This is a genomic window from Leucobacter albus (assembly GCF_039528015.1).
GTDB lineage: Bacteria > Actinomycetota > Actinomycetes > Actinomycetales > Microbacteriaceae > Leucobacter > Leucobacter albus.
In genome coordinates this window covers 92,908-206,736 of the sequence record NZ_BAAAKZ010000002.1, presented here as the reverse complement: position 1 = coordinate 206,736, position 113,829 = coordinate 92,908, and the positions used below count along the sequence as shown (strand labels likewise).

General features: G+C 68.1%; 101 protein-coding genes and 1 pseudogene (2 of these 102 cut by a window edge). 70 read left to right on the top strand and 32 right to left on the bottom strand.

Features of this window, described 5'->3' with window-relative positions:
- On the bottom strand, positions 1–956 hold the 5' portion of the coding sequence (locus ABD115_RS02490) for a SpaH/EbpB family LPXTG-anchored major pilin (protein ID WP_343957874.1). 511 nt of this gene lie to the left of the window's left edge; only the first 956 of its 1,467 coding nucleotides appear in the window; the start codon lies at positions 954–956; its stop codon lies beyond the left edge, outside the window.
- A gap of 95 nt (positions 957–1,051) precedes the next feature.
- Positions 1,052–3,904 carry an Ig-like domain-containing protein gene (locus tag ABD115_RS02485; protein WP_343957872.1) on the bottom strand — a complete coding sequence of 951 codons (2,853 nt, stop codon included), beginning with the start codon at positions 3,902–3,904 and terminating at the stop codon, positions 1,052–1,054.
- Positions 3,905–4,076: 172 nt separating this feature from the next.
- Here ABD115_RS02485 and ABD115_RS02480 point away from each other — a divergent pair, with 172 nt between their 5' ends.
- Positions 4,077–6,266, top strand: coding sequence for a CapA family protein (locus ABD115_RS02480; protein ID WP_343957870.1), 2,190 nt, complete (start codon positions 4,077–4,079; stop codon positions 6,264–6,266).
- A gap of 32 nt (positions 6,267–6,298) precedes the next feature.
- On the opposite strand, the gene ABD115_RS02475 is transcribed toward ABD115_RS02480, so the two are convergent.
- Positions 6,299–8,701, bottom strand: coding sequence for a helix-turn-helix transcriptional regulator (locus ABD115_RS02475; RefSeq protein ID WP_343957869.1), 2,403 nt, complete (start codon positions 8,699–8,701; stop codon positions 6,299–6,301).
- Between the two features lie 292 nt (positions 8,702–8,993).
- Between ABD115_RS02475 and ABD115_RS16595 the strand changes: the two are divergent.
- From ABD115_RS16595 to ABD115_RS02420, 12 genes and pseudogenes are all read left to right on the top strand, one after another.
- Positions 8,994–9,989 (top strand): annotated as a pseudogene (locus ABD115_RS16595) (choice-of-anchor G family protein); the annotation flags it as partial.
- A 658-nt stretch (positions 9,990–10,647) separates the two neighbouring features.
- Complete coding sequence (locus tag ABD115_RS02470; RefSeq protein ID WP_343957867.1) at positions 10,648–10,854, top strand: hypothetical protein; 207 nt, start codon at positions 10,648–10,650, stop codon at positions 10,852–10,854.
- Positions 10,855–10,860: 6 nt separating this feature from the next.
- Positions 10,861–11,034, top strand: a complete 174-nt coding sequence (locus ABD115_RS02465; RefSeq protein WP_343957865.1) for a hypothetical protein — start codon at positions 10,861–10,863, stop codon at positions 11,032–11,034.
- 282 nt (positions 11,035–11,316) lie between these two features.
- A complete protein-coding gene (locus ABD115_RS02460) occupies positions 11,317–11,526 on the top strand; it encodes a hypothetical protein (RefSeq protein ID WP_343957863.1) in 210 nt (69 codons plus the stop codon).
- Between the two features lie 42 nt (positions 11,527–11,568).
- Positions 11,569–11,967, top strand: a complete 399-nt coding sequence (locus ABD115_RS02455) for a hypothetical protein (RefSeq protein ID WP_343957862.1) — start codon at positions 11,569–11,571, stop codon at positions 11,965–11,967.
- A gap of 362 nt (positions 11,968–12,329) precedes the next feature.
- Positions 12,330–13,073: a DUF5819 family protein gene (locus ABD115_RS02450; RefSeq protein ID WP_343957860.1), complete on the top strand. Its 744-nt coding sequence runs from the start codon at positions 12,330–12,332 to the stop codon at positions 13,071–13,073.
- Positions 13,070–14,203: an HTTM domain-containing protein gene (locus ABD115_RS02445; RefSeq protein WP_343957858.1), complete on the top strand. Its 1,134-nt coding sequence runs from the start codon at positions 13,070–13,072 to the stop codon at positions 14,201–14,203. Before ABD115_RS02450 ends, ABD115_RS02445 begins: the two co-directional genes overlap by 4 nt.
- A 371-nt stretch (positions 14,204–14,574) precedes the next feature.
- Entirely contained in the window at positions 14,575–15,525 is a 951-nt protein-coding gene (locus ABD115_RS02440; protein ID WP_382389547.1) for a metal ABC transporter substrate-binding protein, read from the top strand.
- Positions 15,522–16,265, top strand: coding sequence for a metal ABC transporter ATP-binding protein (locus ABD115_RS02435; RefSeq protein ID WP_343957856.1), 744 nt, complete (start codon positions 15,522–15,524; stop codon positions 16,263–16,265). Before ABD115_RS02440 ends, ABD115_RS02435 begins: the two co-directional genes overlap by 4 nt.
- 41 nt (positions 16,266–16,306) lie before the next feature.
- Positions 16,307–17,221, top strand: coding sequence for a metal ABC transporter permease (locus ABD115_RS02430; RefSeq protein ID WP_382389549.1), 915 nt, complete (start codon positions 16,307–16,309; stop codon positions 17,219–17,221).
- A 75-nt stretch (positions 17,222–17,296) separates the two neighbouring features.
- Positions 17,297–17,995 (top strand): DsbA family protein, encoded by a 699-nt coding sequence (locus ABD115_RS02425; RefSeq protein ID WP_343957851.1) that lies wholly within the window; start codon positions 17,297–17,299, stop codon positions 17,993–17,995.
- A 2-nt stretch (positions 17,996–17,997) separates the two neighbouring features.
- Positions 17,998–18,852, top strand: coding sequence for a cytochrome c biogenesis CcdA family protein (locus ABD115_RS02420; protein ID WP_343957849.1), 855 nt, complete (start codon positions 17,998–18,000; stop codon positions 18,850–18,852).
- Between the two features lie 54 nt (positions 18,853–18,906).
- On the opposite strand, the gene trxA is transcribed toward ABD115_RS02420, so the two are convergent.
- Entirely contained in the window at positions 18,907–19,329 is a 423-nt protein-coding gene (gene trxA, locus ABD115_RS02415; RefSeq protein ID WP_343957847.1) for a thioredoxin, read from the bottom strand.
- A gap of 223 nt (positions 19,330–19,552) precedes the next feature.
- Here trxA and ABD115_RS02410 point away from each other — a divergent pair, with 223 nt between their 5' ends.
- Genes ABD115_RS02410 through ABD115_RS02400 form a run of 3 tightly spaced genes read left to right on the top strand, consistent with a single transcriptional unit; the run spans position 19,553 to position 21,572 of the window.
- Positions 19,553–20,116 carry a hypothetical protein gene (locus ABD115_RS02410; protein ID WP_343957846.1) on the top strand — a complete coding sequence of 188 codons (564 nt, stop codon included), beginning with the start codon at positions 19,553–19,555 and terminating at the stop codon, positions 20,114–20,116.
- On the top strand, positions 20,113–20,526 hold the full coding sequence (locus tag ABD115_RS02405) for a BlaI/MecI/CopY family transcriptional regulator (protein ID WP_343957844.1): 414 nt from the start codon (positions 20,113–20,115) through the stop codon (positions 20,524–20,526). The genes ABD115_RS02410 and ABD115_RS02405 overlap by 4 nt, the downstream gene beginning before the upstream one ends.
- Positions 20,523–21,572, top strand: a complete 1,050-nt coding sequence (locus tag ABD115_RS02400; protein WP_343957842.1) for a M56 family metallopeptidase — start codon at positions 20,523–20,525, stop codon at positions 21,570–21,572. The genes ABD115_RS02405 and ABD115_RS02400 overlap by 4 nt, the downstream gene beginning before the upstream one ends.
- 18 nt (positions 21,573–21,590) lie before the next feature.
- Here ABD115_RS02400 and ABD115_RS02395 read toward each other — a convergent pair whose 3' ends face one another.
- Positions 21,591–23,129, bottom strand: a complete 1,539-nt coding sequence (locus ABD115_RS02395) for a SulP family inorganic anion transporter (RefSeq protein WP_343957839.1) — start codon at positions 23,127–23,129, stop codon at positions 21,591–21,593.
- 103 nt (positions 23,130–23,232) lie between these two features.
- The gene (locus ABD115_RS02390) at positions 23,233–24,108 is read right to left on the bottom strand and encodes an HTD2 family dehydratase (protein ID WP_343957837.1); all 876 of its coding nucleotides are present in this window, start codon (positions 24,106–24,108) and stop codon (positions 23,233–23,235) included.
- A gap of 147 nt (positions 24,109–24,255) precedes the next feature.
- Between ABD115_RS02390 and ABD115_RS02385 the strand changes: the two genes are divergently transcribed.
- The 5 genes from ABD115_RS02385 (at position 24,256) to ABD115_RS02365 (ending at position 29,386) form a co-directional block, all read left to right on the top strand.
- On the top strand, positions 24,256–25,068 hold the full coding sequence (locus ABD115_RS02385; protein WP_343957835.1) for an acyl-CoA thioesterase domain-containing protein: 813 nt from the start codon (positions 24,256–24,258) through the stop codon (positions 25,066–25,068).
- Between the two features lie 158 nt (positions 25,069–25,226).
- Positions 25,227–26,000 carry an electron transfer flavoprotein subunit beta/FixA family protein gene (locus tag ABD115_RS02380; RefSeq protein ID WP_343957833.1) on the top strand — a complete coding sequence of 258 codons (774 nt, stop codon included), beginning with the start codon at positions 25,227–25,229 and terminating at the stop codon, positions 25,998–26,000.
- Positions 26,001–26,028: 28 nt separating this feature from the next.
- The gene (locus ABD115_RS02375) at positions 26,029–27,123 is read left to right on the top strand and encodes an electron transfer flavoprotein subunit alpha/FixB family protein (RefSeq protein ID WP_343957831.1); all 1,095 of its coding nucleotides are present in this window, start codon (positions 26,029–26,031) and stop codon (positions 27,121–27,123) included.
- Position 27,124: 1 nt separating this feature from the next.
- Positions 27,125–28,447 carry a cytochrome b/b6 domain-containing protein gene (locus tag ABD115_RS02370; protein WP_343957829.1) on the top strand — a complete coding sequence of 441 codons (1,323 nt, stop codon included), beginning with the start codon at positions 27,125–27,127 and terminating at the stop codon, positions 28,445–28,447.
- An 87-nt stretch (positions 28,448–28,534) separates the two neighbouring features.
- Entirely contained in the window at positions 28,535–29,386 is an 852-nt protein-coding gene (locus ABD115_RS02365) for an HpcH/HpaI aldolase/citrate lyase family protein (protein WP_343957827.1), read from the top strand.
- A gap of 110 nt (positions 29,387–29,496) precedes the next feature.
- Here ABD115_RS02365 and ABD115_RS02360 read toward each other — a convergent pair whose 3' ends face one another.
- Complete coding sequence (locus tag ABD115_RS02360; protein ID WP_343957825.1) at positions 29,497–30,630, bottom strand: CaiB/BaiF CoA transferase family protein; 1,134 nt, start codon at positions 30,628–30,630, stop codon at positions 29,497–29,499.
- Positions 30,631–30,649: 19 nt separating this feature from the next.
- A complete protein-coding gene (locus tag ABD115_RS02355) occupies positions 30,650–31,801 on the bottom strand; it encodes an acyl-CoA dehydrogenase family protein (RefSeq protein ID WP_343957823.1) in 1,152 nt (383 codons plus the stop codon).
- A 332-nt stretch (positions 31,802–32,133) separates the two neighbouring features.
- Between ABD115_RS02355 and ABD115_RS02350 the strand changes: the two genes are divergently transcribed.
- The 8 genes from ABD115_RS02350 (at position 32,134) to ABD115_RS02315 (ending at position 41,356) form a co-directional block, all read left to right on the top strand.
- Positions 32,134–32,781 carry a GntR family transcriptional regulator gene (locus ABD115_RS02350; protein ID WP_343957821.1) on the top strand — a complete coding sequence of 216 codons (648 nt, stop codon included), beginning with the start codon at positions 32,134–32,136 and terminating at the stop codon, positions 32,779–32,781.
- Between the two features lie 119 nt (positions 32,782–32,900).
- On the top strand, positions 32,901–34,055 hold the full coding sequence (locus ABD115_RS02345; protein WP_343957819.1) for a CaiB/BaiF CoA transferase family protein: 1,155 nt from the start codon (positions 32,901–32,903) through the stop codon (positions 34,053–34,055).
- Positions 34,056–34,380: 325 nt separating this feature from the next.
- On the top strand, positions 34,381–35,703 hold the full coding sequence (locus ABD115_RS02340; RefSeq protein WP_343957817.1) for an FAD-dependent oxidoreductase: 1,323 nt from the start codon (positions 34,381–34,383) through the stop codon (positions 35,701–35,703).
- Positions 35,704–35,743: 40 nt separating this feature from the next.
- Entirely contained in the window at positions 35,744–36,208 is a 465-nt protein-coding gene (locus ABD115_RS02335; protein WP_343957815.1) for a flavodoxin domain-containing protein, read from the top strand.
- Between the two features lie 58 nt (positions 36,209–36,266).
- Positions 36,267–37,529 carry a cytochrome P450 gene (locus ABD115_RS02330; protein ID WP_343957813.1) on the top strand — a complete coding sequence of 421 codons (1,263 nt, stop codon included), beginning with the start codon at positions 36,267–36,269 and terminating at the stop codon, positions 37,527–37,529.
- A 28-nt stretch (positions 37,530–37,557) separates the two neighbouring features.
- Entirely contained in the window at positions 37,558–39,063 is a 1,506-nt protein-coding gene (locus tag ABD115_RS02325; protein WP_343957811.1) for an aldehyde dehydrogenase family protein, read from the top strand.
- Positions 39,064–39,148: 85 nt separating this feature from the next.
- Entirely contained in the window at positions 39,149–39,943 is a 795-nt protein-coding gene (locus ABD115_RS02320) for an SDR family oxidoreductase (protein WP_343957809.1), read from the top strand.
- Between the two features lie 120 nt (positions 39,944–40,063).
- Positions 40,064–41,356 carry a glutamine synthetase family protein gene (locus tag ABD115_RS02315; protein ID WP_343957807.1) on the top strand — a complete coding sequence of 431 codons (1,293 nt, stop codon included), beginning with the start codon at positions 40,064–40,066 and terminating at the stop codon, positions 41,354–41,356.
- 107 nt (positions 41,357–41,463) lie between these two features.
- On the opposite strand, the gene ABD115_RS02310 is transcribed toward ABD115_RS02315, so the two are convergent.
- Both ABD115_RS02310 and ABD115_RS02305 read right to left on the bottom strand, forming a co-directional pair.
- Positions 41,464–42,114, bottom strand: coding sequence for a GntR family transcriptional regulator (locus ABD115_RS02310; protein WP_343957805.1), 651 nt, complete (start codon positions 42,112–42,114; stop codon positions 41,464–41,466).
- Between the two features lie 138 nt (positions 42,115–42,252).
- On the bottom strand, positions 42,253–43,743 hold the full coding sequence (locus ABD115_RS02305; RefSeq protein ID WP_343957803.1) for an APC family permease: 1,491 nt from the start codon (positions 43,741–43,743) through the stop codon (positions 42,253–42,255).
- Positions 43,744–43,937: 194 nt separating this feature from the next.
- Between ABD115_RS02305 and ABD115_RS02300 the strand changes: the two genes are divergently transcribed.
- The 3 genes from ABD115_RS02300 to ABD115_RS02290 all read left to right on the top strand — a co-directional run bounded on the left by ABD115_RS02300 (position 43,938) and on the right by ABD115_RS02290 (position 47,531).
- Positions 43,938–44,687, top strand: coding sequence for a gamma-glutamyl-gamma-aminobutyrate hydrolase family protein (locus ABD115_RS02300; protein ID WP_343957801.1), 750 nt, complete (start codon positions 43,938–43,940; stop codon positions 44,685–44,687).
- A gap of 112 nt (positions 44,688–44,799) precedes the next feature.
- Positions 44,800–46,038, top strand: coding sequence for an aminotransferase family protein (locus tag ABD115_RS02295; RefSeq protein ID WP_343957799.1), 1,239 nt, complete (start codon positions 44,800–44,802; stop codon positions 46,036–46,038).
- Between the two features lie 14 nt (positions 46,039–46,052).
- The gene (locus ABD115_RS02290) at positions 46,053–47,531 is read left to right on the top strand and encodes an NAD-dependent succinate-semialdehyde dehydrogenase (RefSeq protein WP_343957797.1); all 1,479 of its coding nucleotides are present in this window, start codon (positions 46,053–46,055) and stop codon (positions 47,529–47,531) included.
- 80 nt (positions 47,532–47,611) lie between these two features.
- On the opposite strand, the gene ABD115_RS02285 is transcribed toward ABD115_RS02290, so the two are convergent.
- Both ABD115_RS02285 and ABD115_RS02280 read right to left on the bottom strand, forming a co-directional pair.
- A complete protein-coding gene (locus tag ABD115_RS02285; RefSeq protein ID WP_343957795.1) occupies positions 47,612–48,217 on the bottom strand; it encodes a GNAT family N-acetyltransferase in 606 nt (201 codons plus the stop codon).
- A gap of 99 nt (positions 48,218–48,316) precedes the next feature.
- A complete protein-coding gene (locus ABD115_RS02280) occupies positions 48,317–50,563 on the bottom strand; it encodes a helix-turn-helix transcriptional regulator (RefSeq protein ID WP_343957793.1) in 2,247 nt (748 codons plus the stop codon).
- Positions 50,564–51,057: 494 nt separating this feature from the next.
- Between ABD115_RS02280 and ABD115_RS02275 the strand changes: the two genes are divergently transcribed.
- Entirely contained in the window at positions 51,058–52,167 is a 1,110-nt protein-coding gene (locus ABD115_RS02275) for a fatty acid desaturase family protein (protein ID WP_343957791.1), read from the top strand.
- Positions 52,168–52,201: 34 nt separating this feature from the next.
- Positions 52,202–53,674, top strand: a complete 1,473-nt coding sequence (locus tag ABD115_RS02270; RefSeq protein WP_425560054.1) for a phytoene desaturase family protein — start codon at positions 52,202–52,204, stop codon at positions 53,672–53,674.
- 372 nt (positions 53,675–54,046) lie between these two features.
- Here the strand turns inward: ABD115_RS02270 and ABD115_RS02265 are convergent, their stop codons facing one another.
- A complete protein-coding gene (locus tag ABD115_RS02265) occupies positions 54,047–56,653 on the bottom strand; it encodes a helix-turn-helix transcriptional regulator (protein WP_343957789.1) in 2,607 nt (868 codons plus the stop codon).
- Between the two features lie 273 nt (positions 56,654–56,926).
- Between ABD115_RS02265 and ABD115_RS02260 the strand changes: the two genes are divergently transcribed.
- From ABD115_RS02260 to ABD115_RS02230, 7 genes are all read left to right on the top strand, one after another.
- The gene (locus ABD115_RS02260; RefSeq protein ID WP_343957787.1) at positions 56,927–57,619 is read left to right on the top strand and encodes a hypothetical protein; all 693 of its coding nucleotides are present in this window, start codon (positions 56,927–56,929) and stop codon (positions 57,617–57,619) included.
- 70 nt (positions 57,620–57,689) lie between these two features.
- Positions 57,690–58,328, top strand: a complete 639-nt coding sequence (locus ABD115_RS02255) for a hypothetical protein (protein WP_343957785.1) — start codon at positions 57,690–57,692, stop codon at positions 58,326–58,328.
- Complete coding sequence (locus tag ABD115_RS02250; protein WP_343957783.1) at positions 58,325–58,969, top strand: hypothetical protein; 645 nt, start codon at positions 58,325–58,327, stop codon at positions 58,967–58,969. The genes ABD115_RS02255 and ABD115_RS02250 overlap by 4 nt, the downstream gene beginning before the upstream one ends.
- On the top strand, positions 58,966–59,592 hold the full coding sequence (locus tag ABD115_RS02245; RefSeq protein WP_343957781.1) for a hypothetical protein: 627 nt from the start codon (positions 58,966–58,968) through the stop codon (positions 59,590–59,592). The genes ABD115_RS02250 and ABD115_RS02245 overlap by 4 nt, the downstream gene beginning before the upstream one ends.
- A complete protein-coding gene (locus ABD115_RS02240; protein WP_343957779.1) occupies positions 59,585–60,280 on the top strand; it encodes a hypothetical protein in 696 nt (231 codons plus the stop codon). The genes ABD115_RS02245 and ABD115_RS02240 overlap by 8 nt, the downstream gene beginning before the upstream one ends.
- On the top strand, positions 60,277–61,977 hold the full coding sequence (locus tag ABD115_RS02235) for an RCC1 domain-containing protein (RefSeq protein WP_343957777.1): 1,701 nt from the start codon (positions 60,277–60,279) through the stop codon (positions 61,975–61,977). Before ABD115_RS02240 ends, ABD115_RS02235 begins: the two co-directional genes overlap by 4 nt.
- A gap of 82 nt (positions 61,978–62,059) precedes the next feature.
- Entirely contained in the window at positions 62,060–62,569 is a 510-nt protein-coding gene (locus tag ABD115_RS02230) for a signal peptidase I (protein ID WP_343957775.1), read from the top strand.
- On the opposite strand, the gene ABD115_RS02225 is transcribed toward ABD115_RS02230, so the two are convergent.
- Positions 62,566–64,329: a bifunctional 3'-5' exonuclease/DNA polymerase gene (locus ABD115_RS02225; protein WP_343957773.1), complete on the bottom strand. Its 1,764-nt coding sequence runs from the start codon at positions 64,327–64,329 to the stop codon at positions 62,566–62,568. The genes ABD115_RS02230 and ABD115_RS02225 overlap by 4 nt on opposite strands.
- A 334-nt stretch (positions 64,330–64,663) precedes the next feature.
- Between ABD115_RS02225 and ABD115_RS02220 the strand changes: the two genes are divergently transcribed.
- Together ABD115_RS02220 and ABD115_RS02215 are read left to right on the top strand one after the other, a co-directional pair.
- Entirely contained in the window at positions 64,664–64,870 is a 207-nt protein-coding gene (locus tag ABD115_RS02220; protein ID WP_119284821.1) for a cold-shock protein, read from the top strand.
- A 197-nt stretch (positions 64,871–65,067) separates the two neighbouring features.
- Complete coding sequence (locus tag ABD115_RS02215; RefSeq protein ID WP_343957771.1) at positions 65,068–65,658, top strand: CueP family metal-binding protein; 591 nt, start codon at positions 65,068–65,070, stop codon at positions 65,656–65,658.
- A gap of 84 nt (positions 65,659–65,742) precedes the next feature.
- Here the strand turns inward: ABD115_RS02215 and ABD115_RS02210 are convergent, their stop codons facing one another.
- Both ABD115_RS02210 and ABD115_RS02205 read right to left on the bottom strand, forming a co-directional pair.
- The gene (locus ABD115_RS02210) at positions 65,743–66,465 is read right to left on the bottom strand and encodes a glucosamine-6-phosphate deaminase (RefSeq protein WP_343957769.1); all 723 of its coding nucleotides are present in this window, start codon (positions 66,463–66,465) and stop codon (positions 65,743–65,745) included.
- 11 nt (positions 66,466–66,476) lie between these two features.
- Entirely contained in the window at positions 66,477–66,971 is a 495-nt protein-coding gene (locus tag ABD115_RS02205; protein ID WP_343957767.1) for an inorganic diphosphatase, read from the bottom strand.
- Between the two features lie 73 nt (positions 66,972–67,044).
- Here ABD115_RS02205 and tilS point away from each other — a divergent pair, with 73 nt between their 5' ends.
- The 13 genes from tilS to cls all read left to right on the top strand — a co-directional run bounded on the left by tilS (position 67,045) and on the right by cls (position 80,217).
- The gene (gene tilS, locus ABD115_RS02200) at positions 67,045–68,112 is read left to right on the top strand and encodes a tRNA lysidine(34) synthetase TilS (protein ID WP_382388804.1); all 1,068 of its coding nucleotides are present in this window, start codon (positions 67,045–67,047) and stop codon (positions 68,110–68,112) included.
- 59 nt (positions 68,113–68,171) lie between these two features.
- The gene (gene hpt, locus ABD115_RS02195; RefSeq protein WP_343957763.1) at positions 68,172–68,729 is read left to right on the top strand and encodes a hypoxanthine phosphoribosyltransferase; all 558 of its coding nucleotides are present in this window, start codon (positions 68,172–68,174) and stop codon (positions 68,727–68,729) included.
- A 194-nt stretch (positions 68,730–68,923) separates the two neighbouring features.
- Positions 68,924–70,846, top strand: a complete 1,923-nt coding sequence (gene ftsH / locus ABD115_RS02190) for an ATP-dependent zinc metalloprotease FtsH (protein WP_382388818.1) — start codon at positions 68,924–68,926, stop codon at positions 70,844–70,846.
- Between the two features lie 4 nt (positions 70,847–70,850).
- Positions 70,851–71,441 carry a GTP cyclohydrolase I gene (folE, locus tag ABD115_RS02185; protein WP_343957759.1) on the top strand — a complete coding sequence of 197 codons (591 nt, stop codon included), beginning with the start codon at positions 70,851–70,853 and terminating at the stop codon, positions 71,439–71,441.
- Entirely contained in the window at positions 71,438–72,637 is a 1,200-nt protein-coding gene (gene folP / locus ABD115_RS02180; RefSeq protein WP_343957757.1) for a dihydropteroate synthase, read from the top strand. Before folE ends, folP begins: the two co-directional genes overlap by 4 nt.
- Complete coding sequence (gene folK / locus ABD115_RS02175; protein ID WP_343957755.1) at positions 72,634–73,149, top strand: 2-amino-4-hydroxy-6-hydroxymethyldihydropteridine diphosphokinase; 516 nt, start codon at positions 72,634–72,636, stop codon at positions 73,147–73,149. Before folP ends, folK begins: the two co-directional genes overlap by 4 nt.
- Entirely contained in the window at positions 73,146–73,646 is a 501-nt protein-coding gene (locus ABD115_RS02170) for a DUF3180 family protein (RefSeq protein WP_343957753.1), read from the top strand. Before folK ends, ABD115_RS02170 begins: the two co-directional genes overlap by 4 nt.
- Positions 73,643–74,140 (top strand): PH domain-containing protein, encoded by a 498-nt coding sequence (locus tag ABD115_RS02165; protein ID WP_343957751.1) that lies wholly within the window; start codon positions 73,643–73,645, stop codon positions 74,138–74,140. The genes ABD115_RS02170 and ABD115_RS02165 overlap by 4 nt, the downstream gene beginning before the upstream one ends.
- The gene (locus ABD115_RS02160) at positions 74,137–75,918 is read left to right on the top strand and encodes a PH domain-containing protein (RefSeq protein ID WP_343957749.1); all 1,782 of its coding nucleotides are present in this window, start codon (positions 74,137–74,139) and stop codon (positions 75,916–75,918) included. Before ABD115_RS02165 ends, ABD115_RS02160 begins: the two co-directional genes overlap by 4 nt.
- Complete coding sequence (locus ABD115_RS02155; RefSeq protein WP_343957747.1) at positions 75,899–76,600, top strand: DUF2520 domain-containing protein; 702 nt, start codon at positions 75,899–75,901, stop codon at positions 76,598–76,600. The genes ABD115_RS02160 and ABD115_RS02155 overlap by 20 nt, the downstream gene beginning before the upstream one ends.
- Before the next feature lie 194 nt (positions 76,601–76,794).
- Entirely contained in the window at positions 76,795–78,342 is a 1,548-nt protein-coding gene (gene lysS / locus ABD115_RS02150; RefSeq protein ID WP_343957745.1) for a lysine--tRNA ligase, read from the top strand.
- 144 nt (positions 78,343–78,486) lie between these two features.
- Complete coding sequence (locus ABD115_RS02145; RefSeq protein WP_343957743.1) at positions 78,487–78,663, top strand: hypothetical protein; 177 nt, start codon at positions 78,487–78,489, stop codon at positions 78,661–78,663.
- Between the two features lie 75 nt (positions 78,664–78,738).
- Entirely contained in the window at positions 78,739–80,217 is a 1,479-nt protein-coding gene (cls, locus tag ABD115_RS02140; RefSeq protein ID WP_343957741.1) for a cardiolipin synthase, read from the top strand.
- Here cls and ABD115_RS02135 read toward each other — a convergent pair.
- The gene (locus ABD115_RS02135; protein ID WP_343957739.1) at positions 80,203–80,808 is read right to left on the bottom strand and encodes a histidine phosphatase family protein; all 606 of its coding nucleotides are present in this window, start codon (positions 80,806–80,808) and stop codon (positions 80,203–80,205) included. The genes cls and ABD115_RS02135 overlap by 15 nt on opposite strands.
- A gap of 213 nt (positions 80,809–81,021) precedes the next feature.
- Between ABD115_RS02135 and ABD115_RS02130 the strand changes: the two genes are divergently transcribed.
- The 7 genes from ABD115_RS02130 (at position 81,022) to ABD115_RS02100 (ending at position 90,052) form a co-directional block, all read left to right on the top strand.
- Positions 81,022–81,444 (top strand): YbjQ family protein, encoded by a 423-nt coding sequence (locus tag ABD115_RS02130; RefSeq protein WP_343957737.1) that lies wholly within the window; start codon positions 81,022–81,024, stop codon positions 81,442–81,444.
- A gap of 260 nt (positions 81,445–81,704) precedes the next feature.
- On the top strand, positions 81,705–83,621 hold the full coding sequence (locus tag ABD115_RS02125; RefSeq protein WP_343957735.1) for a hypothetical protein: 1,917 nt from the start codon (positions 81,705–81,707) through the stop codon (positions 83,619–83,621).
- A 287-nt stretch (positions 83,622–83,908) separates the two neighbouring features.
- Positions 83,909–85,516 carry a carboxyl transferase domain-containing protein gene (locus tag ABD115_RS02120; protein WP_343957733.1) on the top strand — a complete coding sequence of 536 codons (1,608 nt, stop codon included), beginning with the start codon at positions 83,909–83,911 and terminating at the stop codon, positions 85,514–85,516.
- Positions 85,516–87,714 (top strand): ATP-binding protein, encoded by a 2,199-nt coding sequence (locus ABD115_RS02115; protein ID WP_343957731.1) that lies wholly within the window; start codon positions 85,516–85,518, stop codon positions 87,712–87,714. Before ABD115_RS02120 ends, ABD115_RS02115 begins: the two co-directional genes overlap by 1 nt.
- Complete coding sequence (locus ABD115_RS02110; RefSeq protein ID WP_343957728.1) at positions 87,711–88,316, top strand: MaoC family dehydratase; 606 nt, start codon at positions 87,711–87,713, stop codon at positions 88,314–88,316. Before ABD115_RS02115 ends, ABD115_RS02110 begins: the two co-directional genes overlap by 4 nt.
- Positions 88,313–89,116: an HpcH/HpaI aldolase/citrate lyase family protein gene (locus tag ABD115_RS02105; RefSeq protein WP_343957725.1), complete on the top strand. Its 804-nt coding sequence runs from the start codon at positions 88,313–88,315 to the stop codon at positions 89,114–89,116. The genes ABD115_RS02110 and ABD115_RS02105 overlap by 4 nt, the downstream gene beginning before the upstream one ends.
- A gap of 9 nt (positions 89,117–89,125) precedes the next feature.
- Positions 89,126–90,052 (top strand): NUDIX hydrolase, encoded by a 927-nt coding sequence (locus ABD115_RS02100; protein WP_343957723.1) that lies wholly within the window; start codon positions 89,126–89,128, stop codon positions 90,050–90,052.
- Positions 90,053–90,252: 200 nt separating this feature from the next.
- Here the strand turns inward: ABD115_RS02100 and ABD115_RS02095 are convergent, their stop codons facing one another.
- Genes ABD115_RS02095 through ABD115_RS02080 form a run of 4 tightly spaced genes read right to left on the bottom strand, consistent with a single transcriptional unit; the run spans position 90,253 to position 92,467 of the window.
- The gene (locus ABD115_RS02095; protein ID WP_343957721.1) at positions 90,253–90,846 is read right to left on the bottom strand and encodes a TetR/AcrR family transcriptional regulator; all 594 of its coding nucleotides are present in this window, start codon (positions 90,844–90,846) and stop codon (positions 90,253–90,255) included.
- 49 nt (positions 90,847–90,895) lie between these two features.
- Complete coding sequence (locus ABD115_RS02090) at positions 90,896–91,162, bottom strand: helix-turn-helix domain-containing protein (protein ID WP_343957719.1); 267 nt, start codon at positions 91,160–91,162, stop codon at positions 90,896–90,898.
- Positions 91,159–91,776: a hypothetical protein gene (locus ABD115_RS02085; RefSeq protein ID WP_343957717.1), complete on the bottom strand. Its 618-nt coding sequence runs from the start codon at positions 91,774–91,776 to the stop codon at positions 91,159–91,161. The genes ABD115_RS02090 and ABD115_RS02085 overlap by 4 nt, the downstream gene beginning before the upstream one ends.
- 58 nt (positions 91,777–91,834) lie before the next feature.
- Positions 91,835–92,467 (bottom strand): hypothetical protein, encoded by a 633-nt coding sequence (locus ABD115_RS02080; RefSeq protein ID WP_343957715.1) that lies wholly within the window; start codon positions 92,465–92,467, stop codon positions 91,835–91,837.
- Positions 92,468–92,697: 230 nt separating this feature from the next.
- Between ABD115_RS02080 and ABD115_RS02075 the strand changes: the two genes are divergently transcribed.
- The gene (locus tag ABD115_RS02075; RefSeq protein ID WP_343957713.1) at positions 92,698–95,223 is read left to right on the top strand and encodes an ATP-dependent Clp protease ATP-binding subunit; all 2,526 of its coding nucleotides are present in this window, start codon (positions 92,698–92,700) and stop codon (positions 95,221–95,223) included.
- A gap of 689 nt (positions 95,224–95,912) precedes the next feature.
- Here the strand turns inward: ABD115_RS02075 and ABD115_RS02070 are convergent.
- Both ABD115_RS02070 and ABD115_RS02065 read right to left on the bottom strand, forming a co-directional pair.
- Entirely contained in the window at positions 95,913–96,554 is a 642-nt protein-coding gene (locus ABD115_RS02070) for a methylated-DNA--[protein]-cysteine S-methyltransferase (RefSeq protein WP_343957712.1), read from the bottom strand.
- Between the two features lie 61 nt (positions 96,555–96,615).
- Positions 96,616–98,208 (bottom strand): DNA-3-methyladenine glycosylase 2 family protein, encoded by a 1,593-nt coding sequence (locus tag ABD115_RS02065; protein ID WP_343957710.1) that lies wholly within the window; start codon positions 98,206–98,208, stop codon positions 96,616–96,618.
- An 86-nt stretch (positions 98,209–98,294) separates the two neighbouring features.
- On the opposite strand from ABD115_RS02065, the gene ABD115_RS02060 reads away from it, so the two are divergent.
- From ABD115_RS02060 to ABD115_RS02050, 3 genes are read left to right on the top strand one after another with little or no spacing between them, the layout of a single operon-like run.
- Positions 98,295–98,825 (top strand): amino-acid N-acetyltransferase, encoded by a 531-nt coding sequence (locus tag ABD115_RS02060; protein WP_382388791.1) that lies wholly within the window; start codon positions 98,295–98,297, stop codon positions 98,823–98,825.
- 19 nt (positions 98,826–98,844) lie between these two features.
- Entirely contained in the window at positions 98,845–99,510 is a 666-nt protein-coding gene (locus tag ABD115_RS02055; RefSeq protein ID WP_343957708.1) for a hypothetical protein, read from the top strand.
- 36 nt (positions 99,511–99,546) lie between these two features.
- Positions 99,547–100,485, top strand: a complete 939-nt coding sequence (locus tag ABD115_RS02050) for a DUF4190 domain-containing protein (RefSeq protein ID WP_343957706.1) — start codon at positions 99,547–99,549, stop codon at positions 100,483–100,485.
- Positions 100,486–100,577: 92 nt separating this feature from the next.
- Here the strand turns inward: ABD115_RS02050 and ABD115_RS02045 are convergent, their stop codons facing one another.
- From ABD115_RS02045 to ABD115_RS02035, 3 genes are read right to left on the bottom strand one after another with little or no spacing between them, the layout of a single operon-like run.
- Entirely contained in the window at positions 100,578–102,251 is a 1,674-nt protein-coding gene (locus ABD115_RS02045) for an FAD-binding dehydrogenase (RefSeq protein ID WP_343957704.1), read from the bottom strand.
- Between the two features lie 9 nt (positions 102,252–102,260).
- Entirely contained in the window at positions 102,261–102,941 is a 681-nt protein-coding gene (locus ABD115_RS02040) for a lysophospholipid acyltransferase family protein (protein WP_343957702.1), read from the bottom strand.
- A gap of 50 nt (positions 102,942–102,991) precedes the next feature.
- On the bottom strand, positions 102,992–103,804 hold the full coding sequence (locus ABD115_RS02035; RefSeq protein WP_343957701.1) for a M15 family metallopeptidase: 813 nt from the start codon (positions 103,802–103,804) through the stop codon (positions 102,992–102,994).
- 137 nt (positions 103,805–103,941) lie between these two features.
- Here ABD115_RS02035 and ABD115_RS02030 point away from each other — a divergent pair, with 137 nt between their 5' ends.
- Positions 103,942–104,517: a DUF4916 domain-containing protein gene (locus tag ABD115_RS02030; protein WP_343957700.1), complete on the top strand. Its 576-nt coding sequence runs from the start codon at positions 103,942–103,944 to the stop codon at positions 104,515–104,517.
- A gap of 86 nt (positions 104,518–104,603) precedes the next feature.
- Here the strand turns inward: ABD115_RS02030 and ABD115_RS02025 are convergent, their stop codons facing one another.
- Positions 104,604–105,524, bottom strand: a complete 921-nt coding sequence (locus tag ABD115_RS02025) for an NAD-dependent epimerase/dehydratase family protein (protein ID WP_343957698.1) — start codon at positions 105,522–105,524, stop codon at positions 104,604–104,606.
- Positions 105,525–105,671: 147 nt separating this feature from the next.
- Between ABD115_RS02025 and ABD115_RS02020 the strand changes: the two genes are divergently transcribed.
- Entirely contained in the window at positions 105,672–106,451 is a 780-nt protein-coding gene (locus tag ABD115_RS02020; RefSeq protein ID WP_343957696.1) for a TetR/AcrR family transcriptional regulator, read from the top strand.
- Between the two features lie 168 nt (positions 106,452–106,619).
- Here the strand turns inward: ABD115_RS02020 and ABD115_RS02015 are convergent, their stop codons facing one another.
- The 5 genes from ABD115_RS02015 to ABD115_RS01995 all read right to left on the bottom strand — a co-directional run bounded on the left by ABD115_RS02015 (position 106,620) and on the right by ABD115_RS01995 (position 110,239).
- The gene (locus ABD115_RS02015; RefSeq protein ID WP_343957694.1) at positions 106,620–107,087 is read right to left on the bottom strand and encodes a SprT-like domain-containing protein; all 468 of its coding nucleotides are present in this window, start codon (positions 107,085–107,087) and stop codon (positions 106,620–106,622) included.
- A 2-nt stretch (positions 107,088–107,089) separates the two neighbouring features.
- Positions 107,090–107,953: a spermidine synthase gene (locus ABD115_RS02010; RefSeq protein WP_343957691.1), complete on the bottom strand. Its 864-nt coding sequence runs from the start codon at positions 107,951–107,953 to the stop codon at positions 107,090–107,092.
- On the bottom strand, positions 107,950–108,237 hold the full coding sequence (locus ABD115_RS02005; RefSeq protein WP_343957689.1) for a glutaredoxin domain-containing protein: 288 nt from the start codon (positions 108,235–108,237) through the stop codon (positions 107,950–107,952). Before ABD115_RS02005 ends, ABD115_RS02010 begins: the two co-directional genes overlap by 4 nt.
- A 90-nt stretch (positions 108,238–108,327) precedes the next feature.
- Positions 108,328–108,984, bottom strand: a complete 657-nt coding sequence (locus ABD115_RS02000; protein WP_343957687.1) for a phosphatase PAP2 family protein — start codon at positions 108,982–108,984, stop codon at positions 108,328–108,330.
- An 88-nt stretch (positions 108,985–109,072) separates the two neighbouring features.
- Complete coding sequence (locus ABD115_RS01995; protein WP_343957686.1) at positions 109,073–110,239, bottom strand: DUF7847 domain-containing protein; 1,167 nt, start codon at positions 110,237–110,239, stop codon at positions 109,073–109,075.
- 283 nt (positions 110,240–110,522) lie between these two features.
- Here ABD115_RS01995 and rpoB point away from each other — a divergent pair, with 283 nt between their 5' ends.
- On the top strand, positions 110,523–113,829 hold the 5' portion of the coding sequence (gene rpoB / locus ABD115_RS01990) for a DNA-directed RNA polymerase subunit beta (RefSeq protein ID WP_343957684.1). Its footprint extends 209 nt past the window's final position; 3,307 of the gene's 3,516 nt are visible here — the first part of the coding sequence; its start codon is at positions 110,523–110,525; its stop codon lies off the right edge, out of view.

Sequence of the window (113,829 nt, the reverse complement as noted above, 5' to 3'; positions counted from 1 at the left end):
ACGGTGACCTCGGCGACGTTCTCGGTGCTGCCGGTGCCGACGGCGTCGGCCTTGATGGTGAGTACGATGCTGCCGCCGATGTTCGCGTCGAGCTTCGCGAGGCCGGAGCTCTCAAACTTCAGCTCGATCGCGTCGCCCGTCGAACCCGCGGGCTCGGTGAGCGTGTAGTCGGTGCCTGCGGTCAGCGCGACGGGGTCGCCGTCGGCATCGAACAGCGTGACGGTGCCGGCGGTGTACTCGAGGAAGTCGCCCAACTTATCGTTGATGCGGAACTCGGAATACGTTTCGTCAGCGCCGAGCGGCGCGATCGGCACCGTGATGTCGAAGGTGACCTTGTTGCCGATGACCTGGCCGTTCTTGGTCGCGCCGCCACCGACGATGACGTTCTTTGGGTAGATGTGCGGGTTGTAGTTCCACACGGGGCTGCCCTCGGCGCCGTTGCCCGGGTAGGGCACGGTAATCAGCGTGGGTTCGGCGCCCGGAATGGAGTTCGCCGCCGGGGTACTCTCATAGACGACGTAGGCGCGGTCGGCCGGGAGGTCGAAGACGGCGACGCCGTCTTCTGCTGACGTTGTTTTTTCGCCCAAGCACTGGAGTGAGAGCGCGGTGCCGCCCTCGGTGGCGATGGGCTCGCCGCCGGTAGTGAGCGTAATCGTGATGTCTTTGATGCGTTCCCAGTCGCTCGCCTTGGAGAGATCGAGCTCCTTGATCGCGCAGGCGTCGAAGCCCGCGACGAGGGGTTTCGCGCCCTCGAGCTCGATCTCGGAGCCGTCATTGGGGCCGAGGTTGACCTCTGCGGGCTGCTCGAGTTTGTGGATGGTGAGCGTACCCTCGCCGCCGTCGCCGGGAGCCGCCGCAAACGCAGGGGCGGCGGCAAAAGTGAGCGATGCCGTGGCAAGCAGGGTCGCGCCGAGTAGCGCGATGGGTCGCAATCTATGGGTATTCCGAGTATTCATTGGGTGTCCTTTCGTCAAGCTGTTGCGTGTCGAAGAAGTTGTGATGAGCGGGTTCGTGGGCAGCAGTGCGACGCTGGCCTGTGGAGTTCACGCGATTACGCTGCCCTCCGTTCTGCGGCGGCGCGAAGGCGATCGAGCCTTCGTCGGCGCAAATAGACGAGGCCGGCGGTGACGAGCGCGCCCGCCCCGGCAAGCCAGTAGGTGAGGGAACCGATGCCGCCGGTGAGCGGCAGCGCAGGGAGCTCCGCGGGAGTCGCGGCGATGACGCGAAACACGCTGTGGGCACCCTGGGGCACGTCGACGGGGGCATCGTTGTTGGCACGATCGAGGTCGACCCAGCAGTGCCGCGGGGCCTGCCCGGCCGTCGGGGCGAGCGCCGCGCAGTCGGGCTGGGTGAGATCGAGCGCCTGCACGCCGAGGAGCGATAGCCCCTGCGGAACCGCGGGGGTGAGCGTGGCTTCGCCCGGGGCTGCGATCACGCGCGGCTCCGCGTGAGTCAGCGCAATATCGGCGCCCGAGCCGGGGCTGACTGTGAGCCCCCAGCCCTCTGGCAGCAGCGTGGTTTGCCCGCCGAGGCGGTGCGCCATCGCGCTCACCTGGGCGGCCTGGTTAGCGAGAGAGCAACTGACCGGCTCGGCCACGTCGGCGTCGCTCGCGAACATGAGCACCCGCGTCGCTGGGTCGAACACCTCGGTCGGCAGTACGGCCCCGGTGGCGTCGGCGCACACCGGGTCGCCGGCCGGCCGGTAGCGCTCGGCGAGGGGGTCGGCTGGCGGGTCAGCGCGCGGCCGCTCGTCGACCCGATAGGCCGTGTCGCGCTGCAGTTGTGCGGGGGCTTCGCCAGACAGCAGCAGCACGTCGGGGCCGCCGGTCGCGGTGATCTCCCAGTTGTCTGCCGCGGCGTCTTCGAGCTGCGGCGCCGCGGCGGCGACCGGTTGCACGGTCTTCTCGCCAGTGACCTGCACGGGCAGCGCGACGCGCACCGTGCACACGGGAGTGCTCACGGGAGACTGGTTGCCCGCCGCGTCGGTCTGCACTGCAGAAATAGCGTACGTGCCGTTGCCAAGGGGCGGATCGAAGGTGTAGCTCCATGAGGAGTCGGAGACGGTGGCATCATCCGAGCGGGTGCCGTCGACCATCACCGCGACGGTCGCGCCTGGCTCGACGCCGGCCCCCGTCACCGTGAGGTCGCCGGCGGCTGCCGGTGAGACGGGGCAGACCATCGATGGCGCGGGCGGCGGGAGCGTGTCAACGGTGAAGGTGACGCCCCACTGCGGCGGGTCGCTGCCCTCCTGCGGGTTCGACATGCCGCTCGTGGCATACCAGCGGTCGGGGTGCTGATCGGTCTGCGCCGCGGTGACCGTGTAGCTGCCGTCGGCGAACGCCTCGGGCGGCACGTAGGTATAGCTCCAGGCGCCGCCGGGGTCTACGACAACATCGGCGGCCTGGACGCCGGCGTGATCGCCGTCGATGATCGTGGTGAGGCCCGGGTCGTGATAATCGCCGATACCGCTGCCCGAGAGTAGCTTCAGCGTGATGGTGTGGCCGGGCTCGCCGGAGCCCGAGAGCTTCAGCTCGCCCGGGGTGTTGAGTGCTGAGCCGTGCGCTGGCACATCAATGTGCGGCGGCGCGGGCAGCGCGAGCTGATAGTTGTTGAAGACCGTGGCCGGCGTGAACTTCATGAGGTCGGCGTTCGGGGTGATCATGCCGTTGGCGTCGAAGAGGTCGCTCGGGGAATAGGAGAGCCGTGGGGCGCCGTAGTCGCCATTTATCGTCTCTGGGTCATGTGACTCGGGCCAGGCGAGTAGGCGGTAGAACCCGTTGCCGCCCGCGTCGCGAAAGTCGATAGTGCCGTCGACGCCCACGCGCTCCGTGAGCCCCTGCGCGGCCTGCTCCGGCGTCCAGCCCAGCTGGGGCGATTTTGCGTGCTGCGCGATATTCTTCGACACGAGGTCGACACCGCTCGTGCCGCCGCCGCGCGGCGGCACCCCGGTCACTCGAATCGGTGCGGTGTTGATCGCCGTGACGAGGGAGCCGTTCTCGTGCACCCAGGCGTACCAAAAGCTGTCGGTCACGCTGCCTGTTGGCCCCCGAGATGCGCTGCTGAAAGGGTTGTTGACGGGATCGATCGAGAGCGAATTGAGTGGGGCAACGCCCGGCGGGGCGCCGTTCACGCCTTGGCTCAGCGAGAGCCCCCAGCTCGCCTGGCCCTTGCTCCAGAGGCTCGCTGTTCCGTTGTACTGGATATTGAGCTGAGGGCCGACGATAGAACGGGAAGAAGACGAGCCGTAGTAGATGTAGTACTCCAGCGGGTGCACGACCCGGGCGGAGCTCGTCCACGAGGAACTCGTTGACGTTGGCGGAGAGTTCTCGTAGCTGAAATACAGGTTCATCGTGCTCAGCAGCCCGCCTGGGATGTTCGCGGCGCTCTGGTTGTCTGAGATGTTTCTGTCGCCCTCGGCCGAGATCACGAGAAAATCGGAGTTCCCAGACGGGACAACCTCGTGAATTGTGTAGTACTGGTCGTGGTTGGCAGCCCAGTTCGCGGCGCCGGCCGGCCCCTGGCCGAGGATTGGTTTGTAGCGCAGATGGTATCTAATGCTGCCCTCGTTGTGGTCGTAGCCCAGCCGGAGGTACTGGCCGTTCACCGGGGTCAGCGCCCCTGAAATCGGGTCGACGAAGCCGCGCGGTACCTTCAGTATGAAATCTGCACGAAACTCATCGATTACGTCGTCTTGCCGGTCGTTAAACGACAACAGCTTCACGAGCTGGGGGTCTTCGAGCCTGTCGGCGGCAACCGCGGGGCGGGGGCGGCCGCCCATGCTTGCGGTGAGAATGGCGGCGCCGGCGATTGCGAGCACGATTGCGAGCGCGATCGATCGGTAGAGCTTGCGCCCACGCGAGTGCTTGGCTCGGCGGCGCGTCGTTGCTGCCACGCTGTGTGCCATCTACACCCCCAAAGTTTCTGGGGTCAGCTAACCACGGGGTGCTCAGGAAATAAATAGGCGATACCGAATCTATATACAAGCAATTCGTGGAAACTTGCTACTTCGGCCCGTATCGAAAACATATGCAAAACCCGATACGCCCTGGGAACGCCGCGCGGAGTTAACTGGGCCGGTGCCACGAGTCGTTGTTTCCGCCCCGCTTTCCGCTTCGCAGCCCCCGAAGTCGCCGGACTCCCCGCCGAAACTGGCCTGGATAGACACCGCCAAGGGCTTGCTCATCGTGCTCGTCGTGCTCTGGCACGTGGTGATGAAGACCTATCTCGAGATTGACTGGCGCGTCGGGCTGCCGATACCGGGCGTCTGGGGGTTCGTGAACGATTTCGCCTACCCGGTGCGAATGCCCGTGTTCTTCGTGGTTTCCGGTCTGCTCGCTGCAAACGCAGTCGCTCGCCCGTGGCACGCGGTGTTGCGTGGTCGAGTGATTCGCTTCGTCTACCTGTACCTGCTCTGGAGCCTCATTCATATGGTTACCATGTGGGCCTTCCCCGACTTTCCCACGCTCGTTCCCCGGAGTCTCGCCGAATTCGTCGAGGCCGTGACAATCAGCCCGCCGAATACGTGGTACCTCTACGCGCTCGCGCTCTACTTCGTGATCGTGAAGCTCCTGCGGCGGTTGCCGGGTTGGCTCGTGCTGGTGCTCGCCGCGCTGCCCGCCATCGCCGTAGCGGCAGGGCTCGTGGATGTCGTGAGCAATCGCGGGTCGCTGATCTCGAATCTCGTGTTCTTCGTGGTCGGCGTGCAGTTCGCGGCGCAGATCAAGGGGGTCGGTGCGAGGCGGCGCCCGATCATCGCACTCACCGCGGTGCTCGCCTATACGGCGTGTTTCGCGGCAATGCGCCTTGCGCACGCAGAAGCGGTTCCCGGGGTGTGGCTCTTCGTGTCGCTCGTGGGGGTGGGTGCAGGGCTTGCGCTCGCGCCTGTACTCGCCGGGATCGACCGCGTCGGGCCCGCGCTCGGCTGGCTCGGCACCCGCACGCTCGCGGTGTACGTCATTCACATGCCGCTGTTGGCCCTCGTCGATTCGGTTCTCGTTGAGCCACTCTCTGAGTCGAGGATCGCAGTGCAGCTCGTCGCCGCGGTCGCGCTGCCGATCGTGCTCACCGGCATCATCGTCATCGCGAGTGTTTGGCTGGGGGAGCTCTGCACACGCGATGGCCTCACCTGGCTTTTTGACCTCCCGCGGGGGCATCGCGCCTCGCGCGACGCCCGGTCGGCTGGCGGGCACGGGCGAATTTCGTATCGCACCCCCGTCGCGGTGGCCATCATGATTTTGATAGGCGTCGGCGGGGCCGGGGCCACCGCCGTGCCAAGCGCCGTCTCCGATCCGCCGCGGTATGCGGCAGCGCGGCCCGGCGAGGTGAGCATCGGGGCCGTCGGCGACATGCTGCTGTACTCCGCCGAACAGGGCGTGCCAGCAGGCGGTGGGAGCGCATATTTCGACGGTGTGCGCCACTGGTTCTCCGACGACCTTGTGACGGGCAACCTCGAGCAGGCGATCACGGCCGACACGGGGCACGGCAAGTGCGGCACCCACGCCGACTGCTTCGCGTTTCGCAGCGACCCTGCCGCAGCCCAGCTCTTCAATGGCTTCGACGTGCTCAACCTCGCGAACAATCACAGCAGAGACTTCGGTCAGGCCGGCTATGACAACACCCGGGCGGCGCTTGCCGCCGCCGGAGTGCGCACGGTCGGGGATCGCAATGAGATCTCATACTCTGCAATCGGCGATACGGTCGTCGCACTGGTCGGGTTTGCGCCCTACGACGGCTTCAATCGGCCAACCAATCTGCGGCACGTGAAAAAGGTGGTGCGCGCGGCGGCCGAGTGGGCAGACATTGTCGTCGTGCAGGCGCACATTGGGGCAGAAGGAAAGGGGGCCGACGTCGTGCGACCGGGCATCGAGATGATGTACGGCGAGAACCGTGGCGACCCGGTTGCCTTCGCGCACGCGGCCGTCGATGCCGGCGCCGACCTCGTGCTCGGGCACGGCCCGCACGTGCTACGTGGCCTGGAGTTCTACCGCGGCAGGCTCATCGCATACAGCCTCGGAAACTTTGGCGGGGGAGGCGTGTTTGGCCGCGACCCGGCGACGCGATTCGGGGCCTACGTCTCGGTGCGACTGCGCGCCGACGGAAGCTTCGCCGGCGGAGAGGTGCGCTCCGTGCGGTTCGACTACGAGGGCGGCACCCCGGTGCCCGACCCCGGGGGCGAGGCGGCAGCCCTCATGAGCGAGCGCGGGCAGCGCGACTTCGGGGCGAACGCCGCGGTGATAGACGGGGCGGGGTCGATAGCGGAGCGCTAAAGCTCCGCGGGTGAGCGACGCGCCCGGACGGCTCAGTGCAGCGCGACGTTGGCGAGATCCTGCCGCGTCGCCGCGCCGAGTTTGGCGCGGGCTTGGGCGATGTGTGACTCAACGGTTCGAATGCTGCAATGAAGCTGAGCGGCGATCTGGCGGTTTGAGAGCCCCTGTGCTGCCAACTTCGCGGTCTCGCGTTCTCGCGGGGTGAGGGTGTCGAGCGCCGGCACCGGTAGCAGCTCGGGGCGATACCAAGCGATTCTGTGCCTGAGCGTCGATTTGATCTCGCGGGTCGCCTCATCGCACCGGTGCACACCTGAGACAGACCGGCGCCGAACAAAGATGCGGCGTGACTGGGCGAGCGCGATCGCTGACGGTGCCCACTTTTCAAGCGTGCGCAGCTCGAGGCCGAGATGTAGGAGTTCGAACGGGTTGCCAGCAGAGGCCGCGGCTCGGTGTGCTTCGCGTAGCTTCAAGATCGGGAGCGCGTTTACCTGGTGAGACACTTCTGCGGCTGCCGGCGGTGCTGGCTGGTGAACATGGCCGGCCATGTAGCTGATGATCGCCGACAATACCGAGTCGCCCGATGGGCCGTACGCGTCAGAGCGTGCGACGAGTTCTAGCTCGTGTTTGGCGAGCGCGAGGTAGGAGCGCAATCTGAGTGGCAAGTATTGGGGGGCACAAGCGAGAAAACGCTCCCATTCGAGCGCTGCGCGAGCGACATCACCGCAGGGTAGCGCGGTCGCAGCCGCAGCAAAATGGCGCATCCAGCGGGCGTGGTATTCGCGGAGGGAAGTGTTTGCGGCGATGGTTTGAAGTTCGTGCCGCCGTTTGGCAAACTGGCCCGCAAGTAGCGCGGCATAGCTCTGCGCTACCAATACCGTTGAGACCAGGTGCTCGAACGCGCCCTCGGAAGGGCTTTCAAAGGTGGGCAGTGGTGCGCCGGTGTCGAGCCAAGAACCCTGAGGGATGTACCCGTTCCAGACCTCCTCGAGATCAGTTAGTACTGTGACGAGAGTGTTCACAGCCGGATCTTTCGACTGCGCTGCGACGCGACGCATTTGGGGCACCTCTGTGGGAATGCGCCGATCTGCGTTCCACAGATCGAGCGCGAGACTGACGCCGGCATTGGGGCTGGCTCGGCCGCTGTCGGGCTGAGTTGGCGCGTCGTGCCTAGCCGTTCGGGCAAGGGCGTCGAGCCTAGCGCGAATGAATTGAGCCGGTAGGTTCAGCGAGGCCGATGTTTCCCCCTCGTCTGCTTCCAAAAGCGCTAAGCCCGCTGTGGGGCTCACAAGCTCCCCGAGTACAGCGGCGTGGTTCACGAAGCCATCAAACAGCTCGGGGGTGTTCTCGCGCAAGAGGAGGGACCTTGCCAGGCTGTGCTCGCCAAATGCTGACAGTCGGGAGATGCTCTTCCCGATGAGGTCAGACTGCTGAGTGCGCAGAACTGGCGTGACGTGACTTGATTCCTGGGGGAAGGCACGTATTGAGTGCTGCACCTCATGCTCCGTTAACGGAAAGCCTGCCGCTGCCTTCTTGAGCAGCCGGGACTGTATCGCACGCTCGTAACGATCGATGTGGCTTGGCGAGGCACAGGTCGAGAGCGCGGCCCCGAGTAGCCGGGGGACATATGCTAGGCCTTCATCGTCGTGGCGCATCAGTACTCCCTTGCGCGTCAGTGTGTGGGCGTGCTCCGTGCCAATGAGTTCTTTGATTCCGGCGTGATCGAGTGGGCCGAGGGAAGCGAGCGCAACCGCCGCAGCAGCTGATTCTGGTGACAGGCCTCCGAAGGCCTCAGCGATGCTTCGTAGTAGCCCGGAAGTCTCGTCGATCACGTTGCGGTTGTTTAGGCCGGGCCGCGGAAACGTCGAGAGTGTTCGCATCTGAGCCAAGTGGAGCAGGTCCAAAGCCCAGCGAGGCCGGCCCTTCGCGAGCTCAACGATCGCCTCCTCAGTCGCCGCATCGATGAGATCTTCGCTACGGCTGTGGAGCAGGCGTTTGATTTCAAAGGGCTCGAGCGGCGCAAGCACAAGGGGGTGGAGTGATTCGAAAAGCGCGTGTTGTCGGACGTGCGTGGTTGAGGTGTTCTGCAGCGTCGCGGCGAGCTGGCTGTCATGGTTGCTCGGGTCTAAGACGACGACAAGCGCGCCGCCCGCAGAGAGTCTGTCGCGCACAAGAGACACGGCCCGAGCGTCTGCCTGTTCGAACGCATCGATGAGCACTGCCGATGAAACAGGAGCTTCGTGAAGTGTGCGCGGCAGTTCAGGGCTCGCCGCGGCAATAGCGACTGCCGAGCCACCCTGCTCACGCAGGCGGGCCTCGAGAGTTGTCAGAAAACTTGTACGACCGCTGCCTGAATGGCCGACAACGAGCAAGCCTCTGCCTCGCCCGAGCATCGCCACGGCCTCGGAAAGAATCTCCTCGCGGAATACGTACGCCAATTGCACCATCCTGAAAACTCCTCAACGAGTCCAGATAAAACCCACCCCACGCCCACAGGCTTTCAACAGAGAATACCGATTAGGGACAGAAATTCAAGGGGTCTCTCAGGCCCGCGCCGATAGAACTCAGTAATGCTCCCTGAGTGTCTCAGTAATACTGAGCTTCATTGTTGTGGCTTCTTGCGCCTGCTTAAGATCGGCCTACCCTGGCTCTTCATTCCAAGTGGCGCAGTGTGGCGCGGTCTGGAATGTGGAACTCGTTACTTTGTCGTGTAGTGAGGGAGAACGCGCAATGAAGCACCAATACTCAACGGTGAGACGCCGAGGCTTATCACGGCCACTCGCAGCCGTCACGGCGGCAGCGATGATCACCGCGCCGGTGCTGCTCTCGAGCAGCGCTGCGTACGCTGACACGGAAGTGTCTACAGCAGAATCAGCCGCACACGGTCATTGGCTGTGGGCGGAGGGGCTCAACCTCGGTGTGGTCGGTGCCGCCTACACTCAGTCAGCGGTCGGCTCTGCACCTGGCCCATCGACCGACGCATTAAACGTGAGCCTCCTCAGCGGGCTAGCCGATGTGAGCGTCGGAACCGTGTCTATCCCACTTATCAAGCCTTCGCCCGCAGACCGCGGGCTTCTTGAGCTTGGGGCGCTCGGAGCAGTGTCAAGCTATTCGGCCTCGCCGACCTCAACTACCTCGGTTGCCGCGAGCGGGTTACTCGGCGAACAAGGCTCGTTGAACATCGACGCTGTGCCTGGGCAAGACTACGGCCCGGCGACACTTGACCTCAGCGATTTGCTCTCACAGATCATTGGGAACGCACTCACTGATTCATTGCTGAATCAGGCTTCAATCGAAATCGGAGCCGTCGGGGCGCGAGCGAGCAAGACAGCGGGGGAGGTAGAGTCGCAATACATGCTCACCGAGCTCAACCTTGGCGTGCATAGCCCAGCAGTGGGCGAAGTTGCGGGGGTAGTCGAGACTCAGGTTGGCAACCTGCTGCGCCCGCTGCAGGATTTGCTCGGGCCGACAGGGGCGATCGAAACGATTGTCTCGAACCTTGTGCGCGGTATCGACCGCTTACCGTTGGTCGACGCCACGCTGAACAACGCATCGATCGATACCCAGCCGTTGCTCACGGAGGTCCAGCGTGTGCTCTTCGACGCGCCATTGGAGAATGCAGATCAAAGCGTGGTGGTGGACCTTGCGAGCGGCAAGATCAGCGTCGATCTCGGGCGTCTTGTTGTTGACAGGACTGGGGCGATTGGGCTGAACTCGCTCCCGGCGAACACGGAGGTGCTGCACGGCGACACGGTGAACGCTATCCTCGATGGCGTTACTGACGCATTGCTTGGCGCTGGTGAAAACTCGTTGCTTTCGAAACTTGCAACGACAATCGAAGCTGGGCTCTATAACGTTGAAGTGAACGTGAGCGTTCAAGCTGATGTCAAGATAACTAACCCGATCCCATTGCTCCCTGACCTCGATCTGGTGAACGCGCCCGTCACGATCATAGGAACGCTCGGTGGGTTTGTGGGCGCCCCCGGGCACACCGCCCCGGTTCCTGACGTCAGTCAGATTGAGGTGGCGGATATTCCGCTCGGGACCGTGTTGCAACCTCTCGTTAGCCTGCTCGGAGGCGCTGTCGTGTCGATGGGAGACGCGCTCAAACCCGCTGTGACAACTATTTTGAACCAGCTGCAACCTACCCTGATGCAGGCCGTGGAGCCGCTGGTGTCGAATGTGCTCACTGAGGGGCTTGGGCCAGTCCTGCGTGAGATCGCGAGCATCACGATTAACCATCAGCCCACGAACGCGCCGTTCCTCGAACCAGGCGGCGACCTCGGGCCCGACTCGTTTACTGTTCGAGCATTGAATGTAAGCCTGCTACCGCGTGTTGGTCAGAACGGTGCGGTTGCTCTGCAGCTGGGGTCTGCTTCAGTGCGTGCCCTCGACGAGGAGCCGGGCACGGATCCTGGGACCGATCCGGGCGCCGATCCGGGTGCTGATCCGGGTACTGACCCGGGCACTGATCCTGGTGCCGATCCTGGTGCCGATCCTGGTGCTGATCCAGGCACTGATCCGGGTACTGATCCCGGGGCAGATCCGGGTGTTGACCCGGGTACCGATCCGGGCATTGATCCCGGGGTAGATCCTGGTGCTGATCCGGGTACCGATCCGGGTACCGATCCGGGTGCTGATCCGGGTGCTGATCCGGGTACCGATCCTGGTACTGATCCTGGTGCTGATCCGGGTACCGATCCGGGTGCCGATCCTGGTGCTGATCCGGGTGCTGATCCGGGTACCGATCCGGGCAGTGATCCCGGGGTAGACCCTGGTGCCGATCCTGGTGCTGATCCGGGTACTGATCCTGGGACTGATCCTGGTGTTGACCCGGGTACCGATCCGGGTACCGATCCGGGCAGTGATCCCGGGGTAGACCCTGGTGCCGATCCGGGTACTGATCCTGGTGCTGATCCTGGTGCTGATCCGGGTACCGATCCGGGCACTGATCCCGGGGTCGATCCGGGCACTGATCCCGGGGTCGATCCGGGCACTGATCCCGGGGTAGATCCTGGTACCGATCCTGGTACCGATCCGGGCGCAGATCCGGGTGTTGACCCGGGTACCGATCCGGGTGCTGATCCTGGTACCGATCCGGGTACTGATCCTGGCGCAGATCCGGGTGTTGACCCGGGTACCGATCCTGGTGCTGATCCGGGTACCGATCCGGGTACTGATCCTGGCGCAGATCCGGGTGTTGACCCGGGTACCGATCCTGGTGCTGATCCGGGTACCGATCCGGGCACTGATCCCGGGGTAGATCCTGGTACCGATCCGGGCGCAGATCCTGGTAGCGATCCGGGTGCTGATCCAGGAGTGGACCCTGGCACTGATCCGGACAGTGACCCCGGTGCTGATCCTGGTGCTGATCCTGGTGCTGATCCTGGTGCTGATCCTGGTGCTGATCCTGGGGCAGATCCCGGTGCTGATCCCGGTGCTGATCCTGGAGTTGACCCGGGCGCCGATCCAGGTGTTGATCCAGGTACTGACCCGGGGGCCGACCCAGGTACAGACCCTGCTGCAGACCCAGGTGTGGATCCAGGTTCAGACCCTGGCGCTGACCCGGGGACCGACCCAGGCTCTGACCCTTCCGGCCAGCCAGGCGTGGACCCTGGGACTGACCCCGGAAAAGACCCGGGAGGCAATCCGGGCGGGAAGCCTACCGGCGGGACCCCTGTCAACGGCAAGGGAACGGTTCTGACTATGACTGGCGGAGAGAGCCTCTGGGGCCTTGGAGCGCTCACGATGGTGATGGTAGTCGGAGGGGTCCTCCTGACCTGGGCTTCGCGGAGGCGCGTGTGAGTGTGACAGGAAAGATATGAAATTCGGGCCTTAGCAAAAGCGGCGCGGCGACTACAGAGCGAGAGACTGTGTCGCCGCGCTGCACTTCTGCGCTACGGTGAGTGCAGGCAACCTTTCACTGGAGAAAGTGTGGACACTTTGGCGACTGTGGACAAGCCCAGAGAAATCACTACCGACAGCGGGCCCGGTACGTCGGGGTGGCGGAGGTCGCGGGCCGCAAGTGTCGTTGCGGCTGGCGCAGTAGCGCTGCTGGCGGTACACATGTTCTTCACGGCTGTGTATAACACCCCTTCAGCCGGGCTGAAGTACGAGATTCTGCCAGGGAAAGCGGCAGACAGTTACATCCGCCCGTATCTCGTGCAGGACTACAAGATTTTCGCGCCTGACCCAGTCGATACAGACCGCCAGCTGTGGGTGCGCGCGTGGATCCAACTTCCCAACGGCGAGCGGGCTCGATCTGAATGGGTGAACACCTCGGCTGTTGAACTTGCCGACCCCTACCGCCGAACGTTGCGGAAGCAGCTGTCAGTCGTTGGGGCCGAGAGGCTGATGGCGGCCTACCGAGGGTTGAGTGAGTCACAACGAGTGGTTGCTGCGGAGAACCATCATGAAGGTGACGCGCTTTATTCGCTCCGCGACGCGCTTGTCGCTGCAGATGGGTCGAATACCGCCGCTGTCCGTGCGTTCATTCGAACCGACAATTTCGCTGCTTCCTACGCCACGCAGGTTGCCCACGCTTTCTGGTCGGATAGAGGCGAAGTGCTGGCTGTGCAGGTTCGGGCCGTCTATGACCCCGTTGTCCGTTGGAGAGATCGTCATGACCCCGACGCTGCGCGGCCGAGCGCAGCCTATACGGATCTCGGTTGGGTGCCCGCCATGGAATGGGCAGGGCAAGATCGTGACGCGTTCGGAGACAGCTTTCTTGGTTGGGCCGAGAAGGCAGGCATCCGCCCAGAACTCGAAAGCGCAGAGGCCGGAACCAAGAATCAGGGGGAAACCCAATGACGCGAACGATCTCGGGCTTGTGGGCACAGCTGTCAGCGTGGCTGATGGATGCACGGCGCGCCACCTATGGTCTTGCCCTGCTGCGGATTGGGCTGGGGGCGTCAACTGTCGTCATCCTTGCGCTCTACCTGCCGAATCTCTCCTATACATTCGGGCGGGGGTCGCAGTGGGGTCAAGCACTATTTCGAGACTCTTCGGTGCACTCGTATGCTGCACCGATCGGGTGGTTCTTTTCTCGGGGGGAGCCAGACGAACTCTTAGTCGTGAAGACCATCGTGCTCATGGCTGTTGCCGTCGCATATGCCTTGGGCTGGCGAATGCGCGTGATTTCTCCACTGTTTGTCGTGCTGTGGCTCGGGTTCTCCACCCTCGACCCGGTGGTCACGAACACCGGGCACTATCAGACTTTCCGACTCTTTATTATTTTCTTGCTTTTCGCAGATACCTCCTTTCGGTGGTCTCTCGACTCCCTGCGGCGTACTCGCAACATTGCCAGACACGGAGACTCGTGGATTCCGCCACGATTCGGGCTTGGGAAGGCGAGATTGCCGGAATGGGTCCCTGTGCTCAGCAACAACATTGCGGCGATCCTTATCGGGTACCAACTCTGTGTGATCTACGTGACGAGTGCGCTCTGGAAGATGCAGGGAGCGACCTGGGTCACGGGAGTTGCAGCCTACTATCCACTGCAGGTCGAAGAGCTCACACTCTTTCCGTGGCTGAACCACCTTGCGTGGCAGATAACGCCCGCGGTGTTTGTTGCCTCGTGGGTCAGCATTTACGGGCAGCTATTGTTCCCCCTGATGCTGCTGAACCGCTGGACTAGAATCTTGGGGCTCGTGCTCGTAACGGGCATGCACGCCTCGATCGCCATCTTGTTGGCGCTGCCCTGGTTCTCTCTCATGATGATTCTTGGCGACATGGTGTTCGTTCGAGATCAGACCTGGCGTCGGTGCGCTGACTGGGTGAAGCAGCGCATTGCTCGACGGAGGTCAGCGGGGGTTCGCTCGAGGTCTCGCCCCGCCTCCGCAGGCGATGCCAGCGATGCCAGCGATGCCAGCGGTGCCAGCGGTGCCAGTGATGTCAGTAATGTCAGTAATGCTCTGAGTGCGCCAGCGGGGCCGCGATGAATCCCAATGAGCGGTTGCGTGCGCACGGCGAGCGCGAGGAATAGCGTGCCGCGATGGCGGCGCTAGGGGAGCTGGCCTTGCGCTGCCCTCGGGTCTGCCAGGCGTGCCACGGTGGGCCTTCAGTACGGGTGGTGCGGTCTCGTTGGGCGCCGGCCACGTGTGGTGGGTGAATCGACCCCCCCCCCCGAAGCCGACGGGTGCCGCAGCACAAGCTTGACACGAAGGCGGGGGGCGATAGCGCAGCCAGATCCGCATGATTCGGGCCTGTAGTTTTGCAAGTTCGGTATATCGAAGTCTATAGTTGGCTCAGTCGCAATTGAGCGGGGCAGCCCTGCCCGCACGCGCCTGAGTCATAGACGGAGGACACAATCTTGCCCACTTCACACCCGAAGCGCCGCGCATCCCTGACGCTGGTTCTGGCCGCCGCCGGGCTGATCGCCCTCGCCGGCTGCGCGAGCCCTGCAGCCCCTGCTACCCAGAGCGATGGGGCCGACGACGACCGCCCGGTCGTGCTCACCACCTTCACCGTGCTCTCCGACATCGCCGAGAACGTCGCTGGGGAGCACCTGCGCGTTGAATCGATCACGAAGGTCGGGGCCGAGATTCACGGGTACGAGCCCACCCCCGGCGACATTCGCCGCGCGAGCGAAGCCGACCTGATTCTCGACAACGGAATGGGGCTCGAAGCCTGGTTCGAGCAGTTTGTCGCCGACCTCGATGTGCCGCACGCCGTGGTGAGCGAGGGCGTCGAGACGATCGATATTCGCGAGGATGCCTACAGCGGGATGCCGAACCCGCACGCCTGGATGAGCCCGTTGAACGTGCAGGTCTACGTCGACAACATGGCCGCCGCGTTCGCGGAGCTCGACCCCGAGAACTCGGCCGCCTACGCGGCGAACGCGGCCGACTACAAAGCGCAGCTGCAGGAGGTGCAGGACGAGCTCGTCGCCGCACTGAACGTGCTGCCGGAACGTCAGCGGGCGCTCGTGAGTTGCGAGGGGGCCTTCTCGTACCTGGCGCACGACGCCGGGCTCACCGAGAAGTACATTTGGGCGGTCAACGCGGAGCAGCAGGCGACACCGAAGCAGATCGCCTCGGCGATCGAGTTCGTGCGCGACAACGACGTGCCGGCCGTATTCTGCGAGTCGACGGTGTCTGATGCGCCGATGCGCCAGGTGGCCGAAGCAGCCGGTGTCGAGCTGGGCGAGGTGCTCTACGTCGACTCGCTCTCCGAGGCAGACGGCCCGGTGCCGACATACCTCGACCTGATCCGCCACGACGCAGACGCGATTGCGCGCGCGCTCGCGGGGGCGACCAAGTGAGCACCCCGGCGATCGTCGTCGACGGCGTCACTGTGCACTACGGCGACGTGCTCGCACTCGATGGCGCCTCGCTCACACTCGAGCGCGGTCGAGTGTGCGGCCTGGTCGGCATGAACGGGTCTGGCAAATCGACGCTGTTCAAGACGATTGTGGGCATGGTGCGCCCCGACACCGGTTCGGTGCTCATCGACGGGATGAGCCCCGCTCGCGTGCGCAAGACGGGGGCGGTCGGGTACGTGCCGCAGAGCGAAGACGTCGACTGGGGCTTCCCGCTGTCGGTGCGCGACGTGGTGATGACCGGGCGCTACGGCAAGATGGGGCTGACCCGTCGGCCGAAGCCCGCAGACCACCTGGCGGTCGACGAGGCGCTTGAGCGTGTCGAGCTGAGCGAGTACGCAGATCGCCAAATCGGGCAGCTTTCTGGCGGGCAAAAGAAGCGCACGTTTGTTGCGCGTGGCATCGCCCAGGGCGCAACGACACTGCTGCTCGACGAGCCGTTCGCTGGCGTCGACAAGCGCTCCGAGGCGACGATTACTCGGCTGCTGCGCGAGCTCGCCTCAGACGGCGCGACCATTCTCGTGTCGACGCACGACTTGCACGCGCTGCCGAGCCTCGCCGACGAGGCGATTCTGCTGATGCGGCGCGTGCTCATGCACGGCCCTCCGGGCGAGGTGTTGCGCCCGGAGAATCTCGCCAGGGCGTTCGGGCTTGATGTGATGGATCGGAGCGAAACCCAGTGAACCTCGTTGAATTCTTGCTTGAGCCGCTGAGCTATGACTTTATGGCGCGGGCGCTCGCGACGACGCTCATTGCGTCGATTGTGTGCGCGGTGCTGTCGTGTTGGCTCGTGCTCATCGGTTGGTCGCTGATGGGTGACGCGGTCTCCCACGCGGTGTTGCCCGGGGTGGTGCTCGCCTACATTGTCGGTGCCCCGTTCGCGCTCGGCGCGGTCGTGTTCGGCTTTCTCGCGGTTGCGCTCATCGGCGCCGTGCGCGATACGAGCCGGGTGAAGGAGGACGCGGCAATTGGCATCGTGTTCACGACGCTGTTTGCGCTCGGGCTCGTGCTCATCTCGGTGACGCCGTCGCAGACCGACCTCAACCACATCATCTTTGGCAACCTGCTCGGGGTGTCGCAGGGCGACCTGGTACAGATCGTGATTCTCGGCGCGGTGACCCTCGTCGTGCTCGTCGCCAAACGGCGCGATTTCACGCTTTTCGCGTTCGACCCCGTGCACGCGCACGCGATCGGGCTCAATCCGCGGCTGCTTGGGGCGGCCCTGCTTGGGCTGCTCGCGCTCACCTCGGTCGTTGCGCTGCAGGCGGTTGGCGTCGTGCTTGTCGTGGCGATGCTCATCATTCCCGGGGCAACGGCATACCTGCTGACCGACCGGTTCTCGCGAATGCTCGTGCTCGCCCCGGCGATCTCGGCGGTGTGCGCGGTGGTGGGGCTGTACTGCAGCTACTACCTCGACACCGCCTCGGGGGGTATGGTTGTGCTCGCGCAGGGGGCGGTCTTCGCGCTCGTGTACCTGCTGAGCCCGCGCCACGGCCTCATCGGCACGCGGCTGCTTGCGCGCCGGCGCCGTCGGCAGCTCGCGGCCGAATCGACGGTCGAATCGGCGGCCGAATCGCCGACCGAATCCGTGGCCGAAGTGGCGGCTGGGGAGGCGGCTTCGGCGTCCCTGCCGCGGTAGCGTTCACCGAACTCGCAGCTGGTTACTATGCTCGATAGTTTACTATCTAGCATAGTAACCAGCGTGAGGAGCTTCATGTCGCAGACCACCGCCCAGCGAATTCGTTCGTGGATCGTGCCCATCGGCATCATTGCCATCGCGGGCCTGCTCATCACGCTCGTGGTGCTGCAGGTGCGAGGCGGTTCGGCGCCGAGCGGCGGTGCCGAACCGCCCGAGGGGCCCGATCTGAGTTTCGTCGAGACCCGTGACCCGGCAGACGTGCAGGCGGCGGGGCCGGTCGATGCGCCGGTGGCGCTCGTGGTCTACTCCGACTACCAGTGCCCGTTCTGCGCGAAGTGGAGCAACGACACTCTGCCGACGATGCTCGAGTACGCCGATCGCGGCGATCTGCGCATCGAGTGGCGAGACGTCAATCAGTACGGCGCCGACTCGGAGCGCGGCGCGCGCGCAGCCCATGCCGCCGGCATGCAGGGCAAGTTTTGGGAGTTTCACGACGCCCTCTTTCCGGGTGGCGAACACCTGAGCCCCGAGCAGCTCTCCGAGGAGTCGCTCGTTGCGCTGGCGGGCGAGCTCGGGCTTGACGCGGAGGCGTTCCGCACCGACCTCACCTCGCCTGCGACGCTGCAGCTCGTGCAGCGGTACGCCGCCGCCGGGCAACAGCTCGGAGTCTCTGGCACGCCGACATTTGTGCTCGGCGGCGAGCCCATCGTCGGCGCGCAGCCCGAGAGCGTGTTCGTCGAGACGTTCGAGCGCGCCCTCGCGAACGCGGGGTAATCGTGGAGATCGGATTTGTCACCGCGTTTCTCGGTGGCGCACTCGCGCTGCTGAGCCCGTGCAGCGCGCTGCTGCTGCCCGCGTTTTTCGCCTCAACGGTTGGCTCAAAGCTGCAGCTGCTCGTGCACGGGGCGACGTTCTACCTCGGGCTCGCGCTCACGCTCGTGCCGTTCGGGCTGGGGGTCGGGGCCCTCGGCTCACTGTTCATCGAGCAGCGCGGCCTGGTGATCGCCGCGACCTCTGCGGTGCTGGTGGTGCTCGGGGTGTTGCAGGCGCTGGGCTTCGGCTTCGACGTGTCGCGAATGGTGCCGGGGGCGGGGGCGGTTCAGCGGCGCGCGTCTGGTCGGACCGGGCTTGTGCGCACGCTGCTGCTTGGCGCCGTTGGGGGCGTTGCGGGGTTCTGTGCCGGGCCAATATTGGGGGCGGTGCTCACGCTCGCGCTCGGTCAGGGCAGCACCCACGTCGCCGGCGCGATGCTCGCGGTGTATGGCGCGGGCATGGTGGTGCCGCTCGTCGTGATCGCCGCGCTCTGGGAACGGCTTGGTGCGCGCGGTCAGCGGCTGTTGCGCGGCCGCTCGGTGCGGGTGTTTGGGCGCGACCTGCACACAACCTCGCTCGTCACCGGCCTGCTGATCGCGGGCGTCGGGCTGCTGTTTTGGTTGACGAACGGCCTCGTATCACTGCCAACGCTCGTGCCGACCGCGGTGCAGGCGTGGGTGCAGGAGCGCGGAGCAGTGTTCGCGAGCCCCGTCTTCGACGTGCTTGGCATCGCCCTGCTTGCGGCACTCGCGCTGTGGTGGTGGGTCGTGTCGCGCAGGCGGGCGACTACGCGAGCGGCGGAGCCGGGCCGGCGGTAGTCGCGGCGGGGCGGATCCGCGGCGGGGCCGACCCGGCCCGGCTGCGGCGCCCCGCTACTTCGGGCTCGTGTCGCTTGCGGAGTCGTCGCTTGCCTGGGCGCCGCCCGCTTCGCCGCCTTCCGCCTCTTTCGCGAGCTGGGCGCGCACATCTTCCATGTCGAGCCCCCGCACTGCGTCGATCAGCTGATCGAGCGTGGGGGCGGGCAGCGCCCCAGCCTGCGCGAAGACGTTGATGCCGTCGCGGAAGGCCATGATTGTCGGGATCGACGTGATGCCGAACATGCCCGCGAGCTCCTGCTCGGCCTCGGTGTCAATCTTGCCGAAGACGATGTCGTCGTTCGCCTCTGACGCTTTCTCGAACACCGGGGCGAACGAGCGGCACGGCCCGCACCAGGCGGCCCAGAAGTCGAGCACGACGATGCCGCCGTCAGCGATGGTCTGCTCGAGGTTATCCTTGGTGATTTCAACTGTGCTCATAGTGTGCGGCCGGTGAGGGTCGTCTCCCGCGCCTCCCTCTCTTCTCTCAGCGTACGGGGCTGCCCGGTGCGTGGCGAGCGCTGTTCACCCCTGGCTAAACCCTCCGGCCGCTGGGGCGGTTGTGCAGCGTCGCGCTCTCAGCTCTGTCGCAGAAAGCAGCCCTACGGTTACTATGAACGATAGTTGACTAGGGGTCGTAGGTGACCCGGTTGGAGAGACCCGCATGGCCTGGACACCGAGCGCCGCTCGCCAGCGACTCGCGCTCGCTTGGCGCGCGCTTCAGGCCTGGGGGCCGCGTCAGTACCGCGTCGCCGCTCTCGTTGCGCTCGGCTTCGCCGTGCTCGTTGGCGTCGCCACCGTGCTCATTCCGAACCCGTGGTTCTCTCGAGAGATTGCAACGGTGTGGTGGAACTACCCGGTGTGGATCCTCACCGCCATCGGCGTCGGCCTGCTCACGGCGACCTATATGCGACCCGCGTCGCGCGGCCAGGCGGATACCGCTGAGCTGGCGGCCGAGCAGGCGGCAGAGCGCAAGACGAGCCGCATGGGCATCGCGGGTGGAGTGCTGACCTGGTTCGCGGTTGGCTGCCCCGTCTGCAACAAGATCGCGCTGCTCGCACTCGGCTATTCCGGTGCGATCACCTGGTTCGCGCCGCTGCAGCCCATTCTCGCGCTCGCGGCCCTCGTGCTCACCGGCGTGGCGCTCGTGTGGCGCCTGAGCGGCCAGATCGCTTGCCCCATGCCCGCAACCAAGCGGCCGGCAGCGGTGAAGGAGCTCGCCCGGTGACGAAGCCCTCAGCAAACGAGGCGGCTACCGCAGCTGGCGCCGCCGCTCAGGCCGAGCCAGCACGCCTCGGGGCGCTCGAGGCGCAGGTGATGGAGCTTTTGTGGCAGGGCGGCAGCTTCTCCGTGCGCGACATCATCGACGGGCTGCCGTCTGAGCCCGCGTACACGACGATCGCAACGGTGCTCGCAAACCTGCGCAAGAAGTCGCTGGTATGCACGAAGAAAGACGGCCACGCGACCCTCTACGGCGCCTGTGTGAGCCGCGAGGAGCACGCGGTGCGCATTATGGAGCACGCGCTTGAGGCCTCGGGCGACCGCGAGGCATCGATCTTGCACTTCGTGAAGGGCATGCCAGAGGCCGACCTGCGCCTGCTGCGCGAGCACCTGCTCGGCGGGGTAGCCGAGCAGTGACCGCGACGCTGAGCGCGCTCCTGCTGTCTGGTGCGGTGCTCGCCGCGGCGCTCGGCGGGCCGGCGCTGCTCAGGCGGGCCGCGCCGGCGCTCAGCGCGGTTCCGCGCGTCGCCGCGCTGCTCCTCACCCTCGCGGGGCTCTTGTGGATCACGGCGCTCGTCGCGATCGGCCCGGTTGTCGCCCTGATGAGTTCGGGGCCCGCCTGGCTGCCGGAACAGGCCGCGGCGGTGTGCGGCCGGTGCCTGAGCGCGGCAGCCCCGATCGCCGGCAGCGGGCTGACGCTCGGCATACCCGCGGTGGTGCCGCTCGCGATTCCAGCGCTTGGCGCCCTCGCCGTTGGCGCCGGTCTGGTGGTCGAGTTTCGATCGCTGCGCGCCACCCAGCGGCGCTACGGAGCCGCGCTCCGCGCGACCAGTGATGCGGTCACCGTACTCGGGAGCCGCGCCAGGGTGACTCGTGAGGGCGACCTGCGGGCGTTCTCGCTGCCGCACAGACACGGCGGCATCGTGCTCTCGCGCGGCACCCTCGGAGCGCTGAGCCCGGCTGAGCTCGCCGCAGTACTCGCGCACGAGGCAGCGCACCTCGATCAGCGCCACCACTTCGCACTCGGGGTGCTCAACGGTGCCACCAGGTGGTTTCGGTGGGTGCCGCTCGTGCGCGCGATTCGCGACGCCGTGCCGCACTACCTCGAGATCGCCGCCGATCAGGTTGCCCAGCGCTCGGCAGGCACGCGCGCCCTCGCCGGCGCGCTGCTGAAACTCGGCTCGGGGCCTCACGCGGAGGGGCCTCACGGGGAGGGGGCTCAGGGCGCTGCGGCTTCGGGCGTGGGTGCCCCGGGCGCCCTTGGCACCGGTATCCCAGCGCACGCGGTGTTGCACGCCGCGGGCTCTGAGCGCATTCGCCACCTGGTCGGGGCGCCCCGCCCGCGCGCGAGCACGGCGCTCGCCGCCGCGGTCGGTGCCTATGCCTGCATGCTCGCGGGTGTGGTTTTTGCCGTGCAGCTCCCCTACGTCGTGGCGGTGCTCACCGGTTGCTTCGTGCAGTAGCGCCGCCGCCCCGGTAACTTACTCCACGCCGAGTTCTCCCGAGAGCCGCTCGTGCATGGTGCGGGTGCGCGGGTTCATGCCGATGAGCTCAACCGACTTGCCCCGCCTGGCGTACTTCGTGGCGATCGCATCGAGCGCCGCGACCGAGGAGGCATCCCAGATGTGCGAGTGCGTCATGTCGATGACCACCCGCTCGGGGTCGCCCGCGTAGTTGAACATCGTCGTGAGGTCGTTGCTCGAAGCGAAGAACAGCTCGCCCCGCACCGTGTAGGTGGCGACCGAGGCGGCGACCGTGCGCTCCACCGCCACTACGTGCGCCACGCGGCGCACGAACATGATCGCTGCCGCTGCCACGCCTGCGACGACGCCGATCGCGAGGTTGTGGGTGAGGAGCACGAAGGTGACCGTGACGAGCATCACCAGTGTCTCGCTCTTCGGGAGCCGCTTGAGCGTTGCCGGGGCGATCGAATGCCAGTCGAAGGTCGCGATTGACACCATGATCATCACCGCGACCAGGGCGGCCATCGGAATGAGTGACACGACGTCGCCGAGCACGAGAATGAGCACGAGCAAGAACGCCCCGGCGAGGAAGGTCGACACCCTGGTGCGGGCACCTGACACCTTCACGTTGATCATCGTCTGCCCGACGACCGCGCACCCGCCCATGCCACCGAAGCAGCCCGAGAGTATGTTTGCGGCGCCCTGAGCCCAGGTCTCGCGGGTCTTGTTCGAGGGGGTGTCGGTGATGTCGTCGACGAGCTTCGCCGTCATCAGCGACTCCATCAGCCCAACGAAGGCCATGCCGAGGGCGAAGGGGCCGATGATGCCGAGCGTCTCCCAGGTGAGGGGCACGTCTGGGAAGAAGAAGGCTGGCAGGCTCGTCGGCAGCTCGCCCTTGTCGCCAACGGTCGGCACGTTGAGTGCGAACACGACAGCGGCGGCCGTGACAATGACGACCGAGACGAGCGGCGCCGGCACCACCCTCGTGAGCTTCGGGAAGAACACGACGATCAGAATGCCCGCCGCGACGAGCGGGTACACCGCCCAGGGCACACCGATGAGTTCGGGCAGCTGTGCTCCAAAGACGAGCAGCGCGAGGGCGTTGACGAACCCGACCATGACGCTGCGCGGGATGAACCGCATGAGCTTCGCGACCCCCACCACCGCGAGCACGATCTGCAGCAGGCCCGCGAGCAGCACGGTCGCAATGAAATAGTCGAAGCCGTGGTCGCGCATCACCGGGGCGATCACCAGGGCGACGGCCCCCGTCGCGGCGGTGATCATCGCGGGCCGGCCGCCGAGGAAGGCGATGGAGACCGCCATGATGAACGATGAGAAGAGCCCAACCTTGGGGTCGACCCCCGCGATCACCGAGAACGAGATCGCCTCGGGAATGAGGGCGAGTGCGACGACGAGGCCCGCGAGGGCCTCGCGCAGCAGCGCGCGCGGCGAGCGGAGCGCCCCGAGCACCGTTGCCTGGCCGGATGGCGTGCCGGCGGAATCGCCGGGGGAGGCGCCGGCTGAAGCGCCGGGGGCTGCGGGCGATGGCAGGGGCATAGGGTCCTCTCGAGCTGCGCACGGGTCGCGACCCTCGATTCTTCCACACCCCGCGCGCCAGCCAGCGCTCGACGAGCGACCAGGCGCCCGCGGCGGCGGCCCGCTATGCCCGCGTGATGGTCGCGGCGATCGAGGTGCCGCCGTCGGGGTTGATGACGGCGAGCTCCTCGCTGCCGTCTGCGAGGGTGCGCCCGACGACGTGAAACTGCTCGCCGACGAACAGCGGCGCGCGGGCCGAGAACGAGAACCCGGCGATCGTGTCACCCGGGTGGGCGTCTCGGAAGCTGTCGACGATGTAGGTCGCAAGCAGCGGCCCGTGAACGACGAGCCCCGGGTAGCCCTCGACCTCGGTGGTGTAGCGGTGATCGTAGTGAATGCGGTGGGTATTAAACGTGAGCGCCGAGTAGCGAAACAGCGTGGTCTCGCCGGGCCGGTGGGTGCGCGCCCACTCCCAGCCGGTGGGGGCCGGGGAGTCGGGGCGGGGCGGCTGAGCCGCGGATCCGCCCCGCTGGGTGACGGCCTCGCGGTAGACGATCGTCTGGCGATCGACAACCGCGAGCGCTCCGTCGGCGGCGATCTCGTGACGCAGCACAACGAAACACAGGCGCCCACTGCTGCCGTGTTTCGGAGTGATCGCCTCGATCGTTGTCGTGCGTTCGAGCGCCTGGCCGACGGCGATTGGGGCACGAAACTCGACCTCGCTGCCCGCCCACATGCGGCGCGGCAGATCGAGCGGCGGCATGAATCCGCCGAGCTGCGGGTGCCCGTCGGGGCCGAGTTCGCTCATCGGAGCGGTCGGCGTGAACTGCAACCAGTGGCCGAGGGGGAGCAGCGTCGCGGTGTCTGCGGCCGCGGGGTCGAGCGGCCTGTCGAGCACGGCGCCGAGCCCGATGGCGGCGGATCGCGAAGCGACGTCGCGGGTGACTTCGAAACGCCCGACCCACTCGGAGAGGTCGGGGGTGTTGTGCTGCTCGGTCATGATCCTCCTTCGGGGCAACGGCGCCCATTTCTATATAATATAAAACATTTCAAGATCGGCGCGCGGCGCGCGGCGCCCGGTGCTCGGGTGGCGAGGGCTGCCGCCGGGCGGCGGGCGCGATTGCGGCGAACAGTGCAGGGAGGCACCATGGCGGTACTGCCACAATACTTCGCTCGACTGTCGGGGGCCGGCGAGTTCTCGCCGCTCGACGACATGCGCTCCGCCTGGGCGTCAGACCGGGTTCCAGGCCCCGCGGTCGCGGGCCTGCTCGCGCTCGGGGCCGTCGACGCGGCGCGGGAGCTCGCGCCGGGCGCCTCGCTCATTCGCGTGACGACCGAGCTGCACTCGGTCGTGCGCGTCGCGCCGGTCACGCTCGCGCACAGCGTGCTCAAGGCGGGCCGGCGCCTGACGCTGCTGCTGGTGACGCTGCGGCAGGCCGGGCACGAGGTCGCCAGGGCGCACGCCGCCTTCGCCGCGCCGCAGCCAGCGCCCGGGAACGACCTCTGGCTGCCTGACCTCACGGTTTCGCCCCCTCCGCCAGGCAGCGAGAGCGACGCGCTCGGGCGGCAGTACTACAGCGCGCTATCTGGGTGGGTATCGCGGGGAGCCGAGGTTGCGGCGGTGTCGCAAAAGGGGGTGTGGATCGAGGGCGTCGAGCTCGTCGCAGGCGAGCGCACCCCGCCCGAGGCGCTCGCCGGCCTGCTCGCCGACGCGGTGAACCCGGCCGGGAGCTGGGGGAGCGGCGGCATTCACCACATCAACGTCGACGCCACGCTGCACCTCTCGCGGCGGCCCGAGTCGGGAGGTGTTGGGTTGCTCGCCGAGCGGGTCGTCGAGGGCGCTGGCGTGCTGGCGACGAGCGCCGTGGTCTTCGATCGCGCCGGGGCCCTCGGGGTGGCGACGGCCACCTCGATCGCCCAGCGCTCCGCGGTCGATCCGGCCCGCTGGGCCCCCGGGTAGTGGCGCGCCCCGGTTGCGGGCCCCGCGCCGCGGCGGTGGGGCGGGCTGCGGCTGCGGGGTGGGGGCAGCGACGGCTGCCGCGCATGCCCTTGTCTCGCGTTTGAATATATTGTATATTTAATATTCACACCGGGGTTAGGTGCCGAGAGGAATCGTCGATGAAGATTGTGGTGCTCGTCAAAGAGGTGCCAGACACCTATGGGGAGCGCACGCTCTCGCTCGAGACAGGCCTCGCCGAGCGTGCGGCCGGCGAGGCGGTGCTCGATGAGATCTGCGAGCGGGCGCTCGAAGTGGCGCTGAGCCAGGCCAGTGCCGAACCGGCCGAGGTTGTCGTGCTCGCCGCCGGGCCAGAGGGCGCCACCGCGAGCATTCGCAAGGCGCTCGCGATGGGGGCGGATCGGGCGATCCACATCGTCGACGACGGCCTCCGCGGCGCCGACATCGGCCTGACCGCTGAGGCGCTCGCCGCAGCGCTGCGCGAGGAGGCGCCAGATCTCGTGCTCGCCGGCAACCAGTCGACCGACGGCGCCTCTGGCATGCTCCCGGCGATGCTTGCCGAACTGCTTGGGCTGCCGCTGCTCGGCGGGCTGGGTGCGGTCGAGGTGACTGCCGAGCGCGCGAAGGGCACCCGCGCGGCTGATGGGCTCACCGAGGAGGTTACGGCCACGCTGCCGGCCGTGATCACCGTCACCGAGCAGCTGCCCGAGGCCCGCTTCCCGAATTTCAAGGGCATCATGGCGGCGAAGAAGAAGCCACTTCGGGTGCGCTCGCTCGCCGAGCTCGGGGTCGACGGCGACCCGAGTCTTGCGCCCCGAACGATCATGCTCGATATCTCAGAGCGCCCCGCGCGAGACGCCGGCGTGCGGGTCGTCGACGACGGCACCGCCGTCGCGCAGCTCATCGAATTTCTCACCGCGAACCGGCTCGTCTAGCGCCGCGGCTGATTGAGAGGACACTCACATGAACTCCGCCCCAGGCGCCCCCGGCGCCATTGATGCGACCGGTGCCGCTGTTGCTCCCGGTGCGCTCGATAGCCCTGGTGAACGGGGCCTCTCGGCCCCCGTTCTCGTGCTGCTCGAACTCGGAGCAGACGGCGGGCTCGCTCAGGCGGCCGCTGCGCTGCTCGGGGTCGCAGCCGAGCTCGGCTCGCCCGTCGCGCTGATTGTTGACGGCGCGGAGGCACACGCCGCCGCTGCCGCCGAGCTTGGCGCCGCGCTCGTGCTGCGCGCGGGGGAGGCCTCCGTCGCTGATCGGGCTCCCGTCGCCGACCTGGTTCCCGAAGATGACACGGCGGCTGGTACCGACCCTGTCGCGGCGCTGAGCGCGGCGGCGGCTGGTCTGCGGCCTGCAGCCGTGCTCGTCTCGCACTCCGCGCGAGGGCGGGAGCTTGCCGCGCGCTATGCGGCGCGGTCGAAGTCTGCCGTGCTCGCCGACGCGGTGGCGGTCTCGCGCGACGAAGAGGGCATCGTCACACAGCACGCGGCCTACGGCGGCGCCTACACGGTCACGGCGGCGGCGACCTGGGGCGCACCGGTTATCACGCTCCGGCAGGGGGCCGGCGACGCGCGCGCCGCGGCCCGGCCTCTCAGGGCCGAGACCGTCGAGCTGTCTGGCGAGGCGCCGCTGGGCGTTACCGTGCTATCTGCGACGCCGGAGGTCGTGACGACGAGCCGGCCCGAGCTACGAGGCGCGAAGCGCGTTGTCGCGGGCGGGCGCGGGCTTGGCGCGGCCGAGGGCTTCGCGCTCACCGAGCAGCTCGCCGATGCGCTCGGGGCGGCCGTCGGTGCTTCCCGCGCAGCGGTCGACGCCGGCTGGGTGCCGCAGGGGGCGCAGGTGGGCCAGACCGGGGTATCGGTGTCGCCCGACCTGTACGTCGCGCTGGGCATCTCTGGGGCCGTGCAGCACCGTGCAGGTATGCAAACCGCGAAGACAATCGTCGCGGTGAACACAGACGCCGAGGCCCCGATCTTCGAGATCGCCGACTTCGGCATCGTCGGCGACGTGCACTCGGTGGTGCCCGAACTCGTCTCCGCGCTCGAAGCCCTGAGGTCGTGACATGGTGACGGTGCGGCGCGGGCTCCCGCGCACCCCGGGTGGCGAACCGTGGCCGCTCGCCGAGGCCGGTCGCCTCGCCGCGCCCGGCCCTGCGGCGCCGGGCACCGCAGCGCCCGCCCTCGCGGTGCCTGGCCTCGCCGCCGCGGCCGTTGCGCCTGTTGCGGTCGCTGTCGAGCTCCCGGTGCCCGCGGCGCAGCCCGCGCATCGGGTGAGGCGCGGGCTGCCGCGCGTTCCCGGCGGTCAGCCCTGGCCGGATACGACGGGGGCCCCTGCAGCGCCCGCACCCACAGCAGCGCTGGCACAAGCGCCCGTGGCGCCGCCAGCTCCCGCACAAGCGCCCGCAGCGGCGCCAGCGCTCGCGCAAGTCTCAGCACAAGCGCCCGCGTCGCCCGCACAAGCGCCCGTGCCCCCAGCGCCGCGAGCGCGAACGCCGCTCCGGCGAGGCGCCGCGCGGCTGGGGCTGTGGGCCGCCGGGGCCGTCGTCGCGGCCGGCATCGTCGTGCTCGCTGCGCGCGGCGTGACGACGCTCCCAGGCGTGCCCGAGTTTCTCGCGCGCTACCCGGGGGAGTACGAGCCAGCAGTGCAACCAGCCCCCGGCTTCCCCGCGTGGGCGCGCTGGAGCCACTTCCTGAACTTCTTCTTCATGGTGCTCATCGTGCGCACGGGGCTGCTCGTGCGGCACCAGCAGAAGCCGCCGGCGTTCTTCGCGTCGAAGCGCGGCGGCACAAAGGTGAGCATTTACCTCTGGCTGCACACGAGCATCGACCTGCTCTGGCTCGCCAACGGCGTGGCGTTCGTTGTGCTGTTGTTCGTGTCTGGCCACTGGGCGCGCATCGTGCCGACGAGCTGGGAGGTTGTGCCGCACGCGGCCTCTGCGATGCTGCAGTATCTGACCCTCGAGTGGCCGGCAGAGAATGGGTGGGTGAACTACAACGCGCTGCAGCAGCTCATGTACTTCGCTGTCGTGTTCATGGCCGCCCCGCTCGCCGCGGTGACCGGTCTGCGCATGAGCAGCTGGTGGCCAGAGAACACCGAGCGTGCCGAGCGGCTGAACCGCGTGTTCCCGGCGCCCCTCGCGCGCGCGGTGCACTACCCGGTGATGCTGTTCTTCGTGCTGTTCGTCGTGGTGCACGTGTTCCTGGTATTCGCGACGGGTGCGCTTGCGAACCTGAATCACATGTTCGCGGGCACCGACAGGGTGAGCTGGGTGGGCTTCGCCTGGTTTGCCGCTGGGCTGCTCGTGACGGCGGCGGTGACGTGGGCGGCAAGGCCGCTCGTGCTTGCCCCGATCGCGGCGCTGTTCGGCCGCGTCAGCGAACGCTAGACCAGTGAGGCGCATCCCGCTGAGGCGCACCGACTCTAGATGCGTGGCACACACGGTGCGACGCGCACACCGACGAAAGGAACGCCCATGGCGACACCCGATGTGGCGGCAGCCGCAATCTCCTACCTCTTTGTTCCGGCATCGAAGCCTGAGCGCTACGAGAAGGCACTCGCGAGCGAGGCCGACGCGGTGATCATCGACCTGGAAGACGCGGTCGCGCTCGCCGACAAAGACTCGGCGCTCGAGGCGCTGCTCGCGGCGTTCGGCGCAGGGCTCAGCAGGCCTGCCCTCGTGCGCATCAACGCCGCAGATTCGCCGTGGTTCGAGCGCGACCTTGCCGCCCTATCCGCGCTCCCGCCCACCGCGGCGGCGTCGCTCGCGGGCATCGTGGTGCCGAAGGCGGAGCGAACGGCAGACCTCGAGCGCGCCGTCGCGACGCTGCGAGCCGCCGGGGCGGGCCTCGAGGTTGTCGCGCTCATCGAGAGCGCGCCCGGTGTCGCCGCGGCGCGCGAGCTCGCGGCGACACCGGGGCTCACCCGGTTCGCGGTCGGCGCGGCCGATCTGTCGTTCGATCTCGACTGCGAGATCGGTTCGGCCACTGTCGACTGGGTGTACGCGCAGCTCGTCGTTGAGTCGCGGCTCGCGGGGCTCGCGGCCCCCGTCGCCTCGCCGCCGTTCGAGATCCGCGACCTCGGGCTGGTTGAGCGCGAGGCTGCGCGGCTGCGGGGTCTCGGCGCAACCGCGCAGCTGAGCATTCACCCGGCGCAGCTCCCCGCGATCCACACCGGCTTTCTGCCGAGCGCCGAGGCGATCGCGTGGGCCCGCAGGGTCGAGGCTGCGGCCTCTTCTGGCGACGGGGCGGCGCAGGTCGACGGGCAGATGATCGACAAGCCGGTGCACGAGCGCGCCGGGCGGATCCTGGCCCAGGCCCGCCCCTAACTTCGGGCCGGCGGGAGCCTCGGATCCGCCCGGCTGCGCCATCAGGAAACCTAGCCACCACGCAACTGCGGGGCCACGGTTACACACCGTGGCCCCGCAGTTGCGCGCCGCTACTCGGCCGGAGCGAACTCGGCGCGAATGCGCTCGCTGTCTGCCCCGAGCGCCGGCACATCGCCGAGCGCGTCGCCGAACGAAACCGGCGGCAGCGCAACGCGCGCCTCGCCGCTCGGGGTGCGAATCGTGCGCCACCGATCGCGCGCCGCGAGCTGCGGGTGCGCCGAATACTCCGCCATGGTGCGCATCTGCGCGTTCGCGATGCCGACCTCGTCGAGCAGCTCCTGGAGCTCGGCGACCGAGCGGCCCCGCAGCCGGTCGCCGATCGTTGCATCGAGCGCCTCGCGGTTTGCGACCCTCAGCGAATTCGACGCGAACTCCGGCACAGCGGCGAACTCGGGCTGACCCAGCACCCGGTCGCAGAACAGCGCCCACTCGCGCTCGTTCTGCAGCCCGAGAAACAGCGTGCCGTCGGCGGCTGGGAAGGGCCCGTAGGGCGCGATGCTCGCGTGGGCGGCGCCCGAGCGCTTCGGCGAGGCACCCGAGTACTCGGCGTAGAGATAGGTCTGCTGCATCCACTCGCCGAGCGCCTCGAGCATGCTCACATCGATGCGGGTGCCCTCGCCGGTGCGCCCGCGCTGAATGAGCGCGGCGAGCACGCCGGAGTACGCGTACATGCCAGCAGAGATATCGGCGACCGAGACCCCGACCTTCGCGGGGTGCTCCGGCGTGCCGGTGAGCGAGAGCAGCCCGGCCTCGCACTGAATGATGAGGTCGTACGCCTTCTTCCTCGCGTACGGGCCGCCGGGGCCGAAGCCCGAGATCGACACCGTGATGAGGCGCGGGTTGAGCTCTCTGAGGGCCTCGGCCGTGAAACCGAGCCGGTCGACGGCGCCGGGGGCGAGGTTCTCGACGAACACGTCGGCGCTTGCGAGCATCGACCGCAGCAGGCGCTGGTCTGCCGGGTTCTTGAGATCCATCACCACCGACTCCTTGCCGCGGTTGAGCCACACGAAGTAGCTCGCCTCGCCGTTCACGGTGGTGTCGTAGTTGCGAGCGAAGTCGCCCGAATCGCGCTCGATCTTGATGACGCGCGCGCCGAGGTCGGCGAGCTGGCGCGTCGCGAACGGCGCCGCGACGGCCTGCTCGATCGACACGACGGTGATGCCAGACAGTGGCAGCGTGGCCATGAGCGTAGCCTCGCCCGGCCTACAGGCCGCCGCGCGCGACGAGCTGCGACGCGATGACGTTTCGCTGAATCTCGTTCGTGCCCTCGCCGACGATCATCAGCGGGGCGTCGCGGAAGTAGCGCTCGACATCGAACTCGGTCGAGTAGCCGTAGCCGCCGTGAATGCGCACGGCGTCGAGCGCGATCTCCATCGCGATCTCCGACGCGAACAGCTTCGCCATGCCGGCCTCCATGTCGGCGCGGGCGCCGCTGTCGTACTTCTCGGCGGCGAGCCTGGTGAGCTGGCGCGCGGCGGTGAGCTTGGTCGCCATGTTCGCGAGGTAGTGGCCGATCGCCTGGTGCTTCCAGATCGGCTTGCCGAAGGTCTCGCGCTGCTGCGCGTACTCGAGCGAATCTTCGAGGGCGGCCGACGCGACGCCGAGCGCGCGGGCCGCGACGTTGATGCGGCCGGTCTCGAGCCCGCGCATCATCTGCGCGAAGCCCTTGCCCGGCTCGCCGCCGAGCACTTGCGCCGCGGGGGTGCGGTACCCGGTGAACACGAGCTCGCAGGTCTCGACGCCCTTGTAGCCGAGCTTGGGCATGTCTTTGGAAACCTCGAAGCCGGGCCCCGGCTCGACGAGCACGATCGAGATGCCGCGGTGCCGTGGCTCTGCCGCCGGGTCGGTCTTGCACATCAGGGCGATGAGGCCAGAGCGCCTGGCGTTCGTGATCCACATCTTCGCGCCGTTGATGACGAGGTCGTCGCCGTCGCGCACTGCCGTCGTCGTCATTGCCTGCAGGTCGGAGCCGCCGCCGGGCTCGGTGAGGGCCATCGTTGCGCGCAGCTCGCCCGTTGCCATGCGGGGGAGGTAGCGCTGCTTCTGCTCCTCTGTGCCGAACTCAGCAATGAGCTTCGCGACGACGGTGTGGCCGCCCATCGCGCCGGTGAGCGTCATCCAGCCGCGGGCGAGCTCTTCGGCGACCTGCGCGTAGCAGGGCATCGAGACGGGCAGCCCGCCGTACTCCTCTGGCACGGCGAGGCCGTAGATGCCGAGCTCCTTCATCTGCTCGATCCAGCGCTCGGGGTACTCGCCCGAGTGCTCGACGTCGCGCACCGTCGGCTTCACCTCGCGATCGATGAATGCCCGTACGGTGTCGACGAGAAAGCTCTCTTCTTCGTTGAGGTGCGTCATTGCGTGTCCTTCACATCGGGTGCCAAACGGCCCTGGTGGGTGTACATGATTTTATATAGAATATAATTAGGCCGCGGGGTGAAGTCAATCCCTGGGAGCGGCGATGGGTGTTCGGCGGGAGCTGTTCGGCGATTGCAGCTCAGCGAAGGCCGTTCGTGGCTAGCCGCTCAGCGGGAGCTGTTCGGCGATTGCCGCTCAGCGATGGCCGCTCGGAGCTAGCCGCTCAATAGAATTGAGCTCAGGCCAGGGAGACCGGGTGTGAGCCCGCGCGGGTGCTTGCTCGTGCGGGTGCTTGCTCGCGCGGGGCGCGCCACCAGTTAGAGGAGAACCACATGCAACGACGCCAACTCAGCGATGAGGTCGCCGCCCACCTGCGGCAGTCCATCATGGCGGGCGAGCTCGCGCCGGGCACATCCGTGCGCGCCGAGGCGGTTGGGGAGGCGCTCGACGTGTCGGCGACGCCCGTGCGCGAGGCGCTGCACGCCCTGCGCGCCGAGGGGTTTCTCGACCTCGTGCCGCGCAAGGGGTTCACCGTGCGGGCGCTCACCGCGACCGATATTCGCGACATCTTCGAGGCGCACGCGCTCGTCGCGGGCGAGCTCACCGCCCGCGCGGCCCGCGCAATCACCGACGAGGCCGCTGCCGAACTGTCGGCGACGCACGAGGCGCTCATGGCCGCCGCTGCCGCTGGTGACACGGCTGAGCTCGATCGCCTGAACGACGAGTTTCACCGCCGCGTCTACGCCGCCGCGGGCTCCGAGCGGCTGCGCTGGGCGCTCGGAAACTTCGTGAAGTACGTGCCGAGCGCGTTCTACGCGCAGATCGACGGCTGGCCAGAGGCCACCGCGGCAGACCACGCGGCCGTGCACGACGCCGTGATCGCGCACGATGCAGCGGCCGCCCGCCAGGCGATGTCGGCCCACATTCGTAACGCCGGCGAAAAGCTCGCCGGGTACTTCGAGGGGCGCACACACTCGTAGCGGGTGCTCGCGGTGCGGGCTCGTGGTGTGGGTTTGCGGCGGGTGCCTGTGGCGGGGTTCTGTGGCGGGATGCCGTGGCGGGATGCTGTGGCGGGTGCCGATAACTAAGGGGGAAATGCATGACCGGGTTGACGCTATTGCAGGGTATTCGGGTGATCTCACTCGAGCAGTTCATCGCCGGCCCCTACTGCACCTCGCTGCTCGCCGACGCCGGCGCCACGGTGACGAAGATCGAGCGCCCGGGCGCCGGCGACCCCAGGCGCGGCTACGACCCACGCGTCGGCTCGGGCGAGGAGGCCATCAGCGGCGGCTTTGCCTCGTATAACCGCGGCAAGCGCTCGGTCACGCTGCCGCTTGACACCCCTGGCGGGGTCGCCGAGCTTGAACGATTGCTCGAGAGCGCCGATGTGCTCGTGTGTAACCTGCGCCCCGGCGCGCTCGCGCGCATGGGGCTCGCCCCCGCCTCGCTGCGCGAGCGCTTCCCGCGGCTCGTGATCTGCGAGATCACCGGGTTCGGGGCCACCGGCGGTGAGGCCGCCGACTGGCCGGCGTTCGACTCCGTTATTCAGGGCATGTCGGGGCTCGCGAGCCTTATCGGTGAGGCAGACGGGCCCCCGACGCTCGCGCCGATGGGCACAACCGACATGCTCACCGCGGTCTACTCGGCGGTCGGGGTGCTCATGGCGCTCGTGCAGCGCGCCCGCACGGGCGAGGGGAGCCTCGTCGACGCCGCGATGTTCGACATCACCGCCGCGTTTCTCGAGCGCCCGCTGACGCTGCACGAGTTCACGGGCGAGGTGCCGAGCCGCGGCATCGATCGATTTAGCCCCGTCGGGGTGTTTCGCGCGGGCGACGGTGGCTGGCTGTCGATCGTGATTCCCACCGATGACATGTGGGCACGCTGCGCTCGGGCGCTCGGGCAGCCCGAGCTCACCGAACACCCCGAGCTCAACACCGTGCTCAAGCGCGCCGAGGCCATGCACGACCGCGTCGTGCCACTGTTCGAAAAGTGGGCAGCGGAGCTCACCCGCGACGAGGCCGCCGCAGCGCTGCGGGCTGCCGGGCAGCCCGTCGGGGTCGTGCAGAACGTCGACGAGGTGCGTGCTCACCCGCAGCTCGCGCACCGAGAGCTGTTCGTGCCGATGGCTGATTCGATCGCCGTCGACGCGGCCGGGGAGCCCCTAAGGCTGCCACGACTGCCGCTGCTGTTCGACGGCGAGCGCGCGCACCCGGGCCCCGTGCCCAAGCTCGGTGAACACACGGACCGCGCCTAGGCTGGCGGCCCCGGGCGGCCCCGGGCGGCCCCGGGCGGCCCCAGGCGGCCCGGCGGCCCCCGGCGGCCCGGCGGCCCCCGGCGGCCCCAGCGCGTGAACCCCGCAGTTGCCTCCGAGACCACCCCCTTGTTGCCGGAGGTTTAGGTGGGGTTTCGGAGGGAGCGTAGGGGTTGACGGGCCGGGGCCCGCCGCGGTGCCCGCCCGCGGCTGCTCGCGGAGCCAGCCCGCGCCGGCCTGCCCCGCGGCGGCCAGCCCGCGCAAGCCCGAGCTTGCGCACCCACCCACGATGGGGTACCGTATACCGTATCCCATAAAGGAGTGGTGAATGAGCGAAACAGCAGACCGTGAGCCCCGCATTGTCGTGGTTGGAGCCGGCCCAAGCGGCTGCTTCGTAGCGGGCGCCCTCAGGCGCGCCCTGCCGGCCGCGCAGCTGCTCGTCGTCGACAGGCTGCCGTGCCCCTTCGGCCTCGTGCGCTACGGAGTGGCGGCAGACCACCAGAGCACGAAGAACATCACGAGGCAGTTCGATCGCATCTTCACCAAGGAGCGGGTCGACTTCGCGGGCAACGTGCGCGTGACCGCATCGCCCGAGCCGGGAGCGGTGTCGCTCGACGAGCTCGCGGAGCGCGCCGACGCGATCGTGCTCGCGACCGGGCTCGCGGCAGACCGCCCGCTCGGCATTCCCGGTGACACCCTCGACGGCGTCTTCGGCTCCGGCGCGATCACCCGAGCGCTCAACACCCACCCAGACGCCGACACGGCTGGCATGCTTGACAGGCTCGGCGACCACGTCGCGATCGTTGGCATGGGCAACGTGGCTATCGACCTGGTGCGGTTTCTCGCGAAGACGCCGGCAGATTTCGCGGGCAGCGACGTGAACGATGCCGCGCTTGCCGCCTATCAGGCAGCGCCGGCGACTAAGATCACCGTGCTGTCGCGCTCCGCCATCGCGCACGCCAAGTGCGACGCGCAGATGGTGCGCGAGCTCGGGCAGATCGCCGGGCTGCGTGTCGAGATCGAGGGGGCTGGGTCGGTCGACGCCGAGGCGCTTGACGACAGGGTGCAGCGCTCGCGGGTCGAGGCGCTGCGTGCGCTCGCCGAGCAGGCGCAGGATCCGCGGCCACGGGTCACGCTGCGACTCGTCTTCGGTGCGACCCCCGTGCGCGTGCTCGGGGAGGAGCGCGTGGCGGGGCTGCGGGTGCAGCGCGCAGGCGCTCCCGCGACCGAGCCCACTACGACCGACATCGCCGCGACGAGCGTGCTGTCGGCCATCGGTTTCGCAGCAGACGAGCACAGCCCGCTCGCAGACGCGTCAGACGTCGGCGGCCGCGTGCGGCCCGGCCTCTACCGCGTCGGCTGGTGCCGGCGCGGCCCGAACGGCACGATCCCTGACAACCGGGCTGATGCCGTCGCGGTCGCCGCCGAGGTCGTCGCCGACCTCGAACGCGGGCAGCTCGGCCGCGGCCCGCTTGACCCTGCGATGCCGCTGCTCCCCGCAGCGATCGCGGCCGATGCGGTGAGCTACAGCGACTGGCTGCAGATCGATCAACACGAGTGCGCCACCGCCGCTGAGAGCCGCTCCCGCACCAAGCTTCCCACCAGAGCGCAGATGCTCGACGTCGCCCGTGCTGGCACGTCGGGCGCGTAGCGCGACCCACCCACCACCGTCACCCCGAAACGAGACAACAATGAAGTTCACCGTGCTCTACGGCACCGAATCCGGCAACTCCGAGTTCATCGCCCAAGATCTCGTCGACCACCTCGCAGGCGAGGGCTTCGACGCCGAGCTTGGCGACCTCCAGTCCACCGACCCTTCCTCGATCGATGCGGCAACGGGCCCGTACCTCATCGTGTGCTCGACGCACGGTGAGGGTGAGCTGCCGCACACCGCGATCCCGTTCCTCGCAGCGCTCGAGGAGCAGGCGCCCGACCTCAGCGGCGTGCGCTACGCGATGTTTGGTCTCGGCGACACGTTCTACGCCGAGACCTACAGCCAGGGCAGCGAGATCATCGACCGCAAGCTCACCGAGCTCGGCGCCCAGCGCGTCGGCGACTACGGCCGCCACGACGCCTCATCGATCGACGACGGCACCGAGCTTGCGCTCGCCTGGGTGCCCGGCGTGATCGCCGAGCTGCAGGCTCAGCCCGCCTAGCGGCGGCCCCGAACACTCACGAAGCGGCGACGGCGCCGCACCCTCGAAAGGACTCATCATGACTGTCGGACACGACAACGACCACCTGCTCACCTCGCTCGCCTTCGAGGACTCGGTGCCGCACGCATTCTTCAAGGAGCTGCGCGACAACGACCCGGCGCACTGGACGGAGCCCGGAGACGGCAGCAGTGGCTACTGGACGTTCACCCGTTACGAAGACGTCGTCGAGCTCAGCCGCGAGACCGGCACGTTCTCGTCGGAGAAGGGTGGCACGACGCTCGAAGACATTCCCGCAGAAGATCTGCAGGGCAGGCGCACGATGATCGACACCGACCCGCCGCTGCACACCGGCTACCGCAAGATTCTCGCCCCGAGCTTCAACCCCGGCATCGTGCGGCGCAACTGGGACGAGAAGGTCGACAAGATCGTCGTCGAAACGCTCGACGAGGCGCTCAAGGAAGACACGTTCGACTACGTCTCGAAGATCTCTTCCGAGATTCCGGTGCGCGTGCTCGCCGCGCTGCTCGACGTGCCAGAGGGCGAGGAGTACTACATCATGGAGCTCGGCGACGAGATGATCGCGAGCTCAGACCCAGACCACGCCCCGCGCACGGCTCTCACCCCCGACGTGCTCAAGGAGAACAGCAAGTACCAGTTCTCGAGCCCCGCCGGCCGCGAGCTCTGGGAATACGGCGACAAGCTGCGCATCGGGCGTGAGAAAGATCTCGGCCACGACATCTTCTCGCTGCTCATCACGAGCGAGGTCGACGGGCGCAAGCTCACCCCGCACGAGCTCGCGAACTTCTTCTCGCTGCTCGTGATCGCCGGCAACGAGACGACCCGCATGGCGTTCTCGCACGCGACGAAGGCGTTCTGCGACTTCCCCGAGCAGTACCAGAAGCTGCGCGAGAACCCAGCGCTCATCGACAGCGCGGTCGAGGAGATTCTGCGCTGGGCGACCCCGATCCACCACTTCCGTCGCACCGTGACGCGCGACGTCGAGATGCACGGCAAGCAGCTGCGCGAGGGCGACAAGGTCGCGATGTGGTACGCCTCGGCGAACTTCGACGAGCGCGTGTTCGAGAACCCGCACACCTTCGACATTGAGCGCAAGCCGAACTTCCACCTCGCGTTCGGCGGCGGCGGCGCGCACCGCTGCCTCGGCAACTCACTCGCGAGGCTCGAGCTGAAGGTGCTGCTGCAGCACCTCATCGAGCGTGTCGAGCGCATCGAGCTCGCGGGCGAGGTGCACCGCCTGCGCTCGAACCTCACACACGGCGTGAAGTCGCTGCCCGTTCGCGTGCACCGCGTCGCAGCCTAAGACGCACGACCGCGAAAGGATCACGCACATGACGCAACACACCGACCAAAACCGCGGGCACTGCCGCCCGCTTCGCGGCGACACCCTCGCATTCATCGACCGAGTGCAGGGCCTGCGCATCGGCGGCGCCTGGGGCGCGCAGGCGAGCGACGGCGGCACGTTCGCCTCCGTCGACCCGGCGACGGCGCGCGAGCTCGGCGAGATCGCCGCGGCCACTCCCGCAGACGTCGACCTCGCGGTCGCCGCGGCCGCGCGCGCCCTCGACGCCCCCGAGTGGCGAGACATTAGCCCGGCGACTCGGGCGCAGTACCTGTTCGACCTCGCCGACGCCGTTGAGCGCAACCTCGAGACGCTCGCCGAGCTCGAGTCGCTCGACATGGGCAAACCGATCGCGCAGGCGCGCGACGACATGGGCGGCGTCGCCCTCGTGTTCCGCTACTACGGGGGGTGGCCGACGAAGCTCGAGGGCGACATCAACCCGGTGCGGCAGCCGTTCATGGGGCTCACGCTGCGCCAGCCCATCGGGGTCTGCGCGGCGATCACGCCGTGGAACTTTCCGCTGGTGATGGCCTCGCACAAGATCGGCCCGGCGCTCGCCGCGGGCAACACGGTCGTGCTCAAGCCCGCCGAGCTGTCGAGCTATTCGACGCTGTTTCTCGCCGATCTCGCGCGCGAGGTTGGGCTCCCAGACGGGGTGCTGAACGTTGTCACGGGCGCCGGCAGCGTGGTGGGCGAGGCGCTCACCACGCACCCCGAGGTGCGCAAGGTGTCGTTCACCGGCTCCTCCCCGGTCGGGCAGCACATTCTCGCGGTCGCGAGCCCGCTCATGAAGAAGGTGAGCGTCGAGCTCGGAGGCAAGACCGCGAATATCGTCTTCCCGGATGCGGATTTGCAGAAGGCTGCCGCCGGCTCCGCCGAGGCGGTGTGGGAGAACGCCGGCCAGGTGTGTGTCGCGCCGACGCGGTTGTTCGTGCACGAGAGCATCGCCGATGAGATGGTGCGGCTGCTTGCTGAGGAAACCGCGAAGCTGCGCCTCGGCGATCCGCTCGACGAAGCCACAACGATCGGCCCCCTCGTCTCGGCGAAGCAGTTCGCCACGGTGAGCGGTTACGTCGACGCGGCGCGCGCCGAGGGCGGCACGATCGCCGTCGGCGGCGAGGCCCCGGCGGGGGAGGGGTTCTTCCTCGAGCCGACAATCGTCACGGGCGTGACGAACGATATGCGGGTGGCGCGCGAGGAGATCTTCGGCCCGGTGCTCTCGGTGATTACGTTCACCGACGAGGAGGAGGCGCTGCGCCTCGCAAACACCTCTGACTACGATCTGTCGGCTGCGCTGTGGACGCGCGATATCGCCCGCGTGCACCGGCTCACACAGCGGCTGCGCGGCGGCCTCGTCTGGGTGAACACCGTCGGCAAGCTCGACCCCGGCATCAGTTTCGGCGGGCAGCACCAGTCTGGCAACAGTCGCGAGCTCGGGCGCGAGAGCGTGCTCGAGTACACGAAGAGTAAGTCGGTGTTTATCGACCCGCGCTAGCGGGCACCAGCGGCGGGCCGCCGGCCCGCCGCCACCCCAGGGTGCCCGCACCGCTGCGGCGCACCCACCACGAAAGGACACACGCATGAACACACCCCCCACCGTCGTCATCACGGGCGGCTCCTCTGGCATCGGCGACAAGACCGTCGAGCGCTTTCTCGCCGACGGCGCGACGGTCATCGTCGCCGACCGCAACCCGTCGCCCCGCGACGTGCAGACGATCATCGTCGACCTCACCGACCCCGCGTCGATCGCTGCGGCGGCCGATGAGTTGCCGGCGCACATCGACGTGCTCGTGAACGCGGCCGGCGTCTCTGGCAAGAACGGCGTGGAGGCCGCGCTCGCGGTGAACTTCCTCGGCATGCGCGATTTCACCGAGCGCGCCGCGACCCGCATGACCGTCGAGTCGAACATCGTCTCGATCGCGTCGACGACCGGCTTCGAGTGGCGCAAGCGCATCGACGGGGTGACCGCGCTGATTCGCTCGGGCTCGCTCGCCGAGGCCGTCGAGAACGTGGCGCCCTACCTGCCCGAGGGTGAGGAGGCGTACGAGGCTTACAACCTGTCGAAGGCGACGGTGATCGTGTGGACGATGATCTCGTCGCGTCAGCTCGTGCCCGGCATGCGCATGAACACGGTGAGCCCCGGGCCGACCGAAACGCCGCTGCTGCAGGATTTCTATGACTCCATCGGCGAGGCGCAGCTCGACCCGCTGAAGGAGTTCGCCGGCCGCCACGGCACGCCCGAGGAGCTCGCCGCGGCGATCGCGTTCTTGGCATCGAGCGAAGCCTCGTGGATCTCAGGCGAAGACTTGGTTGTTGACGGTGGGGCCGAGGGCGGATTGCTGCGGCAGCAGCTGGCGGCCGCCGTGGGGGCATAACCTCTACACACGCGCATCACAGCACTCAACTATTGTAAATATAAAATATTTGGTATACGGTATCTCTTAAGGGGCGAGCGCTAGCGTTTGACCCCGCGAAAACCAATCAAGGAGGATTTGGTGACTGAGAGTCTGCTCCCGGAAGGCATCCACACCGTTGAGATGATCTTCGCCGACGTATTCGGCATTCTGCGCGGCAAGAAGGTACCCGCCGCCCAGTGGGCACGCGCCCAGCACGAGGGGTCGCACATTCCGGGCGCACCGCTCTACTGGGGAGTGCGGTGCGAGTGCCCAGACGAGTCGCCGGCCGGCGGCATGGACGAGGGCTACCCCGACATGGTCATCATGCCGGTGCCCGAGACCCTGCGCACCGTGCCCTGGCGGCCGGGCATTGCGCAGGTGTGGTGCGAGATCGAAGACGAGCACGGCAACCCCTCGCCGCTGTGCCCGCGCAACGCGCTGAAAGACGTGCTGCGCGAGTTCGAAGTCGACGGCATCGACGCGAAGATCGCGCTCGAGATGGAGTTCTACCTGCTCGACCGCGAGACGTTCCAGCCGCTCATGAGCAACATGAACACCTACGGCGTGTACGACAGCTCGCCGTATGACGCGGTGCTCACCGACATGATGAAGAACCTTGTCGACTACGGGCTGCCGGTCGAGGCGGGCATGCAGGAGTATGGCACGGGGCAGATGGAGATCACCCTGCGCTACGACTCGGCGCTGCGGGCGGCAGACGACGCCATTCTCATGCGCTCGGCGGTGAAGGAGCTCGCCGCCAAGCACGGTCTGGTCGCGACCTACATGGCGAAGCCGTTCGACAACGAGAGCGGCTCGGGGTTGCACGTGCACCAGTCGCTCTGGAAAGACGGCAAGAACCTGTTCGACGCTGCCGACGGGCCGTCGGAGTACGCGATGCACTACCTCGGTGGGCTGCAGAAGCGCATCGGCGAGTTCTCGCTACTCGGCTCCTGGAGCGTCAACGACTACAAGCGGCGGCAAGACTTCACGCTCAGCCCGACAACCGACTCCTGGGGTGGTGACAACCGCACGGTCGCGATCCGCATGATCGAGGCGCACGGCAGCTACCGCTTCGAGCAGCGCGACGCCTGCTCGACGAGCAACCTGTATCTCACGGTCGCGGGGCAGCTCGCCGCGGGAATTGACGGGGTGAGAAACGCGGTGGATCCCGCACCGCGGTGCGAACTCAACGCCTACACCGACCCGACCGCCAAGCGGCTGCCGCGCACAGTGCTGGAGGGCATCGCGGCGCTCGAGGGCTCGGATCTCGCGCGCAAGGTGTTCAAGCCGCTGCTCGTCGATACCTACGTCGACACCGTGCGGCGTGAGTATGACGCGATCATGCAACCCGTCTCTGAGATCGAGCGCGCGCGCTACATCGGCGCGGTGTAAACGGAACGCGAAAGCGCCGGTGGGGTCGATGCCCCACCGGCGCTTTCGCGTATCGCTCGCAGTGCCTCCCCGGGGTCACGGAGAAAAGCGAAAGGGTCGCTGCGACGTTAGATCTCGTGCAGCGTGCGGCCCGAGTGAATGTGGTCGAGCACGAGCGCGTGCGCGCGGTCGGCGTCGCCCGACTCGATCGCCTCGACGATGCCGCGGTGCTCGCGGTCGAACTCGCCGACGACGTCGTCGCTGTCGAGCATGCGCGCCCAGATATCGGAGGTGAGCACCCGGTTCCACAGCAGGTCGAACGACTCCTCGAGGTGGGTGTTGTCGATCGCCTCGATCGTCAGTCGGTGAAAGCCGCGGTTGGCGAGAAACACCTCCTCTGCGGTTGTCTGCGGCTGTGCGATGATGCGTTCGTAGCCCTCGCGAATGCGCTTGACGGCGTCGCCGCCGAGCTCCGTCGCGCGGCGCACGGCGAAGCCCTCGATCGCCTCGCGTGCCTCGTAGCGCTGGTTGAGCTCGTCGGTGCTCACGTCGCACACGACGTAGCCGCGCCCGCCGTGCGGTTCGATCACGCCCTCGCGTTCGAGCCGCTGCAGGGCCTCGCGCACGGGGGTTCTGCTGATGCCCAGCTGCTCGGCGAGCTCGTCCATGAGCAGCCGTGTCCCGGGCACGAGCTCCTTATTGAGAAACCCCTGGAACAGGTGACGGTAGGCTGCCTCGCCGAGCGTCTCCCGGGAAATAGAAATCTTTTGAATCGCCAAAGGCCGGTTACCTTCCGTAAGTGTGCCCTCAGGATAGCAAGCGCTGCCGGGTTGCGGCTGGCTGGGGTGAGGGCGTGACAGCACAGGGGTGCCGGGCGGCCGACTCATGCGACCGCCCGGCACCCCTGTGGGCTGCGTTTACCTGGTCGCCTGTGGCTCCTCCTCGGGCGCTGCGACGACCTCGATGCGGCCGGTGCCGATCGCCGACCACTCGTTTCGGCGCTTGCGCTTCATGCGCTCGGCAACCACGAATCCGATGACCCCCATGCCGAGGTAGAGCAGCGCGACGATGAAGGGGGCCGCGCCAACCTCGCCGCCGACGAGGTTGCCGAAGTTCGTCACGATGAGCACGACGCCGGCGCCGAGCACGAGCGTCGCAAGCAGCGGCGCGATCGTCGTCGTCCATAGCCCGTCTTCCGTGCTCTTGTGGCGTCGGAAGTACATCACGATCGCCCACGAGCACAGCGCCTGCAGCGAGACGAAGCCGACGGTTGACGCGGCGGCTCCCCAGGTGAAGATATCGAGGTAGGGGTCTGCCCCGAGCGCGAACAGCGCGAGCAGCAGCACGACGTTCACTGCGCCGACGGTCATGCTGCCGCGGTGCGGCGACTGCGCGACCTCGCGCACGTAGCCAAGGCTCTTCGGGAGCACCTTCTCGCGGCCGAGCGAGAAGAAGTAGCGCGAGATCGCGTTGTGGAACGAGAGCACCGCGGCGAAGGAGCCCGTGACCACGAGCACCTGAATCACCCAGACGACGCCCTGGCCGAGGTAGTCGCTCGCTGCGGTGACCACCATGTTGCCCGGGTCTTGGAGGGCAACCTGCATCGCCTCGGAGCGGCCGTAGGCGAGCACCATCACCCAGGTCATGAGCGCGTAGAAGAGCGAGGTGAAGATCACGGCGCCGATGGTGGCGCGCTTCACGGAGCGCTTCGGGTCTTTCGCCTCTTCGGAGTAGATCGCGGTCTGCTCGAAGCCGATGTACGAGGCGTACCCGAACGCGAGGCTCACGCCGAGCCCCGGCCCGAAGAGCCCAGCGGGGTTCCACGAATCGACGGTGACGCCCTCGGCGCCGCCCGTGAAGATCACGGCGACGGCGAGAATGAGCAGAATGGAGAGCTCGGCGATGAGCAGCAGCCCGAGCACCTTCGCGCCGACCTCGAGGTTGCTGCGGCCGAGCGCGACGCAGATGACGATCGCGGCGATGCACAGCAGGTACCACGGAATATCGACGCCGGTCGCCTCGAGAATGAGGTTGTTCGCGACGTAGCCGAAGAAGCCGAGGAGGGTAATAATCGAGCAGAAGTACGCCGCAAGCGCGACGAACGACGCGCCGGCGCCCCACGACGGGCCGAGCCCCTGGGCGATGTAGGCGTACATGGAGCCCGCGTTGCGGATCCGCCGACTCATTGCGACGTAACCCACCGCGAACAGCAGCAGCACGAGCCCGATGAGCACGTACACGAGTGGCGCCGACATGCCGACGCCGTGCCCGATGAGCAGCGGCGTGATGCCCATGACGCACGTGAGCGGGGCAGCGGCGGCGATCACGAAGAACGCGATCGCCGGCGCGCCGACGGCGCCGCTGCGCAACGACTGATCAGTCGTCGCTTCGGTTGTTGAGGAAGACACCATTGTCACCTTTCTTCACGGCCGCGCCGGGGTGGGGCGGCCATTCCCTATGGGGTATGTGCTCGGTGGGTGCGGCTGCGGCCTGATGCGTCGTTCGCCAGAAGTGGCGCCCTCCCCGTCGAGGTCGTGCCGCGCCGGTGCGATTCGCCGGATTTGGCGAGACAAAACACCGAGTACGGTATACGCTAACAGTCATGGTCGCTCAAATCAACGAAGAATTGGCTCCGGTCGTCTACGTCAACACCTGGCGCAAGACGATGGACATCACCCCGTACGGCATGTTCGACATCGATGCGTCGATGACCGACTACGTCACCCGCACCCAGAACGCGGGCGCAATTGTGCTGCAGGTTCCGCGCGATGTGCCCGACCGCGCGCCGCAGATTCTTGCGGGCGCAGACGCCCTCGTGATTATTGGAGGCGAAGACGTCGACCCGTCGTTCTACGGCCAGGAGCCCGCGGGCAGCAAGAGCACGAACGCCGAGGCAGACGCCTTCGACCTCGCGCTTATTCACGAGGCGAAGCGGCGAAACCTGCCCGTGTTCGCGATCTGCCGCGGCCACCAGCTGCTGAACGTCGCCTTCGGCGGCACGCTGCACCAAGATATCGCCCAGGAGCCCGTGAAACACACTCCCGGCCCCGCGCTGCCGGGTGAATCGCCCGTCGCCGAACACGACATCGAGATCGCGCCCGACAGCCGGTTCATCGGCGCCGTGCTCGGCGAGACCGCCCGCACGAACTCGATCCACCACCAGTCGGTCGACCGCTGCGCGCCGGGCTTTCGCGTCGTGGCGACCGCCCCAGACGGCATCGTCGAGGCAATTGAACCAGAGACAGGCGACTGGCTGGCACTCAGTGTGCAGTGGCACCCTGAAAAGATGGCCGAGCACCAGCGGCTGTTCGACTGGTTCGTCGCCCGGGTGCGCGAGAGGCCCCGCCGCTAGCCCGGAGGGCCCACCACCCCGGTAAACGAACGCAGCAACTGAACGCAGCGATTCACCCTAGTGATTCACGCAGCAATTCACCCCAGCATTTCAACGAAGAAGGAGCGGGAGCATGACCAACGCACTTTGGAGCGGGCAGGCGCACATGCCGTCGGTGCTCGGTAGGCAGATTACGATCGAGCGCGGCGAGGGGAGCACCCTCACCGGCAGCGACGGCGCGCGCTACTTCGACGCGACGTCGAGCCTGTGGTACGCCAATATTGGGCACGGCCGCGAGGAAATGGCCGAGGCAGCGGCCGCCCAGATTCGCAGGCTCGAGGCCTATCACGTGTTCGGCCGGTTCACGAACGACCGCGCGGTAGAGCTCACCGAGCGCCTCGCCGCGCTCTCGCCGATCACCGACCCGAAAATCATTCTCGGCAGCGGTGGATCGGACGCAGACGACGCGGCGCTCAAACTCGCCAGGCACTACTGGCAGGCGGTCGGGCGGCCCGAAAAGCGCGTGATCGTGAGCCGCGAGAACGCGTATCACGGCCTCCACGCCTACGGCACCGCGGTCGCGGGCCTCGACTTTAACCGTCAGGGCTTCGGCGAATCGCTCGTGCCCGACACCGCGCGCGTCTCACGCGACGACCCGGCAGAGCTCGAGCGTCAGCTGCTCGAGATCGGGCCAGAGCGCATCGCCGCGTTCATCACCGAACCGGTCATCGGCGCTGGCGGCGTCTTCCCGCCTGCACCCGGCTACTTCGAGGCCGTGCAGCGGCTCTGCGACGAGCACGACATTCTGCTCATCGTCGACGAGGTAATCACCGGGTTCGGCCGCACCGGCAGCATGTTCGCCACCGAGCGCTACGGCCTGCGCCCCGACATGGTCACCGTCGCGAAGGGCATCACGTCTGGGTACGCGCCGCTCGGCGGCATCTTCGTCGCTCCGCGCGTGTGGGAGCCCTACTACTCCCGCGGCGCAGACTCGGCAACGTTTCGCCACGGAGTGACCTACTCGGGGCACCCCACCGTGGCCGCACTCGCGCTCACGAACCTCGACATCATCGAGCGCGAGGGGCTCGTGAGCCGCGCGGGCGAGCTCGCCACCGTGCTCGAGCGCGAGCTCGCACCGCTCACAGACCACCCGCTCGTCACCGAGATTCGCTCGACCGGGCTCATGGTTGCCGTGCAGCTGGGCGAGGCAGCGAGCGCCGTCACCGTGTGCGACAGGCTGCTCGATCACGGCATGATCGTGCGCCCGCTCTCGGTGAACGCGCTGCAGATCAGCCCGCCGTTCATCTCCGAACCCCACGAACTCACCGCACTCGCCGCGAGCATCCGTACGGTGCTTGACGGTTCACTCTAGGAAGGATCACCCACATGGCATACGAAACCGCCGACCCGCAGCTGTACGCGCGCTCGCTCGAGGCGCTCGCCGCAGTGCCCACGAGCCCGCTCACCGGAATGGACGGCACGATTGCCGTCACCGACCCCGCGACCGGGGAGCAGATCGCCACGATCCCCAACCACACGGTAGCCACCGCGCTCGAGGCCGTGAGCCTCGCCGACGCGGCGGGCCGGGCGTGGGCGAAGACGACGCCGCGCCACCGCTCCGATGTGCTGCACAACGCCTACGCGCTGCTCATCGAGCGGCGCGACGACCTCGCGCTCGTAATGAGCCGCGAGATGGGCAAGACGATCACCGAGTCGTACGCCGAGGTGCAGTACGCGGCCGACTACGTGCGCTGGTTCGCCGAGGAGGCGCTGCGCGCGGGTGGCAGCTACCGCGAGGCCCCCGCCGGCGGTGCGACGATGCTCACCACCCGCGCGCCCGTCGGGCTGTCGGTGCTCATCACCCCGTGGAACTTTCCGATGGCGATGGCGACGCGCAAGATCGGCCCGGCGCTCGCCGCAGGCTGCGGCTGCGTCGTGAAGCCCGCGACGCTCACCCCGCTCACCACCTACCTCACCGTGCAGCTGTTCGAAGAGGCGGGCGTGCCCGAGGGGCTGATTCAGGTCATCACCACGAAGAGCGCCTCGGCGTTCAGCGAGGCGGTGCTCGCCGATGAGCGCGTGCGCAAGGTGTCGTTCACCGGGTCGACGCCGGTCGGCTCGACGCTCATGCAGCTTGCGGCGAAGAACATCATCAAGAGCTCGATGGAGCTCGGCGGCAACGCGCCGCTGCTCGTGTTCGACGACGCAGACCTCGACCGCGCGATCGAGGGCGCGATGCTCGCGAAGATGCGCAACGGCGGCCAGACCTGCGTCTCGGCGAACCGCATGTTCATTCAGCAGGGCATCGCCGACGACTTCATCGCGGGCTTCACCGAGCGCATGGCCGCGCTCGTGCAGGGCAACCCGCTCAACCGCGAGGTCGAGCTCGGCCCCGTGGTCGACGACCGCGCCGTGCAGCGGCTCGAGCACCTCGTCACCGACGCGGTCTCGCACGGCGCAGACCTGCGCACCGGCGGCAACGCTCTGCCGGGTGCTGGCACGTTCTTTGAGGCGACCGTGCTTGATAATGTGCCGGTTGCCGCCGAGATCACGACGACCGAGATCTTCGGGCCCGTGGCCTCGATTACCAGGTTCCAGACGCAGGAGGAGGCGATCGCAAAGGCGAACGACACCTGCTTCGGGCTCGCCGCGTTCGTCTTCAGCGAGAACATTGACCGCGCGCTCAACGTGTCTGAGGCGCTCGAGACGGGCATGGTCGGCATCAACCAGGGCCTGCTCTCGAATGTCGCCGCGCCGTTCGGCGGCGTGAAGCAGTCGGGCATCGGCCGCGAGGGCAGCTCTGAGGGGCTCGAGGAGTACCAAGAGATTCGCTACTTCAACCTCACGCGGCGCGAGACGTTCTAGCGGGCCGGGTGCGGTGGCCGGGCCGGGCCGCGCGCGGCTGCCGGGGCGCGGTGGCCGGGCGCGGCGGCTTGGGCTTGGCCCTAGGCCGCCCCGCCCGCCGCCCACTCGTCGGCGAGTAGCGCGTAGGTCACGCCGTCGATCCACCCGAGGTCGCGGTGCAGCGAATCGCGCACGGAGTACGACTCCCGCCGCATGCCGACCCGCTCCATGAGGCGCCACGACGGCTCGTTCGCGGCGAACGCGCCGGCCTCGACGCGGCGCAGGCCGAGCTCGGTGAAGCAGAGCTCGATCACGGCGCGCACGGCCTCGGTTGCGAGCCCGCGGCCGCCCACCTCCGGGTGAAACGTCCAGCCGAGCTCGGCGTTGACGCCCGTCGCCCGGTCGCGCACCTCGCGCTGCCCCCAGCCGTCACCCGTGCTCAGCATGATGTCGCCGACGATGCTGCCGTCGAGCTCCACCACCAGATAGTCGAGGTACTTCTCGGGGTACGTGTTCACCCAGTCTGCGTGGTCGACGGGGTGCCAGCCGAGCCACCTGCCGACATCGGGGAGCTGCCGGTGCCGCCAGAGTGCCTCGGCGTCGGCCAGCTCTGCCGGCCGCAGGCTCAGGCGCTCGGTTAGCAGCGGCCAGGTGAGCGATCGAAATGCTCGTGGAGAAGCGGGCGGGGAAGCGGGAGTGACTGACACGCTCCAAGCGTAGTTGAACGGGTCTGGGCAGCGGCCGTGTGAGAACGGGTGGGGCGGGGCGCTGCCTCGCTGAGCGGTGGTCGGCGGGTGGGTGCTGCCCTACAGCAGGTCGTAGGCCGCTGCGGCGTGGACGGCCTGCTCGCGATTTGCCACCCCGAGCCTGCTGTAGAGCTCGCGGGCGTGGCCCTTGAGCGTGTTCGGGCTGATGTGCATCTCGGCCGCGATCGCGACGAGCGTGCGGCCACTGACGAGCAGCGACAGAATGCGCCGGTGCTGTTGGGTGAGGGCCGGCAGGGTCTTGCCGATGAGGATCGGGCGGCTGAGCAGCCCCTGCAGCTCGGCCTCGCTCATGCCGGGAGGGAGCGAGGCGGGCGTGAGCGATTCGAGCCACGCGCGAAACTCGAGGGTCTCGAACCCGAGCACTGTGGTCCACTCGTTCGTGAGGCTCGCGAGCTCGGCCGTGCGGGCGAAGTGGACGAGCGCCGCCTTCGTGTCACCCGCCTGGGCGAGGGCCGAACCGCGAATCATGAGCGCAATGGCCGTTGTCCAGTGAGCCCGCTCGCGAATGAAATCAATGCTGAGAGGCCCCTGCGGCGAGGTCTCGACGAGTGCCGCGCGATAGTTCTGCGCGGCGAGCTGGTAGCGCAGCGCGTGCAGGCCAGAGAGCACGCGGTCGATGATGTGCGCGCCCGAGACCTCGCTGGTGTGCACCGAACGCAACTCGCGCCAGGCCTGGCCGAACTCGCCCTGCGACGCGAGATAGTGGCTGTAGATCAGGCGGGCCATTCCCATGAACTGCGGGTTGTAGTGCTGCCAGGCCTTCGTGCGCAGCACCAGCGCCCAAGCAAGCATGCCCTGCTCCACCCGCTTGGTCGTAAACACGCTGTACATCGTTGCGAAGTGGAGGTACGAACGATAAGGCGTCGAGAGCGACGAGTGCACCGCGCGCACCCGAAGCCCCTCGATTGCCTCGTCTGAGAGAGACACCTGCTTACCCGCGAGGAAGAACTCCGTGATGTCAGCAGGCGCGCGGGCCGGGCCAGACTCAGGCCCCGCGGCGATGAGTTCGCGCATGCGCTCGAGCGAGGCCGGGTGTCGATCGAGCTCGCGAAACAGCGCCAGCACGAGCGTGTAGAGGCCGGCGGCCTCAGCGAGCAGCTCAGGCGTCGCGTGCGCACTGCGGCCGATCGCCGCGCGCAGCTGCGGAATGTGCTCGAGCGGGTCGAATGTCAGCGCATCGGTGAGCGCGATGGCGAGCCTGGCATCGTCGACGCCGTCATCGGGCCCGTGGCTCGAGGCGAGCAGGCGCGCCGCTTCGAGCCGCAGGCGCTGGGCGTCGACATACGCATCTACCGAGAGCGCCAATAGCTGCCCGACCGTCGCAACGCGTAGCTTCTCCCCGGCCGAAAAACTGGGCGCGCCGCGTGTGAGCGCGACAAACCGCTCGTAATCCCAGCGCGGGTTGCGGTCTTCGCGAAACCGCTTCGCGAAGAGCCCCTCGATCTCTTCGATGGCCTGTTGCGCTGTGTATCGTTCGCCCTCGTCGTGCTGCGCCGAGCCGTTTTCGGTTTGAATCGGGTCGAACACCGTGGTGGCATCGGTGGCGCGCGCGTCGCGGAAGAGGGCGTAGAACCGCCGATCCAGATCCTCGATTTGCTGCTTCAGCCTGAGGAAGATATCGATTGCAGCCGGAATAGTGTTCGCCGCGAGAAGCTCCTCGGCCGGTGTCGTGCGCGAGGGAGCCGTGTCGGCGCGCAGCGCGAGCAGCTTGTCCATGACCTCGGAACCCTGCCCGGGGGCGAGCGCCTCGACAGCGTGCGCGAGGCGAACGACCCCGGCCTCGCGGAGCATCTCGAGCGTCGGGTACTCGCGCAAAACGTTGAGCAGGGGCGGAATGATCTGTGACCTCGCACCCTCGGGGCTCGGGTCTCGAAACGCAGCGACGTAGCGCTCGGAGAGCGCTGTGGTTTGCGCGTCGATGGCGCGAAACTGACGGTCTGCCGCGGCCTGGAGATCCGCGCGGGTGCGAATAATGCGTTGGAGCGATGGCAGCTGCCCCAACGGCAATGACGCTGCGGTGTGCGGTGACGAGAGCCACGCGGTCGCGACGCGGGTTGCGCTCCACTCCGGGCGCGGGGGAAGCAGGGCCAACGCCTCAGACGTCACACCGTCGAGCACCTCGGGAATCGCGAGCAGTGTGTAGTCGGCGATCACCACGAGACCCTTTGGGCGCGCGGCCAGGTAGTCTCCGGCCGTGACACCAGCTGAGTCGTCTGTGACCGCGTACTGCAACCCGGTAGCCGATCGCGCGACGGCAACCATGTGGCCCGTAGTCGGCAACTGCATCGCTCTCCCTCTCTCACCGGCCGCGCAGCGTGGCGCTTCGCCAGTCGCGGTGGTATGTGGTTGAGACTAGCCCTCTCGCAAAAGTAAAGCTGTAGGCATATCAGGGCGTTTGGCGAAGATTCGCCAAAACACGAGCACCGGTCTCACAGCCTACGGCGCGAACCACCCGCACTCCACCCCATGGCGCACGGTTTTTCTCGCTCCAACCGGGTGTACTTGTAACCGATCACACCGTCTCCGGCCCCACCGGAGAAGTGCCCCGCTCGCGAACGTGCACCCACGTCGCGATGCACGGTATCGGAGCCCCCCTCTGTGCCAAAGCGGGGCACCGGTGTGATCGTTGGTTCGGGGAGGGCCCACGCCTTCACGCCGGGCCCGCGAGCATATGCAGGCACGGGAACGCGCGCCAGCTACGCTGAGGCCAGCGATCGGCAACTGCCAGTGGCTTGACCAGGGTGGCTCATCGGGCGCCCGCAACCGAACGGGTGCTGATCATGACGACGACCGTTGCTCCTACCCTCGAGGGCCTCGGGCCGCTGCGTTTTACGCGGGCGCGCGCTGAAGACTTCCCGCCAGTGGCCAAGGCCTACACTCGCCTCTCTCAGACGGCGAAAGAGAGCGGCTTGTTCGCGAGAGCTCCGTGGTTCTACGCCCTCGTCGGTCTCGCCATCGCTATCGGTCTCGCTGCGACAATCACCGGGTCGATTCTGCTCGGCGACAGCTGGTTCCAACTGCTCATGGCTGCGGCGTTCGCCCTGCTGTTTACGCAGATCGCGTTTCTCACCCACGAGGCGGCACACCGCCAAATTCTCTCGACCGGCCCGGCAAACGACCGACTCGCGCGCGTGCTCGCCGCGAGCATTGGCATGAGCTACGCCTGGTGGGATTCGAAGCACACGCGCCACCACGCGAACCCGAACCGTGTCGGCAAAGACCCCGACATCGAGATCGACACGATCTCGTTCATCGAGGAAGACGCCGTGAAGGCCCGCGGGTTCATCAGGTTTCTGACGCAGCGGCAGGGGTGGCTGTTCTTCCCGCTGCTCACCCTCGAGGGGCTAAACCTGCACCGTCACAGCCTCGTCTACCTGTTCCGGCGCGAGCCGGTGAAGGGGCGGTGGGTCGAACTCTCGATTATCGTCGCGAGGTTCGCGGTGATTCTGGTGCCCGTGTTCGTGTTTCTACCCGTCGGGCTCGCGTTCGCATTCATTGGGGTGCAGCTCGCGGTCTTTGGCGTCTACATGGGGGCATCATTCGCGCCCAACCACAAGGGGATGCCGGTGATCGCTCACGACGCACGGCTCGACTTCTTCTCGAAGCAGGTGCGCACCTCGCGCAACATTCGCGGCGGCTGGTGGGCGACGTGGCTCATGGGCGGGCTCAACTACCAGGTCGAGCACCACCTGTTCCCGAGCATGGCCCGGCCGTACCTGTCGAAGGTGCGCACGCTCGTGATGGAGCACTGCAAGACCCTGGGCGTGCCCTACACCGAGACGTCGCTGCTTCGCTCGTACGCGATCGTGATCGAATACCTCAACCGCGTTGGCCTCGCGGCCAGGGACCCGTTCGACTGCCCGATTCGTGCGGAGTACCGCAGGGCGTGACGGCGTGGGACACGCCGTCATCTAGACTCGGCCCATGCGGTCTATGCACGGTGCGGCGGTCGTCGGCTCTGGCCCGAACGGCCTCGCGGCCGCGGTCACGCTTGCGCGTGCCGGCCTGCCCGTAACGGTCTTTGAGGCCTCCGACACAATCGGCGGCGGTGCGCGCACCGGTAGCCACGTGGCGCCGGGAGTGCGCCACGATGTGTGCTCATCGATACACCCGATGGCGCTTGCCACAGGCTTCTTTCGCGAGTTTGAGCTCGCCAAGCGCATCGACTTCGTGATTCCCGATGCTTCTTACGCGCACCCGCTCGACGGTGGTGCTGGGCAGCGTGCAGCCGTCGCCTATCGCGATCTCGAGCGCACGGCGGCCGAGCTTGGCGACGACGGCGCGGCCTACGCGCGACTGTACGCGCCGTTGCTTGCGCGGCTCGACGGTGTACTCGACCTCGCACTCGGCGGTGCGCTCGCACGCTGGCCGAGCGACCTTGGCGCGGCGCTTGCTTTCGCCGCCCGCGCCCTCGAACAGGGTACGCCCGCGTGGGGCATGCGATTTCGCTCGGAGTCGGCCCCCGCGTTGCTCGCGGGCGTCGCCGCGCACAACGTCGGGCGGATGCCGGGTCTGGCCGGGGCAGGGGTCGCGCTCGTGCTGGGGGCACTGGGGCACAGCAGCGGGTGGCCTGTGCCGGTTGGCGGCTCGCAGGCGATCACCGACGCGCTCGCAGCCGAGCTGATCGCGTGCGGCGGGAGAATCGAAACCGGGCGGCGCATCCGTGACCTTGGTGAGCTCGACGGCTACGAGTTGCGGCTGTTCGATACGTCGCCTCGGGGCCTCGCCGAGATCGCAGGAGAAGCGCTGCCGCAGCGCTATCGGCGCAAACTGCTCCGTTTTCGCTACGGCGACGCTGCGGCCAAAGTCGACTGGGTGCTCAACGGGCCCGTCCCGTGGCTTGATCAGAGAGTTGCTGCTGCGCCGACAGTGCACCTGGGCGGAACTCGGGCAGAGATCGCCGCTGCAGAGGCTGCGGTCGCCCGCGGGCGGCACGCAGATCGACCGTACGTGCTGCTGACGCAGCCGACCGCGAGCGACCCGGGCCGCAATGCCCCCGGCGTGCACGCCGTGTCGAGCTACACGCACGTGCCGAGCGGTTCTACTGTTGACGTCGGTGCCGCGGTGACGGCCCAGGTCGAGCGGTTCGCGCCCGGGTTTCGTGAGCGTGTGGTCGCCGTGCACGTGACGCCAGCTGCGCAGCTCGCCCGCGACAACCTGAACTACATCGGGGGCGACTTCAGTGCGGGCGCGGTGTCGCTGCCGCAGCTGCTTGCCAGGCCGGTGATGTCACCCGAGCCCTGGCGCACTCCGGTGCAGGGAATCTATCTGTGCTCGTCTGCGACGGCCCCGGGGCCCGGCGTGCACGGGCTCGCCGGGTGGTACGCGGCCAGGGTCGCGCTGAGGCGAGAGTTCGGAATCGAGTCGCCGTCGCTCGCGCTCGGCGCCGCCGACTGAGGCTCGAGACTGGCCTGCATGCTGCTGTGCCGGGCTTCGTGCTGCTACAGATGACGGTGGGGTGTGGGGAGTCGCAATATTGGGGGAAGCGAAGGGGGGAAGCCCACTCCCCACACACGCGCACCTGCTCACCGTGATACCGAATTTGGGGGAAGGTATCGCATCAGAGAATGTGGTGAGCGGCCCTGCACTGTGCAGCAGGGCTACCAAGAACCATACGGCCCAAACGGCTGCCTAGGCTAGGCCGACACATGATTTGCGTAAACCAATTAGTGTTCTGCGTAGTAAACGGGGGAGCCTACGTGGGCATTTCTGAGTAGTGCGTGGTGAAACGAGGTGCGCCGCGACCGGCTCCCTGAGGGGAGCCATCGGTTAGGTCGGCTGGTCGCCTGCCCGGGGTGCCGACGTCGAGCGGGCCGGGTCGACGGCGGTGCGCCTGAACACTGCGCTGAGTTCGGTGCGAGAGCCGATGCCGAGCTTCTTCATCGAACGGGCGATGTGATTTTCTACCGTGCGAATGCTCAGGGTCAGACGATCAGCTATCTCCCGGTTGCTCAGCGTCGCGGTGAGGGGGGCGATCTCTCGTTCCCGAGGTGTGAGCGCGGCAACGCCCGGGGCCTGCTCGCGATAGACCACCCGGCTCAGCGGCTCCCGCGTTGCCGCGAACGACTGCAGCGCTTCGTCGTATGCGCTGGCATAGGCTTCCGACGGGAGGCGCCCCTGCTGCCGGTGCGCAAAGTCGATATCTTCGAGAAAATCGGCGGCGGCGGCGAGCTCGGGAAGGCCGCGGAAGCGGGCGATGTGCTGAATGATGCCCGGATCCTGTCGCGTGGCGGCGCGCGCGAAATCCACGATCGGCGAGATCCAGGCGTGGCTGGGGTGCTGCGCGATCTGATCGAGTAGATTGATTGCCTCTGCCGAAGGCGTGAGCTGAAATGCGAACCGGGCCATCGACCATGCTGAGTAGTAGAACCCCCGCTCCATACAGGCGCGTGCCTCGGCGAGAAACGCGTTGCCTGCGGCCGGGCGGTTCTGCGAGAAGAGCACCTCAAGACAGTCGCCGAACTCGGGCCGCATTCCAGGCATTGGGCCGCGCGCCCCGTCATAGGCCCTGCTTTCGCTGAGCAGCGACTGGGCGATGTCGCTCCTGCCGTCGCGGTGGTGCAAGAACGCCGACCAGCGCAGCATGGCGGCATAGAGCACCGCATAGCGCAGATCGAGGTCGCCGACCGACAGGGCCTGGCTGAGCACCCGCCGCGCCTCAGACACCCGACCGAGGCCGAGCAGCAGTTGCGACCGAACGTAGGAGTGCATGAGAAACGGGACGGGGTCGTCGCCAGGGTTCAGGCTGAGCGGGTTTGCGATGAGGTCGTCGAGCGCGTCGTCGAGCGCGGCCTGCCTGATGCGCGTGATGAGCAGGTTCTGCTCAGATATGACCCGCTGAAACGGGAGCGCAGCCTGCGGGAGTTCTCCCGTCGCGTTGCGAGGCTGATCGCCCGAGGCGAGTAGCACGTAATCGACGAAGGTCGCGGCGAAACCGAGCGGGTCGTCGCCTGGGGCGGCGAGCCAGGCGTTGACCGCGGGCACCCGACCCTCATCGCAAAAGGTGACGTAGGCGACGTAGGCGTCAAATCCCGGGGCGTATTCGGCGTGCGAAGCTCGGAGCCGTGTTTCGTAGTCGGTATCGGGCTCACAGCCCTGCCCTCGCAGCACGAACTCATGCAGGGCGAGCTGCAGAAGCTCCGGGCCGGTCGCCCGATCGGCCGGGGTTGCCTCCAAGATTTCCACGGCGGTCGCAACGTACCCGCCGGAGCGCAGGAGCGTCTCGAGATAATCGATGGCCCGCGGCACATCTTGGTACCGTCGCCACTCTCGCGCGGTGTGGGAGAGCAGCCACTCGGCCTGTTCGCGCATGAAGCGTGCGAGGCCGGCGTTGTGCGTTTCTTCGGAATCTGAGAAGTGGGCGTGCGACGGAGGCGTCTGCTGCGACCCCGAGAGAAACTGGCTCCTTGCGGCCGGCGCGGTCGGGCCCTGCACCAACTCGGATGCGGCGATGTGTAGCAGGTCGATCGGCCGCCGCCGGAAGTAATCGGCGATGAGCGCGGGGCGGGGCGAGACTCGGGAGTTTCCGTGCGGATCGCGAAACACCGTGATGAGCCCCGCGCTTGTCAGGGATTCAGACGCGGCAAGGTCGAACCTGTGGAACTGTTCTGCAGTGAGATTGCCGACGAGCGAGAGCGAGTGCAGCAACCGGATCGAGGTCTCGTCGAGCGGGGCCAGTAGCCGCTCGACGCTCTCTTCAAGATGGCCGTTCCAGAGCTCGCCGCCCGGGCACGACCAGCGCCCGGCCGTGAGTCTGATGACCCCCGTTGCCTGGCCAGAACGTAAAATGTCGGCGGCGACGCCCGTGATGCCGGAGGACATTGAGAACACTTCGGACGTCAGGTCTGGGCTCACCTGCCCGTCAAGCATGCGTTCGGCGAGCACGCCGACCTGCTCGAAACTCAGCGCGGGGAGCTCGACCCTAGCATCGGCGCGCAGCGCGAGCGAAACGAGACGCTGCTGCTTCGTTAGCTGGCGAAACGGTGCGGTCACGATGACACTCGACAGCTGCGGCCGTTGCAGCAACGGAGCCAGGGCTTGCGCAGAGTGCAGGTCGAGCCACTCGGCGTCGTCGATGAGGAGGACCGAATTCGGGGTCGAGGCGAGCTCGACGGCGAGCGCGTCAGTGACCTCGCCCGGAGTCGCGTGCGGTGTGAACCGGTCGGCGGCGATCATCGCCTGGCGAAGCGCGGCGTACTTTAACTCGCTGAGCGACGGGTCTCCGCTCATGCGCACGGCAGAGAAACCGAGGGCGTTTAGCGCCGTTTCGAGCTCATCGAGCACCGTCGTGCGGCCAAACTCTCGGCTAGCAATCATGCGCACGCTCTCGTGGCGTCTGATGTGTTCGAGGAGCTTGTCAACCTCTTTGACGCGCATGGGCCACACCTTCCGAAGTCGCTGCGGAGTGACCCGCACAGGCGCTGAGTACCTCAGTGGGCTACTCAGCGAACCCCAAATTACACTACTCATCTCGGCGAATACAAGGCCCTAGGCAACCGCCTAACAGGCCGCAGGCGCCACTCAGAAGCGCGGCTGGCTCATAGCGTTTTCTATGTCACCACGGGGGTGTCGGACAGCCCCCGTAGGTCGTGAGACAGGCTGCCCGATGCTCGTGGAACAGGCACCCACGATAGCGATTGGAACAGCACAATGGTTGAGACTACGAACACGAAGAAGTCCGGGCGAAAGCGCGCCATCATCACAGGCGGAGTGCTCCTCGGGGCTGGCGCACTGGTCACCGCGGCAGCGTTCACCGACTTTGCCCTGCTTGATCTGAACGGTGACGGCGGCTTCGGCGGCGTCGAGAACGCCTACAACATTCAGGTGTCTACGGGCCAGGAGAACACCGTACCCGACGTCTCGACCTGGGTCGAGGCGAACCCCAACTCCGAAGCAGTAGCCCCCATTGAGGGCGCCGATGCGTTGATTCCCGGTGGCGCACCCATCTACGTGAACCTCCCGGTGCTCAACGATTCGGCCTCGATGGCCTCAACACTTGACCTCGTTTTGCACAACGTCACGGCTACCGTCGAAACTCCCGAGGGGGCGGCGATCGACATCGCGGCGGCGAACGAAGCGTACGCCAAGCTGATTCGTTTCCAGGTTGCCCAGGTTGACGACGCGAGCACGGTTCCGACCGACTGGGTCACCCCGACGGGCCTCGCCTTTGACACAAACGGGGCGGTGCCGTCTGTCGCACTCAGCGATCTCGACCCGAGCGCGGGCAGCATCATCGTCGTGAAGGTGTGGCTCGAGGAGGGGCAGACTCAGGCAGAGACCAACCTTGCGAACGGCGGCACCGTTCAGGTGCAGGCGCGGTTCGACGGCGAATCGAAGAACTAGTTCGGGTTTCAGCGGGTGGCGCCATGCGCGCCGCCCGCTCCCATGGGCAGCGAAGAAGGGGAGGCCAGCGATGAACGAGCAGCCTACAATGGCCGCCCAGCAGCAGCGCGTGCCGCGCCGGGCGTGGGCCACCCTCGGGCTGCTTGTCGGCACGGCGGCGCTCCTCACGGCGGCAACCGTGGTTGAGCGGCACTCCTTCGACGCGGTCTTCACCCCCGGCGCGGAGCACGACTTCAATATTCAGGTCGACGGCTCGTACGACGACTCCTGGACGCTGGAGCGGGCCCAGTGGCACGAGGGTCGCCCGAACACCCTCACGATCGAGGCAACCCCCGACGGGAGCGGTGTGCCGCTCCCGCCTGGCAGGGTCGAGACCTTTCTGCTCGGCGTGCGAAACGCAAGCCCAACCCTCGCCAGCACGCTCACGGTTGAGCTGTTTGACCCCGATCCGCTCGGGGCCGAGAGCGACCCGACGACTGGGAGCAGGCTCGAACTGTTCGATGCGCTGCACTTCACGCTGTCTGACGGCGAGCACGTGATCGTCTCGGGAAGCGGCGCCGAAGCGCTCAGCGGCGCTTGGCAAGCAGGGCTCGCGCCGACCGAGGCGCGTCTGCTCACGCTCACAATCCTGCTACCCGAGAGCGTCACCAACGACTACAACGGCGCAGGCACCGGCGTCGGAATCAGATTTGACGGGAGCTCCCTATGACCGACAGCAGAAGTGGCGCCCTGCGCGGCCTGCTCGCGCTCGGTGGGATGCTCGCCATCGGGTGTGCGGCCCTCGGCGTCAGCGTGACGCAGGCGGGGTTCACGAACGAGTTTCAGGGCACCGGCGCGGTGTCAGGCAGCATCGATATCGCCCAGTCGGCAGACGGGGCAGATCAGCACGCCACGGTTGATGATGCGAGGCTGCTCACCGAGGGGGCAGCCAGCTCCCCAATCCTGGCACTCGACGAGATTCCAACGGGCTGGCCCGCTCAGGAGTCGGTCACCTTCCCGGCGACGGTCTATTCGCTGGGAGAGACTCTCGTCGACGTGAGAGTGCGCATAGTCGACCTCACAGACGACGAGGCGACCCCCTACCCATCGCTGTTGTTCGGAGTGCGCGCCAACGGCGAGATCGTCGGCGACGGCACTCCGATAGCGGGGCCGTGGTTTGATGACCACCCTGGCGGCATAGTCGTCGCAGAGCGACTCGCCCCGAACACCGAGCTCAGGCTCGACACGAGCGTCTGGCTGAGAGGAGATGCCCCTGACGGGCACTGGGCGGTGCCCATCACGGTGGGGCTGCAGATCATCGCCGAGACCGTCGGCGGAGACACGATTGTGTTGGAAGGGGAATGGCGATGACCACGAAGCAACGGCACGGTGCACTGCGCGCGGCGCTCATCGTCGTGGTCACTGCCGTGCTCCCGTTCGCTGGCCAAGCATCGGGCGCGCACGCGGCCGGGCTTCTCGAACCGAGCAACACGGCCGTGGCGTTCGACACACCGGCCCCAGGGCACTCCACTGAGTGGACGATGGCAGCGGAAAACACGAGCGGCGGCACGGTCGGCCTCAGTATCGAGATTGCCGAGGTCTCTGGCACCGCGACCGCCGGAGACGCGCCGCTCAGGTTGACCATCGAAGACGCCGCTGGTGCGCTCCTCGCAGAGGGCGCCGCGAGCGCATTGGTCGGAGAGTCGTTCGATCTGCCCGACCTTGCTGCCGGCGAGACGGTGCGGCTGCGTGCGGCGGTCACGCTGCCGTTCGCCGCAGGCGACGACTACCGCGGGAGCACCGCGAGCATTCGCGTCGACTTCATTGCGACGGGTGACAGTGCGCAGCTGCCGGGCGTGCCTCCGGGGCCAGGTCTTTCGGCAACGGGCTCAGTGGCTCCGCTCGCGCTTGCCTGCGTCGCGCTCGCCTTGCTGTCAGGAGGCATCGTGCTCACCGTGCGTCGCCGCAACCGAACGGAGGAGCCCCGTGCGTAACCGCCCCGCTCGCCGCGCAGGCGGGCCACGACACTTTCGCGCCGCGCCGAGCTCGCTGCGCCGCACCGCCGGCCTCGCGACACTGGCACTCGCCGGCGTGGTGGCCGTGACCCTCGCCGGGGCCGCGGCTAACGGCGCCGCCGGCTTCCGTGACCAAGCGACGCTGCACGCGGAATACTCCGCAAGCTTTGAGCTCGGCATGCTCTCCGATAGCGGCGACGTGGTCGCGCTCGGCGGCGATCCGCTCACCCTCGAGTTCTCCCCGGGCACTGCCTGGGTGCCGGGCACGACCGCGCAGCTGAGCTTCGACGCTGTGAACAACAGCCCCGCGCTCGCCGCCGAACTCGTCATCGGGATTGCGGCGAGCGCCGACGACGCGGCGCTCGCCGAACACGTGCGGGTGACGATAACCGAGCAACGCGGCGAAGACGTGACGGTGCTCGCGGGCAACCCTGATGCCCCCGGCGAGAGCACGGTGACTCTCGCTGAGGCCGCAATCGGGCTCGCATCTCCGCTCGAGCGGCGCGGATCGGCTCCGCTCGAGCTCGGCGATGCCTGGGATGGCCCAGTGGGCAGCAGGGCCATCGTCACCGTCTACCTGCACCTGCTCGACAGCCCCGAGCTGCGCGCGCACAGCTCGGGGTCGCTCACCTCAACACTGACTATGACCGGGAGGTCAATCGTATGAACGCCACACGCTTCGCGCGCGGCAACCCGCGCCTGCCGAAACTCCTGCTGGCCGGCGGGGCGATGCTGAGCCTCGCCGCGCTGCTCACCGCCGACGCGACGGCGGCGGGCTTCGTCGACAGCACGTACGGCACCGCGCAACTGCGCACAGAATCCCCGCTCAGCGTGCCGCCGGTCGACTACGATCAGTCGGCGAACTCGTCGCTGTTCCTCACGCGTACCGGCGACCTGTACGTCGCGGGCGACCGCAGAAACGGGGACGGCAACGGGGGCACGCAGGCGCCCACGGCTGAGCCGACGAGGGTGAACTTTGGTGAGGGCGTCACGATCATCGACGCGATCGGATCCACCAATGACTTTCACACCGACTGGACCAGCACCAATAGCTATATGGCGCTCGACAGCAACGGCGGAGTGTGGACGTGGGGGAGGCCCTACGGCGGCGGCGGAATCACCGGGCACGGCCCGCAGTCTGACGCGCAGAGCCGCGCGGCCCGCCGGGTCACGCAGGTCGAAGGCGGCGGCCCCATGCCGGCGATCATGCAGATCAGTCGCTCCGAGAATCAGTTCTACGCGATCGACGGTGAGGGGAACCTGTGGGCGTGGGGGTACGACGGTGAGAACCTCCCCGTGCCGACCTCGGGCAATCGCGCCTACCCGGCGCTCGCGAACACCACCGTCGCCGCACCGTCAACTGGCACGTGTGCGACATCAAACGCTGGTGTCGTGCGCTGGCACTCGCTCTGGGGCGGCAACAACTCGAGCGGCGCGGTCGCGACAAATGGGCTGATCTATACGTGGGGTCACGACACGTCGAACGGGCTGACCGCCACACAGGTGAATGCCCGCTGCCCAGCGCTCCACGAGGGCCCCAACAGGGTGCTGTTTCAGCGCTACCCCGAGCTCTACCAGACCGCGGCTGGCGAGGTGTATGACGAGGCGACGCTCACGACCGAGGCGGCGCGGCACGCGCGCTACCTCGAGATCGTCGAGCACATGCGCCCCCGCACGCTCGCCGAGTGCTCAACGGTGAAACCTGCCGGAGTTGTTGACGAGTCGGCATGCCCCGTGCGCCAGTACGGGTTTAGCGCGCGAGCCGGGCGACTGCTGTTGCAGACGGGCGAGCTTTTCACGTGGAAGATCTCGACTGCGAGCTACGGCGACCCCTTCCTCGGGCGCGCGGTGACCGCGGCGACCCCCGCATACGCGCCCCACCCGGTGTCGTTTGGCGGGTCGACGAACTCGCTCGATCGCGTCGTGACGGGGGTGAGCGCATCGTTCGGCCTGACGCGCGAGGGCGTGTTGTATGGCTGGGGCGAGAACAACTACTGCCAAGCCGTCGGCAAGCCAACCCAGAACGGTGCACTCGTCGAGGCTGACTGCGCCGAGTTCGGGCGCGACTCTGCGACGGGCCGGCGGGTCGACACGCCGATGCCCGTGCAGAACCTGCCTGAGGGCCAGCGGGTCGTGCGCGTCGCCGCGACACAGTGCGCCGCGTGGGCCGAAACCGAGACCCGCGAACTCTGGGCGTGGGGTGGCGGCACGGTTTCTGGCGCCGACTTCCGCTACTGCAAGCAGCCGAGCAGCGGGCACCGCGGCTACAAGATCTATGACTATGGCTCGGTGACCGACGAGCACCCGCTGGGAGTGCCCGTCACCGCGACGACGACCGGCACGATGCGGGTGCGGGGCGAGTGAGCCGCCTGCGAGATGGGCTGCGCACCTGCGAGTCGGGGCGCGCAGCGATGAGACGAACGAGATTGGAAGACACATGCGAGTAATGGCTGGGATACGGTCGGTGGTGTTGTGGATCGGGGCCACCCTCGGGGTGGTGTGCATCGCCCTGTTCGCCGCCGGGCTGGTGTTCGGTATTAAGCCGTACGTTGTTGTCTCAGGCTCGATGGAGCCCGAGATGCCGGTCGGCGCGCTCGCGCTCGCGCGCGCGGTGCCCGCGGTGAAGGTCGACGTCGGCGACATCGTCACCGTGCCGCGCACCTCCGGCGCGGGCGTTGTCACGCACCGGGTTGTCGCGACAGACACCGACGAAAACGGTGCGATTCTGCTCACCCTCAAGGGTGATGCGAACCTCACAAACGACCCTGACGAATACCGCGTTGCCACGGTCGGCAAACACCTCGCTACGGTTCCCGGCCTGGGGTACGTCGCCGGGAGCCTGCGCACACCGTTCGGCCTTGTCGGCGTCTCGATCGTGGTGCTCGTGTTTGCGCTCGCGGTGTTCGTGAACCCACGCGCGCGAGCTGCGGTATCGCCGGCTCGGGCAGCGGGTTAAGGCTTCTCGGCGCGCTCGCCGACGCTGAGCTCGAGCCTGAAGTCGACGGGGGCGCCGCCGAACAACCGCCTGCCGGCAGTGGCTGCCGCCTCTTCGACGACGAGGGCGACCGCATCGGCGTGTTCTGCTGGGCTGTGCACGATGACCTCGTCGTGCAGAAAGAAGGCCAGGTGCGGTACCCGAGCGAATACGGTGCCCGACGCGGGCGCCTCGCGCGCGGCGGGCACCGGAGCGAAGTCGGTGAGTTTGCCCCGTATCTCGGCCAGCCACGCCAGGGCCCACTCAGCGGCCGTGCCCTGCACAACAAAATTGCGGGTGAAGCGGCCGCGCTCGCGGGCGCTGCGGCGCGCGGCATCCTCGTCGCGGCGCGACGCCCCGGGAAGCGACGCGGCGGCCTGCACGTTATTCCACTCCGCGTCTGGTGGGGGCGAGGAGCGCCCGAGCCAGGTGGTCACCGTGCCCCCGCGCTCGCCCGCGGCAGCGGCATCGTCGACGAGCCGCATCGCCGCAGGGAACCCGCGGCGCAGCTGCGGTACGAGTCGACCGCTGTCGCCAGAGGTGGCGCCGTACATTGCACCGAGCATGGCGAACTTTGCCTCCTCCCGGGTGTCGACCACGCCACCCGCGACGAGCCCGGCGTAGAGATCGCTGCCGCGGCCAGCAGCTGCCATGGCCCTGTCTCCCGACATCGCGGCGAGCACGCGGGGCTCGAGCTGCGAGACATCTGCGCTCACGAGCACCCAACCGGGGTCGGCGCGTAGCGCGCGTCGGAGCAGGCGCGGCAGCTGCAGCGCACCCCCGCCGTTCGACGCCCAGCGCCCGGTGACGACGCCACCCGGAACGTACACGGGCCGGTAACGCCCGTCGCGCACCCACTCGTCGAGCCATGCCCACCCGTTCGCCGTGAGCAGCCGGCTGAGCTTCTTGTAGGCCAGCAGGGGCGCGATCGCCGGGTGTTCGTGTTCGTAGAGCTCCCACTGCGAGGTTGACTCGACGGCTATGCCCGCAGCGCGCAGCGCGCGAAGCAGTTTGGGAGGGGAATCGAGCGACGCCAGCGGATCGCCGAGGGCCTCCCGCACCTGCGCGGCCATTGCGAGCATGCGCGCTGGCTTCTCGGCGGCCGACGCCGGGCGGGGGCCGAGCGTCTCGATGAGAATGCGGTTGTGCTCAGCGGTATCCCACGGCAGCCCGGCCGCCGACAGCTCGGCAGCGATCAACGCCCCAGCAGACTCTGCCGCGAGCAACAGTGACAGCCTGCCCGCCGCGCTCGATGAATCGACCGCGGCCCGCTGCCTGCCGAACTCGGCGAGGGCCTCGGCGAGCGTGTCCCTGTGGTCACGCGCGGCTGGCGCGCGGTCGAGGTCGAACAGCGCGGGCTCTGGCAGCGACGCGGGTACCTCGTGCGTATCTGCCAGCGCTGCAGGCTCCGCCCAATGAGCGGCAGCGATCAGTGGTTGCCGCCCCCGCACGTGCTCGGAGTTGCGCAGAATCTGGTGGGAGAGCATGAGGTCGTGGCAGCGAGCCACCCGCACCCCGGCCGCGAGCAACTCGGGGTACACCTGCGCGGTGCTCCACCACACCCAACGCGGTGAGTGGTCTGCTTCGTGCTGAGCGACGAACGCAGCGAGTGTGCCCTCCTCGATCGAAACGGGGGCTCCTGGCTCACCGCTCGCCGACACGTGGGCGGCGGCGAACACCCCGTCGGGGGTGCGACCGAGCACGCACCAGTGCGGCGGAGACGGCTGGGTTTCGGTTGGCACACTCTAACGCTAGCGACCGCGCCCGACATTGACGGGGAGATCCGGGGACGACAGCGGTGACGACGCCCCTCGGGGCGAGGTCTAGTAAGGGGGTAGCGGCCTCAGAGGCCGCACAAAAGTTAAGGATTCATCACGAAATTTGCATCCGGGTTGATTTAGGCGGTAGTGCGATAGGGTTGCTCATATCGGCGCATTCTTTCCGATTGCTTCGCCTCAGTGTCTTACAGCCGCTGGTGTGTTTCCCCGGGCTGTCCCGCTGATAAGTTCAATTCCGCGCATCCGCGCGACCAATACGAGCCGCCTCGGCGGCTCCGCATCACAAAGGAATGCTCTCATGGCAACCGGCACCGTCAAGTGGTTCAACAGTGAAAAAGGCTACGGGTTCATCGCACCCGACGACGGCTCGGCAGATCTCTTCGCGCACTTCAGCGCGATTGAAGGCACCGGCCGTCGCGACCTCGAAGAGAACCAGCAGGTCGAGTTCGATACTGAGGATGGCGCTCGCGGCCCGCAGGCCGTGAACATTCGCAAGCTGTCTTAAGCGACTTCACATGGGGGGTGTCGTCCGGTAACGGGCGGCGCCCCTTTGTGTACCCGGCACCGGGCGGCGCAGCCCCGCACTCCCGGGTAGCGCAGCCCCGCACTCCCGGGTAGCGCAGCCCCGCACTCCCGGGCGGCGCAGCCCCGTGATTTGCGACCCACAGGAAACGCTCGGCTAACTCTGTCAGGGTACCCGGTATGGGTATACGTATCGCGCTGGTCCCGCTGCTCGCTGCAGCTCTGCTCCTCACGGGTTGCGCCACGGCAAGCCCCAGCGGGGCGGCCGCAGAAGCCGAGCCGGCTGCTGCCCTCGAGATCATCGCCGACCTCGGAGTTGATACCAGCGACCCTGCCGCGATTATCGAGGGGCTTGACACGCTTCCCGTCGCGAACAGGCCAAGCCCCGACGATCTCATCGCGTCGGTGCAGCCGGGCGAGCTCCTGCTGCAGCCTGGCGATGTTTCGCTCCCGCTGACCGGCACCGATTTCTACCTCTCGATCGCGCCCTACGTCGAGCAGACCCACCCCTGTGCGTTCCATAGCCTCACGACCTGCCTCGGGGAGCTGCAGCGCACCCCGATCGAGCTCACTGTCACAGACGTCAAAACCGGTGATGTTGTCGTGAACGAAATCACCGCCACCGCCGACAACGGGTTCGTTGGCGTCTGGCTGCCCCGTGACGGCGAGTTCGACGTGCGCATCGTCGGTGAGCAGGGCGCAGCCGAGCAACGCGTCACTACTGGCGCCGAAGACCCGACCTGTCTCACGACGATGCAGCTCGCCGCTTAGCGCCGAACGCGCACCGGGCAGCGCTGATGGGAGTGGCCCGCGGCCTATCAGCCGCGGGCCACTCCCATCATGCACAACGGGTGACTACGGTAGCTGCGAGGCTGCCGCCCTGTCGAGCACGTAGACCACGTTCGGGTGGCGCTGCGCGACGCTCGCGGGGAGGGCCTCGGTGATGGGGCCGTTGATGGCTGCGGCGACCGCCGCTGCCTTTGCCTCGCCAACGGCGACGATCACGAGCTTGCGGGCATCCATGATGGTGCCGAGCCCCTGCGTGATGGCGTGCGTCGGCACGTCGGCCGAAGACGCGAAGAAGCGCGCGTTGTCGGTGATGGTTTCGGCGGTGAGCTCGATCTTGCGGGTGCGCGAATCGAGCGGCGAGCCCGGCTCGTTGAACCCGAGGTGCCCGTTGCGCCCGATGCCAAGAATCTGCACGTCGACGCCGCCAGCCTCGACAATCGCGGCCTCGTACTCCGCCGCCGCCTCGGTCGTGGCGTCGGCGGCGGGCACGAGCACGAGCTCGGGGGAGAGGCCCACGGGCTCCACGACCGTTTTGGTAATGACCGTGTGGTAGCTCTCCGGATGCTCGGGGTCGATCCCTGCGTACTCGTCGAGCGCAAAGCCCCGCACGCGCGACTGATCGAGGCTCTGCTCGCGAGCGAGCTCGGCCCACGCGGCGTAGAGCGGGAGCGGGGAGGAGCCGGTCGCGAGACCGATTACCGCATCGGGGCTGGTCTTGATTGCCTCAATGACCTGTTCGGCCGCGAAGCGGCCGAGTGCGTCTGCATCGTCGAATACGCGTACTTCCACCGGGCCGTACCTTAGTGGCCCTGTGCTGCGAGGCGCTGCTGCGCCTCTACGATGAGCTGCTCGGCGTCGGCTGCTGAGCCCCACGCGTCAACCTTGACCCACTTGCCCTCTTCGAGATCCTTGTAGCGCTCGAAGAAGTGCGCGATCTCCTTGCGCGTGTACTCGGGAATGTCTTCGACGTCTTGGATGTGCGACCAACGCGGATCCTTGTACTGCACCGCAATGACCTTGTCGTCACCGCCTGCCTCGTCGCTCATCTTCAGCACGCCAACCGGGCGCACCTTGATGCCGACGCCGGGGAACACGGGGTAGTCGAGCAGCACGAGCACGTCGAGCGGGTCATTGTCTTCCCCAAGGGTCTCCTCAAAGAAGCCGTAGTCTGCGGGGTAGACGAACCCGGTGTAGAGCACGCGGTCGAGGTAGACGCGACCGGTCTCGTGGTCGATCTCGTACTTGTTGCGGCTTCCCTTAGGGATCTCGATGACGGCGTCGAATGCGGCGGTCATGCGCGCTCCTTTATGCTTGCGGTCGAGCGGTGTCGGCCTGGTTGCGAAATATTGCCGAAGCTAAGGCTACCCGATGTGTTGGCCGGGGTACCGTAGAAGCGTGGAGCATCCCCAATTCATGCAGGTCAGGCGCGCGGTGCGCCGGGCGCTCGCCGATGTGGTCGGAGGCGGCGAGGCAGATCCGCTCGTGCTCGTCGGGGTCTCTGGCGGGGCAGATTCCCTCGCGCTCGCGGCTGCGCTTTCGGCCGAGGCCGAGGCCGCCGGGGCGCTCGCGGGGGCGCTCGTGGTAGATCACGGCCTGCAACCACACTCCGCCGACGTCGCACAGCGCGCCGCCGGTCAGGCCGAATCGTTTGGCCTCGACCCGGTCGTCGTGCGGCGCGTGAGCGTGCGGGCAGACGGCGGCCCCGAGGCCGCAGCGCGCGCCGCAAGGTACGACGCATTCGCGAGTGTCGCGAGCGCGCACGGGGCCGCGGCTGTGCTCACCGCCCACACTCGCGATGATCAGGCCGAACAGGTGCTGCTCGGGCTCGCGCGCGGTTCTGGCACGCGCAGCATCGCCGGTATTCCCGTGGCGCGTGCGCTGACCGAATCGACGCGACTGCTGCGACCGCTGCTTGACCCGGCGCTCGATATCACGCGGGCGACGACGGTCGCGGCCTGTGTCGAGCTCGGCCTCGAGCCGTGGCAAGACCCGCACAACCAAGACCCGGGATACGCGCGCGTGCGCGTGCGCGAGACGGTGTTGCCGCTGCTCGTCGAGCAGCTTGGCGAGGGGGTGCGGGCGGGGCTTGCGCGCAGCGCGGATCTCGCGCGCGAGGATGCTCTCGCGCTCGATGAGTGGGCGGATCGGGTGCTACGCGAACTCGGTAGTGCCGAGCAGCCTGGCGGCGTGGTCGTGCTCGGCCCGGAGAGCATCGGGGCACTGACCGCGGTTCCCGCTGCGATTCGCCAGCGGGTTATTCACCGCATCGCCGCGGAGCACTTCGGGGCGAACCTCAGTAGGCAGCACACGCTCGCGCTCGCGCGACTGGTCACCGACTGGCGGGGAAGGGGGCCGGCTTTTGTGCCGGGCATCCGCGCAACGCGCACGCGCGAAGCCCTCACGCTCGCGCCCCAGCTCACCTCACCCCGCGGCTGAAGAGCCAAGCGCTTGGAAAGCTGATCCACCACTCATCGACAGCGCACTACGATGGACGCATGGACGCGAAACACCTTGGCGATGATCTGACCGTAGTGCTGCACACGGAGGAGGAGCTGCGGGTGCGCCTCGCAGAGCTCGCTCGCGAAATCGAGCGCGACTACCCTGCCGAGCCCCCGCTCCTCGTCGGCGTGCTCAAGGGCGCCGTAATGGTGATGGCTGATCTTGCGCGCGAGCTGAACTTCCACGCGCAGATGGACTGGATGGCGGTCTCGTCGTACGGTGCGAGCACGAAGTCGAGCGGTGTCGTCAAGATTCTCAAAGATCTCGACGCAGACATCACCGGCCGCGATGTGCTCATTGTTGAAGACATCATCGACTCCGGGCTGACGCTCGCCTGGCTGAAAGAAAACCTCGAGAGCCGCGGCGCAAAGTCGGTGCGCATCTGCACGATGCTGCGCAAGCCGGAGGCCCTGAAGGTCGATGTCGACGTCGCCTATGTTGGCTTCGACATTCCCGTCGAGTTCGTTGTCGGGTACGGCCTCGACTACGCCGAAAACTATCGCAACCTCCGCGACGTCGCGATTCTCGCACCGCACGTATACTCAGGCTCCTAGCGTGCGCTCGGTCCGCCCTGAGCGGACAAGCGCCGTGAGCGGGGAGAAGTGTCAGAGGCCTCGGCTACGCTTAACTCGCTGCATCCTGCCAATTGAAAGGCCCAGACTTGGCTGATAAAACGTCCGAGACCCCGAAGAAGGGTCGGCGCTTTCTGCGCGGACCCTTCGTGTACGTTGCCATCGCGATCATCTTTGTGATGCTGGGCTGGTCGTTCCTGTCAGGGGCGAACACCCGCGAGGTGACCACCGAGCGCGGCCTCGAGCTCATCGCCGAGGGCAAGGTGAAGAAGGCCGAGATTATCGACGGCGACCAGCGCGTGAACCTCGAGCTCACGAAGGCTGACAAGAAGGCAGGCAGCGACACCGTCTTCTTCTACTACGTGAATCAGCGAGGCGGCGAGATCGTCAGCGCGATCGACGAGGCGAAGCCGAAGGGCGGGTTCAACGACCTCGTGCCGAAGCCCAACCCGTTCTGGTCGCTGCTCGGGTTCATGCTGCCGCTCTTGCTCATTGGCGTGCTGCTGTGGTGGATGCTGTCGTCGATGCAGGGCGGCGGCCGAGGCGTCATGCAGTTCGGCAAGTCGAAGGCGAAGCTCGTCTCGAAGGAGACGCCGGTCGTCACGTTCGCAGACGTTGCGGGGGCCGACGAGGCCGTCGAAGAGCTCGAAGAGATCAAGGACTTTCTGCAAGACGCGTCACGCTTCCAGGCAGTCGGCGCGCGCATTCCGAAGGGCGTGCTGCTGTACGGCCCTCCCGGCACGGGCAAGACCCTGCTCGCGCGGGCAGTCGCGGGCGAGGCAGGCGTGCCGTTCTACTCCATTTCGGGCTCCGACTTCGTCGAGATGTTCGTTGGCGTCGGCGCCAGCCGCGTGCGCGACCTCTTTAAAGAGGCGAAGGCGAACGCCCCGGCGATCATCTTCATCGACGAGATCGACGCCGTTGGCCAGCGGCGCGGGCAGGGCATGGGCGGTGGCCACGACGAGCGCGAGCAGACGCTGAACCAGCTGCTCGTGGAGATGGATGGCTTCGACCCAAAGGCGAACGTCATCATGATCGCGGCGACCAACCGCCCCGACATGCTCGACCCGGCGCTGCTGCGCCCGGGCCGCTTCGACCGCCAGGTGGGCGTCGACGCGCCAGATATGCGCGGCCGCTTGATGATTCTGCAGGTGCACGCGAAGGGCAAGCCGCTTTCGAAGAACGTCGACCTCGAGGTCGTCGCGCGCAAGACTCCAGGCTTCTCTGGCGCCGACCTGGCGAACGTGCTCAACGAGGCGGCGCTGCTCACCGCGCGATCGAACGCGCAGCTCATCGATAACCGCGCGCTCGACGAGGCGATTGATCGCGTGATTGCAGGCCCGCAGCGCCGCACCCGCGTGATGAAAGACCAAGAGAAGCTCATCACCGCCTACCACGAGGGCGGTCACGCGCTCGTTGCCGCCTCGCTGAACCACACCGATCCGGTGACGAAGGTCACGATCCTGCCGCGCGGGCGCGCCCTCGGCTACACGATGGTGATTCCGCTCGAAGACAAGTACTCGGTCACGCGCAACGAGCTGCAAGACCAGCTCGCGTACGCGCTCGGCGGCCGTGTCGCAGAGGAGATCGTGTTCCACGACCCGACGACGGGCGCTGGTAACGATATCGAGAAGGCGACCTCCACCGCGCGCAAGATGGTCACCGAGTACGGCATGACGACGGCGGTCGGCCCCGTGAAGCTCGGCCAGGCGCAGCCCGGCGCCTTCATGGGCGACTTCGGGCAGTCGCGCGACTACTCCGAGGGGCTTGCCGTGCAGATCGACGCCGAGGTGCGCGCCCTGATTGAGCAGGCGCACAACGAGGCGTACGAGCTGCTCGTAGCCAACCGAGACGTGCTCGACCGGCTTGCCGGGGAGCTGCTCGAAAAAGAGACGCTCGACCACATTCAGCTCGCCGAGATCTTCCGCGACGTGAAGAAGCTCAAGCCGCGTGCGACCTGGCTGTCGCACGGCGATCGGCCGGTTTCTGACCGACCGCCGATCGAGGTGCCGGCAGCAGTGCGCACGGATGGGCCGACCGCCGACAAAGTAGCCCAGGGCGAGAGCTCTGCGCAGGCACCAGACACCCCGACGGAGTAGCGCCGTGAACGCTGGGGTGGATCGGGGCCGGGTCGCGCGAGCAGTTCGCGAATTGCTCGTTGCGATCGGCGCCGACCCCGACAGTGCGGAGCTCAGCGCCACCCCGGAACGGGTCGCAGAGTCGTACGCTGAGTTCTTCGCCGGCGTTGGGGTCGACCCGCAGCAGTTTCTCGCCGACGCGATTCCGGTCGATGGCGAGACGGGGGAGCTCGTGCTCATGCGCGATATCGCCCTGCGCTCGGTGTGCGAGCACCACCTGCTGCCGTTTCGCGGGCTCGCCCACGTTGCGTACCGGCCGGGCGAACGCGTCGTCGGGCTCAGCGCCCTGCCGCGAGTGGTCGCTGCGCTGGCCGAGCGCCCGCAGGTGCAGGAGCGATTGGGGGAGCAGATTGCCGAGGCGCTCGTGACGGGCCTTGCCCCGCTCGGCGTGCTCGTGGTGCTCGAGGCGACTCACGGTTGCGTGACCGATCGGGGCGTGCGCGAGGTCGGCGCCGAAGCGGTCACGATTGCATCGCGCGGCTCGCTCGCGGAGCCGGCCGCGCGCGCCGAGGTCATGGCGCTGATCGCGCCAGGGGCCGAAAGGTGTGCGCTGTGACGGGCCCCGTGGTGCTCGGCGTGCTCAACGCGACGCCAGACTCGTTCAGCGACGGCGGCGACTACCTCGAGCCCGGGCTGGCGATCGAGCGGGCCAGGCAGCTCGTCGCCGCGGGCGCGCACGTGATCGATGTCGGAGGTGAATCGACGCGACCCGGAGCGACAGCGGTGCCACGAGCTGACGAACTCGAGCGTGTGCTGCCGGTGATTCGGGGGCTTGTGGCCGAGGGCATCGTCGTGTCGATCGACACGATTCACGCCGAGACAGCGGCCGCCGCGGTTGCAGCCGGCGCGACTTATATCAACGACGTCTCTGGCGGGCTGCACGACCCCGAGATGCTGGCCGTTGCTGCGCGCGCCGCCCGTGAACACGGGGTAGCGCTCATCGTCGGGCACTGGCGCGGCATTCCAGACCCAGCCAACGACCGGTCGCACTACGGCGACGTCGTCACCGAGGTGCGCGACGCGCTCGCGGAGCGTGCGGCGGCGGCGATTGCGGCCGGGGTGGATCCGGGGCTGCTGATTCTCGACCCGGGTCTCGGCTTCGATAAGACCGGCGAGCAGTGCTGGGAGTTGCTGCGGCGGCTCGGCGAGCTACGGGCCGCGGGCTACCCGGTGCTTATCGGCGCATCTCGCAAGCGGATGCTTGGGGAACTGCTCGAGACCGTGCCCGGGGCGGCGACCGCTCCGCGCGACCGCGACGGCGCGACCGCCGTGGTGAGTGCGCTCGCGGCGCGTGCGGGCGCGTGGGGTGTGCGGGTGCACGACGTCGCTGGCACCGCGACGGCGATCGCTGTTGAGCGCGCTTGGTCGGGCTCGGGCGGGGGCGCCGGCGACCGGATCACCCTGACGGGGCTCGAGGTGTTTGCTCACCACGGCGTGTTCGACTTCGAACGCGAAGAGGGGCAGCGGTTCTTTATTGACGCCGAACTCAGTGTCGACCTGCGTCAAGCCGCGGCCGGCGACGACCTCGAAAATACCGTGCACTATGGTGAGCTCGCCGACGCGATCGTGGCGGCAGTGGCGGCCGATCCTGTCGACCTCATCGAGACCGTGGCCGAGCGCGTAGCGCAGCTTGCGCTGAGCTACGCAGCGGTCAGCCGGGCACGCATCACCGTGCACAAGCCAGACGCGCCAATCGCGGCGCCCTTCGCCGACGTTTCCGTCACGGTCGATCGCGCACGGGGGCGGCGATGATCGCCCAGGTGGTGCCGGTGTTGCTTGCCTTTGGCTCGAATCTCGGTGGGCGCGGCGACACGATCCGCGCCGCGCAGCGCGAGCTCGCAGCCGCGCCCGGCATCACGGCCTTCGAGGCATCGCCGCTGCGAGAGACGGTGGCGCTCACGCTCGACGGCCCCGATATGCACGCCCCGAAATACGTGAACGGCGTCGCGCGTGCCGATACGACGCTCACGCCGCACGAGCTCCTCGACGTGCTGCAGGCGGTCGAGCGCGACTTCGGCCGCGTTCGTGACAAGCGATGGGGCGATCGCACCCTCGACATCGACCTCATTCTGTTCGGCGGGCGGGTGATCGCCGACGACCGACTGACGGTGCCACACCCACGTGCGCACGAGCGCGACTTCGTGCTCGCTCCCTGGTTGCAGCTCGACCCGCACGCTGTGCTGATGGGTCACGGCCCCGTGGCTGCGCTGCTCGAGCGCGTTGGCGACACCACCGCGCCGTTCAGTGAGGAGGCCGCGACATGAGCGGCGAGCAGCGGCTGCGCGGGCTCAACCCGCTGCACCTCGTTGCCTCGGGCGCGATCGGTGCGGCGATCGCGCTGCTCATTCAGGCTTGGCTGCTGTCGCGCGGCCGGCCATCGCTCGTGCCACCCTATTCTCTCGCGGTCACACTGACGCTGCTCGCAGCGCTGCTCATCTCGCTCGGGCTCAGACTACGGCGACACATGAAGAAGGGAACGGGCGCGGTTGACCCGTTCCACGCGGTGCGCCTACTCGCGACGGCGCGTGCCGGCCAGCTCGTCGGTGCGCTGTTCACCGGGTTCGGCGGCGGGCTGCTGCTCTCGCTGCTGGGAAGGAGCGTGCCCGCGCCGATCGAGACGTGGCTGCCGATGCTCGTCACGCTCGTCACGGGGGCACTGCTGCTTGGGTGCGCGATCGTTACTGAGCACCTGTGCCGCGTGCCGCCCGGCGACGACCCCGAGGGCGAAGACGGCGCGGGGCTGGCTACACTTGAGACGTGACCCAACAGACGCACCCCGAACTCGCACCCCAGTGGCACCGAGTCTCCCCGAAGTACGCAGTATCCGATCTCATCATTAATGTGGTGACCTCGTTCCTGCCGCTCATCGTCGTCATCATCGTCTCACTGTCGAATCACGGTGAGGTGCCGTTGTGGCTGACGCTGGTGCTGTGGGGGCTTGTCGCTTTCTTCCTCATCAACTCGCTGTTCGCGTTCCGGCGGGTGAAGGCAATCGGTTACGTGCTGCGCGAAGACGACCTCCTGTTTCGCCGAGGCATTATGTTCGAGCGCATCGTCTCGGTGCCCTACGGCAGGCTGCAGCTCGTCGATATTACCCGCGGGCCGCTGCTGCGCGCGCTCGGTCTGTCGACACTGAAGTTTGTGACGGCCTCTGCCGCGACGGGGGTGCAATTGCCCGGGCTGCAGCAGGCAGACGCCGAGGCGCTGCGCGACAGGCTCGTTGAGCTCGCCGAATCGCGGCGGTCGGGGCTGTGACCTCCCACGAATTCCCGGGCGCGGAGCCTGGCGAGACGCCAGGCGAACCGAGGGCCGCAGGGCCAGAAGCTCTGGCTGCAGAGCGGGGCGCTACGCCCGCTGAACCGGCAGGGGCGGAGCAGATGCCGGGCACCGCAGACTCCGAGGGGTGGCGGCGCCTACACCCGCTATCGCCGCTCCTGCGCGGCGGCCTCGTGCTCGTCGTGCTCGTCGGCGTGATTATCGCGAACTTCCGCGATCTCTTTGTGCGCCTCTTCTTCGGCGGCGCCGCGGGGGCGCAGGCCGGTGAAGACGAGTTCGAAAACATCATCGTGATGCTCTCGAACGGGCAAATCTTGCTCATCGCGCTCGGCTCGGTGCTTGCGCTCGTGCTCGTGATCGTCGGCCTGGCCTGGGTCGCCTGGCGCTTCCACAGCTACCGGGTGACCGCCGACGCGGTTGAGTCGCGCTCGGGCGTCGTATTTCGGCAGCACCGACGCGCCCCGCTCGACCGAGTGCAGAGCGTCAACCTGCAGCGCCCGCTGCTCGCTCGATTGCTCGGGCTCACGAAGATTGAGGTACTGACCGGCGGGCAGGGCGGCAAGGTCGAGCTTGCCTACCTCGGCCACCGAGACGCGAAAACCGTGCGCGAACGCATCTTGTTGCTCGCCACCGCCCGCAGAAACGGCGAGAGTGTCGCGCAGCCGATCGACGAGATCTCGGCGGCAGCTCCCGTGTACTACGACGGCTCGGCCTACGCCGCCCCCGCCGACGCGCTCACCCAGCGTGCGCAGGAGTTCGCAGACTTCGATGTCGACCCCGAGGCGGCCGCGGCGCAGGCCCTCGTGAGGGTGCCTCTTGGGCGCCTACTCGGTTCGATTCTGCTGAGTTGGGAGGCGGTTATCACGCTGCTGCTGCTCTTGCTCGCAGTGTTCTGGGGCGTCGTGAGCTCGGCTATCGGCGTGGTGACCGGTAGCGATGGCTTCCTCGCTTCGGGCGGCATCTCGCTGCTCACCGTCATTCCACTCATCTTGGTGACGTTCGGCATGATGTTCAGTCAGTTCAACAAGGGCTTCAACTTCGTGCTGTCGCGCGGGCGCGACTCGGTGCGCGTAGGCTCGGGGCTCACCTCGACAGTGACCGATTCGATTCCGTTTGGGCGCATCCACGCGATCGAGGCGCGCCAGCCGCTGTTCTGGCGCCCCTTCGGGTGGTGGCGCGTGCGCGTGACGCTCGCCGGCCACTCGGTGTCTGAGGCCGGCCAAAACGTGACGCAGAACATCGTGCTGCCGGTCGGGCGGCACACCGATGTAGTGCGGGTGATCGAGACGCTCGTTCCCGGCGCCGCGACCGGCGTCACCGAGGGGCTCACCGGCCCGGGCGACGGCTACCTCCGGGCTGGCGCGCGCGCTGGCTGGTTACTGTGGTTTGGCAAGCGACGCGCCGGGATCCGCATCGACGTGCCCGCGAGCACCGACGGCAGCGCAGCGCCGCTCACCGACGCGACGCTGCGTGTGCGCCGCGGCGCCCTCACGCGCACGTTCATCATCATGCCGATCGTGCGGGCCCAGTCGGTGCAGCTCAGCCGCCCGCTCTGGCACTACGTGCTCGGGCTTGCGTCGCTGCAGGCCCACACGGTGCTCGGGCCTGTGCGGGTGTCTGTGCGAGGGCTCGGTCTCGCCGACGCGCAGCGATTCTTCGGCGAGCTGTCGGCGACGATGCTCGCCGTGCAGCGGGCCGAGTCTGACACGCACCCCGTGACGAGGCGCCAGGCGCACGATGACGACGCAGCAGGCTAGCCGGCTCGGCATCGGCATCGTCGGCGCGGGCCGCGTGGGCCCGGTGCTCGGCAGGGCCCTGGCGGGCGCGGGCCACGCGATCACCGGCATCAGCGCCGTGAGCGAGGAGAGCCGGGAGCGGGCCGAAGCCATGCTCCCCGGCGTGCCGGTTCTTGAGGTGCAAGAGATCGTGCGGCGATCCGAGCTCGTGCTGCTCGCAATTCCCGGCAGCGAGCTCGAGGGCCTCGTCTCCGGGCTCGCGAAGCTCGGCGCCTGGCAGCCGGGGCAGCTCGTCATTCACACGGCGCCCGAGCACGGCACCGGCGTGTTTGCCGCGGCGCCAGGCGTGATTCCCATCGCGCTGCACCCGAGCATGGTGTTCACCGGCACGAGCCTCGACATTGCGCGCCTGAACGGCGCGACGGTCGCGGTGACGGCTCCGGCAGTCGTGCAGCCCATCGGCCAGGCGCTCGTCGTTGAGATGGGGGCCGAGCCAGTGCTCGTCGCCGAAACTGACAGGGCCGCGTATGCCGCGGCGGTCGCCGCCGCGGCAGCAACCGCCCGCCGGGCGGCGGCTGAGGCCGTTCTCGTGCTGCAACAGCTCGGCGTGGCGCGCGCTGACCGCATCGTTGGCGGCGCTGTGCACTCGGCAGTCGACGAAGAGATGGGGCGCCACGGCGGCGACGTCGATCTCGGCAGCTAGCTGGCGCGGGCACGAGCCGAGGATCCGCACCCGCGCGCTGCGCGACCCGACCCGGCGCCGGGCTGAGCACAACCGCACCCCGCGCCCCGCACCCCGTGCCCCGCGCCGGAGCGCGCACTCGGCGCGAATGCGAGAACCCCAGCCGCCTCGCATAAGATGGGTGTCTACGCCTACACAACGGAGGAACCCGCCACATGAGCGAGCACACTGCGCCGAACCCCGCAACTGAACCAGTTCAGAGCGAAGAGGAAATCTTCGAGCAGAAGCGCATCCGCCTCGAGAAGCGGGAGCGGCTGAACGCCGCGGGTGGGCTCGGTGGCGGCGCGTACCCAGTCGCGGTGCCTGTCACGACGACGATTCCCGAGGTTCGCGCGAAGTGGAAGCAGCTCGAAGACGCGCCAGACTCGCAGTCGGGCGAGACGGTCGGCATTGCCGGCCGCATCGTCTTTCAGCGCAACACCGGCAAGCTCTGCTTCGCGGCGCTGCAGGCCGGCAACGGTCAGCGCATTCAGGCGATGCTGTCGCTCGCGGAGGTTGGCGAGGAGTCGCTCGCCGAGTACAAGGAGCTCACCGACCTCGGTGACCACCTGTTCGTCAGCGGCGAGGTCATCTCGAGCCGGCGCGGCGAGCTGTCGATCATGGTGAAGGAATGGCAGGTCGCCGCGAAGGCGATCGCGCCGCTGCCGAACCTGCACGCGGAGCTGAACGAAGAGACGCGGGTGCGCCAGCGTTACCTCGACCTCATCGCCCGAGAGCAGGCGCGCACTAACGTGGTGACGCGTGCCCGCACCATGGCGAGCCTGCGCGAGACGTTCGCGAAGCGCGGCTTCATCGAGGTCGAAACGCCGATGCTGCAGACCATGCACGGAGGCGCCTCGGCGCGCCCGTTCGTGACGCACTCCAACGCGTTCGACATGGAGCTCTACCTTCGCATCGCGCCCGAGCTGTTCCTCAAGCGCGCGGCCGTTGGCGGCCTCGAGCGCGTGTTCGAGATCAACCGCAACTTCCGCAACGAGGGCGCCGACTCGACCCACAGCCCCGAGTTCGCGATGCTCGAGTCGTACCAGGCATACACCGACTACAACGGCATCGCCGATCTCACGCAGGAGCTCGTGCAGAACGCGGCGCTTGCCGCAAACGTCGACTCAGATCGCGAAGGCACGCACGTCGTGCAGTGGGCCGACGGCACGCTGTTCGACCTCGGTGGGGAGTGGAACCGCATCTCGATGTACGGCTCGCTGTCTGAGGCCGCCGGTGTCGAGATCACCCCCGAGACGAGCGTGGCAGAGCTGCAGGCCATCGCAGACAGGGAGGGCGTCGAGGTGCCGCTCGCGAACCACGGCAAGCTCGTCGAAGAGCTGTGGGAGCACTTCGTGATCGACTCGCTCACCACGCCGACGTTCGTGATGGATTTCCCGGTCGAGACGAGCCCGCTCACCCGCCACCACCGCTCGATTCCCGGCGTCGTCGAGAAGTGGGATCTGTACATTCGCGGCTTCGAGCTCGCGACCGGGTACTCCGAGCTCATCGACCCGGTGGTGCAGCGCGAGCGTTTCGTGCAGCAGGCGGCAGAGGGCGCGCGCGGCGACGTCGAGGCGATGAAGGTCGACGAGGAGTTCTTGCGCGCGCTCGAGCACGCGATGCCCCCGACCGGTGGCATGGGAATGGGCATGGACCGGCTGCTCATGGCGCTCACCGGGCTGGGAATTCGCGAGACGATCCTCTTCCCGCTCGTGAAGTAGTAGGCGGCGGGCGCCTCGCCCGCCGCCCTCCCTCAGGCCCCGAGTGCGCGCACAGGGGCCTGAGGTTTTTGTAGGTGTGTGATGGTTGTATGACGGTGCAATGCCCAGGAAACCTTCGGGGGTGGGCGGGTAAGGTTGGCAATTATGGATAACTGGTGGATGAATGCCGTCTGGTCGCTCACGCCGACCGTGCTCATCGGGATTTTCTTCTGGATGGTGATGCGGCTGATCCTGCGCGCCGACCGCACCGAGCGCCGCATCTACCGCGAGATCGAAGATCAGGAGCGCGAAAAAGCAGGCTTGCCGGCGCGCGAGGAGTAACCGCCGCTTTTTCGCTACAGTTAGTGCAGGCGCGGGTTCCCGCGTAGCTACTGCATTTCCAGGGAGAGGGCGCGCATGGAGTTCTTCTCTGGCTGGAATTGGGCCGCGATTGGCGCTGCCGTCGCCGTCACGATCGACATGGCGATTCGCATCGTTGCACTGTTTGTCGTGCCCCGCAATCGCCGCCCAACGTCGGGGATGGCCTGGCTGCTCGCAATCTTCCTGTTGCCAGTGCCGGGGCTCATCGTGTTTCTCATCATCGGCAGCAACCGGTTGCCGGCGCATCGCGAGGAGAAACAAGACGCCATCAACCAGCTTGTCGCGGGCCTCGCCGAACGCGAGAACCGCGGGCTGATCTCTGATATCGACGCGATGTCGCCAGCGATCGAGAGCGCCGTCAGGCTCGGGCAGGCGCTCGGCGCGCAGCCCATGCTCCGCGGCAACGTCGCGACGATGACGATCGACTACGAGCTGTCGTTTCGGCAGATCGCTGAGGCTATCGACGAGGCCACAGACTATGTGCACGTGCAGTTCTACATTCTCGTGCACGACGACACGACCGACGTCGTGTTTGCGGCGATGCGCCGGGCAACCGCGCGCGGGGTGAAGGTGCGCGTGATGCTCGACCACATCTCGGCCGTGAGAAACCCCGGGAGGCGGCGCACCGCTGAGAGCCTCGACGGCATGGGCGTCGAGTGGACGTACATGCTGCCGGTGCGCCCGTGGCGCGGGGAATACCAGCGCCCCGACCTGCGCAACCACCGCAAGCTCGTCGTCGTCGACGGCCGTGTTGGCTTCACCGGGTCGCAAAACCTCGTCGATTCGAGCTACAACAAGCGCGGCAATATTCGGCGCGGGCTCCACTGGCGCGACATCATGGTGCGCGTGGAGGGGCCGATCGTGCTCGGGCTCGAGGCCGTGTTCCAGGCCGACTGGTACCTCGAGACCGACACCTACCTCGAGCAGCTCGACATCGAGACCGTTGAGACGGAGTTTCCCGGCGAGCTCGATTGCCAGATCGTGCCGAGCGGGCCGGGGTATGCCTCGGAGAACAACCTGCAGGTGTTCGTCGCGCTACTGTATGCCGCGAGGCACCGCATCAGCATCACGAGCCCGTACTTCGTGCCTGACGGCTCCATTATGAACGCGCTGCGAGCGGCGACGGCCCGCGGTGTCGAGGTCGAGCTGTTCGTGTCAGAGATTGGCGACCAAGCGCTCGTCTACCACGCCCAGCGCTCGTACTACGAGGAGCTGCTCACCGCTGGCGTGCGCATCTGGATGTACCGGCCACCCTATATTTTGCACTCGAAGCACTTCACGATCGACGACGAGGTCGCGGTCGTTGGCTCCTCGAATATGGATCCGCGCTCGTTCGGCTTGAACATGGAGATCTCAATGGTGGTGCGCGGGGCGAGCTTTGTGCGCGACCTCGATGAGGTGACCGACTACTATCGGGCGAACTCGCGGGAGCTGCTCCCCGAGGAGTGGGCGAAGCAGCCGCTGCGTTCGCAGCTGCTCGACGGGCTCGCGCGCCTCACCTCAGCGGTGCAGTAGCGGGGGCGCGGTCGCGGGGTCGAGCAGCGCTGCGGTGTACCCGGCGGGCTCGCGGCGCAGCAGCCAGATCTCGCCGTTCGGGATCCGCGGCATCTCTGCCCCAATCAGCCGACCGATGCCGGCGCGCAGCATTGCCCCGTGGGCGACGACGATCGAACCGGGCGCGCTGCGATAGATGCTGTCGATTGCGGCGGCGGAGCGCTCGGCGACCGAGTCGAGCGGCTCCGAACCGGGAATGCCTCGCTGTCCGGGCCATCGCGCCTCGATGTCTTCGACGAGCAGCCCCTCGGCCTCGCCGAAGTCGCGCTCCCAGAGGCCTTCGTCGATGGTTGGGGCCGCGAGACCCAGCCGCTGCGCGATGATCTCAGCGGTCTCGATCGCGCGCCCGAGCGGGGAAGCATACGCCCCTTCCCATGGGCCGTGCGCCGCGGTAGCGAGCAGGGCGCCCGCCGCACTCGCCTGCGCCCTGCCCGTGTCGTTCAGCGGCACCTCGGTGCGGCCCTGGATGCGCCTGGCGTGGTTCCAATCGGTCTCGCCGTGTCGAACGAGCGCGAGTACGGGGGGTGCCGCTGGGGCTGGGGTCACAGTCATGCTCTCAACGCTAGCGCGTCGGGCTGAGACGCTCGGTGCGCGGTGCGCGGTGCGCGGTGCGCGATGCGCGGTGCGCGGTGCGCGGGGCGCGTGCGCGGTGCGCGGGGCGCGTGCGCGGCCGGTGCTTGTGGCGCGTGTGTGTTGGCTATGGGCGGCAGTACTGTGATGCATGAACCCCGCTCGACGCATAGGCGGGTGAAAGGGAGACTTCTGATGTTTGTCGTGACTACCAACGATGTGCCCGGCTATCGCGTGACCCGTGTGCTCGGCGAGGTGATGGGGCTTACCGTGCGCTCCGCCAATTTCGGGCAGAACTTTACCGCGGGGTTCCGTGCGCTCGGCGGCGGCGAGATGCCGGAGTATACGAAGGTCATCTACGAATCGCGGTGGGAGGTCATGCACCGCATGTGGGCCGAGGCGCAGCAGCGCGGGGCAAACGCGGTGATCGCGATGCGCTTCGACTCCGGGTCGATCGGTGCCTTCACCGAGTTCTGCGCTTACGGCACCGCGGTGGTGATCGAGCCGCTCGACGCGGGCCAGGCCCAGCCCCCTGCTCCGGGCCAGCCCCCTGCTCCGGGCCAGCCCCCTGCCGCGGTCCAGCCCCCTGCCGCGGTCCAGCTGCCGCCCCAGCCCTAGCCCGCTGCACTGCATATCCAATCTGCAGCCGATAGGCCCCACCCAGGGTTCTGGGCCCTATCTCCTGCAGATAGCCCGTGCAGCGCAGCGCAGCCCGGGGTCGCGCAGCACCCCCGCCGGCATAGTTATGCCCCCGAGTTGAGTCACCTGTGCCCTTTACACACGAGGTGCAGCGGGTTAGTGTCTGTTATACCAAACCTTGGCTATGCATCAGATTTGTATTGACAAGGTGTCTGATCCGTGTGATCGAGGGGGAACCTGTGGCTCGACCTGTGCTTGTGCGATTCGCGATTGGGTTGGGCGCCACCGCGGCACTCCTGGCCACCGCGGCTGTCGGCCCCGCGGTGGCGGCGGAGCCCGGCCCGGTGCCCGACTCCGGGCCCGAGGCGGGCGGCACGAGCGTGACGCTGCCGGGGCTGCCCGAAGAAGCCTACGTCTCGATCTCGGCCGGCCGCGACCACTCGCTCGCGCTCGGCACGAGCGGCACCGTGTACGCCTGGGGCGCGAACGGCAACGGCCAGCTGGGCAACGGAACGAAGGTAGACGCCGCCGCGCCAGTGCCCGTCGTGATGCCCGAGGGCGTGAAGTTCACCGAGGTGAGCGGGGGCGGGCGGTTCTCGCTCGCGCTCGCAGAAGACGGCTCGGCGTACGCCTGGGGCGCGGGCTTCAATGGGCAGCTCGGCCTCGACTCGCGAGACGATGCGCTCGTGCCAACGCGCGTGCACATGCCAGCGGGCGTCACGTTCGCCGCGCTCTCGGCAGGCCAACTGCACTCGCTCGCGATCACGCCAGACGGCACGGGGTACTCCTGGGGCACGAACGCGGGCGGCAGGCTCGGCATCGGCGACGCAAACGAGAACGTTTTCAATAGCTTCGTGCCGATTAAGATGCTCATGCCAGCGGGCGTGACCTTCGCGGAGATTCACGGAAGCTTTGTGCACTCGGCGGCGCTCGGCACGAACGGCATCGTCTACACCTGGGGTGAGAGCACGACGGGCCAGCTCGGGTCGGGCGAGACGCCACTGCTCAGCGCGCCGACCGCGGTGACGCTGCCCGGCGGCGCTCTTGCGCAGCACGTGGCCGTCGGGCAGGTGCACACGCTCGCGCTCGGCGAAGACGGTACGACCTACTCCTGGGGGCAGAACCTCGACAAGCAGCTGGGCGTGAATCTCGAGCCACTGAACAGCCTCGTGCCCGTCGAAGCCGACGGGGTGGCGGGTCGCAGCGCGACGCAGCTGCGCGGCGGGGGCACGTTCTCGTTCGCGTTTGCACCGGGGGGCGAGCTCACTGCGTGGGGCACGAACCCCGCCGGTTTGACGGGCGAGCCAGGTGTCACCACGTCGGTTCAGGAGGCGCCGGTGGCGCTGCCTTCGGGCGTGACCCCCGTCGATGTGCGCACGGGCTATGGATTCACCCTCGTGCTCGGCAGTGACGAGGAGCTCTACGCGTGGGGAGACAACCCGAGCGGCCAGCTCGGCAACGGCTCGACGACAGCGAGCGACGCGCTCGCTCAGGTGCCGCGACCCGAGGTGAACCTCGCGGGTGTGAGCTTCGGCGGGGTCGCCGCCGCCGAGTTCGAGGAGCTCGCAGTCGGGGCAGTACGCGCGGTCACGCCGCCCCACGCACCGGGCCCGGTCGACGTTGTAGTGAACTGGGAGATCGCGGGCGTGCCGCAGCCTCCCATCACCTACTCCCAGTCGTTCACCTACACGGGCGCCCCGGCGGTGACCGACCCGAAGCCGCAGGTCGTGAACGACGGCGCGACTGCCAGGTTCGAGGTGGCGGCCTCGGGAAGCCCCGCGCCGACGGTGGCCTGGGAGGTGTCGCGCGATGGCGGCAAGACGTGGGAACCGGTGGCGTCTGACCCAGCTGCTACCGTGAGCACCGACGGCCTGAGCCTTCAGGTCGCGGCCGATCTCGCGCACAGTGGCTTCCAATACCGGGCGATCGCAACGAGCGCCGGTGGTGAGGCGGTGTCGGCCGGCGCGCTGCTCACGGTGCAGCAGGCGACAGTGGTGGATCCGGGAGGCCCCGGCGGGCAGAAGCCCACCGGCCCCCAGGGCCCGAATCTCGCCACCTCGGGCTCGATTGCCCCGCTCGCCGGCGCGGCGCTCGCGGCCCTGCTGCTTGCCGCGGGGGCGGTGCTCGCGGCGAGCACCCTCGCGCGCAGGCGGTAGCGCGCCCAGCCCAAGGCCAGGGCAGCCGCCCGAGCGCCAGCGCATACTCGGCAATCTGCAGTAGGTCGGCCCCAGACACCGGTTTGGGGTCGACCTACTGCTGTTTGCCTATCGAGCGCAGGCGAGGCGAGGCGCAGCCCTCAGCCCGCAGCCCGCAGCCCCCACCACCCACCACCCAGCACCCCCACCGACCCCACAGCAACCGCTAGACAATTGAGTTAGCGACCGCTAACCTAAATGCAGGCGGGCGCACGGACGCGCAGTGCCACAACCGGAAGGGGGCGTCGATGGAGACTCTCGCGAGCCAGGCCAGACCTGCGAGCGCCGAGTACCGCGCGAACGAGGAGGCGCACCGCGCCGCCGTCAAGGGGCTGCGCGAGCGCCTCGCCGAGGTTGCGCTCGGCGGCAGCGAGGCATCGCGCGAGCGCCACCTGAGCCGCGGCAAGCTGCTGCCTCGCGACCGCGTCGAGCGCCTCGTCGACCGGGGCAGCCCGCTGCTCGAGGTCGGGGCCCTCGCCGCCGACGGCGTTTACGACGAAGACATCCCGGCCGCCGGCCTCATCACCGCCGTCGGCGAGATCCACGGCCGCAAGGTCATGATCATCGCCAACGACCCGACGGTGAAGGGCGGCACGTACATGCCGCTCACCGTGAAGAAGCACCTGCGCGCGCAGGAGATCGCGGCCGAGAACGAGCTGCCCTGCGTGAGCCTCGTCGATTCGGGAGGTGCGTTCCTGCCGCTGCAAGACGACGTCTTCCCCGACCGCGAGCACTTCGGGCGCATCTTCTATAACCAGGCGCGCATGTCGGCTCGCGGCATCGCGCAGATCGCCGCGGTGATGGGGTCGAGCACCGCCGGCGGCGCCTACGTGCCAGCGATGAGCGACGAGGTCGTCATCGTGCGCGAGCAGGGCACCATCTTCCTCGGCGGCCCGCCCCTCGTGCGCGCGGCGACCGGTGAGGTCGTGAGCGCCGAGGAGCTCGGCGGCGGCGTCACCCACACCCGCGACTCCGGGGTTGCCGACCACCTTGCCGAGAACGACGAGCACGCGCTCGAGATCGTGCGCGACATCATTGCGCAGCTGCCCGCCCCGGCGCCCCGCGCCTGGGATGTCGAGGCGCCGGAGGAGCCCGCCGTCGACCCGAGCCAGCTCTACGGCGTCGTGCCGCCAGAGCCGCAGTCGCCCTTCGACGCCCGCGAGATCATCGCGCGCATCGTCGACGGCAGCCGCTTCCACGAGTTCAAGCGCGACTTCGGTTCGACGCTCGTCACGGGCTTCGCCCGCATCGAGGGCCACCCGGTCGGCATCATTGCGAACAACGGGGTGTTGTTTGCCGAGTCGGCTCAGAAGGGTGCGCACTTCGTGCAGCTCTGCGACACTCGCAAGATTCCGCTCGTGTTCCTGCAGAACCTGTCGGGCTTCATGGTGGGCCGCGAGTACGAGCGCGGCGGCATCGCGAAGCACGGCGCGAAGATGGTCACCGCCGTCGCCTGCGCCCGCGTGCCGAAACTCACTGTGATCGTGGGCGGATCCTTCGGGGCAGGCAACTACGCCATGAGCGGGCGCGCTTACTCGCCCCGCTTCCTCTGGATGTGGCCGACGTCGCGCATCGGCGTGATGGGCGGCCCGCAGGCAGCCTCCGTGCTTGCGACGGTCAAACGCGACAAGATCGAGGCCGCCGGTGGCACCTGGAGTGCCGAGGAGGAGGCCGAGTTCTCGCGCCCCACCCTCGAGCGGTTCGCCGAGCAGAGCGATGCGCGCTACGCGAGCGCCCGGTTGTGGGACGACGGGATCATCGATCCGCTCGACACTCGCGGGGTGCTTGGCCTCGCGCTCGATACCGTTTCGCGGGCGCCGCTCGCGGATCAGGGCTACGGAATCTTTCGGATGTGATGGCGATGTTCTCTTCAGTACTTATTGCAAACCGCGGCGAGATCGCCTGCCGGATTATCAGAACCCTCAGCGACCTCGGCGTGCGCTCGGTCGCCGTCTACAGCGAGGTCGACGCGGGCGCCCCGCACGTGCGGCTCGCTGACGAGGCCGTCGCGCTCGACGGCTCGGAGCCCGGCAGCGCCGGCGGCTACCTCAGCGTCTCGCAGATTATCGCGGCGGCGAGGGCCACGGGGGCCGAAGCGATCCACCCCGGTTACGGGTTCCTCTCAGAGCAGCCGGCGCTCGCGCTCGCCTGCGCCGAGGCCGGGATCGTGTTCGTCGGCCCCTCGGTCGAGGCGCTCGAGGTGATGGGCGACAAGATCAGCGCGCGTGCGCGCGTGCAGCAGCGCGGCGTGCCGGTCGTGCCTGGCGTCTCAGAGCCCGGGCTCTCGAACGACGAGCTTGTCGAGCGGGCGCGCGAGCTCGCGTTCCCCGTGCTCGTGAAGCCCGCCGCCGGCGGCGGCGGCAAGGGCATGCACGCGGTCGCGCAGCCGGAAGACCTCGCCGAGGCGCTCGCGACCGCGCGGCGCGAGGCAAAGGCATCGTTCGGCGACGACACCCTGTTCCTCGAGCGACTCATCAGCCGCCCACGCCACATCGAGGTGCAGGTGCTCGCCGACAGCCACGGCACCGTGATTCACCTCGGCGAGCGCGAGTGCTCGCTGCAGCGGCGACACCAGAAGGTCATCGAGGAGGCGCCGGCGCCGAACCTCACCGACGAGTTGCGGGCGCAGCTCGCTCAGGCCGCGGTCGAGACGGCCCGCAGCATCGACTACCGCGGCGCGGGCACCGTCGAGTTCATCGTGTCGGCAGACGACCCGAACGAGTTCGCCTTCATGGAGATGAACACCAGGCTGCAGGTCGAGCACCCGGTGACCGAGGAGGTCACGGGGGTGGATCTCGTCGCAGCCCAGCTGCGCGTCGCTGCCGGCGAACCGCTCGGCATCGCGCAGGAAGACGTGCGGCTCACCGGGCACTCGATCGAGGCGCGAATCTACGCGGAAGACCCGCGCGCAGGGTTCCTTCCCACCGGCGGGGTGCTCGAGGCGGTTTCGCTGCCTCAGGGGGAGGGGATCCGCGTCGATGCCGCCCTGACCGAGGGGGCGAGCATCACCTCCGACTACGACCCGATGCTCGCGAAGGTCATCACCTGGGCGCCCGACCGAGCCGGCGCAATTCGGCTGCTGCGCGCGGCCCTCGCCGACACGATCACCCTCGGCGTCGACACAAACGTCGAGTTTCTGCGGCTGCTGCTCGACGACCCCGACGTGCGCGCGGGGCTGCTCGACACCGCGCTCATCGAGCGCGTCACGCCAGAGCTCGCCTTCCGCGACGCCGACGACGACGCGTTCGCCGCGGCGGCGCTCGTTCTGTTTTTCCGCGAGGCCCAGGCGACGCAACGCGCGGCCGGGCCGGGCTGGCGGGTGGGCGAGCCAGCGCCCGCGCGCTTCAGGCTTCGCGCGGTTGGCCAGACGGACACGGTGCGCACGGTGTTCGTCGCTGGTAACGCCGCGGCAGCGCGCGTGCGGATCGCCGACGCCCCAGGATCCACCGCCGCATCTGGCGGGGCAACGGCCCCCGAAACTGGAAGCGCCGACCGAGAGTGGCGATCCGCCGCCGTGCGCGTCAGCTACCGCGCACCCGGCGCCGCAGGCCAGCATCGCCCCGCGGGCACCGCGCAGGTGCTGCTCGACGGGCGCGCAACCCACGTCGACTTCGCGTTCGACCCGCGCGCCGTGAGCGCGCGGCCGGGCAGCATCGCGGGCGCGATACGCCTCGCGAGCGGGGGAGCGACGTGGCGGTTTGAAGACGTGGTGCTCGAGCGCGTCACCCGCACCGACGCGGCGGCCCCCGAGCTGCTGTCGCCGATGCCGGGCGCCGTGGTCGCCGTGCACGCGGAAGACGGGGCGGCAGTCGCCGCCGGCCAGCCCATCGTGAGCGTCGAGGCGATGAAGATGGAGCACGTGCTGCGCGCCCCGGTCGCCGGCACCCTCGTGCTGCGGGTCGCACCCGGGCAGCAGGTCGGCGCGAACGAGGTGCTTGCCGAGGTCGTGCCCGACGCGGCAGCGCCAGCGACCCCCGAAGTAGGATCGGACGCAGGCCAGCCGAGCGACACACACCAGCCGAGCGACGCCACCAAGGAAGGGGCAGCACGATGAGCGAACGCAGATTTGAGCAGCGCGGGCGATACTTCGAGGAGTTCGAGGAGGGCGACGTCTACGTGCACGCCCCGGCACGCACCGTCACCGAGGCAGACAACGTGCTGTTCACGACGCTGACGATGAACCCGCAGTCGCTGCACCTCGACGCCGAGTGGTCGGCAACCACCGAATTCGGCGAGCGGCTCGTGAACAGCATGTTCACCCTGTCGACCCTCGTCGGGCTCTCCGTCGCGCAGCTCACCCAGGGCACGATCGTCGCGAATCTCGGGTTCACCGACATTCGCTTCCCCGCGCCCATGCGGGCCGGAGACACGATGACGGCAGAAACCCGCATCATCGGCAAGCGGCTCTCGAAGTCGCGCCCGGGCCAGGGAGTCGTTGAGTTCGAGCACACGGCGCGCGACCAGCGCGGCAACATCGTTGCGGTGGCGAAGCGCTCGACGCTCATGCGCTGCCGGCCCGACGGGGCCCCCGAAGTTGACGCCTCGGGGTCGGCCGAGGCCCCTGAGGCGGCGGCGGCGGTGGCAGCGGCGCCGGCACCCGCCGATGCACCCCGGCTGACCGCGACAGCCCAACCAGGTGCCGGGAGCGGCGCGTGATCGCCGGCTCCGCGCTCCTGTTCTGCCCCGGCGACCGCCCCGACAGATACGAGAAGGCGCTCGACCGTGCCGACGCCGTGATCATCGACCTCGAAGACGCCGTCGCGTTCGGCGACAAGGCTGCGGCGCGCGCCGCCCTCATCGCGACCCCGCTCGACCCCGCGCGCGTGATCGTGCGCGTGAACCCGCGCAGCTCCGAGTTCTTCGCCGACGACTTCGACGCCGTTCAGCGCACCAACTATCGCAAGCTCATGCTGCCGAAGGCCGAGACGAGCACCGACCTGCGCGGGCTCGAGGGGTACGAGGTGATGGCTTTGTGCGAGACCCCGCTGGGGGTGCAGGGCGCAGACGCGCTCGCCGCAGACCCGCGGGTCGCTGCCCTCACCTGGGGCGCAGAAGACCTCGTTGCGGCGATCGGCGGGTTCAAGAGCCGCACGCCAGACGGCCGCTTTGGCCAGGTTGCAGAGTACGCGCGCTCGCGCGTGCTCATCGCAGCCGCGGCTGCCGGCAAGCCGGCCTACGACACGGTGCACCCCGACCTCGCCGACGACGCCGGCCTGCGCGCCGAGGCCGCCGAGGCCGCCGCGGCCGGGTTTCGCGGTGCGATGTGCCTGCACCCGCGCCAGGTCGAGATTCTGCGCGACGCGTACCGGCCTGACGCGCGCGCCGTCGAGTGGGCGAGCGGTGTGCTCGCCGCGGCCGCCGAGGCGCCAAGCGGGGTCTTTGCCTACAATGGGCAAATGATCGACGAACCGCTGTTGCGCCAGGCCAGGCGCATTGCAGAGGTCGCGAGAGAGTAGGGCTGAGCCGTGAGCGATGGGGCCGGTGGCGGTGCTCGTGCTGGCGTTGGTGGCGCCGGCGGGGCCGGTGGTGGTGCTAGCGCCGGCGGCGCCGGCGGGCAGCCGGTGGCGGGGCAACCGCGGCAGCCGGTAGTGCCGCGCCGGTCGGCGTCGCTGCTGCTCGTGCGCGACGATCCGCTGCGCGTGCTCATGCTCAGGCGAGGCAGCTCGCGCGGTGCGTTTCCGTCTGCGCTCGTGTTCCCCGGTGGCGTGCTCGAACCCAGCGACGCTGGGCTTGCCGCGGGGCACGTCGCGCGACGCGGTGCCGCCGGGGCGGGCGTAGCGGGGCGCGCCGCCGCGGGGCGCGCGGTCGCGCCGCCCGATGAGGCGGCATCCCTGCGCGTCGCGGCGATCCGCGAGGCCTGGGAAGAGGTCGGGGTGCTGCTTGCGCGCGACGCGAGCGACAGCCACCTCGCCGGCTCCGCGGTGCCCACCCCCGTTGCCGCGGGGGCCGGTGGGCTTGCCGGCGTGCTCGACGCGGCCGGAGCTCGGCTCGCGCTCGAAGACGTGGTGCCGTTCGGTCGGTGGATCACCCCGATCGGCGGCAAACGCCGCTTCGACACCGATTTCTTTCTCGCCCGCGCGCCAGAGGGCCAGGAGCCGACGGCCGACGGAGTCGAGGCGGTCGCGATTCGCTGGGTGCGGCCGGCCGAGGTGCCCGATCTGAGGAGCGAACTGCTGCTCCTGCCGACGCTCATGAACCTCAGGCGACTCGGGTCGTTCGCATCGGTCGCCGAGGCGATCGCCGGGGCTCCCCGCTTTCCGCGGGAGCCCGTCACGCCGACCGTGAGCATCGGCGACGACGGCACGCCGGTCGTGCGCATTCCGGCTGCGGCGGGGTACGGGGTGACGGAGTTTTTCCCGCAGGATCCCGGGCACTTCAAGCTCGAGGGTTAGGCCTGGCGCAGGGCCCCGTCGGGCGCCTGGTGCCGGGCCCCGTCGGGCGCCTGGGGCGGGGCCTCTGTCGGATTCCAAACGCAGGGCCCCTGTCGGGCGCCTGGCGCAGGGCCTCTGTCGGGCTCCAAACGCAGGGCTGCTCTCGGCCCCGGCGCCTACGCGGCCGGCGCCTACACGGCCGGCGTCTACACGGCCGGCGCCTACGCGGCCGGCGCGGCGGCGAAGAGAGCGCCGAGGGCGAGCTCGGCGAGGATCTCGCGCACCCGCGTCGGTGAGGCGAGCGAGCCGCTGTAGGGGGTCGAGTTCAGCAGGCCGAAGACCGCGTGTAGCCGCACGGTCAGGTCGGCGCGGCTTGCGCCGGGCATAAGGCGCTCGGTGACCTGCACCCACCCGTTCACGTAACGGCGCTGCAGGCTGCGCACGCGTCGCCGGGGCTCCTCCGGCAGATTGACGAGCTCGCGCTCCTGCGCAAGAATCACGTCTCGCTCGTTCGTGGCGAAGTCGAGGTGGAAGTGGACGAGCCTGCGCAGCGTCTCTTCGTCGCCGAGACTCTCAGCGATGATCGCCTCGTACCCGGCGAGCAGCCGCTCACTGGCCCCGACGAGCAGCTGCGTAAGAATGTCTTCTTTGCTCGAGAAGTGCCGGTAGAGCGCGGGGCCGCTCACTCCAACGGCAGAACCGAGCAGATCGATCGAAACTCCGCTGAAGCCGCGCTCTGCGATGAGCGACGCCGCGGCCTCGAGGTAGCGTTCGCGGCGCTCCGCTTTTGCGCGCTCCCGTGGCGATGCTGACATGGCCTCATCGTATCTCAGGGGCGCAACCTCGGCGAGAAGTTGCGCCGTGTCAGTTATCGAGCGGTAACACTGTGCCCGCGCGCGGTTCGCTGTTCACGGTGAGCAGGTCGCCGACCTCGCAGTCGAGCGCCCGGCAGATTGCGGTGAGGGTCGAGAAGCGGATCGCACGCGCCCTGTCGTTCTTGAGCACTGACAGGTTCACGATGCTCACTCCGACCCGCTCGCTGAGCTCGGTGAGGGTCATGCCGCGCTCGGCGAGCAGCTCGTCGAGGCGACAGTGGATCGCGTGCCCGTCTTCGGGTTCTGCCGGGCTCATATGAGCCCCTCGGTTTCCCGTTGCACGCGCGAGCCGACGGTGTAGGCGGTTGCAATGATGCCGAAGACAAACACCGCGATGAACAGCTGCACTGGGTTGAGCGCAAGCATGAAGTTGAAGAAATCTCCCTCGGAGAGATCGAGGAGTGCCTCTGTGGTGCCCATTTGCCTAAGGATAGGCGGGAGCATGTAGCCGAAGATGGCGGCAAAGCCAGTTGTCACGATCAGGGCGGTGTTGCCCCGACCGAAGAACACGCCGCGTAGTGCGCGCTGGCCGAGCAGCACCAGACAGACGATCACCGTCGTGATTGCGAGGAACTGCACTGCGGCCTCGGCGATCAGCAACCCGGTTGCTGGTGCGACGAGTTCGGGGATATTGACTGTCGCAGTGACCACGCCGGCTGAGACCTCCGCGCCACCCGGCCCCAACGGGAGCTTGCCCGCGAGGTCAAAGAAGTTGGCAGTGACAGTGTGTGGGCCCTGACCGAGGATTGCTGCCGTGGTAGAGACAAAGGAGACGGCGCTGCTGACGACGATTCCGGCACCGAGCAGCATGAGTGCGACGAGTGCGATGCGATCGGCTTTGGCTGGGCGATAGTTGGATGGGGCGGTCATGCGTATACGTCCTTGCGAGTGTCGGGCCTCGACCGGCAGTCGTGGGCCAGTTGATGAATCACACGAGCCCTTCGGTTTCGCGCTGCAGGCGGGCACCAACTGCATAGGCGACCGTCACAATGCCGAAGGCGAAGAGTCCGAGGAAGTACGGCATGAAATCGCCGCTGGTTCCGTAGACAGCCGGGCGAGCGACCGAGAGTCGGCTGATGATCTCGTTTGACGCCATCTGGCCGAAGAATGTCCATGCTCCGTATCCGGCCGCGGCCGCCAGACCGGCCCCGGTGAGGAGCGCGGTGTTGCTTCGATGGAACACGGTGCCGCGAATGGTGTTTCGCGCGAGGAGGGTGAGGCACACGATGATCGTCGCGATGGCTAGAAACGTGACCACCTCCTGGGTGATCAGTAGCCCCGTTTCTGGGCCGCTGAGCTCGGCTACTTTGAGGGTGCCTGTGGTGATTTCTGCCTGAGTGCCGCCACCTGAGCCAAGCTGAACCACAGTCTCGAGGTTGCGAGGGGTGACCGGGGCACGGTGCGGGCCGGGGCCGGTGATGCTGGCAACGCGGTTCCACAGGCGGATTGCCCGTTCGATGCCGATCGCCAAGCCCGTTGCGATAAGCGCGTAGAGCGTGACCCGGTCAACCGCGGCCGGGCGATGGGGCGAAGCCGCGGGCGCCCGTTTGGAGACATGCATGGAGGTTCCTTCCGTGGCTTTTATCGATTATCGATAGTATCGCTTATCGATAAGTTAGCGATGAAGTTTGGTTGCTGTCAAGTGTGGGTTCTCGGCATTGCGGGGCGGCAGGCGCGAGCGCGGCGGCGCGTAACGCCTCTGGCGAACACGGCCCCACGCACGCCCAAGGGCGCGTAGCCTTAAACCAGCGACGGATCCACACCCCGTGCGAGCCGTCAAGGAGGGTATAGATGTTTGAGAGATTCACTGACCGCGCTCGCCGCGTGATCGTGCTCGCCCAGGAAGAGGCGAAGCTGCTCAACCACAATTACATTGGTACTGAGCACATTTTGCTCGGCCTCATTCACGAGGGCGAGGGTGTCGCGGCGAAAGCTCTCGAGCAGCTCGACATTTCACTCGACGCTGTGCGCGCGCAGGTTACCGAGATCATCGGCACCGGCCAGCAGCCGCCGTCGGGGCACATTCCGTTCACGCCCCGCGCGAAGAAGATGCTTGAGCTGAGCCTGCGCGAGTCGCTGCAGCTCGGCCACAACTACATTGGCACGGAGCACATCCTGCTCGGCCTCATCCGCGAGGGCGAGGGTGTCGCAGCCCAGGTGCTCGTGAAGCTCGGCGCCGACCTGAACCGCGTGCGCCAGGCCGTGATCCAGCTTCTCTCCGGCTACCAGGCCGGCAAAGAGAACGCGACCGTCGGTGCCCCCGAGGCCGGCGACGCCCCCAAGGGCTCGCAGGTGCTCGACCAGTTCGGCCGCAACCTCACGCAGGCCGCCCGCGAGGGCAAGCTCGACCCCGTCATCGGGCGTGAGAAAGAGGTCGAGCGGGTCATGCAGATCCTCTCGCGCCGCTCGAAGAACAACCCCGTGCTCATCGGCGAACCGGGCGTCGGTAAGACCGCGGTCGTCGAGGGCCTCGCGCAGGCCATCGTCAAGGGCGAGGTGCCCGAGACGCTCAAGGACAAGCAGGTCTACGTCCTCGACCTCTCGTCGATGATCGCGGGTAGCCGCTACCGTGGCGACTTCGAGGAGCGCCTGAAGAAGGTCACCAAGGAGATCCGCAACCGCGGCGACATCATCATCTTCATCGACGAGATCCACACGCTCGTCGGCGCCGGTGCTGCTGAGGGCGCGATCGACGCAGCGAACATCTTGAAGCCGATGCTCTCGCGCGGCGAGCTGCAGACCATCGGTGCGACCACGCTCGACGAGTTCCGCAAGCACTTCGAGAAGGACGCGGCGCTCGAGCGCCGCTTCCAGTCGATCATGGTGAACGAGCCGTCGCTGCCGCACACCATCAACATTCTGAAGGGTCTGCGCGACCGCTACGAGGCGCACCACAAGGTCTCGATCACCGACGGCGCGATTGTCGCCGCCGTGAATCTCGCGGATCGCTACGTGCAGGATCGCTTCCTCCCAGACAAGGCCATCGACCTGATTGACGAGGCCGGCGCACGCCTGCGCCTCTCGATTCTGTCGAGCCCGCCCGAGCTGCGGGAATTCGACGAGAAGATCGCCGTGGTTCGCGCCGACAAGGAGCAGGCGATCGAGGCGCAGGATTTCGAGAAGGCCGCGAACAAGCGCGACGAAGAGAAGAAGCTCATCGCCGAACGCCTCCGCCTTGAGAAGCAGTGGCGCGCGGGTGACGTTGCGACGAATGCCGAGGTCGATGAGGGGCTCATCGCCGAGGTGCTCGCGCAGGCGACCGGTATTCCCGTGTTCAAGCTCACCGAGGAAGAGACCTCGCGTCTCCGCTTCATGGAGGATGCCCTGCACCAGCGGGTCATCGGCCAGAACGAGGCGATCTCGGCGCTCGCGAAGACGATCCGCCGCCAGCGCGCTGGCCTGAAAGATCCGAAGCGCCCCTCGGGCTCGTTCATCTTCGCCGGCCCCACGGGCGTCGGTAAGACCGAGCTCGCGAAGGCACTCGCCGAGTTCCTGTTCGACGACGAAGACGCGCTCATCTCGCTCGACATGTCGGAGTACGGCGAGAAGCACACCGTTTCGCGCCTGTTCGGTGCCCCTCCCGGGTTCGTCGGGTTCGAAGAGGGCGGCCAGCTCACCGAGAAGGTGCGCCGCAAGCCGTTCTCCGTCGTGCTCTTCGACGAGATCGAGAAGGCGCACCCCGACATCTTCAACTCGCTGCTGCAGGTGCTCGAAGAGGGGCGTCTCACCGACGGCCAGGGCCGCGTGGTCGACTTCAAGAACACCGTCATCATCATGACGACGAACCTCGGCTCGTCGGCGATCGCAGGCGGCCCGGTTGGGTTCCAGCTCGAGGGTGACTCGCAGGTCGGCTACGAGACGATGAAGGGCAAGGTCAACGAGGAGCTCAAGAAGCACTTCAAGCCCGAGTTCCTGAACCGTGTCGACGACACGATCGTGTTCCCGCAGCTGTCGAAGCCAGAGCTCCTGCAGATCGTCGACCTGTTCGTGAAGCAGCTGAAGGATCGCCTGCTCGACCGCGACATGTACATCGAGATCACGACGCCCGCGCGCGAGCGGCTCGCAGAGATCGGGTACGACCCGACGCTCGGCGCGCGCCCGCTGCGTCGCGCGATGCAGCGTGAGATCGAGGATCAGCTCTCGGAGAAGATCCTCGGCGCCGAACTGCTCGCGGGTGACACCGTGATGGTCGACGTCAAGGAGGGCAAGTTCACCTTCGACACGAAGCGTGACCAGCAGAAGTCGCACGGCGAGGCCTCGGCCTCAGCCGCGGCAGCTGCCGCATCGACCGGCATCACGCCCGGCCAGGGAGAATAACTCCCAGCCCTCAGGGGCAGATCGCACGGGGAATTGCAGGGGCTCGGCATTGCGCCGGGCCCCTGCTGTGTGTTTTTGGGAGCTCTACGCCTGGGGCACGGGCACGTGGCCTGGGCGACTGGGCTCTGGGCGACTGGGCTCTGGGCCTGCCGCAGATAGGTGATCTGCACGCGATAGGCCCAGATCGCCCGAGGTCTACCGTGTGAGCGCAGATCGCCGATGCACCGCAGCGGCTTGCTTCTTCACCGCGGCAACCGTGCAGACTCGCCGACCCCTATCCTGAGCACCTCCACCCGCCCCCGCACCCGGTGTGGTCGGCGGCATTCCGCTACACAGCGGGAGCCCCTCACCCCGGCTCACCCGTAAGGCCCCTGCCGGTCGGCGCGGGCGCCGCGGGCGCTCTCTCGACCCCGGCCGCACGCTCTGCGGTAGATAGATGATCTGCTCGCGATAGGCCCAGATCGCCCGAGGTCTACCGTGTGAGCGCAGATTGCCGATATACCGCAGGAGCGGCCTTGGTCCCCGGCCTCTGGCTCTGCCCGGAGCGCAGCCCGAGGGCCTGCGGTAGATAGGTGATCTGCTCGCGATAGGCCCAGATCGCCCGAGGTCTACCGTGTGAGCGCAGATTGCCGATGTACCGCAGCGGCTCGCACCTGCGGCAGGGCCGGGGCCCGAGCCGGCGCGGGCGCCTAGCGGCCAGCCGCGGCCTCGTGCGCGAGCAATCTTTGCTTCACCTCGGTGCCAAACAGGTACCCGCCAAACCCGCCATCGGCGCGCACTATGCGATGGCACGGCACGATGAGCGCTACGAGGTTCGTCGCACACCCCGAGGCCGCCGCGCGCACGGCAGCGGGCCGACCGGCAAGGGCGGCAAGTTCGCTGTAGGTCACCGCCCTGCCAGGGGCCACCTGACGCAGCGCGCGCCACACCTCCCCGCGAAAGGGCGTCTCTCGTTGCGCCACAGTGAGGCGGTCAATCGCACCGAGATCGCCTGCGGCATAGGCCGCGAGCGCAGCCGGCACCGCTCCCGTAGCCGCGGGGGCCGGGGCGAGGCCCCGCCCTGCCAGCACGGGGTTGCTGGCGCGCAGCCGCTCCCACAGCGGGTCGACCGTCGGGTCAGCAACCCCGGCGCCAGCGGCCCCGGCGCCAGCCGCCCCGGCCCCAGCTGCCCCGGCGCCAGCTGCCCCGGCCCCAGCGGCCCCGGCGCCAGCAACCCCGGCGCCCGTCGCCCAGAACCCGGCCGCACGAACCGTGTCGTCTTCGGGCGACCAGATGGCGAGAAACGAGTGGCCGATAATGTCGGCGGTGGCCCAGGCGAGCGGTTCGGTCATCAAGCACTCCAAGTGTCGTGGTGGGGGAGCCCAAGCGGGCGGGTGGGTGGGTGTGGCGCCGTCAGCCGCCCTGAGCGGCAAGAAAATCAGCCCAGAGCAGCTGGGTGGCGTAGCCGCGGTAGGGGCGCCAAGGCTCGGCGAGCCGCTCGGCGGCCGGGGCGCTGTCGACGCCCAGGGCGCGGCGCAGAATCAGGTCGCCGGCGGGGTAGGCGTCGGGGTCGCCGAGCGCGCGCATTGCGATCAGCTCGGTCGTCCACGGCCCGATGCCACGAATCTGCAGCAGCTCGGCGCGCGTTCGCGCCCGGTCGGCGCCGGGGTGAAGCTCGAGGCCGTCAGTGAGCGCTCCGGCGAGGGCTCGCAGCGTCGCTGCCCGGGCGCCCGTGATGCGCAGGCGCTGCTGCAGTGCCTCGGCAGACTCCGCGGCGACCCGCGCGACGTCGACCAGGCCGAAGAGTGAGTCGCCCGGCGCCGCGTACGCCGCGATGAGCCGGCCCTGGAGCGTGCGCGCCGCCGCAAGCGACACCTGCTGCCCGAGCACGGTCGCGAGCGCGAACTCGTTGCCGTCGCGCGCGCCGGGCAACCGCAGCCCCGGTCGAGCGGCGGCGAGCGGGCCGAGCAGCGGGTCTTGGCCGAAGGCGGTGGCGAGCTGGCCGGGGTCTGCGTCGAGATCGAGCATGCGCCGCGCGATCTGAATCGCGGGCATCGTGTCGGCGAGGCTCGGCAGGGTAAGCACGACGGGAACGCCGAGCGTGGTGCCTGTCTGCTCGGCAGGCGGCGCAATCTCGCCCCACGCGATGACGACCTGCGCGGTGCCGCCGGGCACGTCGAGCGCGTGCGTCGAATCGCCGCCAGCATCGCCCGAGACAAGATCGCGCCCGCCAATCGCGTGGGCCGCGAAGAACGCGCGGGTCGCGACCGGGTCGAATGGGGTGCGAGTCTGCAGCCGCAGCGCGAGGCGCGGCTGCGCAGGGGAGAAGGGGTCGTCGGCCGAAACGCCGGGACCGGCGCTAACGCCACCCCCATCAACAGCAGCGGCCCCGGCACCCACACCGCGCCCGGCGCCGGCCGAGCCCCGCCAACCCCGTGGCAGCGCAGACGGCGCCACCCCGAACTCCTCGCGCATCGTCTCGCCAAACTGCCTGACGCTGCCGAACCCCGAGGCGAACGCGACGTCGGAGAGCGGCAGCGACGTCTGCTCGATCAGCACGCGCGCTGCGTGGGCGCGGCGCGTTCGGGCGAGCTGGATGGGCGTTGCGCCGATTTCGTCGAGCAGCATGCGCCGCAAATGCCGCTCACTCACCGCGAGCTCGCGCGCGAGGCCGGCGACGCCCACTGCGTCGATTGCACCGTCGCGGATCCGCCGCACAGCGCGCGCGACGAGGTCGCCCCGGTGATCCCAGTCGCGGCTCCCCGGGAGCGCGTCTGGTCGGCAGCGTTTGCACGCGCGGAAGCCGGCCGCGACGCATGCGGCCGCGCTCGGAAAGAAACGGCAGTTCTCGGGCTTCGGCTTGCGCGCGGGGCACGATGGCCTGCAGTAGATGGCCGTGCTCGTGACGCCGAGATAGATGCGCCCGTCCCACCGCTGGTCGCGACCAGACGCGGCCCGATAGCAGGCGTCAAAGCTGAGCGGTAGCGAGGCAAACGTTGGGGTCACGTGAATATTCTGCCGCGCCGCCGCGCGCCCCGCACGCGGAAAACGGACACGGCCGTTGGGTGCGGGCAGCGCACTAGACTTTGGGAATGAGCATGAGCGACCCCAGCGCTATCACTGTCCGCCCGGCGACCACGCACGACGTTGCGAAGATCGTCGGTCTGATGGAGCCGCTCGTCGCGAGGCGAATCTTGCTCGGCAAAGATCTTGTCGAGCTCTACGGCGCCGTTCCCGGGTTCATGGTCGCCGAAGACGGTGACGGCCGAGTCGTCGGCTATGGCGCCCTGCACGTGATGTGGGAGCACCTCGGCGAGGTGCGCACGCTTGGCGTCTCGGAGGAGTACCTCGGCCGCGGCGTAGGTCGCGCCGTGCTGCTTGCGCTCGAGCAGCGTGCGCGAGACCTTGGGCTCAAGCAGTTGTTCTGCCTGACGTTCGAGACCGAGTTTTTTGGCCGCAACGGCTTTGAAGAGGTTGGCGAAGACACCGAGCTCGTCGCCGCCGATGTGTACGCAGAGCTGCTGCGCTCGCACGACGAGGGCATCGCCGAGTTCCTGGATCTAGCCAGGGTAAAACCAAACACGCTCGGCAACACCCGCATGTTGAAGCGGCTATCGCAGTAACTCGGGGTACGCTGTGGCCATGGCCAGGCGTCCTTCCCAAGACCCGTCCGATGAGCACGGGGTGAGGTCGGCGCTGCGCGATCCGGTCGGCCCGAAAGATCGCAGCGTCTATCTGCGGCGTCGGTTGATCGTGTTGCTCGGGCTCGTTGCGGTGGTCGCAGCGATCGTGCTGATTATCGTGCGGCCAGGTTCGAGCAGTGGATCGAGCACGTCGAACACTGTTGAACTGCCGAGCGACGTTGCGGCGAAGCCAGACGCAGACAAGGCGAAGGCCGGCGCGCCAGCGGCGTGCGCGGCTGGCTCGCTCGAGGTCGTCGCGGTGACGGATCAGGGCTCGTATGGCGACGGAGAGCTCCCGCAGCTCTCGCTGAGCGTCGAGAACACGGGCTCAGAGGAGTGCGTTGCAGACCTCGGCACCGCTGGCATGTCGTTCACCGTTTCGAGTGGCAGCGACGACGTGTGGCGTTCGACCGACTGCCAGGTTGACGCGGAGTCGCTGCCCGTCGTGCTGAAGGCCGGCGAGAAGCTGACGACGGAGTCGATTCCGTGGGATAGGACGCGTTCGAGCACGGAGACCTGCGAGATCAGCCGAGACCCGGTGGTGGCGGGCGGCGCCTCCTACCACCTCGCGGCTGCGGTCGGTGGCGTTGCCAGCGAAGAAACCGCGCAGTTTCTGCTGTATTAGGCGAGCGGGCGCGTAGCGCCGCGTAGACTCGGCTGCATGACTCAGCTGCCACCAGACCCCGATCAGCACGCCCCGCAGGCCGAGCCCGCACAGCCGGAGCCCGCGCAGCCGGTACCGGGTCAGCAGCCGGCGCCCGAGTACGGCCAGCCGACCCAGCCGCAGGCTGCGCAGCCCGGCTACGGCCAGGCCTCGGAGTACGGCCAGCCGGTGCAGCCGGGGTACGGCCAGCCGGTGCAGCCGGGCTACGGGCAGCCGGCGCCCGGCTACGGCCAGCCGGTGCAGCCCGGCTACGTGCAGCCCGGCTACGCGCAGCCAGCGTATCTGACCTCGGGGCAGTACCCGCCGGTGAAACCGCCGATGAACGTGTTCGCGATTATCGGCTTCATCGGGGTGTTTTTCTTCAGCCTCGTCGGCATCATTCTCGGCCATATCGGCCTGAGCCAGATTAAGCGCACGGGCGAGAGCGGGCGCGGCCTCGCCCTCGCGGCGACGATTATTGGTTACGTGCGTATTGGCATCGAGACGATCGTGGTGGTGAGCTGGCTCGCGGTGCTGGGCTGGTTCGGGTTCTCGGCGAGCACATCCGCCGCGCCCACCTTCCCCGAGTCAGACTCCGGCTACTCGGAGGAGTACGACTCGCAGTCGGGGAGCGGCTCTGACACGGGCTCGACCGATGGCGACATCGACTTCTCGAACGCCCCGTGGGTTGGCACCGACGGCGAGGCGTTCTGCTCGGCGCTGCTCACGCCAGACGCGTCGGTAGAGCTCGGCTCCGTCGAATACTACGAGAACCTGCTGCCGCTCACTGAAGATCCGGCGGCGCGCGCCGCGATCGAGGAGCGGATCGCGAACGTGCAGGCCACCCCCGACGGGTCGGTGGGCGGGGCGCAAGACCACTTCCAGAATCTGAGCGACTGGGCTGAGGTCAGCGCCGAGTTGACCTTCGCGTGCCTCGGGGTCGACTCCGCGCCCTAACGAGCGGCGCGCGTGTGCGTGCTGGGTGCCGCGGGCAGTGCGCCCTGGCACCCAACACCCTCCCTCGCGCCCTGCGCGGGCGCCCGCCGCCGCTACCCAGCTGCGACGGCCCGCCCCGCCGCGCGGCCCGAGAACAGGCAACCGCCGAGAAACGTGCCCTCGAGCGCGTTGTAGCCGTGCACTCCGCCGCCACCAAAGCCCGCTGCCTCGCCGACCGCGTACAGCCCGGCAATGGGGGTGCCATCGGCTCCCAGCGCGCGCGATGACAGGTCGGTCTGAATGCCGCCGAGCGACTTTCGCGTGAGCACGTGCAGCTTGATGCCGATGAGCGGGCCCGCGGCTGGGTCGAGCAGTTTGTGCGGCTTCGTCGTGCGCGTGAGCCGGTCGCCGAGGTAGCGCCGCGAGTTGTGCACGCTCATGGCCTGAGCGTCTTTCGAGAACGAGTTCGTAAACTCTGCGTCGCGCGCACGCACCACGGCCTCGACCGCGGCGGCGTCGAGCAGCGGCTCCGCGGTGAGCGCGTTCATCTTCGCGACGAGTTCTGGCACGGTGTCGGCCGTGACAAAGTCTTCGCCCCGGTCGATGAACGCCTGCACGGGCCCGGGCGCGCCCGAGCCGAGGCGGGTCTTCAGCAGCAGTTTCTTATCGCGCGTGGTGAGGTCTGGGTTCTGCTCCGAGCCCGACAGCGCGAACTCCTTCGCCGCGATCTTGCTCGACACGATGAACCAGGAGTGGTCGTGCTCCGCGAGCCCTGGCAGCGTGCGCAGCAGCTTGAGCGTGCCGAGCGTGTCGTGGCCCGGCAGCCCGGGCGCGGGCAGCCGCCGCCCGAGCGCGTCGAGCCACAGCGGCGACGGCCCCGGCAGAATACGAATCGCGTGGCCCGGCCACACGGGGTACCAGTTCTTGATGCCCTCGGTGTAGTGCCACATGCGGTCGCGGTTGACGAGCCGAGCCCCCGCCTCGCCCGCGATGCCGATCATGCGGCCATCGACATACGCCGGCACGCCCGTCACCATCTCGCGCGGAGCGCTTCCGAGCCGCTCCGGCCAGTGTTGCCTGACGAGCTCGTGGTTCCCGCCGATGCCGCCGCTCGCGATGATCACCGAGCCGGCCCGCAGCTCGAACTCGCCCGCGGCGTCGCGGGGTGACGGGGCCCCGCGATCCGCCCCGCTCGGCGCGAGCACGGTGCCGCGCACCCCGACCACCGCCCCGCCCTCGGTGATGAGCTCGTCGACGCGGTGACGGTGTGCGAGCTTCGTGCGCCCTGCAGCGACGGCGTCGTGCGCTGCCCTCACGAACGGTTCGACGACTCCGGTGCCCGTTCCCCACGCAACGTGAAACCGGGGCACTGAGTTGCCGTGCCCGGTCGCGGTGAGATCTCCCCGCTCGGCCCAGCCCACCATCGGGGTGAGATCGACGCCGACCTCGCGCAGCCACGAGCGCTTCTCGCCGGCCGCCCACTCGACGTAGGCGCGCCCCCAGCGCGAGGCCCAGCCGTCTTCGGGGGTTTCGCCTGCGAGCCTGTCCCACTGCGCGCTGCCCTGCCAGTCTTGCCAGGCGAGCTCGAACGAGTCTCGCACGCCGAGCCGGCGCTGCTCGGGTGAGTCGACAAGAAACAGCCCGCCAAACGACCACCAGGCCTGGCCGCCGAGATCTTGCGGCCCCTCCTGGTCGAGCACGATCGTGCGTAGCCCAGCGAGGTACGCCTCTCGAGCCGCGACAAGCCCCGAGAGCCCGGCCCCAACAACAATGACATCAGCGTCCATGCCGCCATGCTACGCGTCGGCGTCAACCTCCGCGAAGGTTTCTGCCAGCTGCTGGCCCGAGAGCGCCTGAATCGCGAGCATCATGCGCTCGGTCGTCTCGCGGCGCGCCCGCCCGGCGGGTAGCGCTGCGAGGTCGGAGAGATCGAGCGGAGGGCCAAAGTGGATCCCGACCCGCTGGCGCCTCCCTGTGCTGGGGTCGCGCAGCTTTCGGTTCGACCCGACGATTCCGACGGGCACGACGGTCGCGCCCGTCGCAAGCGCCAGCCAGGCCGCGCCCCCGCGGCCGCGGTAGAGCCGCCCGTCGCGCGAGCGGCTCCCCTCGGGAAACACCGTGAACACGCCCCCGGCGGCGAGCACGTCGCGGCCCGCTTCAAGGGCGAGCTGGCCTGCGGCTGCGGATCCGCGATCGACGGGAACCGCCCCAATGCCGCGGAAAAACCACCCGCCGATCGCCCCGCGAAACAGCGAGGCCTTCGCGAGAAACTGCACCCTGCGCGGCGCGAAAGACGGCAGTAGCACCGTGTCGAGCATCGACTGGTGGTTGCTGACCATGAGCACCGGGCCCGTCGCGGGGAACCACTCGCGGCCCGTCACGCGCGGCCTGAACAGCAGCCAGAGCAGTGGCCGGAGAATCGCGCGGCCGATATAAAATACCGGGCCGGGGGTGGCGGGGGAGTTCGCTGATGGCACGGCAAGCAGTGTATCGGGCCGCCCCCGCCGGCCCCGCCGGGAACGCCAGGCTAGCCGGCGTAGTCGCCGGCCGCTGGCAGGCCGAAGAACTCCTCGAGCGTGTTCACGCCCTGGGCGCGCAGCTCGGTCGCGAGCTCGGGGCCGACGTAGCGGTAGTGCCACGGCTCGAAGTGGTAACCGGTGATGCCCTCGAGCCCGTTCGGGTAGCGCATCGTGAACCCGAACTCGGCCGCGCGCGAGTTCAGCCACTGCCCGGCCGCGGTGTCGATGAAGCACTCGTCGAGCGTGCACGCGTCGTTGCCGGCAAAGTCAGCGGTGAGCCCGGTCTGGTGCTCGGAGTGGCCGGGCCGGGCCGAGGTCGTGTCGGCGAAGGCCTGGCCCTGGTTCGCGACGAAGTTGCCGTAGACGCTGACCTGGGTGTCGTAGCTGCGGTACGCGCTGACGATGTGGATCGCGACGCCGTCGGCGGCCGCGGCCGCGACCATGCGCTCGGTGGCCTCGGCAGCAACCGCGCGCAGCGGCTGGCCGTTCGTGCTGTGCACGTTCGGGGTGACGAGGTCGGTCGGAATGTAGTTCTGCGGGTTGAGCGGGCGCAGCTTGTTCACGATGACCCAGATCGAGTTTGGGTCATCGAGCGACAGCGCCGCCTTGTCGAAGCCCGGAGGGGCGGGCTGCTCCGTTGGCTCGGGCTCGGGCTCGGCCGTTGGCGCAGGTTTCGTCTCTACGCTTGGCCCCGGCCCGGGCGCGGTGGGGTGGATCGCGTCGGGTTCGGCGGCACACGAAGCGAGCGCGCCGAGACCGACGAGGGCCACGAACGCGGTGGCCGCGATGCGGGCCGCGAGCGCGGTGCTGCGAGCTGTCATGTGCTTCAGCCTAGCGCGGTGTGCGCGGCGCGCGCCCGCAAGATGGGTTGCCCGAGTCGGCGGGCCGATCAGAGGGCCGCGGGCGGCGCCTGCGCGATCCTAAGCCGAATGTCGCGCGCGGGTGGCAGAATGAAAGCATGGTGATTGGAACCGCAGACCTGCCTGACCCCGACGGGCCGGAGGATCGGCCGTCGCCGGCGGGCAACCCCGGCTGGCTGAACGACGAGGAGCTCGCGTTCGTGCGGGGCCGAACCCCGGTGCTGTATGTCGAGGCGGTTCCCGTGCGGCTCGACGGGCTCGGCAAGGTGATCGAGGTGGGGCTGCTGTTGCGTAGCACCCCCGAGGGGCACCTCACCCGGGCATTCGTGTCGGGCCGCGTGCGCTTCGGTGAGCCGCTGCGCGAGGCGCTGTACCGGCACCTTGAGAACGATCTCGGGCCGATGGCCTTCCCCCAGATGCCGTCGACGCTCATGCCGGCGCAGGTCGCGGAGTACTTTCCCATGCCGGGAATGTCTCAGTTCGTCGACGAGCGGCAGCACGCCGTCTCGCTTGTCTACGTCGTGCCGGTGACGGGCAGCTGCGACCCGCGCCAAGATGCGCTCGAGGTGACGTGGATGACCCCGGAAGACGCGCTGTCGCCCGGCACACTCGACGAGCTCCCCGGCGGGCGCGGGGCGCTGCTGCGGCAGGTTCTCGGTAACGTCGGCTGTTAGGTGTGACGCGCGGGGCGGATCCGCGGAGCTGATCTGCCCGGCCCCGCCGGCCCGCGTCGACTGCGCTCGGCCGATCCGCTCGCCAACTACCCGCGCTGGTACGCGGCAACGGTCTCGGCGAGCGCGGTGCCCCACGGGGTAGCCGTGACGCCGAGCGCGGCCTCGGTGTCAGCGGTGTCGACGAGAAACGGTGCCTCGAACTGGTACGCGCAGCGCGCCACCTCGCGCAGTTGCGCGTCGAACGCGCCGAGCGCGCGCAGTAGTGGCGTTGGGATGCCGCGCACGCGACCAGCGACCCCCGTGATCGCTTCGACCTCTGCGGCGATGTCGCGCTGGCTGCGCGCGTGGCTCGGCACGAGCCACGGCCTGCCCCAGAGGCCCGATGGGGCGCTCGCTGCGGCAACGAGCGTGCGCGCGATGTCTGGCAGGTAGCTCCAGGCGTGCGGCTGCGCGGGGTCGCCGACGGCCCAGGCGGTCTTTCCCGCGAGCAGCGGGTCGAAGAAGCGGTGCCCGAGGTGCGCGGTCGGGCCGGCGCCGGGGCCGAAGTAGTCGCTCGCGCGCACCTCGACGGCCCGAATCTCGCCGCGCGAGTGGGCAGCGAGCACGTCTGCCCAGCCGCGAGCACGGATCTCGCCCTTGTGCTCGGCGGGGCGCGGTGCGTCGGCGGCGGTCATGGGGTGGGTGACCCTGCCGTGGGCGTAGAGGTTGCCCATCACGACGAGGCTCGCCCCGCTGTTTCTGGCAGCGGCTATCGCGGCCTCGAACACCGGCGGCCACTCGGTCGCCCACGCCGGGTAGGGCGGGTTCGTGCAGAGAAAAATCGTGTCGGTACCGCGCGCTGCGCGGGAGACGTCCGCCGGGCTACCGGCGTGGAGCGCGACCGGGGTCGCGCCCGGAAGCGGTGTGCCGCGGCGGCTGGCGACAGTCACGCGGTCGCCGCGGGCAGCGAGTTCGCGGGTGAGCGCGGCGCCGATGAGGCCCGCGCCGAGGACGAGGTGGGTGGGCATGAGATCCTTCCGGTGGCAGTAACGAGAACTACAACGAGAGCAGTGCTCTCTGATAGTAGGCCAGCGTGATCGCGTACGCAAGAGCAGTGCTCTCTCTTTTGGGTGCGGTAGATTGTCCCGGCACCCGCAGCGCGAGAGAATGTGGGTATGTACCCTGAACCGCCGGCGAAGACCGGCGCCGCGCACGCCGCCTCCGAAACGCCCGGCACCGCAGCGGCGCCCGCCTCCGCCGCACCCACCGCTGACGCCGCGCCCGGGCCCCGCCAGCTGCACCGCGAGGCCACCACGTCAGAGATCCTCAGGCTCGCGCGGGCGCAGCTCGCCGAGGTCGGCCCTGCTGGCCTCTCGCTGCGCAAGATCGCGCGCGAGATGGATCTCGTCTCGTCTGCGGTCTACCGCTACTTCCCGAGCAGGGACGCGCTGCTCACCAGGCTCATTCTCGACGGGTACAGCGAGTACGGTGCGGCGGTTGAGCTGGCCGAGGCGCCCGTGAGCCGCGATGACCACCGGGCGCGGTTTGAGGCTGCGGCTGCCGCCCTGCGCGACTGGGCGCTCGCGAACCCCAACAGCTACGCCCTCATCTACGGGTCGCCCGTGCCCGGGTACCACGCGCCGCAAGATACCATCGCGGCGGCGAGCCGGGCCGGCCTCGTGCTCATGCGCATTCTTGAAGACCTGCGGGCGGCGGGCCACGCGTTCCCGGCCGGCGGCGAGGTGTTTGCCCAGGGCGACGCGGTCGCCCACCTGCGAGACCGGCTCGGGCCGACGCTCGATGCCGGGCACATCGCGCTCGGCATCGACGTGTGGAGCCACCTCATGGGGCTCATCTCGTTCGAGACGTTCGGGCAGTTCACGAACATGATCACCGACCCGGGGCGCTTCTACCGGGCCGCGGTCGCCGAATCACTCACCCGCTTCGGGCTGTAGGGCGTGCGCGCCCGATGCGTTCGAGCGCTAAGCACTCGCTCCGTTCGCTTCCTGCGCTACGCCGCCCGCGCGCCGTTGGCGCTGCGCCGCCCGCGCGCCGTTGGCGCTGCGCCGCCCGCTCGCGGCTTGCGCTCCGGCTCGCCCCGCCGTTTCGCCCCGCCGTTTCGGCTACGCCGCCCGGCGCTCCCAGGCAATGAGGTAGGCCTGAGAGAACCCGCGCGAGCACTTGCCGCACGAGGCCTCGCGCACGGGCTTGCGAAAGCGGTAGTGCTCGTGCCCGCCGGGGCAGTGCCCGACCCAGGGAGCTCGCTCGTGGGCGATCTCACCGTGGTGGGTGCGGCCGCCGACATACCCGAGCTCGCGAGCGATGCGCATCCAGCGCGGCCCGTGCGCGGCATCGGGGTCGGCCAGCGCGTGCGCGACCTCGTGCAACAGCACCTGGTGAATCTCGTCGTCTTCGAACTTCTCGGCGAGGTATTTCGAGACGGTGATGCGCCTGTCGGTGTAATTGCAGAGCCCCGCTCGGCGCTTCGCGTTGTCAAACGCAAAGCTCCACGCGCCAGCGCCGAAGCGTGGGTCGAGGTGGTGCCTGATGAGCGCGTCGGCCCAGGCGCGCACCCGATGCAACTCGCTCACGGCTAGGCCCCGAACAGCCCTGGCGAGGGCGCGGGGGAGTCTACCGCCGTCGCGTCGGTGACGGGCTTCGTCGACCCGATGAGCTCCCTGAGCTCGCGGTCTGCGAGCAGTCGTGCGGGGTGGGGGCCACCTGCGAGGAGCCGCGGCAGCCAGTCGAGCTCGCTGCCAGCGGAACCCGCCGCGCCGTTCGAGGCGACGATCACGACGTTGCCGAAGCGGCGACCCTTGAGCACCTGCGGCTCGGCGATCGCGGCGACCTCGCGAAACAGCGTGGTGAGTGTCGCGAGCTGACCGCGCACGAACGGCAGGCCCGTGCCGTCGGCTGCGTTCACCACGACGAGGCCGTCGGGCGCAAGCAGCGGGCGCACCAGCTCGTAGAACTCGACGCTCGACACGTGCGCGGGCGTCTGCGCGCCCGAGAAGATATCGACGACAACGAGATCCATCGCGCCGTGCATGCCTGCCGGGAGCTTGCCGAGCACCTCGCGGGCGTCGCCGTGGCGCACGCGAATGCTCGCGCGCTTCGGCAGCGGCGCGGCTTCGCGCACGAGGTCGACGAGCGCGCTCTCGAGCTCGACAATTTGCTGCCTACTGCCGGGTCGTGTCGCCTCGACGTAACGGGGTAGCGAGAACGCGCCACCGCCGAGGTGCAGCGCCGAGATCGGTTGCCCGCTCGGCCTGAAGAGATCGATGACGTGGCCGATGCGGCGCATGTACTCGAAGAACAGGTCTGACGGGTCGCGGAGGTTCACGTGGGATTGTGGTGTCCCGTCGATGACGAGCTCGATGGCGCCGTCGACCCAGCGGTCGGCCTCGATTGACGCGAGCCGGCCCGATGCGAGCCTGACGGGTGGCGGGAGAATCACACCAGCCCGAGCTCGGCGAGCTTCGCGCGCATGTCGGCGTCGCTCGGCTCCACCTGGTGGGTGCCGTCGGGGTAGGTGATCACCGGAATGTTTTTGCGCCCGCTGATGTCTTCGGCGACGTCTGCGGCCTCGGGGGTCTCGACAAGGTCGATCCACTCGTAGGCGACGTTCGCCTCGCCGAACACGCGCTTCGCGCGGCGGCAATCTCCGCACCAGTCGGCGCCGAAGACGCGAATGCCCTGGGTCTCGCTCTGCTGGCTCTCGGCCTGTTGTGTCTCGCTCATGCTGCCAATCTTACGGACTTCCCCCGACATCGGGCCTGAACGCCCTTGGCTGTGGAAAACCACCGCTGGTCACCCCGGCCGGGGCGACCGCTACCGGCCGCGCCTCACGCCGCGCGGCCGCCAGATTCGCTGCGCGATCAGCGCGGCGCAAATCCCGAGAATCGCGCCGGCAACGGTGTCGCTGAGCCAATGCACGCCGAGGGCGGTGCGGCTCCACATCATCGCCAGCGTCCAGCACACCGCCGCGATCCAGATCCACGTGACCGAAGCGCGCGTCACGAACGTGGCGCCGCGACGGTACACCGACGTGACCGCGTAGGCAACAGACACCGCGAGCGCCGCGGCGCCCATCGAGTGGCCCGAGGGGAACGAATAGCCGTCCCACGCGTACAGAGCGTCGATGGGGCGGGGGCGCGCGACGAGAGCCTTCGCGAGCTCCGAGAGCGCGACCCCGAGCACGAGCGCGGTCGCGAGCGCTGCGGCCTCGCGCCCAAACTGGCGGGTGAGTAGCAGTGCGCAGGCGACGGCCCCGCAGGCCGCGACGCCCACAGCCGAGCCGATCTCGGCCATAAACGCCGCGACCGTGAACGCGACGGAGCCCGGCGTGAGTCGCGCGGCTTCGCGCCACGCCTCGTCAAGGGGCAGCGGCCCGCTCGCGCCGAAGTGCAGGTAGGCGCCGAGAGCAGCGACCGCGATGATCCCAAGGATCGCCCAGGCGACACTTGGGGCCGCGGGCTTCGAAGTCATACAACTCACAGTAACGGGCGCGGCTGCCCGGCGCCTGGCAGCGAGCCTTGCGTTTGCTGAGTTCCGCGCCGGTGCGGGGCCCGTGAGGCTACTCGGCGGGTGGTCGCGGCGGATCCGCGGGGTTCGAGCCCCACGGTGTCGGCGGGGCCGGGGGTGCCGGCGGGGTGGGGGGAAAGACCTGCGCGTTCGTATGGCTCGAGTACTGGGGTGCGACCGCGAAGGGGTCTGGCAGCTGCGCGGGCTGGTAGCCCGCGGCGCGGGCCGCGTGATACTGCTGCAGCGAGGCCGCGAGCGGATCGTGCCGGGTGCGGGCGTCGAGATACACATTGGTGATCGCCGTCACGAGCACGGGCAGGAACGCGGCGCTCGCGAGGGAGACCGGGAGCCCTGAGAGATACGCCGCGAGCACGCGGGGGCCGGTGACGCCGATCTCCCAGGAGGCGGCTGGAACGAGCGCCTGCGTGACCGCCCAGAACAGCAGGCTCAGCAGGCCAATGGCGGCGCCCATGACGAGCGCGATAAGCAGGTAGAGCCCAACGACGCGCCAACTGCGACCGCGGGTAAGCGCCCACGACCTTTGCAGCGATGCCCACCCGCCGACGCCCTCGCACACGATCACTGCGGGCGCGAGCGAGATCCGAGCCGCAAACCAGAACAGTGGGATGCCGATCGCGATCGTGAGTAGCACGAACGCCACGATTGCCGGCCCCATAGCGGGGCTGATAGCGGCGGCAATGCCGACGAACAGCAGCCCACCGAGAAACCCGAGGATGCCGGCGACGAAGCCGGCCGCGAATGCGAACCCGAGCACCAAGCCGCCGTAACCAAGGAGCCTGCCGAGCAGGGGGCGGGTCGCGGCCCACAGCTCGGCCGAGGTACCGCGATGCCCGAGCGCCTCGAAGCGCACATTGTTTGCAACGAACCCCTGGAGCACCGCGCCGCCGAGCGCCGACACAACCGCGTAGATGATTGTCGACACCATCATGAGGGCGGCAACGCCGAGCGCAGCTGGGTCGACGCCCGAGGGCGTTGGATCGCCAAGACCGCTTGCGTCATAGAGCGCGGTCGGCACAGCAAACACGAGATGCATCGCGAGCGGCAGGAGCATCGCCCACAGCACGAGCGGCTTCGGGTTCTGCGCGACCGCGCGGAAGCCGCGGCTGAATAGCGTGCCGAAGGTCAGCGGGCCGGTGTGGAGCGGCGGCACCGCTACTCCCGTTGCCTGTGGGGGCTGCGGTCGGTTGTAGTTCGTCATGCGCTTCGGTGCTCCTGAGGCTCGTCGTACGGGGTGGTGCGCCCCCAACGCCCAGCCAGTCTGACACGCTTTTGGTGAAGCTGAGAGTCGATGCAGGTATCTCCTTGTCAGGCGATAACGATGGTGTTACAGTAGAAAGCTGCACTATGGACACGAGTCTGCCTTCATATAGCGGAAGGCCTCGGGAGTTGGCGCGCAGGCGCAGATGAACCCCGTGTGACCGCAGAGCATTTCTTCGCAAGACCAAGTCAACCGGCCCGACGGGGCCCACGGAGGTACTTCCTTGGCTGCTGCGCCCAACGCATCGTCCACTAATAACCCGAAGAACGGTCGCAACCACTCGCGACTCTCATTCGCCAAGATTTCCGACACGCTGTCGGTGCCGAACCTGCTGGCACTGCAGCTCGAGAGCTTCGACTGGCTCGTCGGCAACGACGCGTGGGCTGCACGCGTCAAAGAGGCGCAGGCTCAGGGGCGCGATGACATCGCGCTGAAGAGCGGCCTCGAGGAGATCTTCGAGGAGATGTCCCCGATTGAGGACAACGCTGGCACCATGCAGCTCTCCTTCGAGAACCCGATTCTCGACGAGCAGAAGTTCTCGATCGACGAGTGCAAGGAGCGCGGCAAGACCTATTCCGCTCCGCTCTACGTCGAGGCTGCGTTCTACAACACCGAGACCCAGGTGCTCAAGAGCCAGACGGTCTACATGGGCGACTTCCCGCTCATGACCGACAAGGGCACGTTCATCATCAACGGCACCGAGCGCGTTATCGTCTCGCAGCTCGTCCGTTCGCCAGGCGTCTACTTCGAGCGCCAGCAAGAGAAGACCTCCGATAAAGACGTCTTCTCGGCACGCGTGATTCCGAGCCGCGGCGCGTGGCTCGAGTTCGAGATCGATAAGCGCGACCAGGTTGGCGTGCGCATCGACCGCAAGCGCAAGCAGTCGGTCACCGTGTTCCTGAAGGCGCTCGGCATGACCACCGCCGAAATTCTCGAGGAGTTCGCGGGCTACGAGTCGATCGCGCTCACCCTTGAGAAGGACGGCGTCGTCGAGAAGGAGGGCGTGAACCTCCAGGAAGAAGCCCTCAAGGACATCTACCGCAAGCAGCGCCCGGGCGAGCAGGTTGCGATCGAGGCTGCGCGCGCGCTGCTCGACAACAGCTACTTCAACCCGAAGCGCTACGACCTCGCGAAGGTCGGCCGCTACAAGATCAACCGCAAGCTCGGCCTCGAAGCGCCGATCACCGATTCGGTGCTCTCGCTCGAAGACATCGTTGCGACGATCAAGTACCTCGTCGGTCTGCACGCAGGCACCGAGACGCTCCCGGGCACCCGCGAGGGCAAGGCCTTTGACAACCGTCTCGACACCGACGATATCGATCACTTCGGTAACCGTCGCATCCGCGCCGTCGGCGAGCTCATTCAGAACCAGGTGCGCACCGGCCTCAGCCGCATGGAGCGCGTCGTTCGCGAGCGCATGACCACGCAGGATATCGAGGCGATCACCCCGAACACCCTGATCAACACGCGCCCCGTGCTCGCGGCGATCAAGGAGTTCTTCGGCACCTCGCAGCTGTCGCAGTTCATGGATCAGAACAACCCGCTTGCGGGCCTGACGAACAAGCGCCGCCTGTCAGCCCTCGGCCCCGGCGGTCTCTCGCGCGACCGCGCAGGCGTCGAGGTGCGTGACGTTCACCCGTCGCACTACGGCCGCATGTGCCCCATTGAGACCCCTGAAGGCCCGAACATTGGCCTGATCGGCGCGCTCGCAACGTTCGCGCGCATCAACGCGTTCGGCTTCATCGAGACCCCGTACCGTCGCATCGTTGACGGCACCGTCACCGATCAGGTCGACTACCTCACTGCCCACGAAGAAGACGAGTTCCTCATCGCGCAGGCAGGGGCTCCCGTCGACAAAAACGGCAAGTTCGCCGAGAAGCAGGTGCTCGCGCGCCCCCGCGGCTCCGAGGTGCAGCTCGTCGACGCCGATCAGGTCCAGTACATGGACGTCTCGGCGCGCCAGATGGTGTCGGTCGCAACCTCGCTCATTCCGTTCCTCGAGCACGACGATGCGAACCGCGCGCTTATGGGCGCGAACATGCAGCGTCAGGCTGTGCCGCTCGTGCGCTCGGAGTCGCCGCTCGTCGGCACCGGCATGGAGGGCTATGCTGCCATCGACGCCGGCGACGTGATCGTCGCCGAGCAGGCTGGCGTGATCCAGGACGTGTCGGCTGACGTCGTGACCGTGATGCTCGACGAGGGCGGCACGAAGAAGTACTACATGCGCAAGTTCGATCGCTCGAACCAGGGCACGAACTACAACCACCGCGTTATCGTGAAGGCTGGCGAGCGCATCGAGGCCGGCGAGGTCATCGCCGACGGCCCCGCAACCGAGAACGGGGAGCTCGCGCTCGGCAAGAACCTGCTCGTCGCGTTCATGCCGTGGGAGGGCCACAACTTCGAGGACGCGATCATCCTCAGCCAGAACCTCGTGAAAGACGACACGCTGTCGTCGATTCACATCGAGGAGTACGACGTCGACGCGCGCGACACCAAGCTCGGCAAGGAGGAGATCACCCGCGATCTCCCGAACGCGAGCATGGAGGCACTGAAGGATCTCGACGAGCGCGGCATCATCCGCATCGGCGCCGAGGTCAACCCGGGCGACATCCTTGTCGGCAAGGTCACCCCGAAGGGTGAGACCGAGCTCTCGGCCGAGGAGCGCCTGCTCCGCGCGATCTTCAATGAGAAGAGCCGCGAGGTTCGCGACACCTCGCTGAAGGTGCCGCACGGCGTTGCCGGCACCGTCACCTCGGTGAAGGTATTCGACGCTGAGAACGACAACGACGATGACCTCGGGTCGGGCGTCAACCAGCGCGTGGTCGTCTACATTGCGCAGAAGCGTAAGATCACCGAGGGCGACAAGCTCGCTGGCCGCCACGGCAACAAGGGCGTCATCTCGAAGATCCTCCCCGTCGAAGACATGCCGTTCCTCGAAGACGGCACCCCCGTCGACGTGATCCTCAACCCGCTCGGCATCCCCGGCCGCATGAACTTCGGCCAGGTGCTCGAGGTTCACCTCGGCTGGATCGCGAAGCAGGGCTGGAAGGTCGACGGTAACCCGGAGTGGGCTGCGAAGCTCGCGAAGGCGTCGCTCGAGGCCGCGCCGAACACCAAGGTTGCGACCCCGGTGTTCGACGGCGCCTCGGAGCTCGAGATCGCTGGCCTCCTCGACTCGACCACGCCGAACCGCGATGGCGAGCGCCTCATCGACTCCAGCGGTAAGACCCGCCTGTTCGATGGCCGCTCGGGCGAGCCGTACCCGTACCCGATCGCAGTCGGCTACATGTACATCCTCAAGCTGCACCACCTCGTCGACGACAAGATCCACGCGCGTTCGACCGGCCCGTACTCGATGATCACCCAGCAGCCGCTCGGTGGTAAGGCACAGTTCGGCGGCCAGCGCTTCGGTGAGATGGAAGTGTGGGCCCTCGAGGCCTACGGCGCCGCGTACGCGCTGCAGGAGCTGCTCACGGTCAAGTCCGACGATATCCTCGGCCGCGTGAAGGTCTACGAGGCCATCGTGCGCG

What these genes read in the sequence shown, in the direction of transcription:
- ABD115_RS02250 (WP_343957783.1), top strand. Translation starts at nt 58,325, where the DNA reads ATGACCGACAGCAGAAGTGGCGCCCTGCGCGGCCTGCTCGCGCTCGGT.
- ABD115_RS02375 (WP_343957831.1), top strand. Translation starts at nt 26,029, where the DNA reads ATGAACTCCGCCCCAGGCGCCCCCGGCGCCATTGATGCGACCGGTGCC.
- ABD115_RS02350 (WP_343957821.1), top strand. Translation starts at nt 32,134, where the DNA reads ATGCAACGACGCCAACTCAGCGATGAGGTCGCCGCCCACCTGCGGCAG.
- ABD115_RS02395 (WP_343957839.1), bottom strand. Translation starts at nt 23,129, where the DNA reads ATGCCCCTGCCATCGCCCGCAGCCCCCGGCGCTTCAGCCGGCGCCTCC.
- hpt (WP_343957763.1), top strand. Translation starts at nt 68,172, where the DNA reads ATGGACGCGAAACACCTTGGCGATGATCTGACCGTAGTGCTGCACACG.
- folK (WP_343957755.1), top strand. Translation starts at nt 72,634, where the DNA reads ATGATCGCCCAGGTGGTGCCGGTGTTGCTTGCCTTTGGCTCGAATCTC.
- lysS (WP_343957745.1), top strand. Translation starts at nt 76,795, where the DNA reads ATGAGCGAGCACACTGCGCCGAACCCCGCAACTGAACCAGTTCAGAGC.
- ABD115_RS02085 (WP_343957717.1), bottom strand. Translation starts at nt 91,776, where the DNA reads ATGACCGCCCCATCCAACTATCGCCCAGCCAAAGCCGATCGCATCGCA.
- ABD115_RS02330 (WP_343957813.1), top strand. Translation starts at nt 36,267, where the DNA reads ATGACTGTCGGACACGACAACGACCACCTGCTCACCTCGCTCGCCTTC.
- ABD115_RS02110 (WP_343957728.1), top strand. Translation starts at nt 87,711, where the DNA reads ATGAGCGAACGCAGATTTGAGCAGCGCGGGCGATACTTCGAGGAGTTC.
- ABD115_RS02325 (WP_343957811.1), top strand. Translation starts at nt 37,558, where the DNA reads ATGACGCAACACACCGACCAAAACCGCGGGCACTGCCGCCCGCTTCGC.
- ABD115_RS02095 (WP_343957721.1), bottom strand. Translation starts at nt 90,846, where the DNA reads ATGTCAGCATCGCCACGGGAGCGCGCAAAAGCGGAGCGCCGCGAACGC.
- ABD115_RS02430 (WP_382389549.1), top strand. Translation starts at nt 16,307, where the DNA reads ATGGCGCGGGCGCTCGCGACGACGCTCATTGCGTCGATTGTGTGCGCG.
- ABD115_RS02035 (WP_343957701.1), bottom strand. Translation starts at nt 103,804, where the DNA reads ATGACAGCTCGCAGCACCGCGCTCGCGGCCCGCATCGCGGCCACCGCG.
- ABD115_RS02000 (WP_343957687.1), bottom strand. Translation starts at nt 108,984, where the DNA reads ATGACTTCGAAGCCCGCGGCCCCAAGTGTCGCCTGGGCGATCCTTGGG.
- ABD115_RS02130 (WP_343957737.1), top strand. Translation starts at nt 81,022, where the DNA reads ATGTTTGTCGTGACTACCAACGATGTGCCCGGCTATCGCGTGACCCGT.
- ABD115_RS02410 (WP_343957846.1), top strand. Translation starts at nt 19,553, where the DNA reads ATGGCCTGGACACCGAGCGCCGCTCGCCAGCGACTCGCGCTCGCTTGG.
- ABD115_RS02115 (WP_343957731.1), top strand. Translation starts at nt 85,516, where the DNA reads ATGGCGATGTTCTCTTCAGTACTTATTGCAAACCGCGGCGAGATCGCC.
- ABD115_RS02205 (WP_343957767.1), bottom strand. Translation starts at nt 66,971, where the DNA reads ATGACCGCCGCATTCGACGCCGTCATCGAGATCCCTAAGGGAAGCCGC.
- ABD115_RS02360 (WP_343957825.1), bottom strand. Translation starts at nt 30,630, where the DNA reads ATGGCCACGCTGCCACTGTCTGGCATCACCGTCGTGTCGATCGAGCAG.
- ABD115_RS02070 (WP_343957712.1), bottom strand. Translation starts at nt 96,554, where the DNA reads ATGACCGAACCGCTCGCCTGGGCCACCGCCGACATTATCGGCCACTCG.
- ABD115_RS02080 (WP_343957715.1), bottom strand. Translation starts at nt 92,467, where the DNA reads ATGCATGTCTCCAAACGGGCGCCCGCGGCTTCGCCCCATCGCCCGGCC.
- ABD115_RS02045 (WP_343957704.1), bottom strand. Translation starts at nt 102,251, where the DNA reads ATGGACGCTGATGTCATTGTTGTTGGGGCCGGGCTCTCGGGGCTTGTC.
- ABD115_RS02020 (WP_343957696.1), top strand. Translation starts at nt 105,672, where the DNA reads ATGTACCCTGAACCGCCGGCGAAGACCGGCGCCGCGCACGCCGCCTCC.
- ABD115_RS02145 (WP_343957743.1), top strand. Translation starts at nt 78,487, where the DNA reads ATGGATAACTGGTGGATGAATGCCGTCTGGTCGCTCACGCCGACCGTG.
- ABD115_RS02265 (WP_343957789.1), bottom strand. Translation starts at nt 56,653, where the DNA reads ATGCGCGTCAAAGAGGTTGACAAGCTCCTCGAACACATCAGACGCCAC.
- ABD115_RS02450 (WP_343957860.1), top strand. Translation starts at nt 12,330, where the DNA reads ATGTTCTTCACGGCTGTGTATAACACCCCTTCAGCCGGGCTGAAGTAC.
- ABD115_RS02005 (WP_343957689.1), bottom strand. Translation starts at nt 108,237, where the DNA reads ATGAGCGAGACACAACAGGCCGAGAGCCAGCAGAGCGAGACCCAGGGC.
- ABD115_RS02055 (WP_343957708.1), top strand. Translation starts at nt 98,845, where the DNA reads ATGGCCAGGCGTCCTTCCCAAGACCCGTCCGATGAGCACGGGGTGAGG.
- ABD115_RS01995 (WP_343957686.1), bottom strand. Translation starts at nt 110,239, where the DNA reads ATGACGAACTACAACCGACCGCAGCCCCCACAGGCAACGGGAGTAGCG.
- ABD115_RS02220 (WP_119284821.1), top strand. Translation starts at nt 64,664, where the DNA reads ATGGCAACCGGCACCGTCAAGTGGTTCAACAGTGAAAAAGGCTACGGG.
- ABD115_RS02075 (WP_343957713.1), top strand. Translation starts at nt 92,698, where the DNA reads ATGTTTGAGAGATTCACTGACCGCGCTCGCCGCGTGATCGTGCTCGCC.
- ABD115_RS02260 (WP_343957787.1), top strand. Translation starts at nt 56,927, where the DNA reads ATGGTTGAGACTACGAACACGAAGAAGTCCGGGCGAAAGCGCGCCATC.
- ABD115_RS02370 (WP_343957829.1), top strand. Translation starts at nt 27,125, where the DNA reads ATGGTGACGGTGCGGCGCGGGCTCCCGCGCACCCCGGGTGGCGAACCG.
- ABD115_RS02335 (WP_343957815.1), top strand. Translation starts at nt 35,744, where the DNA reads ATGAAGTTCACCGTGCTCTACGGCACCGAATCCGGCAACTCCGAGTTC.
- trxA (WP_343957847.1), bottom strand. Translation starts at nt 19,329, where the DNA reads ATGAGCACAGTTGAAATCACCAAGGATAACCTCGAGCAGACCATCGCT.
- ABD115_RS02270 (WP_425560054.1), top strand. Translation starts at nt 52,202, where the DNA reads ATGCGGTCTATGCACGGTGCGGCGGTCGTCGGCTCTGGCCCGAACGGC.
- ABD115_RS02320 (WP_343957809.1), top strand. Translation starts at nt 39,149, where the DNA reads ATGAACACACCCCCCACCGTCGTCATCACGGGCGGCTCCTCTGGCATC.
- ABD115_RS02380 (WP_343957833.1), top strand. Translation starts at nt 25,227, where the DNA reads ATGAAGATTGTGGTGCTCGTCAAAGAGGTGCCAGACACCTATGGGGAG.
- ABD115_RS02120 (WP_343957733.1), top strand. Translation starts at nt 83,909, where the DNA reads ATGGAGACTCTCGCGAGCCAGGCCAGACCTGCGAGCGCCGAGTACCGC.
- ABD115_RS02235 (WP_343957777.1), top strand. Translation starts at nt 60,277, where the DNA reads ATGAACGCCACACGCTTCGCGCGCGGCAACCCGCGCCTGCCGAAACTC.
- ABD115_RS02090 (WP_343957719.1), bottom strand. Translation starts at nt 91,162, where the DNA reads ATGAGCCCGGCAGAACCCGAAGACGGGCACGCGATCCACTGTCGCCTC.
- ABD115_RS02340 (WP_343957817.1), top strand. Translation starts at nt 34,381, where the DNA reads ATGAGCGAAACAGCAGACCGTGAGCCCCGCATTGTCGTGGTTGGAGCC.
- ABD115_RS02445 (WP_343957858.1), top strand. Translation starts at nt 13,070, where the DNA reads ATGACGCGAACGATCTCGGGCTTGTGGGCACAGCTGTCAGCGTGGCTG.
- ABD115_RS02355 (WP_343957823.1), bottom strand. Translation starts at nt 31,801, where the DNA reads ATGACGCACCTCAACGAAGAAGAGAGCTTTCTCGTCGACACCGTACGG.
- ABD115_RS02385 (WP_343957835.1), top strand. Translation starts at nt 24,256, where the DNA reads ATGGCGGTACTGCCACAATACTTCGCTCGACTGTCGGGGGCCGGCGAG.
- ABD115_RS02365 (WP_343957827.1), top strand. Translation starts at nt 28,535, where the DNA reads ATGGCGACACCCGATGTGGCGGCAGCCGCAATCTCCTACCTCTTTGTT.
- ABD115_RS02275 (WP_343957791.1), top strand. Translation starts at nt 51,058, where the DNA reads ATGACGACGACCGTTGCTCCTACCCTCGAGGGCCTCGGGCCGCTGCGT.
- ABD115_RS02050 (WP_343957706.1), top strand. Translation starts at nt 99,547, where the DNA reads ATGACTCAGCTGCCACCAGACCCCGATCAGCACGCCCCGCAGGCCGAG.
- ABD115_RS02280 (WP_343957793.1), bottom strand. Translation starts at nt 50,563, where the DNA reads ATGCAGTTGCCGACTACGGGCCACATGGTTGCCGTCGCGCGATCGGCT.
- ABD115_RS02060 (WP_382388791.1), top strand. Translation starts at nt 98,295, where the DNA reads ATGAGCATGAGCGACCCCAGCGCTATCACTGTCCGCCCGGCGACCACG.
- cls (WP_343957741.1), top strand. Translation starts at nt 78,739, where the DNA reads ATGGAGTTCTTCTCTGGCTGGAATTGGGCCGCGATTGGCGCTGCCGTC.
- ABD115_RS02215 (WP_343957771.1), top strand. Translation starts at nt 65,068, where the DNA reads ATGGGTATACGTATCGCGCTGGTCCCGCTGCTCGCTGCAGCTCTGCTC.
- ABD115_RS02170 (WP_343957753.1), top strand. Translation starts at nt 73,146, where the DNA reads ATGAGCGGCGAGCAGCGGCTGCGCGGGCTCAACCCGCTGCACCTCGTT.
- tilS (WP_382388804.1), top strand. Translation starts at nt 67,045, where the DNA reads ATGTGTTGGCCGGGGTACCGTAGAAGCGTGGAGCATCCCCAATTCATG.
- ABD115_RS02485 (WP_343957872.1), bottom strand. Translation starts at nt 3,904, where the DNA reads ATGGCACACAGCGTGGCAGCAACGACGCGCCGCCGAGCCAAGCACTCG.
- ABD115_RS02300 (WP_343957801.1), top strand. Translation starts at nt 43,938, where the DNA reads ATGGTCGCTCAAATCAACGAAGAATTGGCTCCGGTCGTCTACGTCAAC.
- ABD115_RS02030 (WP_343957700.1), top strand. Translation starts at nt 103,942, where the DNA reads ATGGTGATTGGAACCGCAGACCTGCCTGACCCCGACGGGCCGGAGGAT.
- ABD115_RS02135 (WP_343957739.1), bottom strand. Translation starts at nt 80,808, where the DNA reads ATGACTGTGACCCCAGCCCCAGCGGCACCCCCCGTACTCGCGCTCGTT.
- ABD115_RS02245 (WP_343957781.1), top strand. Translation starts at nt 58,966, where the DNA reads ATGACCACGAAGCAACGGCACGGTGCACTGCGCGCGGCGCTCATCGTC.
- ABD115_RS02155 (WP_343957747.1), top strand. Translation starts at nt 75,899, where the DNA reads ATGACGACGCAGCAGGCTAGCCGGCTCGGCATCGGCATCGTCGGCGCG.
- ABD115_RS02025 (WP_343957698.1), bottom strand. Translation starts at nt 105,524, where the DNA reads ATGCCCACCCACCTCGTCCTCGGCGCGGGCCTCATCGGCGCCGCGCTC.
- ABD115_RS02290 (WP_343957797.1), top strand. Translation starts at nt 46,053, where the DNA reads ATGGCATACGAAACCGCCGACCCGCAGCTGTACGCGCGCTCGCTCGAG.
- ABD115_RS02230 (WP_343957775.1), top strand. Translation starts at nt 62,060, where the DNA reads ATGGCTGGGATACGGTCGGTGGTGTTGTGGATCGGGGCCACCCTCGGG.
- ABD115_RS02295 (WP_343957799.1), top strand. Translation starts at nt 44,800, where the DNA reads ATGACCAACGCACTTTGGAGCGGGCAGGCGCACATGCCGTCGGTGCTC.
- ABD115_RS02255 (WP_343957785.1), top strand. Translation starts at nt 57,690, where the DNA reads ATGAACGAGCAGCCTACAATGGCCGCCCAGCAGCAGCGCGTGCCGCGC.
- ABD115_RS02390 (WP_343957837.1), bottom strand. Translation starts at nt 24,108, where the DNA reads ATGACCGAGCAGCACAACACCCCCGACCTCTCCGAGTGGGTCGGGCGT.
- ABD115_RS02345 (WP_343957819.1), top strand. Translation starts at nt 32,901, where the DNA reads ATGACCGGGTTGACGCTATTGCAGGGTATTCGGGTGATCTCACTCGAG.
- ABD115_RS02425 (WP_343957851.1), top strand. Translation starts at nt 17,297, where the DNA reads ATGTCGCAGACCACCGCCCAGCGAATTCGTTCGTGGATCGTGCCCATC.